The following is a 114,319-nucleotide window of genomic DNA, read 5'->3' on the forward strand; positions in this document are numbered from 1 at the left end:
TGGCAAAGTGGTCGGTACCGGCGGTGAACACGCCCGGCACCACAATCGCCGTTTCGATGTTGAAGCGCGCCAGCTCATAGGCCATGGTCACCGCCATCGAATCCATGGCCGCCTTGGCCGCCGCATACGGGCCGAGGAACGGCGGGAAGCCGCCGCGCGTAGTGGTGCTGCTGACCCACAGCACCAGCCCCTTTTGCTGCCGGCGCAGCACCGGCAGCACCGCCTTGTTGACCCGCTGCGCACCGAGGAAGTTGGTGTCGAACACCTTGCTGATTTCCTCCGGCGTAAAGGCTTCGGTCGGACCGATCACCAGGTGGCCGGCGTTATGCACTACCACATCCAGCCGGCCGCGCTCGGCGACGATGGTCTCCACCGCCGCGTCGGCCGAGGCCTGCGACAGCACATCCAGCTCCACCGCCCGCACATCGGCGCCGTTGGCGAACGCCCAGTCGCGCAGTTCGCGCACCTTGGCGGCGTTGCGGCCGTCGATGTCGCGCATCGAGGCGTACACCGTGTGGCCGGCCAGCGCCAGCGCCTTGACCGACAGGTGGCCGATACCGGTGCCCGCACCGGTGACGAGCACAATCGATTTGCTCATGATCATTCTCCTTACACCATGCCGCCGTTGGCGCGCAGCGTCTGGCCGTTGACCCAGCCGCCGTCCGGACCGGCCAGGAAGGACACGCTGTTGGCGATATCTTCCGGCATGCCGAGGCGTTCCAGCGGCGCCATCTTGGCCAGGCGCTCGACCAGCTCCGGCGTTTTACCGTCGAGGAACAGCGCGGTGGCGGTCGGTCCCGGCGCGACGGCGTTGACGGTGATGTTCTTGCCGCGCAGTTCCTTGGCCAGAATGGTGGTCATGCCTTCGATGCCGGCCTTGGTGGCCACATAAGCCGCGTAGCCGGGCAACAGCGTGCCGACCAGGCTGGACGAGAAGTTGATGATGCGGCCGCCGTGCTCCAGGCGGGTGGCGGCCTCGCGCATGGTGTTGAAGCTGCCTTTCAGGTTGACGGCCACCAGGCGGTCGAAGGTGTCGTCGTCGGTGGCGGCCAGGTGCGGCATCTGCGACGGCATGATGCCGGCGTTGTTGACCAGCACGTCCACCCGGCCCAGCTGGGCGATGGTCTGGTCGAACAGGCCGCGCACGGCGGCGGAGTCAGCCACGTCGGCTTGCAGCGCGATGGCGGTGCCGCCGTCGGCCGTGATGGCGGCCACCACTTTATCGGCCTCCACCACATTGCCGGCGTAATTGACGACCACGGCAAAGCCGTCCTTGGCCAGGCGTTGCGCCACGGCGGCGCCGATGCCACGGGATGAACCAGTGATGATAGCAACTTGTTTCATGGTCTTGCTCCTTCGTTGTTTGGTTGGGATGTGTCTAGTATCCGCCCCTGAACGAATGGAATAAATCCACTGAACTTGCTATGACTATGCAGTTTTTACCAATAATGCAGACGAAAAAAATGCCGGCGCTGAGGCCGGCATCTGATTAGTGTTGCAGCAGCGCGTTGACCGGCTGCAGGTCTTCTTCCCGCAGCGAACCGGCCGCCGACTTCAGGCGCAGGCCATTCATGATGGTGTCATAGCGCGCCTTCGACAAATCCTTCTGGGTCGAGTACAGCAGCTTCTGCGCATTCAGCACGTCGATGTTGATCCGCACGCCAACTTGATAACCCAGCTTGTTCGAATCCAGCGACGATTTGCTCGACACTTCCGCCGCTTCCAGCGCCTTGACCTGGGCCAGGCCGCTGGTCATGCCGAGGAAGGCCTGGCGCGCGGTCTGCGTGGCGTTGCGCTTGGTGGCTTCCAGGTCGTTGCGGGCCTTGTCTTCCAGCGCGATGTTTTCGCGCACCTTGCTGGTCACGGCAAAGCCGCTGAACAGTGGCACGCTCCAGGTGACGCCGATCGCATTGTTGTTGGCGGTGGTGCCGGGCGCGTTGACGCCGGTGTTGTACTGGTGGGTACGGTTGGCCACCAGGTTGACGGTCGGCATATGGCCGGCGCGGCTGCGCGAAATTTCACGCTTGGCGATTTCCAGATTCAGGCCGGCGGCAACCACCGAAAAGTTCTGGCTCTCAGCCGAGCTGATCCATGGATCGACGGCGGCCGGCGACGGCGGCTCGATGGTCACGCCGGTGCGCAGCGGCGCCAGTTCGCCGGAAGCTTTGCCGATCACGACTGCCAGCGCGGTGCGCTTGTTGTCCAGATCGTTGATGGCGGCGAATTCCTGTGCCACCACCAGATCGTAGGCGGCCTGGGCTTCATGAGTATCGGTGATGGTCTGGGTGCCGACCTCGAAATTGCGCTTGGCCGAGGCCAGCTGCTCGGTGGTAGCGACTTTCTGCGCCTGGGTCGAGGTCAGGTTGTCCTGCGCCGTCAGCACGTCGAAATACGCTTGCGCCACACGCAGGATCAGATCCTGCTGGGCCTGGGCGAAGGTGGCTTCCGAGGTGGCCTGCACCAGCTTGCTCTGCTGGTAGGTCTGCCAGGCATTCCAGTCGAACAGCGGCTGGGCCAGCGACACGGTGTAGGAGTTCGAATGGTATTTGGTGCGCGAATCCGTCAGGAACAGGCCGAAGGTGCCGTCCGGACCGGCGTTGTAACCGTCGTTGCGCAGATTGCTGCCGCTGGCCGAGATGTTCGGCAGCAGGCCGGAGCGCCCCTGGGTAATGCGTTCTTCACCGGCGGCCAGCGAAGAGCGGGCGCTGGCGTAGGTAGCATCATTGGCCAGTGCTTGCTGGTACACCTGCACCAGGTCGGCCGCCTGTGCGGTCAGCGTCAGGAAAGCGCTGGCGATCAGCACGGCGATAAGGGGTCTCTGCATTGCAATCTCCGTTGGAGTCATCAAAAAGTTGAACAAATCAAAAACACTGCTACCTCGGCGCCCTGCTGGCGGCGCTGCCCATCGACAGCGCCGGCCACGTTAGTACTTGGCCATCGTGCTATCGACTTGCAGCGCCCAGGCGTGGATGCCGCCGGTCAGGTTGACCATCTTGCCGAAGCCGTTACGCTCCAGGAAGGCGGCCACCTGCATACTGCGCGCACCGTGGTGACAGATGCAGACAATCGCCGCATCCTCATCCAGGTCGTCGATGCGCGCCGGTATGGTATTCATGGGAATCTGCACCGAGCCGTCGATGCGGCAGGTTTCAAATTCCCAGTTCTCGCGCACGTCCAGCAACATCGGGCTGGGCCGTGCTTCGTCTGCCAGCCAGTCGGCCAGCTCCAGCGCAGTAATCTGCTGCATGGTCGCCGCCTTAGAACTGGAACGTCGACGGCGCCACTGCCAGTTCCAACGCCTTGACGTTGGTCTCGAACAGGGTGCGGGTGTCGTAGCCAGCTTCGCCGGTACGGGTGATCAGCTGCGCCTTCATTGCCGGCGCCTGGCCGATGATGACGGCCAGACGGCCACCGATTTTCAATTGCTGCAACAACGCTTCCGGCAGCACCGGCAGCGAACCACCGACCACGATCACGTCAAACGGCGCGCCGCCGGTCCAGCCCTGGGCGCCATTGCCCAGTTCGACGGTAGCGTTGGTAACGCCGTTATCAGCCAGGTTCTTGTCGGCCAGGGCCTTCAGTTCCGGCGCGATTTCCACCGACGTCACATGACGCGCCTTGTGCGCCAGCAGCGCGGTCAGGTAACCGGCGCCGGCGCCGATTTCCAGTACCGACTCGTGCTTCTTCAGGCCCAGGTCTTGCAGCAGACGGGCTTCGATCTTCGGCGCCAGCATCGCTTCGCCGCCCGGCAGCGGGATTTCGATGTCGGCAAACGCCAACGCCTTGTGCGCGACCGGCACGAAATTCTCGCGTTTGACTACGTGCAGCAACTCCAGGACTTCCGGGTCCAGGACGTCCCAAGGACGGATTTGCTGTTCGATCATGTTGAAGCGGGCTTGTTCGATATTCATCTGTTGACTCATGTCGGGATTAAATAATCCGTCATTTTATCGTTGAACTGGCATGGAGGCACATATTAACGATTAGACGGCGGGATCGCGGGAAATTGCGACAGTCTGCACTTTCCGGGGGATGAACCTGCGAAAACGGCAACTTGGACGGAAAAATAGCGCGGCGCGGTCACGGTGCGGGCGCCTGCAGGCCGGCCACCGTGGTGGCGATGAAGGTGTCCATGAACGCTTGCGGCGTGATCGGCGGCATGTCGCAGGTGGGCATATACGAGTGGGTCCACATCATCAGCATCAGCACCGGGGCGATCAGCACCTGGGTCATTACCACCGGATCGACCGGGCGGAACTCGCCGCGCTCGATGCCGCGCATCAGCACCTGGGTGATCAGGCGGCTGCCGCGCGCCACCACTTCATCGTTGTAAAACTGCGCCAGTTCGGGGAAGTTATTGCCTTCGGCCAGCATCAGCTTGGTGATGCCGCCCAGCGGCGTGGCCCAGATTTCAGTCCACCAGCGCATCAGCAAGGTGCCCAGCAGCTCGCCGCTGGGGCCGTCGAAGGCGGCCGCATCCTGCTCGGCGGCGCCGATGGTGACCACGATGTTGTCGCGCACCACCGCCTTAAACAGTTCTTCCTTGTTGGCGAAATACAGGTACAGCGTGCCCTTGGACACGCCGGCATGGCGGGCGACGTCTTCCAGCCGGGTGGCGGCATAGCCGCGTTCGACAAACTGGTCCAGCGCAGCCGCCAGCAACTCCTGCGGCCGCGCATCCTTACGGCGCTCCCAGCGTGGCTTGGTGTCTTGAGGGGCTTGCATGGGTGGTGTGAGCGTAACTTACTTATAAGTCATTAATATAAGCGCAAGGGGATGTCTAGTCAAGCAAGCACGAGTGGCACGCGGGAATATCAGCTTGAACAGGGAATAAGAACTTGAACACGAAATAAAAACTTGAACGAACTGTTGATTTACTGAGATGGACCCGACACCACCGAATCGGATCAAACTAACGTTTCATCCAATTTACGTGTGGAGGTCTACCATGTATATCGATATTCTCGGGATCGATCTGGCCAAGCGAGTGTTCCAACTGCACGGCGCCGATCGTCGTGGCCACGCATTGCACGGCTCCAAGGTGCCGCGCGCGGAGTTGCTCGGCGCGGTGCGCAAATTGCAGCCTCGGATCATAGCCATGGAAGCTTGCAGCTCAGCCCATCATTGGGGACGGCAATTCCAGGCAATGGGCATCGAAGTGCGACTTATTAGTCCGCAGTATGTCGCGCCCTTCGTGAAGACCAACAAGAACGATGCAAACGATGCGGCCGCGATCGTCGAGGCAGCGAGTCGGCCGACGATGCACTTCGTTACCGTAAAGTCGGTCGAGCAGCAGGATATGAGAGCGGTTCACCGCGTTCGCGAACTGTTGGTGCATCAACGCACAGCATTGATTAACCAGGTCAGAGGACTGCTAGCCGAGCGCGGCGTGATCATGGCCCAAACGCCCACCGCCTTTAAGCGGGCCTTGCCTTCAATCCTGGCGAGGTGCGATGGTGAGCTGACCAGTATCTGCCAAACACTGGTCACGGAGCTGCTTGAGCAGCTGCGAATTCTCGAAGAGCGGATTGCGCGAACCAATCAGTGGATCACGTCCTTCCTAAAAAGCTCAGCACTGTGCAAGAAAATTGAGGCCATTGACGGTGTTGGTCCGATTACCGCCACCGCAATCGTGGCGGCGGTGGGAGATGCCAAAGAGTTTAAGAATGGACGTCATTTATCTGCCTGGCTTGGGCTGGTGCCAAGGCAGTATTCTTCTGGCGGCAAGTCACGCCTACAAGGGATCAGCAAACGTGGGGACATCTATTTGCGAACGCTGTTGATTCATGGCGCGCGGGTGGTTTTGCGCTACGCGATCGGCAAGGCCGATGCGCGCAGCCGATGGCTTCAAGATCTGATCGCGCGACGCGGATACAACCGGGCGGCGGTGGCGCTGGCCAACAAGAATGCGCGAGTAATACAGGCTTTGCTTAGCGGGACGGAGGACTATCGCTCTCCGGCGGTGCCAGCATGATCGGTCTGTAGCATTATTCAATCGTGGAGGAATTCAGAACCCAACATCAAGTTTGCGAAGCTTCTTAAAGTGATGACGAAACTGGTAAGACCAACATCCAGCAACCTGCTTTCGCTGCAGGCAGCCCTAAAACGCTAAGCCGATGATTTGCTAAGGAATGGGTGTGCGGATCTCATCAAGGCTGCGGGCATGCATCCGATACGAGCCCATAGCAAGCCGGATACATGCATGCAAACCATTTCGATTCACAAAAAGAGGCTTGCAAAAGGTGTCGGGTCCATACATGCAGCGAAATCTGACCCACTTTGCCGCATAATTTGCAAACGAATCTGACCCACGTTTAAGACACAATCCTGCTCACGACATTGAGTGGGGAATTGTAGTGATCGACGTGGCATTACTAAGCATTATTCGACGCTGGCACATTCGCGACCAGATCCCATTGAGAGAGATAGCCAGGCGGTTGGGCATCTCCAGAAACACCGTCCGACGCTACCTGCGCTCGGAAACCATAGAGCCAGCCTACGCTGAGCGGCGATCTAGCCGCGCCATCGACAAATACGCGTTTCAGCTTTCAGCGCTACTCAAGACCGAGGCGACCAAGTCGCGCAAGCAGCGGCGCACGCTTAAACAAATCCATGAGGACCTAAAGGAATTGGGGTTCGAGGGGTCTTACGACAGGGTCGCGGCGTTCGCGAGGATATGGCGGGAGGGTCAAACTGAGAGGGTCAATCCGGCAAGCAAACGAACACCTAGCAATCCGATCCCGAGAAAATCAAGGGTTTAGCCCCTAGCTCGCTGACCAACCTTATTTGCACCGTTCAAACGATTGCAAGTAAACAGCTTACAAGGTAACTTCAAGCCTAAATGAGAAACGCGTGTAAGCCGTGTTGTTGCTGAACCGTTGTAGTACGTAGTCTGTTCCATAGTATTCGCTGATGGTCCGGCTATCCTTCGCCAGTAGATTATCAGCATTAAAAATTAGGCGTTGGGTCGAATTGATCTTCCAGTTGGCGCCGGCATTCAACGTCAGTTTATGCGCTTCGTAAGTACGTTGAGTCAAGTTGTTGCGGATCCAGTCACTCGGAAGCCAGTTTGCGTCCAGATTGAGCTTTAACGGCAACCCTTGTGGGGAATATGTTGCGCCCAGCTTAGCGCGCCAAGGTAATTGGCCCTCAAGCCGATTGTCAGGGCCAGGTAAATCTCGCAATCGGGATTGAGCATAGCTGACACTGCCTTGTAAATCCGCATTAGGAGCCTGCTTCCATAGGTCGTGCATCGCAAGCCGCGTTTCTAAGGTGATGCCACGTAACGTTGCATCACCTAAGTTGGTAGGGCGCATTACATAGCGGGGAACGTTTGCCCACGCCACCCTTTCCGACGTCAGCTCGTTACCAATTTTTCCCGTAATATCGCGTGTGTAAAATTCGACTTTGGCCTCGCTGTTTGCGCTCAGACCGTGTGTATATGAAAGGTTGATACCGATTGCGCGCTCAGGCTGCAAATTTGGATTGCCGGTAACATCGGCCGTATCCAAAGTATTAGGTCCGCACAGCATGCCTTTGTAGCACGGAGCCAGAGGGTTGATTTGCGGATGAAGTAACATCTGACGTGCTTCAGGCGCTTGGAAGGTTCGCGCAATTGAGGCCCGTATTTGACGTTTGCTGTTGCCGTTTATTTTATAGGCGACATGAAATGACGGCGACCAGATATTGAACTGAGGCCGGCTCATCAAGGTGCCTTCCCTCAATTCGTGTTGACGCTGTTCGGTGGAGACGCCCATGCCTAAGGCCAGCATCTTGCTCACTCGCCAATCGTCCTGGATGAAATACTGACGCCGTATTACGTGCGTTTGATTATGTGCGCCAAGCACAGTCTGAGTGACGTCCGGATACCCATCGATAAAATCGTTAAAATCAGTATCAGCGTCGTTCACGGCAAATTTGAGACCTGCTGACAACTCGTGTCCTCCGTCAAATTCCGTACTGTAGTTGACGTCCAAAAAACGATTTCTCATGACAAGATTTCTGTCAAGTAGGCGCAAATGGTCGCCGTTGTATGACCAGTCCTCTGTGCGGCGATCATCATTGGTAGTATGCGAACGATTAGCATTGATCTTGGTCGAAAGGCGACTTTCGGAAGTGATCTTCCAATCCCAAGTTAAAGGGACGCCTACACTAGTCAGATCTTGAACACTCCGTCGGTGAATGGCAAGCATACTGTCATCCGTCCACAGACGCTGCTCCAGATTGCGTTCCACGATTTGGAACTTGCCTAGATCAGGTGCCAAGCTCAACTTTTGGGAAGGATTGATCAGCCAAGAAATTTCGGTGCCAGCGACGACGCTTTGTGAGCGATTCAGTGTCGTACGCATGCCTTCGAATTGAGGAGTAGACGAAGTTCTATTGGTGAACTGCTGGCGATATTGCTCTAAACCTGGCGTTTCTTTGCTACCAGCGATCAATGTGAAGTTATAAATAACCGGCGCACCGGAAGGTAACTGATTGCTCATCAGCGTGACGTTGGCGCCGGGGTGACCCGGCGTCGTTGTGCCACTCACCCTAAGTTGCGTCATCGTTTTGGTGTCTGCTTTACGGCGAACGACATTAATTGTCCCGGCGATTCCGAACGGTCCCGTCGCAGCGGTTGCCGACTTGATGATTTCGACCCTTTCAACTTGCACCAGATCCAATTCGTAAGGATCGACTCCGGTTGCAGGCTGTCCATCGACCAGCACTTGAGTATAGCCCGGCAGGCCTAAAAGTCCGATACGCCCGTCCTTCCCGATCGTGATTGCTGGTTCACGTCGCAAGACTTCTTCAACATTGCGTGCCCCACTTTCTTGAAGCGTTTTTTTACTAATGACGATCTTGCCAGCGACAAAATCGCGATTAGCTTCCACGTCGCTTTGTCCAGTGACCACAACTGTTTGCGGAACATCCTGTGCATACGCCTTGGCAGACAGCAAAAGCAATAAATACAAACGTTTTGACTTCATTAACTATGACACTTAGAAAAAAACCAATATTTAAGTAAGATATTTAAATATATCTAATATTTATTAAGAGCAATTATCTTCACTCGCGTTTTCAGGTTCTATTTCTGCAAAGAGGTAGTGGAATTAATTGTCCGGAAAATATTTGCAAATAGACGTACAAAATTTTTCGTGTTGGTCCAAAAACTTCTGAACTTCCGATTCCTCTCGGTCCTGAAGATCTTTGATTTTCTTTGGATCCGACTCCTGTTTTATTTTTGCTTTTAAATCATTTATTACTTCATCATGTTTTTCCTGACGTTCTGGAACGGCACTGGGATCAGCCATACACTTGGCCATGCACTGCGATCGACTCTTAAACTCTCCCTGTCCGGTGGCGCTGCATAGTGCTGGCATCAAAAAAAAACTGAAAAATAACATTCTCAACATTTTTAAAACTTTCATATAAATTTAGCCTAGCCAGGCCTTTTTTTTAAAGATCTAGCGAGTTCCCGGTAGGCTTCCAATTGAAAACCGATAACCAATTTATTGCTCGAAACCAAAATTGGAACTGCACTTTCATGAAGTTCCTGGAATGCAGCGGAAGCGGTCTTTGACTGGTCTATAATTTGGTCATTATAGGGTATTCCTTCTGCCTTCAGGAATGCACGTGCTGAAGCACAATGGGGACATGTTGTTGTTCCGTACAGAGTGAGCAGATTGGGTTGGCCCGCGACATGTTGGCTGTAGTCTCCTGTTTTAAATGGATTACTGAACATGTTCACTATCTTTGGCACATTGAATCCCAGTGCTACGGCAATAGCCATTGACCCCACAATAACTAGAATATTAGAAATGATTTTCTTCATTAATTTTCAAAATCGTAAATTTATATCTGCAACTGTGCCAGTCATAGACTGTTTGTAGTCTATGACTGGCTAATGAAACCTAATTACTCAACGCAGACAGGAACGCAAAAATTCAAGCGCGCACCGGCGTTCAGGCAATCAACCAGGCAACGCATCGTGGGCGACAGGTCATCCACCACGGCGTCGTTAGCCATTGCATAGGAAGCAGTAAAGCCGAGACTAAATACAAAAGCGATAGCGATACGACGAATCATTAATCAATCTCCAATAGGTTAAAGGAAAATTATTATTACATATTAGAAATGATTGATCAAAAGTAAAACTTTATGTTGTTTTTTATGGAATGCTCTTTTCAAATTTCTGACAATATGTTACGCCGATACACTTCGTTACAATTCGTGATATTTTGATTTGTGTGCTCTACTTAAGCATCGAAAATTGCAATCTCTATTACATCAGCCCCAAATAAAGCATAACTACCTATCCTGCTGGTTTGCTAGCCAGTATTGACCCTCTCCATTTGGTTCTCTCGCCGCACTCTCGCGAACGCGGCGACTCTACTCTGTCGTAAGACCCTTCGACCCCAATTCTTTTGGCCTTGACGCGACTGGAGCGCCGTTCGGCATAGGCTGGCTCAATGTTTTCCGACCGAAGATAGCGCCGTATGGTGTTCCTAGAGATGCCAAAACGCCTGGCTATCTCTCTTAGTGGGGCTTGGTCCCGAATGTGCCAGCGTCGAATAATGCCTAGTAATACCACGTCGATCACTCCAATTTCCCGCTCGATGATGGGCGGGATTGTGTCTTAAACGTGGGTCATTTTCGTGTGCAAACCGCCGTCTGTTGATGTGCGAGAGATTGTGACCCAACCTTAGTCATAGTTTTGCGTTGCCAGATGCCCCATACGACTTGAGGCGTAAAGCATCCCTTCAATGCTTGCAGTGCAAAAGGCGGGTCAATCATACCGGGTCGAATCTGCTCGCAAACGAACAACATTGCCTCCGACCGTAGCATCCCGGTCATCTGTCACTGCTAGACTACGTCTATGGAACAAATCTGCGTTAATTCATGGAACGAGTTCATGACTCTTTCTGCCCAACTCGACGGTTGGGCGTTTCGTGGTCAGCAAGACCATCGCTGGCCGCTACTGACTTCCTTATCGCGTTACCTGAACGCGCACTTGCCTGATCGCGGTACCTGGCGCCAGCGCGAGGAGCGCGCGATACGCATTTTCCGGCGTAAGGCGCATAACTTCCTCGACAAGCCCGAAGCCTTGCTAAATGATCTGCGCTGCTTGGCGCTGATGCAACACCATGGTGCGCCGACGCGTCTGCTGGACTTCACAAAATCCCCGTTTGTTGCTGCATTCTTTGCGCTGGAGCAGTCCAGCCGTGATGCAGCAGTCTACGCGCTCGATACGCCTCGCTTGTGGAGCGCGACGCCAATCGGGCAACCCGATATGACGCGTGACCACATCGATCCGCGCACGCCGGGCAACTTCGCGGGCCTGTTCCTACCCAACACCAACAATGTGGTGTGGGTCGGCGAACCCACAGATATGGATCGACGCTTGGTTGCGCAGTCGGGCACGCTGGTTGTTCCGGGCATGTTGGACAAGCCGCTCGACGAAATCCTGCAGCATTACGATGAAAGCAGGTCCTCGCTTAAAAAGATTGTGTTGCCACATGCGATGAGAGCGGAATCCATGAAAGCCCTATACCGCATGAACATCACCAACGCCACCTTGTTTCCTGACCTCGACGGTTTGGCACGTTCGATCGGCATGGAGTTGGAAATGGTATGGCCGGTGTGATAATGCGGCTGTCCCCACCGTGAATCAGTTGGGCCGCATCATATCCCCTGCGGCTGCCCGCTCTCAGAAGAAGTTACCTCCAAAGCATGCTCCTTTTGCATCCTATCGCTCTCTTCCGACGCTGAGGAGAACCTCAGTGAGACTTCATCGACGTTACGTCCCATCAACTTTTACTTTCCGGTTGTTCAAGTTAATATTCCTCAGTGTGATGGCAAAGCTTGAGGATTTTCAGACTTGTTCAAGTTAATAGGGCGAACTGTTGAAATTCAAATTTCGCTAACTCCATGATTTGACTGATAGGCCGTTCAAGGTAATATTCCCGGCTGCCAACGAGCAAGCTTCGGGGGCTTGTGCAGAAATACGGAAGGAGCCGAACAGCGCGGTGGCGTCGGCTTCTGGGGCTTTTTGTCAGCACAGAGATGCAAGCGTCGCAACGGGTGCATCTCCTGAGTTTGCTGACGCGATTAGTTGCGGCCAGCCATCACGCCGCCATCGACGTCCCAGTTGGCGCCGGTGACCCAGCCAGCTTTGTCCGACAGCAGGAAAACCACCACCTCAGCCACATCTTGCGGCGTGCCGACCCGGCCGATCGGGTGGAAGCTGTTAAAGCCTTGCAACGCGTCGTGCACTTCCGCCTTCGGGATAAAGCCCTCGTAAATCGGCGTTTGCACCACGGCCGGCGACACGGCGTTGACGCGGATATGCTTGGACGCCAGCTCCATGGCCGCGTGCTGTGTCAGCGAATGCAAGCCCGCCTTGGCCATCGAATAAGCGGAGGAAGGCGTCGCAGCGATCGCTTGCTTGGCCCACATCGAGCCGATATTGACGATCGCGCCCGGCTTGTTGCTGGCGACCAGATTAGCCGCCACTTTCTGCGTGATGAAGAACGCCGCCTTGTTCAGCTGCATGTACATGTCATAGTCGGCCTCGGCGTGTTCCAAGAACGGTTTCGGGAAGAACACACCCGCTGCGTTGACCAGCAGGTCGATATCCGCGTGCTGCTCATCGATGGCCTTGAGTAATTGCTGCAGACCTGCTTCGCTCGACAGGTCGGCAGTCAGTGCCCATACCTGCCCCAGCGCAGCCAGCTCCGCACGGGCGTCTTCCGTTTTTTGCGGCCGGTTGCCCACGATAACCGCACTGCCGCCTTCTTTCAGCACGCTACGTGCCGACTCGAAACCCATGCCGCTGGTACCACCGACCACCAACAACTTCTTGCCCTTGAATTGATTGCTCATTACTTTTTCCTTTTAATGAAAACTTCGTGGATTGGATGAACTGAAGTTTGGGCGTGCGGCGGCTAAATAACAAACCAGATAAAATGTTCCTCATTAAAAGAAAAACTTTATATTGATGAAGATCCCGGTCCATCTCAACGCTCTACGCGCCTTCGAAGCCAGCGCGCGTCACCAAAGTTTTTCCGCTGCGGCGGCCGAATTGAACGTGACGCCGGCGGCGGTCGGCCAACTGGTGCGGACGCTGGAGGATTGGCTGGGGACGCCGCTGTTTCACCGCACTGCCGGCGGACGCGCGCGACTGACCCCAACCGAGGCGGCAGAGCGCGCGCTGCCTGATATCCGTGCCGGATTAGACCGGCTTGGATTGGGACTTGAGCGGCTGCGGGAAGGCTCGCTGAACGGCGTGCTGACCGTCACCGTTAGTCCTGCCTTTGCCGCCAAGTGGCTGTTGCCGCGTATCGACCGTTTCCAGACGGCCTGCCCGGATACCGACGTGCGGCTGGACACTAATCTCAAAGCAGTAGATTTTCTATCGCAGCGCATCGACATCGGCGTGCGCTATGGCATGGGTAGCTGGCCGGGCCTCACGGCTGAAAAACTGATGGACGAAGAGGTGTATCCGGTCTGCTCACCAGAACTGCTGCGCAAGACCGGCAGCCTGAAAAATCCGGCTGACCTGGCGCACGAAACCCTGATCCATGACCTGTCCATGGATGGCCACGCGGAGTTCCCGACCTGGGCCGCATGGCTGCACAAGGCCGGGGTCGCGAATCCAAGCGGCTCGCGAGGAATGAAGATCAACAATTCTGCGGCGGTTCTGCAGGCCGCTGCCGAAGGGCACGGGATCGCACTCGCGCGCAGCATCATGGCGCGCGATGACCTGCTCTCCGGCCGGCTGGTGCGGCTGTTCGGCGAGATCAGTTTCGCCTCGCCTCTGGCCTATTACGTCGTGTATCGCGCCGACTGTTCCGGCTTGCCCAGAGTTCGCACTTTCCGCGACTGGCTAATGCAGGAAGCGCAAAGCGACCTCCGTGCATAAGGCCAATGTATACTGTGGTTCCATATATTTACAGTGATCAGGTCACCTCTGAGAGATCCGCTATGCTCGATAATCCTGCCGCCCTCGCCGCGAAGCCACCTCACCCTAGCGCGCTGCTCGAACAGCTGGTGGAGCAGCGTACCGCCGAATTAAGCCAGGCTTTGGCCGCCGTGGAGGCGCAGAAGCAGGAACTGGAAAGCGCGCTACGGCAAAAAGAGGAAGTCCAGAGCCAGCTCAAAGACGAACTGAAAGACGCCCAGCTGCTGCATAACATCAGCGCCATGCTGGTCGATGAGAACTCGGTCGGCGAGCTGTATCAAAAACTGGTCGATGCCGCCACCTTGGTGATGCGCTCCGATTTCGGCAGCATGCAGCGCTTCGACGAGGAAACAGGCAAGCTGCAATTGATCGCGCACCGCGGCCTCGATCAGCCAGCGGTGGAGTTCTGGCAATGGGTCCACGCTGGCCGCGCCACCACCTGCGGCAAGGCGCTTCAACTGGGCCAGCGCGTGGTGGTGCCGGATTTCGAAGTGTGCGAATTTATCGAAGGCAGTGCCGATCTGATCGCCTTCCAACAAGCAGGCGTCCGCTCCGCGCAATCGACGCCACTGCTGACCCGCAACGGCCGCCTGGTAGGAATGATTACCACCCACTGGACGCGCGTCTGCCAGCCGCGCGAACGCGACCTGCAACTGCTGGATATTATCGCCCGCCAGGCGGCCGACCTGATTGAACGCAACGCCTCCGCCGAAGCGCTGCGCTTGCAGTCGCAGCGCCTGATTGAGGCCGACCGCTACAAGGATGAATTTCTGGCCACGCTGGCGCACGAACTGCGCAATCCGCTGGCGCCGATCCAGAACGGCCTGGCTCTGCTCAAAATCGGCAAGTCCGAGCAGGTGCCGCGCGTGCTGCCGATGATGGAGCGCCAGCTGGGGCACATGGTGCGCCTGATCGATGATTTGCTGGATGTGTCGCGTGTCAGCCGTGGCATGATTACGCTGAAGCGCGATCGTGTCACCCTGAAAACCATCGTCGACAGCGCGGTCGAAACCAGCCGGCCGATGATCAACGCCGCCCAGCATAAATTCACCGTCACCATTCCCGGAGACAACGTCTGGCTGCATGTGGACCTGACGCGGGTGGCGCAGATCATCAGCAATCTGCTGAATAACGCCGCCAAGTACACGCCGTCCGGCGGCGAGATTGAACTGGTCGCCGAAGTGACCGGCTCGACCGTGTTGGTCAAAGTCAGCGATACCGGCATCGGCATCGCGCAGACCATGCTGCCCAAGATTTTTGAGTTATTCACCCAGGTGGACGGCACGGCCGAGAACGCCCAGGGCGGTTTAGGAGTAGGACTGGCACTGGCCAAGCGCCTGGCGGAAATGCACGATGGCAGCATTGAAGTCACCAGCCCGGGCGACAAAGGCGGATCGGTGTTTACCTTGTCCCTGCCGGTAGACCACGCCGTCGCACTGGACCGCAATCCAGACCAGCACCCTGCGTCCCACCCGGTGGGCAACGCGCTGCGCGTGCTGATTATTGATGACAATGTCGATGCCGCCGAAACGCTGGCACTCGTCCTTGGCGTCCTGGGTCACACCACCAGCGTGGTGGTGGATGCCCGCAAGGCGCTGGCGGCAGCGCTGGAATTCGAGCCGGATGTGGTGTTCCTGGACCTGGGCATGCCTCACCTGAACGGATTCGACCTGGCCCGGCAAATGCGCGGTGAAGCGGCGCTGAACCGCACCTATCTCGCCGCATTGAGCGGCTGGGGATCGGAAGACGACCGCGCGCGAAGCCTGGAGGCCGGCGTCGACCGCCATCTCACCAAGCCGGTCAAACTGAACGAAGTCGAGGAGATGCTGGCGCAGCTGGTGCAACGACGCTAAACGCAAGGCCAGAAAAAATTTATTCTCCGCGTGTCGATTTCTTGCGGCATGATTCGTCGTCAGATGGAGGGACCATTGTCCCGCAACTTTCTACGAGGAGACGTCATGAAACAAGAGATCATCTTCAACCTGCCGGTCAAGAACCTGGACAAGTCCAAGGCCTTCTTTACCGCGCTCGGCTTCAGCACCAATCCGAAATACAGCAACGAGCAAGCAGCTTTCATGGACGTCGTCGGCGGCGTGCACATCATGCTGATGACCGAGGGCTTTTTCCAGTCCCTGATCAACAAGCCGGTGGTCAACGCCGCCGAGGGCAACGAAGTCATCATCTGCCTGATGTGCGACAGCCGCGAGGAAGTCGACAGCCTGATCGCCAAAGCCACCGCCGGCGGCGCCCGCATTCCCCATCCGCCGGAAGACCACGGCTTCATGTATGACCAGGGCTTTGAAGACCTCGACGGCCACCTGTGGAACCTGGTCTGGACCGCGCCGCAGGACTGATTACGCGTGGGCCAGCAGCGGACGGCTAACCGGGCGGGATGCGCCGCCGCGTGGGGCGGCGCTGCGTTGAACACCACCACCGTCCAGCTTGAACGCGGCCACCGATTCGGACAGGCGCGCAGCCTGCTCCGACAGCGACGCCGACGCGGCCGCCGCTTCTTCCACCAGCGCGGCATTCTGCTGCGTGGTCGCATCCAGCGTGGCGACCGCCTGGTTGATCTGGCTGATGCCCAGTTCCTGCTCGTGGCCGGCGGCGCTGATTTCCACCATGATGCCGGTGACGCGCTCGATGCTGGCGACGATCTCGCCCATGGTGGAACCGGCTTCGCGCACTTGCGACACGCCGCCATCCACCTGCGTGACCGAGGCGCCGATCAGCGCCTTGATGTCCTTGGCCGCGTCGGCGCTGCGATGCGCCAGGCTGCGCACTTCGGACGCTACCACCGCAAAGCCGCGGCCCTGTTCGCCGGCACGGGCCGCTTCCACCGCCGCGTTCAATGCCAGGATATTGGTCTGGAAGGCGATGCCGTCGATCACGCCGATGATGTCGGCAATCCGGGTCGAGGCGGCGCGGATCGATTCCATGGTGTTGATGACATTGCCCACCACTTCACCGCCACGCGCTGCTATCCGCGACGCTTCCTGCGCCAGTTCGTTGGACTGGCGGGCGTTCTCGGAATTCTGGCGCACGGTGGAAGTCAGTTCTTCCAGCGAGGATGCGGTTTCTTCCAGGCTGGCGGCCTGTTCTTCGGTGCGGCCCGACAGATCGAGGTTGCCGGTGGCGATTTCAGCGGTGGCGGTGGCGATGCTGGCCGCGCCGTTGCGCACCGACAGCACGGTGGCTGCCAGCTTGCTCTGCATCCCTTCCAGCGCGCGCATCAGTTCGGTCATCTCGTCATTACCGCGCACGTCGATGCGGTTGGACAGGTCGCCGTCGGCCATGCGCGCAAAGTGCGTCACCGATTCGCGGATCGGCACCAGGATCGAGCGCAGCAGCGACACCGCCGCCGCCAGCATCAGCACCAGGCCGCCGACAATCGCGCCGCCGGTCAGCCAGCGCTGGGTGGAATACAGCGCCTGGCTGGCGTCATATTGCCTGGTGTTGGATTTGCTCTGGAATTCGCTCAGCGCCTGCGCGCTCTCGGACAGTTTGGCAAACAGCGGCTGCATCACCGTCATGGTGATTTTGTCGGCCAACACGGTATCCTTGGCGTTGAGCGCGCGCACCAGCGGCATGAAGCCCTGGTCGGCAAACGCCTTGCGGTCCTTGTCCATCTGGTCGGACAGGCGCTTCTCTTCATCGTTCTGTGGCAGCGCCAAGTAGCGTGCCCAAGCTTTGTCGGACGCCGTCATAAAGCTTTCAGCGCGGGCCAGCGTTTTGCCCGAGTCCGGCAGTTCCGGATGCATGGTCACGCGGTCCAGCGCCAGGCGTGAACGGGCCAGGGCCAGTTGCGATTCGCCGATGGCAATGGCCGACGGCATGGTGTTGTCGTTGGCGTCCTGCAGGCTGAGGTTGACTTTCTGCATGCCATACAGGCCGCTGAGACCGGTGATCACAATCAACAGCCCCAACAGGGCCATGGTTGCGATGAGTCGGAATTTGATGGTGACTTTCATGATAACGCTCCATACCTATGCCAACTGTAACCGCGTTGTGGGGAGTGAGCGAAGGCGCTGGACTCGGGCGGACAGGACGGCAGCGTAGTGGCTGCGTTAGAGGAGAGGAAACGAGGATCTGGTTTCGACAGCGGCGGATGAATTTCCGTATGGAATTAATTCTACGCCTGTTGCGTGACAATTGGAAAGAATTTCTTAACTTGCAATTTGCATGTGCCGGCGGGCGTCACCAGGACGCCACACCGGCTGCAATGCTAGGCGCCCGGCGCCTTGCGGTAACGCATCGGATTAAAGCCGGCATAGGCCGCTTCCGTGAGCGCGCTGGCCAGCAGGCCCAGCTTGCGATGGTCGTAGCTGCTGTTGTTGAACACCACCACGTTGACGTCGTCGGCCAGCACGCGCCGCGCCACCAGGCGGAAGCCGCCATTCGAGCCGTCTTCCCATGCGCACTCGCGCGGCTGGCCGGCGATGCCCGCCAGTTGCGTGCGGCCGCCCAGCGCGTAGTGCTGCTCCTGCCGGTTGACGCGCAACAGCGTGGCGCGCGAGGCCGGCGTCAGGATGCTGCCGCCCAGCACGCCGTTCATCAGGAACAGCATGTCGGTGGCGCTGCTGTAGAAGCCGCCGGCCATGGCCATGTAATCCGGCACCGGACTGACATTGCGGGTCCACGGCGGCGTTTGCGTGGCCGGCGTGTAGGCCAACGCCATGCCGGCCACCTTGTCCGAGTCGCCGCTGAAGATGCCGCTGTTGTGCAGCTGGAGCGGCGCCAGCAGCCACGCCGACACGCACTCGCGGTACGACTGGCCGCTGACGTGTTCAACGATCGCCTTGACGATCAGCCAGTTGGAATGCGAATAGTCCCACTCGCTGCCGGGCTTGAAGCGCAGCTCACCGCTGGCGTAGCGGCGCACCGCCTCCATCTGCTCCAGCGGCTGGTCGCGCATTTCCGGATGCGCCTTGCGCGCCTCCAGAATCTCGTTCGGCACACCGCTGGTATGGCTCATCAGATGGCGCAGCGTGAGACGGGCGCCGGTGTCGGCGCGGTAGTCCGGCAGGTAGCGCGTGATCGGCTCGTCCAGCGCCAGCTTGCCCATGTCGACCAGCTTCATCACCACCATGGCGGCCACCCATTTCGACACCGAGCCGGTTTCAAAGCGCGTATTCAGCGCCATCGGCGTGTTAGTCTGGGGATTGGCGCTGCCGACGGCGTTGGTGTACCACACCTCCGGCCCCAGGCTGACCGCCACCGTGCCGTTGAAGTCGTAGTAATCGGCCAGGACCGCGTCATAACGCGCTCCCTGGTCCGAGGCAAAAGCAGGCACCACACGGCCAAGGGCCACCGCCCCGGCCAAGGCAAGACATTGACGACGATCCACAGCAAGCTTCTCCTTAAAATCGATCGCAGCAGCGTACCACAGGTAGTAGCCAGTCCCGGCCAAAAGATAGGGCCGCCGTAGTAGGCTATCAACTTAGAATACACATTTTGCCAGCAGGGATATTCCGATGCGCAGGAACCGATGGAAACTTGCAGCTGGCCTGGTCGCGCTCTTGCTTTGGCATACGGCGCAGGCGCTGAATCCCACCATCCGCCTGGAAGACCTCAACCGTGCCAGCTGGAGCGAGAAAGACGGCGTGCCGTCCAATATCCAGTGCATGGCGCAGACCCGCGACGGCTGGCTGTGGCTGGGCACCTCGGACGGCCTGTACCGCTTTGACGGCGTCAGCTTCGAACGCTACCCGCTCAAGCGCAGCCGCATCTTCAGCCTGCACGCCAGCGACAACGGCGACCTGCTGATCAGCTATGAGCTGGAAGGCGTGCAGGTGCTGCATCCGGATGGCAAGCTGACCGACCTGGCGCCGGCCGGCGCGCCCAAGCCGGGATCGGTCGCCTCGATGGCCACTGACCGTGACGGCACGCTCTGGACGGTATCGGTGCGCGGCCTGCACCGATACGTCAACGGCCAATGGCAAACCATGGCCAGCGGCATCGACTGGACCAATCAGACGCTGAGCATCCTGGTCGACCAGTATGGCCGGGTCTGGGCCTCGAACCGCGACGCCGTGTACCTGTACGACCGCAGCCAGGACAAAGTGGTGCGGGTCGGCGGCAACGCGCTGCGCGGTAATCTGATCCAGTCGCCGGACGGCCGTATCTGGGCCAACAGCGGCGAGCGGGTGATGCCGGTGCCGGCGCCGCCGCTGGGCGTGCACTTGCCGCGTCAGCCGGACTTCAACAGCGCCGAGTCGCGCACCCACGGCCAGTTCGACCGCGACGGCAACCTGTGGGCCTTGCACTGCCCGCACGGCCTGTGCCGGGTGGCGCGCGCCGGCGAGCTGGCCGCCGCGCCGATCGACGTCGCGCGCCAGGCCAACGACCGCCTCGACCAGCCCTGGCAACTGAGCGCGCTGACCACCAACAACCTGCTGGAAGACCGCGAAGGCAATATCTGGGTCGCCACCCAGAATGGCCTGGACCGTTTTCGCGAGAACAAACTGGTGCCGGTGCGCATTGCCGGTCCCGCCGCCTCCCTGACCACCGCCAGCGATACCGAGGGCCGGCTGTGGGCGGCCGAATGGACCACCCACACGGTATGGCAGCTCACAGCCGGCGCGGCGCCGGTGCGCGACCCGCACCGCAGCGCGCAGGTGGTGGCCAATGACCGCGACGGCGCGCTGCTGCTGGCCGGGTCGCGCGAGATCGAACGCATCTATCATGGCAAGTCGAGCCGCATCCCGCTGCCCGCGCCCGATGGCAAGCCGGTCGACCTGACCGTGCTGGGCCTGCTCGACGACGGCAAGCGGCTGTGGATGGCGTCGATCCAGACCGGCCTGATGGCCCTGGTCGACGGCGCCTGGCTGCCGCGCTCGCGCTTCAACCTGCCGCCGCGCATTGCCATGTCGGCGGCCGGCGGCGTCGGCCAGCTGTGGCTGAGCCACAACGACGGCGGCCTGAGTTTCTACGACAACGACAAGTTGACCCGTTACGACATCAGCATGGTCGGCCAGGAGTCCGGCATCTTTCCCGGCCCGCAGCTGGTGGTGGCCGGCGACCACGGCCTCGCCGTCCAGCGCGGCAACCAGTTCGTGCTGCTGGCGCCGGCCGATGCGGCGGCGCTGCGCAACGTCACCGGCATGACGGTGACGCCGGACGGCGACCGCTGGCTGAACGGCGCCAAGGGCGTGGTGCGCATCCGCAGCACCGATTGGGAGGCCTCGCTGCGGCAGCCGCAGGTGCCGCTGGTCTACACCGTGATCGACGCGCTGGAAGGCTATCCCGGCCGCGCGGCGATGGAAAACCGCCTGCCGACCATCTACAACGCCGGTAACGGCCGGCTATGGTTTCGCGCCACCGGCGGCCTGGTCACGCTGGACACCACCCAGCTGCGCCCCAACCCGGTCAAGCCGGTGGTGCAACTGCTGCGCGTAGCCACCGACGAGCGCAGCTATCCGGCCACCGGCCGCGTGCAACTGCCGGCCGGCACGCGCAACTTCAACATCCAGTTCACCGCACCGGGACTGCGCAAGCCGGAGGGCATGCGCTTCCAGTATTTCCTCAAAGGCGTGGACCAGCACTGGCAGGACTCCGGCACCCGCCGCGCCGCCTACTACACCAACATCGGGCCCGGCCGCTACACCTTCAGCGTGCGCGCGGTCAATGAGGACGACATGGCCAGCGAGACGGTGGCCTCGGTACCGCTGGAAATCGCGCCGACCGTGGTACAGACCTGGTGGTTCCAGCTGCTGTGCGTGGTGTTCGCGGCGCTGCTGCTGGCCGGCTGGTACCAGTACCGGCTGAAGAAAGCCACCGCCGCCATCGCCAGCCGGCTACAGGTGCGGATGGACGAGCGCGCACGCATCGCCCGCACCTTGCACGACACCTTCCTGCAAAGCGTGCAGACCCTGGTGCTGCGCGTGTATGCGGTGCTGACCAGGATGCCTGAGGGCAGCGAACCGCGCGCCCGCCTGGAAGCCATCCTGGACGACGCCGACCGCGCCATCGAAGAAGGCCGCGACCAGGTGCAGTTGCTGCGCAGCGGCCTGGATATCGAGCAGCAGCTGAACCAGACCGGCGTGGCGCTGGCGGCGCTGCACAGCACTACCCAGTTCGAGCTGGCCACCGAGGGCGAGGCGCGGCCGCTGTCGCCGCCGGTGCAGGATGAACTGGCGGCGATCGCCCAGGAAGCGCTGCGCAACGCCTTCCAGCACGCGCGCGCCAGCAAGGTCACGGTGCGCATCGAATACCACGACGACGCGCTGGTGCTGCAGGTGGCCGACGACGGCCGTGGCCTGGACCAGGACGAAGTGCGCAACCGCATCAAGGAACGCCATTTCGGCATGGTCGGCATGCGCGAACGGGCCCGCTACGCCGGCGCCGCCATCGACATTACCAGCTCGCCCGGCCAGGGCACGGTGATGTCGCTAAAAGCGTCCGCCAGGCTGTGTTACGCGACGGATGAATAAACAGTCGGACGGTTGGTGAATTTCGTAATTGCATCACAACCGCGCTGATTGCAGAATGGGGGAAAACGATAAGGAGACATCCCCATGACAGATTCCATCCGCGCCGCCAGCCTGCTGGCGCTGGCCGCTACCTTTGCCTCGCCCGCCTGGGCCGACACCGTGACGGTCAAGTCGCCCAACGGCCGCAACGCGGTCAGCATCGACAGCGACAAGCTGACCTACAGCGTCAGCCGCGACGGCAAGCGCATCATCGAGCCCTCGCCGCTCGGCCTCAACCTCGACATCGGCGCCATCGGCCCCGGCGCCAAACTGAGCGGCCACGCGGAAACCACCGTCAACGACACCTACGAGATTGTGCTGGGCAAAGCGCGCAGCGCACCAGACCACTACCAGCAGTCCACGCTCAGCTTCGCCGGCAAGCCGCAATTTCAGCTGATCGTGCGCGCCTACGACAACGGCGTCGCCCTGCGCTACGTGGTGCCGGAGCAAGCCGGCGTGTCGAGCTTCAAGGTGATGAACGAAGCCACCCAGTTCAACTTCGCCAAGGACTACGACTGCTGGGGCGCCAACATGGGCCGCTTCGACACCAGCTTCGAGGCGGAATACGACCGCACCAAGGCCTCCGGCATCCGCAACTTCCACAACTACATGGCGCCGCTGGTGTGCAAGACCGGCGCCGGCAATACCACCTTCGCCATCGCCGAATCGGACGTCAAGGACTATCCCGGCTTCTACCTGTCCGGCCGTGGCGATGCCGGCCTGGGCGTGATGGTGACGCTGCCGCCCCGTTTCGACAACAACCGCGACTACCGTTTCCGCAAAACCGTCTCCGCCAGCGTGCAGCTGAAGGGCCAGGGCTTCCAGACGCCATGGCGCGTGGTGATGCTGGGCGATACGCCAGGCGACCTGACCGCATCGTCGCTGATTCCGACCTTGGCGGCGCCGTCGCAGATCAAGGACACCAGCTGGATCAAGCCGGCCAAGACCTCGTGGGACTGGTGGAACGACTGGGCCGTCAACGTGCCCAACGCCGGCGTCAACACCGACACCTACAAAGCCTTCGTCGACTTTTCCAAGGCGATGAAGCTGGACGATATCCTGATCGACGAAGGCTGGTCGGTGGGCAGCGATGTCGAGCCGAATCCGCAGGCCGACGTCACCCGCGCCAAGCCGGCGCTGGACATGCCGGCGCTGCTGCACTACGCGCAATCGCAAGGCGTGGGCGTGTGGCTGTGGGTGCAGTGGCAGCAGCTGGACAACCAGATGGACGCCGCCTTCCGGCAATACGCCGCCTGGGGCATCAAGGGCATCAAGGTCGACTTCATGAACCGCAACGACCAGGAGATGGTGGACTGGTATCACAAGGTGCTGAGCAAGGCCGCCGAGCACAAGCTGATGGTCGACCTGCACGGCGCCTATCCGCCGAATGGCCTCAACCGCACCTGGCCCAACTACGTCACGCAGGAAGGCGTACTGGGGGCGGAAAACAACAAGTGGAGCGCGCGCATCACCGCCACCCACAACGTCACGCTGCCGTTCACGCGCATGATCCTGGGGCCGATGGATTACACGCCGGGAGGCTTCCACAACGCCACGCCATCCACTTTCGCCTCACGCAACCACGAGCCGCTGGTGATGACCACGCGCGGCCAGGCCATCGCCATGTACGTGGTGTACGACAGCCCGTTCCAGATGGTGTCCGATAGCCCGGCCGCCTACCGCAATGCCGACGGCAGCTGGGCCGATGGCGCCGAGTTCATCCAGGGCGTGCCGACCACCTGGGACGAGACGCGCATCATCGCAGGCGACATCGGCGAGTACATCGTCTCGGCCCGCCGCAAGGGCGATGTCTGGTATATCGGCGCCATGACCAACGAATCCGGACGCACGCTGAAGGTGCCGCTGTCCTTCCTCGGCAAGGGCACACATAAAGCGCAACTGCTGCAGGACGGCGCCGACGCCAGCCACCTGGCAGCCAGCGACAGCACGGTGACGGCCACGCAAACCATCACGCTCAAGCTGGCGCCATCCGGCGGCGCGGTGGCGGTGATCAAACCCTAGGCGGCGCCAGGAACATCTGCTCGAAGGTGTGTGCATCCACCGCCCGGCTGTAGTAATAACCCTGGCCCTGCACACACCCCGCCTCGGTCAGGAAATCGGCTTCGCGTCCGGTTTCCACGCCTTCCGCCACCGCCGCAATCGCCAGGTTGTCGGCCAGCGCCAGCACCGCGCGCAGCAGGGTCTGGCGGCGCGGCGCGGCGTGGTCGATGCCGTGCACAAAGCTGCGGTCGACCTTGAGCAGGTCGATCGGCAAATCGGCCAGGTAGCTCAGGCTGGAATAGCCGGTGCCGAAATCGTCGATCGCCAGCGACACGCCGATACTCTTCAGGCGCTGCAACAGCGCGCTGGCGCCGTTCACATCACGCACCAGCGCCGACTCGGTCAACTCCAGTTGCAGACAGGCCGGATCGAGGCCGGCTTCGGCCAGATGATCGCCGATGTAGCCGGCAAAGTCGCCCTGCCGCATTTCCAGCGCCGACACATTGACCGCCATCGCACCTGGCATGCGCCCCTCGCGTTCCCAGCGCTTGGCCTGGCTGAGCGCCTGGCTCAGCACCCAGCGGCCCAGCGGCACGATCAGCCCCGACTCTTCGGCGCTGCGGATGAAACGCGCCGGATCGACCCAGCCCCACACCGGGTGCTGCCAGCGGAGCAGCGCTTCGCAGCCGCATAGGGCGCCGTCGCTGAGCTGGACCTTGGGTTGGTAAAACAGCTCGAACTGGGCGGTGCCGAGCGCCTGCCGTAGACCGTTTTCCATCTGCCGCCGCTCGATCGCGGTGCTCAGCAAATCCTGATTGAAGAAGCGCCAGACATTGCGGCCAGCCGCCTTGGCCGCGTGCAGCGCGGTGTCGGCATGCCGCAGCAGCACGTCGCCGCTGTCGCCGTCGCCGGGATACACGGCGATGCCGATGCTGCAGCCGATGTGGATCGGTTCACCGTCCAGCTGGTGCGGCAGCGCCACGGCGGCGCTGATGCGCTGCGCCGCCTGGGTGGCGTCGGCGCGGTCGCTGCCGGGCGCCATCAGCACCACGAATTCGTCGCCGCCCTGGCGGCTGATCAAGTCCACCACGCGGAAGCAGCCGCGCAGGCGCGCCGCCACCGATACCAGCAGCGCGTCGCCGGCGGCGTGGCCCAGCGTGTCGTTGACCAGCTTGAACTTGTCCAGGTCCAGATACATGACCGCCAGCGGAAGACGGTCCGCCTCGGCTTCCTTGAGGATGCGGTTCAGGTGGCGCTGGGCGGCAAAGCGGTTCGGCAGCCCGGTCAGGAAATCGTGCCAGGCCAGGTGATCGACCTGGGCCTGCAGCTCGCGCGCATTGGTCATGTCGTGGAACACCATCACCACGCCGCACACGCGACCGCAGCGGTCGTGGATCGGCGCGGTAGCGTCCTCGATCATCAACTCGCTGCCGTCCGGACGGATCAGGATGCTGCCGGGCGCGATCCGCACCACCGCACCGCTGGCCAATGTCTGTAACGCCGGGTGCTCCATCTCGATGTGCGACTTGGGATCTTGCAGCCGCATCAGTTCGTTGATCGGCCGGCCCAGCAGCTGCGCCATCTCCAGTCCCAGCAAGCGGCGCCCGGCCAGGTTGCAATAGCTGACCCGGCCCCATTCATCCGTGCTGATGACGGCATCGGCGATCGACTCCAGTACCAGCCCGTCCTGGCGGTGATCGGTCGCCGGCGACTGGCTGAAGCGCGTGGCCACCACCACCGACTGCAAGATCCGGCGCAACAGCTCGCGCGAGGTGGAGGCGGTGACGATGTAGGTCACCGCGCCCAGCCGTACCGCCTCCTGCGCCTGCGGCAGGCCGGTGTCGGGCGCCAGGATCACCACCGGCGTGCGGTCGCAGGCGACCGACAATGCATGCCAGACGTCGCTCACCGGGGTGTCTTCCAACAGGGGATTGACCAGGATGAGGTCGGGCGCCAGCGCGGCGGCGCGGCAGAGATCGGCCAGGTCGCCGGCAAACCGCAGCGTGATGACGGCGTCATCGGTTGGCGAACTGCCCCGCATGCGTTCCAGCTGCTGGCGCTCAGCTGGGTCAGATGTCACCGCCAGTATATGCATATCCATCGTGTACCTCGCGTGCTGCCCACTACCGAACGACAGTACCATAAGCGGCAGTCAAAGCCGCTATACGGTAATGAATCGAACCGGCAGTAAGCGCCTACTCACTGAGTCCCCAACCGTCGGCGCTAGCCTGCAAACGGTGCGTCAGGTTCAGCGCCTGCATGAACACCTCATCATGCGACACCACCAGCAGCGCGCCCTGGTATTGGCGCAGCATGGCTTCCAGCGCGGCCAGCGAATCGAGGTCCAGATGGTTGCTCGGCTCATCCAGCAGCAACAGCTGCGCCGGCGGATGTGCGTACAGCGCGCAGGCCAGCGCCACCTTCAACCGTTCACCGCCGCTGAGCAGGCCGACCGGCGCCGCCGCCAGTTGCGCATCCAGACCCATTTGCGCAAGATGGGTGCGCAGCGCCGACTCGCCGGCTTCGCGGTTGGCGTCCAGCAGATGTTCAATCGCCGAACGCTGCGGCGCCAGCTGCGTCAATTGCTGATCGAGATACGCGGCGCGCGCCCGCACCTCGCAGCGGCCGGCCAAAGGTTGCAGCTGGCCGGCCAACAGTTTGAGCAAGGTCGATTTGCCGCAGCCGTTCGGCCCCACCACGCCGATGCGCTGCTGGCCGCTGATGGTCAGGCTGATGTGGCGCGTGGCCGGCGGCGCATAGGGCAGCATCACGTCCTCCAGTTCCGCCAGCCGCAAACGCGCGGCCTGCGGTGCGGCCAGTGCATGCATGGCGATGGCGGCGCTGGGCGCGATCTGCTGCGCAGCTTCCTGCACCCGCTGCGACAAAGCCTCCTGCTGCGCCGCGTGCTGCTGCCGCAGCTTGCCGGCCGTGCCTTGCGCGCGGTTCTTCTGCCCGCCCAGCAGGATCTTGGCCTGATTGGCGTCGCGTCCATCGCTGGCGCCTTTCGCCAGGCGGCGCTCCTGCTTCTCCTGCTGATCGCGCATGGCCTGCGTGTCGCGCTTGCGTTCCAGTTTGCGCTGGTCCAGCTGGCGTTGCGCGCTCTCGCGTTCGGCCTCCTTGCATTCGGCGTAGAAGGCATAGCCGCCGCCGTAGCTGCGCATGCCCAGTGGCGACAGTTCGACAATGCGCGTCATCTGCTCCAGCAGTTCGCGGTCGTGGCTGACCACCAGCAGGCCGTTGGGCCAGCGCTGCAACTGCGCCATCAGCGCCAGTCGGTTGGCTCGGTCGAGGTGATTGCTTGGTTCATCGAGGATCAGGAAAGCGGCGTCGGACAGCCAGGCGGCGATCAGCGATACGCGCATCGCCTCGCCGCCACTCAGGGAGGCAGCCGGCGTCTCCGGCCGCAGGTGCGGCAAGCCGCTGCGATCGAGCTCGGACTGCAAGCGCTCGCGCAGATCCCAGCGTTCGCCGACGGCGTCGAAATCGGCCGGATCGGCGCTGCCGTTCTCGATGCGCTGCAATGCCGCCAGCGTGGCGTCGACGCCGGCCAGCTTCGCCACCGTGCCATGCTGCGCGATCTGCTGCGACAGATAATGCACCGCGCCGCTGCGCGCGATGCGGCCCGCCGACGGCGTCAACTCGCCGGCTAGCAGGCGCGCCAGCACGCTCTTGCCGACGCCATTGCGGCCCACCAGGCCAGTGCGGCGCTGGTCGAATACTTCGTTCAGGTTCTGGAACAGAATGCGGCCGTCGGCCAGCATGTAAGAAACGCTTTCCAGCGTCAGGGAGAGATGCGCCATGATGATTCCAAATGATGCGTGAAAACCGTCCCGTTGCGGGACACGTGGTTAATCAGGAAAGGGCATCATCGGATCACATGGCGCGAATATAGCAGGCCTGCGGCCGGGCGTCTACCCGGCACGCGGTGCTGCTTAGTCCCAGGCTGGCGCCAGACCGTCAGGGCTGGTCAGGCGCTCATTGCGCTCCAGCGCCGCGATCTGCGCCATGTCGTCGTCGCTCAGTTTCAGGTCCAGCGCTTTCAGGTTGCTGTCCAAATTGGCGCGCTTGGTCGACGACGGAATCACCGCATAACCCAGCTGCATCGCCCACGCCAGCACCACCTGCGCCGGCGTGGCGTGGTGACGCGCAGCGATCTGCTGGATCACCGCATCGCCCAGCACTTTGCCGTAGGCCAGCGTCATGTACGACGTGATGTGAATGCCATGCTCGCGCGCGAACTCCGCCACCTTGCGGTTTTGCAGATACGGATGCAGCTCGATCTGGTTGGTGGCAATCGCCGGCGCGCCGACTGCATCAATCGCCTGCTGCATCAGCTCCACCGTAAAGTTGGAGACGCCGATCTGGCGCGTCAACCCTTGCGCCTTGGCTTCCGCCAGCGCCGCCATGAATTCCGCCACCGGCACCTCGCCGCCTGGCGACGGCCAGTGGATCAAGGTCAGGTCAACGTAGTCGGTGCGCAGCTTGGCCAGGCTCTCTTTCAGGCTTGCAATCAGCTTTTCCTTCGACAGGTTGGCGATCCAGATCTTCGTGGTGATGAACAGCTCCGAACGCGGCACGCCGCTGGCCGCAATCGCCGCGCCCACTTCCGCCTCGTTACCGTAGATTTGCGCGGTATCGATCACGCGGTAGCCGGCTTCCAGGCCATTGCGCACCGAATCGATCACCACCTCGCCTTGCAGGCGGAAAGTACCAATACCTAATTGTGGAATGCTCATACTTGCTCCTTGAGTGCTTGCAGGCCATCGGTGTAAATACCGTGGAACAGCTGCGTGATTTCTTGTTCGCTGACGCCCACCGGCGTAAAGCTGCCGGACCATTCGACCACCGAGGCCGAATCGCCTTGCGGCGTGACCCGCAGCGTCGCCAGATAATCCCTGGCCGGGAACGGCGCCTTCAGGATCGAATAGCTGTAGTAACGCTCCTTGTCGTTGAACGTCTCAAGACGTTCGACAATCGCTTCACCTGCCGGATTGGCCAGGGTGCGCACGCGGCCACCCTCGCTCAATTCGCTGTGCGGAATGTACGGCAGCCAATCGGGCAGCGCATTGAAGCCGCCGATCAGTTGCCACACCCTGTCCGCAGTCACAGGAAGCGTGATGCTGGCGATGGTGCTGGCCATGATTACGCCTTCTCGCCAGGCAGCGGCGCGTCGGCGGCCACCAGGTTTTGTGCGCGCATCTCCTGCCAGAATGCCGCTGGAATCACTTCGTTCAGCGCCGCGTGATCTTCGGCGATGCGTTCCGGACGGCTGGCGCCAGGAATCACCGCCGCCACCGCAGGATGGGCCAGCGAGAACTGCAACGCCGCCGCCTTTACGCTGACGCCATGCTTCTGCGCGATGGCCTTGATGCGTTCCACCTTGGCGATGATGTCCGCCGGCGCCTTCTGGTATTCGAAGTGCGCGCCGCCGGCCAGGATACCCGAGCTGTATGGACCGCCGACCACGATGTCGACACCGCGCTTGAGCGCCGCCGGCAAGGCGCGTTGCAGCGCGCGTTCGTGATCCAGCAGCGTGTAGCGGCCGGCGAGCAGCGTAGCGTTGGGCTGCGGCTCGTTCAGGTCCAGCAGCAGTTCCAGCGCTTCCACGCGGTTGACGCCCAGGCCCCAGGCCTTGATCACGCCTTCGTTGCGCAGGCGGTCCAGCATGCGGAAGGCGCCGGTGCGGGCGATCTCGAATTGGCCGATCCATTCATCGCCATAGAAATCCTGGGCGACGTCGTGGACGTAGACGATGTCCAGATGATCGGTCTTCAAGCGTTTCAGGCTGTCTTCGATCGAACGCAGCGTAGCGTCGGCGCTATAGTCGTTGACGATTTTGTTCGGACGGCCAAATTCGAACACGCCGCCTTTTTCGCCCATGTCGCGCTGCGACGGATCTTCGATTTCATCAAGGATCAGGCGACCGACTTTGGTGGCCAATACATAGTCGTCGCGATTGCGCTTGGCCAGCGCTTCGCCCAGACGCAGCTCGGCCAGGCCGGCGCCGTACAGCGGCGCGGTGTCGAAGTGGCGGATGCCCTGTTCCCAGGCCGCATCCACCGTGGCCAGCGCTTCGGCCTCCGGAATGTTGCGGAACATATTACCCAGCGGCGCGGTGCCGAAGCCCAGTTTGCCATTCAGTTTTTGACGGATACTCATCTTGATTCCTTTAAGTGATGAAGAAAGTGAAGCAAGTTTAGATTGACTACATCAGACTGTCCAAGACATAATTTGCACCACTTGAGTCCCATAAGGTCTGATATGTTAGACATTCGCCAACTCCAATACTTCGTCACCGTGGCTGAGGAGGAGCATGTGGGGCGTGCTGCTGAAAAGCTGCACATCTCGCAATCGCCGCTGAGCCGGCAGATCGCCCAGCTGGAAGAAAAGCTGGGCCTGACGCTGTTCGAGCGCAGCCAGCAGCGCATCCGCCTGACCCGCGACGGCCGCACCTTCCTGGCCGAGACCCAGGCTTTCTTGACCCACGCCTCGCGGCTGGAAGGACTGGCCAAGCGCCTTGGGCGCGGCGACGAAGGTGGCCTGTGCATCGGCTACATCGAAAACGCCATGCACGCCGGCGTGCTGCCGGCCGGCCTGCGCGACCTGCGCGCCTCGCGGCCGCACGTGCACGTGGCGCTGTATAGCCTGCACTCGTCCGAGCAGCTGGAAGGCCTGCGCCAGCGCAGCCTGGACATCGCGCTGATCTGCGATCCGCCGGCCATCGACGATCCCGACCTGGAAAGCGTGAAGGTGCTGAGCGACCCGATGATGCTGGCCCTGCCCGAAGGCCATCCGCTGTGCGACATCGCCGCATTGCAGCCATCCGACCTGGCCGGCCAGGAATTCATCGTCGTGCGCCATCAGGAGACCGGCGACCATCACCACCAGTTCGTGGCGGCCTGCGTGCGCTCCGGCTTCACGCCCAACATCAAGATGGAAGCCAGTGAGCCGACCACCGCGCTCGGGCTGGTGGCGGCGGGACTGGGCATCGCGCTGGTGCAGCAAGGCTTGCGCCACCAGGCGCCACCCGGCGTGGTGATGCGCGAACTGCCGTGGTTCACCTACCACGCGGCGGTGTGGGCGGCGTGGCACCGCATCAACCTGCGGCCGCTGGTCGCCACCTTCCGCGAAACACTGCTGGCACTGGCGACGAAAGGCTAGCAATATCGGCTACACTGGCGGTCATATCTTTTTGCGCCACCCCGTATGCCTGAGAAGAACCTGCCCGAACTGATCACCCTGAAACGTCTGATCGACGAAGGCGGGAAGCATCTTGAAGTCGCCACCTCCTGCACCGTGGCGATGGATGGCCGCCAGTTCCCGGTCTACACCATCGCGATCGGCAACCCGAGTCCGGACGTGCCGGCGCTGGGCTTCTTCGGCGGCATCCACGGACTGGAACGGATCGGCACCCAGGTGGTGCTGTCGTTCCTCGAAAGCCTGCTGGCGCGGCTGCGCTGGGACAGCACGCTGCACCAGCAACTGGAGTCGATGCGGCTGGTGTTCATGCCGCTGGTGAATCCGGGCGGCATGTGGCAAGCCACGCGCTGCAATCCGCAAGGCGTGGACCTGATGCGCAACGCGCCCTTGAGCGCGGTCGAGAAAGTGCCGTTCATGCTGGGCGGCCAGCGCTACAGCCATCACCTGCCGTGGTACCGCGGCGCCGAGGGCGCGCCGATGGAGCCGGAAAGCCAGGCCGTGTGCGACCTGGTGGAACGCGAACTGCTGACGCGCCAATTCAGCATGGCGCTCGACTGCCACTCCGGCTTCGGCCTGCGCGACCGCGTGTGGTTCCCGCATGCGCACACCGCCACGCCGATTCCCCATCTGGCCGACATCGGCGCGCTGGAACAGCTGTTCAGCCAGAGCTACCCGAATCACAACTACGTGTTTGAACCGCAGAGCCGCCAGTACCGCACCCACGGCGACCTGTGGGACTACCTGTACCTGAACGGCACTAGCTATAGCGACCGCGTGTTCCTGCCGTTCACGCTGGAGATGGGCTCGTGGTTGTGGGTGAAAAAAAATCCGCGCCAGATCTTCGACCGCATCGCCATGTTCAACCCGACCGCGCGGCACCGCTTGCAGCGCGTGCTGCGGCGCCACCTGATCCTGTTCGACTTCCTGATGCGCGCCGCGAACAGCCACGGACGCTGGCTGCCCGAAGGCATGGCGCGCACCATCCAGCACCGCCGCGCGCTGACGCAGTGGTATCACACATGAGCCACTGGGTTCTGCTGCGCGGCCTGATGCGCGAACAGCGTCACTGGGGACGCTTCCCCGGCCAGCTGGCGAAGGTGCTGCCGGACGCCAGCATCACCACGCCCGACCTGCCGGGCAACGGCAAGCATCACGCGCAGCACAGCGCCACCACCGTGGCCGAGATGGTGGAATTCTGCCGCGCCGACTTGCGCGCGCGCGGCGTGCCGGCGCCCTACTCGCTGCTGGCGCTGTCGCTGGGCGGCATGGTGGCGGTGGAATGGGCCAGCCGCTATCCGCAGGAGATTGCGCGCTGCGTGCTGATCAACACCAGCATGCGGCCGTATAGCCGCTTCCACCAGCGGCTGCGCTGGCAGAACTATCCATCGATTTTAAAACTGATGCTGAAAGGCGGCGTGGAAAACCAGGAACGCCTGATCCTGCGCCTGACCAGCCGCGAAGGCGACAGCGAGCAGCGCGACGGCTTGCTGAAACGCTGGCTGGAATACCAGCGCGAATATCCGGTCACGCGCGCCAATGCGCTTCGCCAGCTATGGTCCGCCGCCCGCTTCCGCGCACCGGCTGCGCGGCCAACGGCGCCGCTGCTGGTGTTAAGCAGCGGTGGCGACCAGTTGGTCGATCCGCGCTGCTCGGCCAACCTGGCCAATGCCTGGCAAGCCGCGCACGCGATCCACCCCACTGCCGGCCACGACCTGCCGCTGGACGCCGGCGAGTGGGTGGCGCACGAAGTAGGGAAATGGCTGGCCGCCAGCGAAGCGCGGTAAAATACCGCCCCTATGAATCCGACCACCGCCAAGCTGGAGTGCCGGCCCAACTGCGGCGCCTGCTGCACCGCCCCCTCCATCACCAGTCCCCTGCCCGGCATGCCGAACGGCAAACCCGCCGGCGTGCGCTGCATCCAGCTGGCCGACGACAACCGCTGCCTGGTGTTCGGCCGCCCCGAACGCCCCGCCTTCTGCGCCGGCCTGCAACCCGCCGCCGACATGTGCGGCGCCAGCCGCGAACACGCCATCCAATGGCTGGCGGATTTAGAGCAAGCAACCGCTCCACAATATTAATCATCGCATCGCAAAGCAGTCGAACGGGGTCGCATCTAGCCGAATCATTTTCTTCAAAATCAAGAAAGTATTTCTTCAAAAGAAACATTTACCCGCGAATTCCAGAAAGCTACCATAGCCTCACTTTCTGATAAAGGACTGATATGCAATCACCAATCGCCAAGACCATCAGCACAAGCGCCATCAGCCTGGAGGCCGCGCAAGCACTGCTGGCAGAGGCGCGCCGCGCCTGCGCAACGCGTGGGTTCGCCGCAACCATCGCCGTTACCGATGCAGGCGGTCACCTGCGCGCTTTCGAGCGTGCCGATGCTGCCCCGTTTCTGACCGCCGATGTGGCCGTCGACAAAGCATGGACCGCCGCCTCGTTCGGCATGTCCACACACCAATGGAATCAGTACATGGCCGAACCTGCCGTTGCCCCGCTGGCGCATCAGGCACGGTTGATGGCGGTAGGCGGCGGCGTACCGATCTTCGATGAAGGACGTCTGGTGGGCGGCATCGGCATTTCGGGCGGCACATCCATTCAAGACCATGAAGCCGCCGAGGACGCGTTGCGTGCCGCCGGCTTCTTGCAATGACCCCTGCTGACGGGAATCAACCTGGCGGCTCCGCAACACGCATGGCGGCCCAGCTACTGAGGCTGGCGCCAAACGAGGGCTACAACTTGACAGCCCTGCCGGGCGTGCGCGTGTTGCGCTCCAACCGAGCCCTGGCGCGGATGCCCGTGCTGTACGACCCCGGCATCGTGATCGTCTGCCAGGGCCGCAAGCGCGGCTACTTCGGCAACCAGGTGTATCTTTATGATGAGCACCATTATTTGGCCGTGTCCGCGCCGGTTCCGTTCAGCATGGAAACGGACGCCACGCCAGGACATCCTTTGCTCGCGCTATATCTGCACCTGGATTTTTCCCTGGCAGCGGAACTGGCCGCACAGATCGACCATGCCGGCCTGGCAGCCCCCGTGCAGCCGCCGCAATGCATGCTGTCCACACCGATGGACAATGAGATGCGGATGTCGGTAGCGCGTTTCATCGAGGTCATGAGCCGGCCGTTGGAAGCCATCGTCCTGGGCCCCGGCCTGCTGCGCGAGTTGTACTTCAGGGTACTGACTGGACCGCAGGGCAGCTCAATGCGGGAATCACTGGCCATGCGTGGACAGTTCGGGCGCATCGGCAAGTCCTTGCGTCTCATCCATGCCGAATACGCCCAGGCACTGGACGTGGCGCGACTGGCGCACGAGGCCGGTATGAGCGTGCCGAGTTTTCACAGCCACTTCAAGGCCGTTACCAAGGTCTCGCCCATCCAGTATGTGAAATCGACGCGGCTTCATCAGGCGCGCCTGTTGATGGTGCGTCAGGATTTGACGGCCGAGGTCGCGAGCCTCGCGGTCGGCTACACCAATCCATCCCAGTTCAACCGGGAATTCAAGCGCCTGTTCGGCCTGACGCCTGCCGCCGAAGCGAGGCGCATGCGCGCAGGCTTCGCCATTCCGGCATTTGCGAATCCGACCTTTGTCTCCTCTCACTGAAGCGCCACGCCGGCTGGCTGCCTGGCAGCGGGATACCGGCACAGGATCCACGCAGCCAGGCCGGTGGTCAGGGTAAGGGCCAGACCGAACTCGGTGGTCAGGTAAAGCACCGGACCGGTCTTCGCTGTCAGCCCGTCGAAGATCGATTGGACAAACAGGTTGTGACTGGCGTGCAGCAGGGCGCAAGGCCAGACACTGCCGCTGCGCAGCCGCAACCATCCAGAGATAAATGCCGCCGCTGTGATCGACAAGGTGAAACAGGTGAGTGCATATACTGGATTCGTCCCGGCGTTGTAATGCCCCCAGACCAAGCCAGGATAGTGCCAGACCGCCCAGATCAGACCGCTGATCAGGCAAGCGCCGCGAAAGCCAAAGCGCGCCATCAGCCTTGGAAACAGGAAGTCGCGCCAGCCCAACTCCTCGCCCAGAGCCCACGTGAGGCTGGCGATTATTCCCACCGTCAACAACAAGGGAATGCCGACGACAAAAGTGCCGAAGACCTTGTAGTCGGCCAGGTTATATGCTCCCGCCACGGCAGACATGAAGGCGTCGAGCGCGAAAGCCTGGGGAATGAAGGCCCACACGCACAGATACGCCACCGCCGAATACAGGGGCGGCACGCAATAACCGAGAACCAGCCAGCGCGTTGACGGCCATTGCCAGCCCAGCGTACGAATATCGATGCGACAGATCCAGCAGGTAATCACTGCCGCGCCGGTAGGCCCCCACATGGCGAAGCGGTCCAGCATGGGATTTTGATGATCCACATGAATTCGCAGCGTGTCTGACATCGCAGAAAAAAAAACAGACTGCCGCCAGGAATATCCATATCTGACGGGCTGGATAATCTACAGCGGGCGGGATAACCACATCCTTTTTCATGGTGATGATGCTCCTTTGATCCGAAAAAGCGTCATTGGCGACGGAGGTGCATCATAGTCTTGCGCCGTGCGCAGATGAAGACAAGTTAGTCTGTTTTTCTTACACAAAACTATGAGCACGATGGCGCGGCGAGGAGATCATCAAGACGAGCGGTTGGCGTCCAGAACCGTCAGCGCAGCCATGTTGATGATGCGTCGTACGGTCGAGCTGGAGGTCAGAATATGCACCGGGGCATTCACACCGAGCAAAAACGGCCCGACTGCGACATTGCTGCCTGCGGCAGTCTTGAGCAGGTTGTAGGCGATGTTGCCGGCATCGACGTTCGGGCACACCAGTAGATTGGCGGAGCCGGTGAGGCGCGAGTCCGGCAGGATCTGCGACCGCAAGGTCGCATCAAGCGCGCAATCGCCATGCATTTCGCCATCGACTTCCAGCGCGGGGGCGCGCTCGGTGATGAGTTTCAGGGCCTGCCGCATCTTGCTGCCGGATGCCGAACTCGCCGAACCGAAATTGGACCGGGACAGCAACGCCGCCTTGGGCGCCAGATTCAGCAAGGCCAGTTCTTCTGCGGCAGCGATGGTGAACTCGGCGATCTGCTCCGCAGTCGGATCGTCATTCACATGCGTGTCGACCAAGGCGACCGTGCGCTGGTCAAGCAGCAGGATGTTCATGGCGGCATAGGTGTGCGCGCCGGGTTTCTTGCCGATGACCTGGTCGACATAGCGAAGGTGGTCGTGATAAGCGCCAACGGTGCCGCAGATCATGCCATCGGCGTCCCCCAGGCGCACCATCATGGCGCCGATCAGCGTCAGGCGGCGGCGCATTTCGACCCGCGCCATCTCCTTGGTGATGCCTTCACGGCACATCAAATCCCAATACGTGGTCCAGTACTGATGGAAGCGTTCGTCGTAATCCGGGCTGGTGACCTCGACGTCCTGCCCCAGGCGAAGACGCAAGCCGAATTTCTGGATGCGCGCCAACAGCACGGCGGGACGACCGACCAGGATAGGCCGCGCCAGCTTTTCATCAACGATGACCTGCACTGCGCGCAGCACGCGCTCGTCTTCGCCCTCGGTAAATACGATGCGGGCCTTGCCGCCGTCGCGCACACGTTGTTTGGCGGCAGCGAACAGCGGTTTCATGAACGCGCCCGAGTGGTAGACAAATTGCTGCAGCTGTTCCACGTAGGCGTCCAGATCGGCAATCGGCCGTGTGGCGACGCCGTCTTCCATGGCCGCCTTGGCGACCGCCGGTGCGATGCGCACGATCAGGCGCGGATCGAAAGGCTTGGGGATGAAATACTCGGGACCGAACGCCAGGTCATAGCTGCCATACGCGGCGGCGACGACGTCGTTCTGTTCTTCTTCCGCCAGGGTTGCAATGGCGTAGACCGCGGCGACTTCCATTGCACGGGTGATGCTCGTCGCGCCCACGTCCAGCGCGCCACGGAAGATATACGGAAAGCACAGCACGTTGTTGACCTGGTTCGGATAGTCCGAGCGGCCGGTCGCCATGACGATATCGTCACGCACCGCCAGCGCCACCTCGGGCAGGATCTCGGGCGTGGGGTTGGCCAGCGCCAGGATCAGCGGACGTTCGGCCATGCTGGCAACCATTTCTTTCTTCAAGACGTTACCGGCGGACAGGCCCAGGAACACGTCAGCGCCTTCGATCACCTGCGCCAGCGTGCGCAGATCGGTGTGGCGCGCATAGCGCTGCTTGTCAGGATCCATCAGGGTAGGACGGCCTTCGTAGACCACGCCATCGATGTCGGTGACCCAGATATTCTCCAGCGGCAAGCCCAGATCCATCATCAATTCCAGGCACCCCAAGGCGGCCGCGCCGGCCCCCGACACCACCACCTTGACCTCGGTGATCTTCTTCCCGGCGACTTTCAGACCGTTGATGAACGCCGCCGATACCGTGATCGCGGTGCCGTGCTGATCATCATGGAACACTGGAATCTTCATGCGCTCACGCAGCTGGCGCTCGACCGAGAAGCATTCCGGCGCCTTGATATCTTCCAGGTTGATGCCACCGAACGTCGCTTCCAGCCCAGCAATGATGGTGACCAGCTTGTCCGGATCGGTCTCGTTGATTTCGATATCGAAGACATCGATGCCGGCAAACTTCTTGAACAGGACCGCCTTACCTTCCATCACCGGCTTGGACGCCAATGCGCCGATATTGCCCAGTCCGAGCACCGCCGTGCCATTGGTAATGACGCCCACCAGATTGCCGCGCGCCGTGTAGCGAAACGCGTTGAGCGGATCGGCGACGATCTCTTCGCAGGCCGCCGCCACGCCTGGCGTGTAGGCCAAGGTCAGGTCGCGCTGGGTCACCAGGGGCTTGCTTGCTGTTACGGAAATTTTTCCAGGGGACGGGTACTGGTGGTATTCCAGGGCGGCTTGGCGGTCGGTCTGATTCATATGTTCTCCTCTTGTTGGTGGTTGATCGTCATGGCGATGACTTGCAGCCAGTTTAGGCAAGCGGTATATCCATATCATTTTGATTTGTTATGATCCCATCATATTTATCTGATGAAAGCTCGTTGCCCATGGACCTATTTGATCCAAGCGCCTTGCTGCGACGCCTGAGTACCCGCCTGAAGATGCGCCATCTGCTCTTGCTATTGCAAATACAGCAGCACAAGTCACTGACCCGTGTGGCCGAGCACATGGCCAGCACCCAGCCGGCCATTACCAACGCGCTCGCCGAATTGGAAGGGATGTTTGGCGGCCCGCTCTTTGATCGGTCGGTGCGTGGCATGGCGCCAACGGAATTGGGCAAGGTGGTGCTGGAACGGGCCGGCGCGATGGTCCATGATCTGCGCCACCTGGTGCGCGACATCGAGACGCAAACAGCCGGCTATGGCGGGCATCTGCATATCGGCATCACACCTTTCATTTCGGGGCAGATACTCAGCAGTGCGATTCAGCAGACCCGGCTGGATGGCGACCAGCAGCTGACCGTAACGATTCACGAGGGAACCAGCGACCAGTTGCTGGCACAATTGAGCGAGCACGCTCTCGATCTCGTCATCGGGCGCGCCTCTTCCGGCGTGAATCAGACGAACATCCGATTCGAGGTGTTATATCGTCAGCAGCCGCGACTCATCGCCAGTCGCCGCCTGGCGGCGCAACTGGGGCGTGTGCGCCTGGATTGGCGCAAGATGGTTGATCTGGACTGGATACTGGGCGCGCCCAACACGCCCATGCGAGAGCAGGTGGCGGCCATTTTTCTCGGCGCGGGCATAGCGCCTCCCGTACCTGTTGTGGAAAGCTATTCAGCGAAATTGATCGGTGAAATGATTGCAGCGAACGAAAGAGCCATCTCGATTGTTCCTGCCGATATTGCAGAAGAGCTGGTACGCGTCGTCGGCGTGGCGATCGTCCCGTATTCGATTGATTGGACACTTTCTCCGATTGCCTTATTCATGCGCTCGGATGGTCTGCCGCGCAAAGCTGAGCAACTGTTCGCCAACGCGCTACACGCTTCCTGCCAGAAAATTTGCGCAGGATTCTCGTCTTAGAAATCAACGTGGTCACGCCAGGCGACATAATCATCCGTCTGGCACCAAGACGAATATTTAACCGTCAACCGGTTGCGCCGGCGTATCCAGAATCAGCTGATAGAAAGCCAGGTCCAGCCAGTTGCCGAATTTGAAGCCGACTTGCGGCAGGGTGCCGACATGCTTGAAGCCGAGGCCTTCGTGCAGCTTGATGCTGCCGGCGTTGGCGGCGTCGATGCCGCCCATCATGGCGTGCAGGTTGTTGGCGCGGGCGGCGGCGATCAGTTCCTGCATCAGCTGCTTGCCCAGCCCCTTGCCGCGATGGTCTTTGTGGATGTACACCGAATGCTCCACCGTGTACTTGAACGCCGGGAAGGCGCGGAAGGTGCCGTAGCTGCCGAAACCGGCCAGCACGCCGTGTTCATCCTCGATGCCGATCACCGGGAACCCGCCATTGCGCTTGGTGTCAAACCAGGTGGTCATCACCGCCGGAGTGCGCGGCTTGTATTCGTACAGCGCGGTGGAGTTCAGGATGGCGTCGTTGAAGATGTCCAGGATGGCGCCTGCGTGCCGCTCGAAACTGCACTGCACGACGGTGTGCTTGCTCATGGAATAGCTCTCGGTGGTGGAAGGATGAATTTCCACTATACTGGAAACGCCATCCACCATACAAGAGAAACGTCACTGGCGCAGCGCCATTTGCGACAGCAGGCTGACCAGCTCGCGCTTGAAGCGCATCAGGAATTCGGGTTGTGTCATGGCTATCTCCTGCAAGAAAAACTTGTTCATGGAATTTTGTCTGCGTATGCGTTATATTCTGCGCTGGCATTAAATCGTTATCAAACGAGTTATTCTCGCCACTCACATAAGAAAAACTTATTCATGGCCAAACCACTGCGCTCCCTGTCCGGGTTGCTTGATTTTGATTGCGCCGCGCGCTGGGGCAGCTTCAAGCTGGCCGCGCAGGAGCTGCACAAGACGCCGGCCGCCATCAGCCTGCAAGTCAAGCAATTGGAGGAAACGCTGGGGTTTGAGCTGTTCGCGCGCTATCCGCGCCACATCGCGCTGACCGAAAAAGGCCAGGAGCTGGCCGCCACGGTGCGCCGCATGCTGGGCGAGTTGAATACCAAGGTGGCCGCGCTACAGGGCGGCGACGAGGAAAAAGTCCTGCGCATCTCGACCACCCATTCGCTGGCGATCAAATGGCTGGTGCCGCGCATCCCGCGCTTCACCATGCGCCATCCGGAGCTCGACATCCGCATCGATTCCAGCGACCTGCTGGCCGATATGAACGACGGCGGCACCGACATCGCGGTGCGCACCTACGACGCCATCCCCGGCGATCCCGACCTGCTGTTCCAGGACGAGCTGGTGGCGGTCTATAGCCCGTCGCTACTGGCGCCCGGCGAAACCGAGATCACGCTGGAGACGCTGAACCGCTACCCCCTGCTGCACGAACAGACCACCGACACCTGGATCAAGCTGCTGCGGCATAACAACGCGCTTAACGAAAATTACAACTTCTCGCGCAGCTACACCAATTTCGCGGTGATGGTACAGTCGGCGCTGGCCGGGCAAGGCGTGGCGCTGGTGTCGCACGCGATCGCCAACGAAGATCTATGTAATGGTTCACTGAAAATGGTACGCTGCTCGCATGCCGAGTACAAGCGCGGTTACCGCATCATCGTCGGCCGCGGCAAGGACGGCATGGGCAAGATCACGCACTTTTGCGACTGGCTGCGCGAAGAAGTAGCCGTGATGCAGAAAGGGTTCTATCAATGTTAAAGCGACTGATGTTGATCACGCTGCTGGCGGCAGCGCCGCTGCACGCCGCCGAAAAACCACCGCTGCGCTATCTGCAAAAAGTCGACGGCATGATGACGCCGGAGCAGCAGCAGACCACCCTGTTCCAGGACAAGCTGGGCGCCGCATTGGCGCATCAATTGGGACGCCAGGTGAAATACATCGCGCTGCCGCGCAGGCGTCTGATGGTGGCGCTGGAAAACGGCGAAGGCGATATTCTGTGCAGCTATCTGCCCGAATGGCTGCCCGGCGCGGTCGACTGGACCCGCGCCTTTATTCCCACCAGCGAGGTGGTGGTGTCGTCGCCGCACGTCAAACCGCCGGCGACGGTATCGGACCTGCGCGGCCTGCGTCTCGGCACGGTACTCGGCTACCAATATCCCGAGCTGGAAAAAATCATCGGTAACGACTATATCCGCGACGATGCGCCAACCAGCGTGATGTCGATCCGAAAATGGCGCGCCGGCCGCATCGACTACCTGGTCACGCAACGCAGCGCCGTCAATCGGCAGCTCGCCGAGGGCGGCCTGCCGCCCGGCTATCATGTACTGGTGATCTACGAAGTGAAAGCCAAATGCGCCGTCTCCCGCAAGAGCCAGATCACCGTCGACGAAGTCAATGCGGTGATCAATGCCATGGAGAAGAGCGGCGAAATGGCCGGCATCCTGAAGCTGCGCTAGCGCAGGGTCAGCGTGCTTTCGAGGCGGATGTCGTCCGAGGCGCTGCCCACCATCAGCTTGAAGTCGCCCGCTTCCGCGCCCCACGCCAGTTGGTTGTTGAAGAAGGACAGCGTATCGCGGTCGATGGTGAAGCTAATCCGGCGCGTCTCACCCGGCTTCAGGTGCACTTTCTGGAAGCCCTTCAACTCCTTCAGTGGACGCACCACCGACGACACCATATCGCGCAGGTAAAGCTGCACAATCTCCGTGCCTTCCACCTTGCCGCTGTTGGCCAGATCGAACGACAGCGTCACCTTATCCTTGCCGCCCATGGCCGGGCTGCTCAGCGTGATGCCGGAGTATTTGAAGTCGGTGTAACTCAGGCCATGGCCAAACGCATAGCGCGGCGTGTTGACGGAATCGATATAGGCCGATTTGTAGACCACATTCTTTTCATCGGTGACCGGACGCCCCGTGCTGTACTGCGCATACGACAGCGGAATCTGCCCCACGCTGCGCGGGAAGGTGATCGGCAGCTTGGCGGACGGGTTGTAGTCGCCGAACAGCACATTGGCCACCGCGTTGCCGCCTTCGCTGCCGGGGAACCAGGCGTAGACGATGGCGTCGGCCTTGTCGGCGATGGTGTTGAACACCAGCGGACGGCCCGCCAGCATCACCACCACCACCGGCTTTCCGGTGGCTTTCAGCGCGTTGAACAGCGCTTCCTGCTGGCCGGGCAGCGAGATGTCGGTACGCGACTTGGCTTCGCCGCTCATATCCCAGGTTTCGCCAACCGCCAGCACGATGACGTCCGATTGCGACGCAGTGGCGACAGCGGCGGCAAAGCCCTCGGCCGACGCGCAGCCAGGCGCGCAAGCTTGCGCGTAGCTGATCTCCGCCTTGCCGGCGTGGCCGCGCATGCCTTCCAGGATGCTGACTACCTTGGCGCGTTCGCCCTGCACCACCCAGCCGCCTTCCAGATCGCGCTGCGCATCGGCCAGCGGACCAATCACCGCAATGCGTTTGGCGTCGCGCGACAGCGGCAGCAGCTTGCCGTCGTTCTTCAGCAACACGATGGACTTCTGCGCCACATCCAGCGCGGCGGCGCGGTGCGAAGCGTCGCCCAGCACCGCCTTCTCGCGCGCGGCGTCGGAGTAGCGGTATGGATCGTCGAACAGACCCAGTTCAAATTTCTTGACCAGCACGCGGCGCACCGCATCGTCCAGCGTCGCCATCTTCACCTTGCCGGCTTTGACGGCGGCTTCCAGATGCTGGCTGTAGGCGTAGCCTTCCATGTCCATATCGCTGCCGGCGTTGATGGCCTTGACGGCGGCGTCGGACAAATCGGCCGCATAACCATGCGGCACCATCTCGCGCACCGAACCCCAGTCGCTGACCACGAAGCCTTTGTACTTCCACGCGCCCTTCAGGATATCGCGCTGAAGCATGCTGTTGCCGGTGGCCGGCACGCCGTTCAGCGTATTGAAGGAGTTCATGAAGGTGGCCGCGCCGGCATCGGCGGCAGCCTTGAATGGCGGCAGATAGACTTCGTACAGCTGCTGCGGACTCATATCGACCGCGTTGTAGTCGCGGCCCGCAATCGCCGCACCGTAGGCGGCGAAGTGCTTAGCGGTCGCCATCACGGAATCGGTGGCGCCGAGCTTCTTGCCCTGGAAGCCGTGCACGCGCGCGGTGGCGATCTGCGAACCGAGATAGGTGTCTTCGCCGGCGCCTTCCATCACGCGTCCCCAGCGCGGGTCGCGGGCCACGTCCACCATCGGCGCAAAGGTCCAGTGGATGCCGGCGGCAGCGGCTTCCCTGGCCGCGATGTGGGCGGACAGCTCGATCGCATCCAGATCCCACGACGCGGCTTCGCCCAGCGGAACGGGGAACACGGTCTTGTAGCCGTGGATAACGTCAAGGCTGAACAGCAGCGGGATCTTCAGGCGCGATTGCAGCGCCAGCGCCTGGATCTCGCGCGTGTCGGCCACGCCGATCACGTTCAGCATCGAGCCGACCTTGCCGGCGCGGATATCGGCCAGCTTGGCGGCATACTCGCTGCTGGTTGGGCCGGTGAACTGGCGGCCGGACAGTTGATGCAGCTGGCCGACCTTCTCGGCCACCGTCATCTGTTTCATCAGGTCCGCGACCTTGCGGTCGATTTGCGCGTCTTGCGCGTGGACGGAAAAAGCCAGGGCCGCGCTGATGGCGGCAGCAATGTATTGTATTTTCATTTGTATTGTTGCTGCTTCTGGTCGTAGTAGGACTTCAGCGTGTAGAAGGCTTGCTTCTTCTTGCCGGTCTCGGAGATCAAACCCTTGCGGTTCCAGTAGTCCTGATAGTAAGGATGTGGACGACGTGGCGAGCGGAAGTCCGCCAGCACCCACGGCGTCATGCCGCGCAGGCCGGGAATCGCATCCAGCAGTTTGAAGGTATTCTTGTACAACTGGTCCTGATACTCTTCGCTCCACTTGGTGTCGCTGTCGGCGTGGTAGCCGCCCAGCGCATCGGCGCCGAACTCGGTCACGATCACCGGCTTGTTGTAATTGACCTTGAAGGAGAACTTCAGCATCTCCTTGTTGTTGGACCAGTACCAGCCGGCGTATTGGTTAAAGCTGGCCAGGTCGATCTTCTCGGCCAGCGGATCTTCCACCGTCACCACGTCGCCGCTGCGATGCACTTCCAGCGCAGCGCCAACCAAACGGGTATGGTCCAGCGACCGCACGGTATCGGCCAGCTTGCCCATGAATTGCGTGCGCACCGGACTGACAGGCGTCTCGTTACCGATTGACCAGATGATGACGCTGGCGCGGTTCTTGTCGCGCACAACGAGATCAGTCAGCTGCTGCTGCGCGTTGGCGTAGACTTCCGGCTTCTCCCACGAGATGGTCCAGTACACCGGCACCTCGGCCCACACCAGGATGCCCATTTCGTCGGCCAGCTTGATCATCTCTTCGCTGTGCGGATAGTGCGCCAGGCGGACGTAGTTGCAGTTCATGTCCTTCGCCCATTGCAGCATCATGCGCATATCGCCTTCACCGCGCAGGCGGCCGGGGATCAGCGGATTTTCGTCATGCAGCGAAATCCCGCGCAGGAAGATGGATTTCCCGTTCAGCAGAATATCGTGGCCGCGCGTTTCGATGGTGCGCAGTCCGATGCGGTCGTTCAGCGTATCGGTGGCGCCGGCGATAGTCACGTTATACAGCTTGGGATCTTCCGGCGACCAGTAGCGCACCTTGCTCTTCGGCAGCGCGATGCTGACGGCGGCGCGGCCGTTGGCGTCGGTGCGCACCACGGTCTTGAGACCCAGTTCCGCGATGGAGATGGTGACGTCCTGTGCGCGCTGTACACCAGCCAGCTGCACATGGCCTTCGATGCGGCCCATATCTCCCTTGGCCAGCTGGATCTGATAGTCCTCGATATAGGTGTCCGGCGTTTCGGCAAGAATCACGTCACGTGTGATGCCGCCGTAGTTCCACCAGTCGGTATTCACGGTCGGGATATCGTCCTGATGGCGGGTGTTGTCGGCCTTGACGATGACGTTGTTCTCGCCCTTCAGCAAACGCCCCGTCACCTCGAACTGGAACGGCGTGAAGCCGCCCTTGTGGCTACCGATCTTTTTGCCATTCAGGTAGACGTGGGCTTCGTAATTGACGGCGCCAAAGTAGAGGAAGTAGCGCTTGCCGTCCTTCGGCGCGGCGACGAACTTCTGCCGCATCCACAGCGTGCCTTCATAGAATTCCAGCTTGGCGTTCTGCGAATTCCAGTCGCCCGGCACCGCCAGCGTCGGCGAGCTGTCGAAGTTGTATTCAACCGCATCATCCTTGTCCTTCGGCTTGCGGTCGTCGTAGAAGCCACCGGCGCCGCTCGGCGACTGGTCGAACGGCTGACGGCGATAGTTGTAGTATCCCGTCTCGTACGGATCGATGATGTAGCTCCAGCGGCCATCCAGCAGCACATGCTGGCGGCCGTAGATGTTTTGCAGCGTGGGCGGCTGCTTGGCCAGTTCGGCGCGCGCGCCGTTGCCCTTGTTGGCCTGCGCCTGTCCCGGCGCCTGATCGTCCTGCGCGCCCGCCGTCAGCGTGACGGCAAGGCAGCTTGATAACAGCAGCTTCCACACTTTATGCATTCATGTCTCCTGAAGTATTTTTTTAGTTGGTGAACTTGCCTTCGTAGCCGGGCGGCGTGGCGTCGATGTGCAGCGTGAGTCGCAGCGGCAGCTTGTCCAGCATCGGCGCCAGATGCGCGCGCGCCGCCGTCAGCAGCGCATCGCCTATCGTTTTCACCAGTTCCGGACTGCGGCCCGGCGTGATGCGCATATTCATGTAGACGAAAGCCCGGCCCTGCTCTCCATCCGCCACCGCGAACTGCGCGGCCGGATAGGCCAGCACGCGCGTGCCGTACAGCGGGAACACCAGCGTGCCGGTCGCATCCTGCAACGTGACCAGCGTGTGCGACAGCGTCTTGCACAATTCGCCGATGTCCGTATGCGCATCCAGGTTGGCGGTGTATTCGATTGTCAGATGCGGCATACGATTCCCCTTTTATTGATACTTGATGCTCCACTTGATCGTCAGCGGCTCTTTCAGCGTCAGCTTGCCGGTGCTGCACGTGACCAGCGTCTTCATCGCACCATAAGGCGCCATGAAGTCCTTGCTGCCATTGGTCGGTGCGGACTGGCATTGCTGCAAGCCGCTGACACTGTATTCCGTCACATCGCCCTGCGCGAAGGTGACGGTATTACCCTTAATGGTAGCCTGATCCGAGAAAGAGGCGAATTCCAGTGACACCTTCTCCACTTCCTGCGCGCCGACCGGTGTGTAGACATCGGTGCGGGTCATCAGGCCGTGTTCCAGCTTGTAGGTGGTTTGCAGCTTGATACGGCCATCCTTGACCGGCGAACGCTTGCCCAATTTGTCCAGTTCATCCTGACGATAGGTGATGGTATAGCGCTGGCCATCCTTGACGGTCTTGATGTCCTTGATCCAGGCGGCGCCGATCAGTTGCGAGCCGTCAGCCATGGTGAACTTCGGCAGCAGCTGCGGATGCGCGCTGCCGCTGTCGGACACGCCAGAGACGATGCCCTGCGCGAACGGCAGCGGGTAGTAAGGGCTGTTGTCATGCTGGCTGATGCCGCCGTTGATCATGTTCAGGCTGACCACGTGTTTGCCATCGCGGAAAATCGCCAGCGCGCGGTCGTAGTCGCCGTGCGCAAAGGTGGTCACGCTGAACTGCGGACGGCTCTTTTCCAGCCACGCCTGCAAATCGGCCTTCGGCTGCACGTCCTTGAAGCCAGCCTCGTTCCACATCTCGTTGGTGGACAGCAGCTGATGCAGCAGCGAGAAGTTCTCGCCGAGGATGCGGTGCTTGCCACGATAGGTATCGGTGCGGCGGCCCTTGCCCCACATATCCAGCGAATGCATGGACGGGTCATACCAGAAGTCCATATAGCGCGCCGCCACGCGCGACGAGAAGGCATAGGCATACTGCTTCTCTTCCGGCGTCAGCACGTTCAGGTATGCCGACACGGACAGGATCTCCACCAGCGCCGTTTCTCCATAAGGCCCAAGGCTGCGGCCAAAGCTGAAGCCATCGCCGGCGGTATTGGACACGTTCAGCGCGATGTCGGCCGCCTTGCGCAGCAGGCCTTTCAGCTCGTCGGTCGGTTGCAGGCCGGTTTCCAGGAAGCGTTCGCAGATCTCGGCGATCAGCAGGATGCTGTAACGGTCGAAGCGTCCTTCGCCATCCGTCTCGTCGGAGAAGCCGTACTGGCCGGAGTACTTCTTGTAATGCGTGAGCATTTTCTCCAGCAGCACCTTGCCGGCGCTATCGTCCTCCCAGCCCATCAACATGCGCAGGCGCGCGATGCTGAAGGCGACGCCGTAATAGTTGGTCGGCAGCGAAATCAGATCCCACTGCGGCGTGACGAAGGTGCGCCAGTCCAGCTGCTTGCGCAGCTTCTCCAGCGTGGCCGGGCTGACGGCGCGCTCCAGCAAACCGGCCTGCTTCAGCTTCACCAGCGTGCCGATGTAGTAGTAGATGCCCCACGTATGGTTATCCATACCGACCGTCATATCGGCGATCTCGCGGTAGTCCTTCAGCTTCTGTTCCAGCGACGGATCATCCTTGGGCGTATTGAGCAGCACATGGCCCAGACCCGCCGCCACTTTCCCCGGCAGGAATTTGTCGCCGCTCTTGAACGGCGAGGTGCCGTCCATGACGATGCCCTCCTTCTCGGTCGCCAGCTTTTTGAAGAAGAAGTCCAGCTGGGTGTACGCGTTGTCCTGCACGATGCGGTTCATCGGCGTGGTGGCCAGCGGCGGCACGTAGTTTGCGGGGGTAACTTGAGCGATAACAGCAGATGCGGGAGCGAAGGCCAGCAGCACCGCCAGCGCGGTGGAATTCAAGGATGTCATGTGGTGTCTCAATTATTATGGAAAACGTTTTACGGATGGTATGTGATTTTTCTGTGCAGGTAAAGCCACGTCACCAACTATTCCATTGACCCAGAGAGCAAAATGGTTATACTTGCGATTAAACGTTTAACCAAACACACCTAAAAATGACCAATACCACCACTCAGAAACCCTTTAAACGCATCCTCCTGACCGGCGCCGGCGGCGGCCTGGGAACCGTGCTGCGCGAACGCGCCAAAGCATGGGCGGATGTCGTCCGCCTGAACGACGTCAAGGATCTCGGCCCCGCGCGCGACGGCGAGGAAATCGTTATCGGCGACCTGGCCGACCGCGACAAGGTCATGGCCATGATGGAAGGCGTGGACGCCGTGCTGCACTTCGGCGGCATTTCGGTTGAAGACAAGTTTGAGCCGATCATGAACGCCAACATCCTCGGCCTGCACCACCTGTACGAGGCGATTCACAAGTGCGGCGTCAAGCGCGTGATCTACGCCAGCTCCAGCCACGTGGTGGGCTTCTACAAGACCACCGATCTGGTGGACGCCAGCATGCCGTTGCGTCCCGATGGTTTCTACGGCGTTTCCAAGGCTTTCGGCGAAGCGCTGTCGCGCTACTACTACGACCGCTTCGGCACCGAGACCGTGTGCCTGCGCATCGGCTCCTCGTTCCCGGAACCGAAGAATCCGCGCATGATGGTGACCTACCTGGCCTACGACGATCTGGTGGAGCTGATCCGCTGCTCGCTGTTCACGCCGCGCGTCGGTCACACCATCACCTTCGGCACCTCGGACAATCCGGTCAAGTGGTGGGACAACAAGCACGCCTCGCACCTGGGCTATGCGCCGCAGCACAGCGCCAAGGACTATGCCGGCAATTTCCCGGATAGCGCCGACTATCCAGAAGCGGGCGATGCGCCGACCATCTACCAGGGCGGCCCGTTCGTCGTAGCAGGACCGATGTACAAATAAAATAAAACACAGAGGAGACACATGACATCATCGCATCTTCGCATAGCTGTATTGGCCGCTGTTGCGGCCATGTGCTATACCGTTCCCGCCATCGCCGCCATGCCCGCCGATATGCCCGCAGCGCAGGCGGCAGCGCCATCGGCCGCCATCAATCCGAAAGCCGTGCTGTCCACCATGGAGCGCGTGGCCGACTGGCAGCTGGCCAATCCCAGCAAGCACCGTCCGGACGACTGGACGCAGGCGGTCGGCTACAACGGCATCATGGCGCTGGCGAATATCTCCGGCAGCAGCAAGTACCGCGATGCGATGATCGCCATGGGCGAGAAGAACAACTGGAATCTCGGTCCCAATCACTACCACGCGGATGACCACATCGTCGGCCAGACCTACGCCGAGCTGTATCTGCAAACGCATGATCCGAAAATGATCGCGCCGATGCGCGCCAGCTTTGACGACATCCTCGCCAACCGCCGCAACGGCACGCTGGAGTTCACCGTCAAGGGCAACCAGGACCGCTGGTCCTGGTGCGACGCGCTGTACATGGCGCCGCCGGCCTGGCTGCGTCTGTGGGCCATCACCGGCGACCAGCGCTATATCGACTTTGCCATCAGCGAATGGTGGGTGACCTCCGACTACCTGTACGACAAGGAAGAACACCTGTACTTCCGCGACTCCAACTACTTCGACAAGCGCGAAGCCAATGGCAAGAAGGTCTACTGGGGACGCGGCAACGGCTGGGTGATGGGTGGCCTGGTGCGCATGCTGCAATACCTGCCGGAGAATCATCCTGAGCGTCCGCGCTTCGTCCAGCAGTACAAGGACATGGCGGCCAAGCTGCTGACGTTGCAACAGCCGGATGGCCTGTGGCGCGCCAGCCTGCTCGATCCGGCGACCTACCCGATGAAGGAGTCGAGCGGTTCGGCGCTGTATGCGTATGCGTTTGCGTGGGGCGTCAACCAGGGATTGCTGGATGCGAAAGCGTACAAGCCTGCGGTGCAAAAGGCGTGGACCGCGCTGGTCGCCAACGTGCAGCAGGACGGCAAACTGACGCACGTGCAGCCGATCGGCCTGGCGCCGAAAGTCTTCGATGACAATCTGACCGAGGTCTATGGCGTCGGTGGTTTCCTGCTGGCCGGCAGCGAGGTGTATCGCATGGCGGTGCTGGACAAGACCAGGCCGCAGAAGGTCAGCGTGGCCAATCCGACCAGCAGCGTGCGCGGCGACGAACTGGCCGAAGCGACGCTCGGCAAAGGCATCAACAAGCCGGTGGTGATGGACGCCGCCACCTCGGCCATCGTCAATTCACAAGTAATTGGCAAGCAGATCGTGTTCCCGGTCAACCTGGCGGCGGGCGAGACGCGCCGCTACCTGGTGCTGCCGGCCGACCGTCTGGCCGCCGTGCCACCGGCCGACGTCAAGACCCATGCGCGCTTCGTGCCGGAACGGCTGGACGATTTCGCCTGGGAGAGCGACCGCACCGCGCACCGCGTGTACGGCCCGGCCATCATCAACGATCCGAAAGAACACCTGATCAGCAGTGGCGTGGACGTGTGGGTGAAGAAGGTGCGCACGCCGGTGGTCGACAAATGGTACAAGCGCGGCGAATATCATCACGACATCGGCGAAGGCCTGGACTTCTACGACGTCGGCCAGAGCCGTGGCTGCGGCGGCACCACCATCCTCGCCGACGGCAAGCTGCATAACTCGTCCAACTTCAAGACGTGGAAGGTGCTGGCCGATGGCCCGCTGCGTTCCATCTTCGAACTGGCCTACGGCGACTGGGATGCCGGCAACGGCCGCATGGTCTCCGAAGTGAAGCGCTACTCGATCGACGCCGGCTCCAACATGACGCGGGTGGAAACCCGCTTCAAGGCCAGCGGCAAAGGGCCGCTGACGGTCGGCGTGGGCATGGTCCAGCGCGATGGCGACGGCCACTACGTCAACGGCGCGTCAGACAATTGGGCCGCCTACTGGCAGCCGCCGCACGGCGACGACGGCAACATCGGCTGCGGCGTGGTGCTGCCGGCCGGCGCCAGCGGCTACGAATTGATCGACAAGCAGCAGTTCACGCTGGGCACGGCGCAACCGGGCCAGCCCTTCGTCTACTACTTCGGCGCCGGCTGGAGCAAGAGCGGCGACTTTGCCGACGCTGCCGCCTGGGACGCCTATGTCCGCAACTACGCACAAAAGCTGAAAGCACCGCTCAAAGTCAGTACGCAGTAAGCGCCCCGCCGGCCGTTCAAAAGACGCCGGCGGATTTTTTTCATCCAAAGTGGAAACGGTACCACAACCTAGTTTCAGTACCAAAATCAAAAAATACAGGAGATACCACAATGCAATCGAATCAACCCAAACTGCGGCTCATCACGGCCGCTGTGTCCCTCGCGCTGCTGGCCGGCGGGGCGGCGGCGCAACAAGCTGCCCAGTCGCCCGACAATGGCAAGCTGGAATCGGTGATCGTCACCGCCAACAAGCGCGCACAGAACCTGCAAGACGTCCCGGCCTCGATCACCGTGCTGAACGACGCCGTGCTGCAACGCGCCAACGTGCGCGACCTGGAAGACATCCCCTCGCTGTCGCCGGCGCTGACGCTGTCCTACGGCACCCAGCCGGGCAACTTCAGCATCAATATGCGCGGCATCGGCACCTTCTCGCTGGGCATCGGCGTGGAGGCGGACGTGGCCGTCATCGTCGACGACGTGCCGCTCGGCATGCAGGCCGGCGCCTTCAAGGATCTGGCCGACGTCGGCCGCATCGAGGTGCTGAAAGGCCCGCAGAGCACGCTGTTCGGCAAGAGCTCGATTGCCGGCGCCATCAACATCACCACCAAGCCGCTGGGCGGCCCGTGGAAAACCACCGCCACCACCTACGTCACCAATGACGATGAATGGCGCGTTGGCGTCAGCACCGGCGGCGCCGTGTCCGACACCTTGCGCCTGCGCGTAGCCGCCAGCAAGACCAACTTCGACGGCACGCTCAACAACCTGACCACCGGCAAAAAGCTCAACGGCAGCAAGGGCGACAACATCAGCGGCAAGCTGGAATGGCAACCGCTCGACCAGCTGACGCTGACGCTGACGCCGCACTACAACCGTACCGAAAAATTCTGCTGCTCGACCGCCTTCACCTCCATGTCGCCGGGCGCGCTGTACCGCAATGCGCCGCAGCTGCCGCCGTCGGTGGTGCTGTCCGGTATCACCATCAGCCCGGACAACCGCGACGTGCGCAACGATTACCCGACCGGCGGCAAGTTCCACGACGCCGGCGCCGGCGTCAAGCTGGACTGGGCCTTTGACGACAACGGCCCGCTGGCCGGCCACACGCTGAGCTCGATCTCGTCCTACGGCAAATACCATATGGACGACTACCAGGACAACGACAACACCGACGTCGACATCCTGCCGTTCCTGCTGCTGCCGAACGGCCAGCCGACCGGCATGCATGGCGGTCTGTACCAGTACGGCACGTTCGATGTCGCCTCGACCACGCAGGAATTCCGCCTGACCTCGCCGGACAAGGGCGCGCTACGCTACGTCGCCGGCCTGTGGTACGGCAAGAACGACCTGACGCGCGAACTGACCAAGGCGCCGCTGATCCAGGCCTACGGCACCGCCTACGGCGCCGATGCATGGAACGTCAGCAAGGCCGTCTACGGCCAGGGTTCGTGGGACTTCCGGCCGGACACCAGCCTGATCGTCGGCGCCCGCTACAACGACGAAGACACCGGCTACAACTTCCGCCGCTACACGGTGCCGCCGCAGGTGCACGCCACCACCGAGTTCTACACCAAGTCCGACAACGACAAGAGCAGCACCTACAAGCTGGGCCTGGAACACCGCCTGAACAAGGACACCATGCTGTACGCCATGGCCTCCACCGGCCACAAGGGCAAGGCCTACGACCTGACCTCCGGCTTTACCGCCGCCACCGCCGCGCTGCCTGCGGTAGCGCCGGAAACCGCCAAGAGCTACGAGCTGGGCTGGAAGCAAAGTCTGTGGGACAACCGCGCGATGTTCAGCGTGGCGCTGTTCCGCACTAACTTTAAGCACTTCCAGCAATCGTCCAGCTTCTTTGACGACGACGGCACCTTCCGCACCGGCCTGAACAGCATCGGCGGCCTGCGCACGCAAGGCCTGGAAGTGGAAGGCAACGTCCGCGTTACGCGCGAACTGCAACTGAACGGCAGCTTCGCCTACACCGAGGCCACGATCCAGTCGTTTGAAAACGGCCCGTGCTACAACGTCATCAACGCTGCCGGCACCGCCGGCGTGCCGGGACCGGGCTGCGCGCAGAATCCCAAGTTCAACAACACCTTCGTGCAGAACCTGGCCGGCAAGACCTTGCCGAACGCGCCCAAGGTCAAGGTCAACCTCGGCGGCCAGTACGACCTGATGCTGCCGTCGTACAGCTTCAACGGCTTTGTGTCCGGCTCCACGCGCTACCAGAGCCGCACGCAATTCTCGCTGAACCAGGACCCGGGCACCATCCAGGGCGCCTACAGCATCACCAACCTGAGTTTTGGCGTCAAGGACAAGCAGGACCGCTACAAGGTCACCTTCCTGGTCAACAACCTGTTCGACAAGCGCTACGCGACCGGCCTCAACAACGCCATCGCCAACGGCACCTGGAGCCCGAAAGCGCCGAATACGCCGGTGGCCGTCAACACCACCGAATGGATGCCGCCGCGCGACTTCCAACGCTACTTCGGCGCCCGCCTCGACGTGACCTTCTAAACATTCGGGGTCAGTTCTGCCAAATGTACACGAGCTCTTGTACATTTGGCAGAACTGACCCCGGGTTAGGCACATCTCCCTCGCGACGCCGTTGCATTTGTCGCAATTTCGCCCTCGCAGCTTGCTGCGGGGGCTTTTTTTTCATTCAGCCTTAACAGAGGGTGGATTACGCTTGAGTCACATTGGCAAAATTGCGTGTCCGGCATGGTAAGCTTCGACCCCGGCGCCCTGCTGGCCATTCCTTTTTCTCAATCCTCCACGTGTAAATACTTAATTCATGGACATCGTACTCGCGCTGAAAGCCCTCATCATGGGCCTGGTTGAAGGTTTTACGGAATTTTTGCCGATTTCCTCTACTGGTCACCTGATCCTGACTGAGCACCTGCTGGGTTTCCACGGCATGGAAGAGAAAATGAAAGTGTTCGAGATCGTCATCCAGGCCGGCGCCATGCTGGCCGTGATCTGGGAATTCCGCGCCCGCATCATCGCCGTGCTGACCGGTCTGGGCGATCCGAAACAACAACGCTTCGTCATCAATGTGCTGATCGCCTTCCTGCCGGCCGCCGTGCTGGGCGTGCTGTTCAACAAGGCCATCAAGGATGTCCTGTTCGCGCCGGTGCCGGTGGCGCTGGCCTTCATCATCGGCGGCTTCGTCATCCTGTGGGTGGAAAAACGCGCCAAGGACAAGCCGACCTCGGCCCGCATCACCTCGGTCGACGACCTCAAGCCGCTGGACGCGCTGAAAATCGGCATCGCCCAGGCGTTTGCGCTGATTCCCGGCACCAGCCGCTCCGGCGCCACCATCATGGGCAGCATGATCTTCGGCCTGTCGCGCCAGGTCGCCACCGAATTTTCGTTCTTCCTGGCAATTCCAACGCTGATGGGCGCCACCGTCTACTCGCTGTACAAGGAACGCGCGCTGCTGTCGGCCGCCGATCTGCCGCTGTTCACCATCGGCACCGTATCGGCGTTTATCTCGGCTTTCCTGTGCGTGCGCTGGCTGCTCCGCTATATCAGCTCGCATACCTTTACGGTATTTGCGTGGTATCGCATCGCTTTTGGCCTGCTGGTGCTCGTGACCGCGTATACTGGCGCCATCGTCTGGGCCGAATAACACTTTTCCGTAAAGCAGTCGCAGTAAAATGATTCATCAGGACAACAACGAACGCGCGCTCCATTTACTGCAAACTGTGTTTGGCTATCCGGCCTTCCGCGGACAGCAGGGGGAGATTGTCGGCCATGTGGCCGGCGGCGGTGACGCACTGGTCCTGATGCCCACCGGCGGCGGCAAGTCGCTGTGTTATCAGATTCCTGCGCTGCTGCGCGACGGCGTCGGCGTGGTGGTGTCGCCGCTGATCGCGCTGATGCAGGACCAGGTCGACGCGCTGGAGGAAGTCGGCGTGCGCGCGGCCTTCCTGAACTCCACGCAAACCTACGAAGAGGCCAGCCGCATCGAGCGCCTGGTGCGCACCGGCGAGATCGATCTGGTCTACGTGGCGCCCGAGCGGCTGATGACGGAACGCTGCCTGAACCTGTTCCAGAACTCGAACATTGCGCTGTTTGCGATCGACGAGGCGCACTGCGTCTCGCAATGGGGCCACGACTTCCGGCCCGAGTACATCAAGCTGTCGATCCTGCACGAGCAGTTCCCCAACGTGCCGCGCATCGCGCTGACCGCCACCGCCGATCCGCAAACCCGCGCCGAAATCGTCCACCGCCTGCAACTGGAAGACGCGGCGCAATTCGTCTCCTCCTTCGACCGTCCCAACATCCGCTACTCGATCGTGGAAAAGGGCAATGGCCGCAAGCAGCTGCTGGACTTCATCACCGCCGAACATGGCGGCGATTGCGGCATTGTCTACTGCCTGTCGCGCAAGAAGGTCGAAGAGACCGCCGAATTCCTCAACGAGAACGGTGTGCGCGCCTTGGCCTACCACGCCGGCATGGACCACGCCAAGCGCGCCGCCAACCAGTCCAAGTTCCTGCGCGAAGAGAACATCGTCATGTGCGCCACCATCGCCTTCGGCATGGGCATCGACAAACCGGACGTGCGCTTCGTCTGCCATCTGGATCTGCCGAAAAGTATCGAAGGCTACTACCAGGAGACCGGCCGCGCCGGCCGCGACGGCGGCCCGGCCGACGCCTGGATGGCCTACGGCCTGCAGGACGTGGTGCTGCAACGCCGGATGATCGACGAGTCGGAAGCCGACGAAACCTTCAAGCGCGTATTGGGCAACAAGCTCGATGCGATGCTGGGCCTGTGCGAGACCCTGAGCTGCCGGCGCGTGCGGCTGCTGGACTACTTCGGCGAACAGGCCGGCCCGTGCGGCAATTGCGATACCTGTCTGATTCCGCCGGTGTCCTTTGACGGCACGGTGCCGGTGCAGAAGGTGCTGTCGACCGTGTACCGCGTCGACCAGCGCTTCGCCGCCGGCCACGTGATCGATGTGCTGCGCGGCCAGGAGACGGAACGCATCAAGACCTGGCACCACGACTCGCTGTCCGTATTCGGCATCGGCGCCGACCGCAGCGAACAGGAATGGCGCGCCATCCTGCGCCAGGTAATCGCGCTCGGCCTGCTGACGGTCGACCATGAACAATACAGTTCACTGAAACTGACCGACGCCGCGCGTCCGGTGCTCAAGGGCGGCCAGAAAGTGCAGCTGCGCCAGTACCAGAAACCGGTCAAGGCCAAGCCTAGCCGCGCCGCCAAGGGCTATGTGGAGAGCGACCTGTCGGAACACGAACAGCGGCTGTTCGACCGCCTGCGCTCGTGGCGCATGGGCACCGCGCGCGAACACAACGTCGCCGCCTACATCATCTTCAACGACGCCACGCTGCGCGAAATCGCCAAAGCCCGCCCGACCGCGCTGGACGACCTGCGCGGCATCTCCGGCGTCGGCGAGAAAAAACTGGCCTCCTACGGCGACGAAATCGTCAACCTGATCAGCGAGATGGATTAAGCGTCAAGCTTGAATGATGTTGCGGTAACGGCTGGGCGGCGCGCCGATGGCGGCGCGGAAGCGGTGGCTGAAGTGGCTCAGGTCTGCGTAGCCGCAGGCGTCGGCGATCTGCTGCAATGGCTGGTCGCTGCTCTTCAGCAGCGCGCGCGCATGGTCAATGCGGCGCGCGGCGATCCATGCCGATGGCGGCATGCCGAACGATACTTTAAACATCCGCACCAGGTGGTATTCCGACAGCGAGGCCAATGCCGCCAGCATCCCCAGCGTGATGTTCTGCGACAGATGCGCTTCGATGAACTCCGCCAGCCGCCGGCGCACTACCGGCGCCAGGCCGCCACGCACGCGCTGCTGATGCTGCGGCACCGATTGCGCCAGCAGCAGATGGCTCAGTGTTTCATGCGCCACCTCGTTGGCGCGCAGCTGCGCGTCCGGACCTTCCCATGGCATGGCTGCCAACGTTGCGCACAGCTGGGCGATGCGTTGATGTTCGAAATACGTGCGGTCGCTCAGCGTCAGTTCGCGCGGTTCGCGGTCCAGCTCCACCACTGCGCGGCGCGTGAAGTGCTCGGGCAGGAAGTACAGGTGGACGAAGTGCATATGGCCGCGCACCGTCCAGCTGGACTCGTGCCAATCCGGCAAGGTGCATAGCCGCTGGGGCGCGCCGTAAATGCCCGGCAGCTCCGAACGCTCGGTGCGGTGGCCGCCTTCCAGGTACAGCGACAGCGTGTGGTGGCCCGGCTTGTCGTAACTGGTTTCGGCCACCAGCGTATCGCGCCGCCAGATGGCGACCGCCAGTTCATCACCCAGCCAGGCAAAGCGCTCCAACTTGGCATCGGTCTCCGACATGGTCTTGAAAACGGAACGCGACAGCGCGCCTTCCGGCATGGACTGCGATTCAAGAGCGTTGGCGATAGCGGGACGTGGCGACATGAAGAAAGTCTAGCACGCCACCAGCGGCGCTGCCGGCAGCCGGGCCCGCCACAGCGCGATATGCGCAATTTCAGACAAGTCGGCGGCGCGCGCTGAAGGCATGCTGGCGGCATGAATACATTACTCTACGCACTCACTGTCCTGATCTGGGGTACCACCTGGATCGCCATTTCCTTTCAACTCGGCGTGGTGCCGGCGCCAGTGTCGATCGCCTACCGCTTCTGGATCGCCGCCGCCGTGCTGATGGCGTTCCTGTTCATCAGCCGCAAGCCATGGTGGCCGCCACGCCAGGCGTGGCCATACCTGTTCGCGCAGGGGATCGCGCTGTTCTGCGTGAACTTCCTGTGCTTTTACTACGCCAGCCAATGGATCACCAGCGGGCTGGAAGCGGTAGTGTTCTCCACCGCGCCGCTGTGGAACGCCATCAACGGCCGCATCTTCCTCGGCAAACCGATCAAGCCGCAGGTGATGGTCGGCGCCCTGCTCGGCCTGTGCGGCATCGTGCTGCTGTTCGCGCCGCAGATGGCCGGCCACTGGCACGACAGCCATACGCTGTGGGGCCTGGCGCTGACCTTGGGCGGTACCTTATGCTTCTCGTGCGGGAACCTGCTGTCGAGCCGCATGCAGTCGATGGGACTGGGCCTGACGCCGTGGCTGACCAACACCTGGGCCATGCTGATCGGCTCCACCACGCTGGGCTTGGCGGCGCTGGCGCTGGGCATGCCGTTTGCGCTCGATCCATCACCGCGCTATCTCGGCGCGCTGCTGTATCTGGCGATTCCCGGATCGGTGATCGGCTTCACCGCCTATCTGATGCTGGTGGGCCGCATCGGTCCGGACCGCGCGGCCTATTCCACGGTATTATTCCCCATCGTAGCGCTGACCATTTCGACCATTTACGAAGGCTACCATTGGACGCCGCTGGCCCTGTGCGGGCTGGCGCTGGTACTGGCGGGGAATCTGCTGGCGTTTCTGCCGCCGTCCCTGCGCGCCAGACTGATGGGAGCAACATAGGAGACTGCATGATCCGCACCGGCCTTCCCGCTGCACTGGCATTGGCACTAAGCCTGACCACCACGGCATACGCCGCCGACAAACCGGCCGACACGGTCTACCGCAACGGCTACGTCTACACGGTGGATGCCAAGGACAGCGTGCAGCAGGCGCTGGCCGTGCGCGGCGGCCGCATTGTCTACGTCGGCGATAACGACGGCGCCAAAGCCCTCACCGGCAAGAAGACCGAAGTGATCGACCTCCAAGGCCGCATGCTGATGCCCGGCCTGATCGATGGCCATATGCATCCGCAATCGGGCGGCAGCCGCCTGCTCAATTGCAGCCTGAATTACGAGCCGCTAACGGTGGCGCAATTCCAGTCCCGCATCCAGGCCTGCCTGGACCGCGACAAGAAGTCAGGGCCGGAGCGCTGGATGATCGTGGTGAACTGGTTCCAGCAAGGGATGCTGCCGGACGGCGTGGACACCGCCGCCGCCACGCTCGATGCGCTGAAGACCGAACGCCCGATCATCGTGCGCTCGTCCTTCGGCCACTCGGCGCTGCTGAACACCAAAGGCATCCAGACCGCGAAGATCACACGCGACACGCCCGACCCGGCCGGCGGCAAGATTACGCGCGACGCCAAGGGCAACGCCACCGGCCTGCTGGAAGACGCCGCGCAAGACCTGGCCATGAACCTGCTGCCGCCGCTAACGGTGGCCGAAAACCTGGCCGCGTCCAAGGCCGCATTGGCGGCGATGCGCCAGCAAGGCATCACCACCTTCCTCGACGCCTACACCGATCCCGAAACCATGACCGCCTTCACCGACCTGCAAAAGCAGGGCAAGCTGACAGCGCGCGCGCACTTCGCCGTATTGATCGATCTGGATAAAGGCGCGACGCCGCAAAGCGCAGTGGCCGAGCTGCTCAAGCAGCAAAAGCAGTTCGACCAGGGACCGACCAAGGTCGCGCCATCAATGCAGGTACGCCACGCCAAGCTGTTCATGGATGGCGTGATCTCGGCGCCCGCCTTCACCGGCGCCATGATCGAGCCATACCTGACCAACAAAGGCACGCCGGAGAAACCGGACTGGCAGCCCGGCCCGCACAACGGCCCGCCGAGCTACTTCACGCCGGAAGCGCTGCGCACCACGCTGAAGGAACTGGCGCGCGCACACATCGATCCGCACATCCACGTCGACGGCGACCGCGCCGTGCGCGAATCGCTGGACGCCATCGAAGACCTGCGCGCCACGCCGGAAGGCAAGCGCGTACGGCCCGCACTGGCGCACGATGAAATCGTTGACCCGGCCGACTATCCGCGCTTTGCGCAACTGGACGTGACGCCGGTGCTGTCCTTCCAGTGGGGGAAACCGGCGCCGGACACGCTGGGCGCTTTGAAGGACTATATGGGGCCGCGCCGTTACGCCGTGGTCGAGCCGCAGGCGCTACTGCTGAACGCCGGCGCGCGCATCGCCTACGGCAGCGATTGGCCGGTCGATCCGCTGGACGAGTGGTTCGCGCTGAAGGTCGGCGTGACCCGCACTGCCGCGCCGGATGCCGGCAAGGAGTACGCCGGCCGGCTGACCGCGCAACCGGGCATGCCGCGCGCCGAAGTACTGCGGGCGATCACGCTGAACGCGGCCTATACGCTGCGCCAGGAAAAGGAGAGTGGATCGCTGGAGGTGGGCAAGCTGGCCGACATGATTGTCCTCGACCGTAACTTCTTCACGATACCGGCCGAGGACATCGCCAACATCAAGGTGCTGCTGACGGTGGTAGGCGGCAAAATCGTCTACCAGTCCAAATTCATGCGGTAAGATGGCGGCCTTTGTTTAAGTAAGCACGCCATGACATCCATAATCTCCCTGTTGATCATCCTCGTCACGGGCTTAGTGGTCTACGCCATCATCAAGAGCAACCCGGTCAAGCCGCAGCCATTGCCACTGCCGTCCGGCGTGCCGTATGAGCCCACGCTGCCGGACAGCGCGCCGGCGCTGCACTGGTCCGACGGCGGCCGCTTCATGGTGGAGCTGATGAACGAGTCGCGCTATCAGCCTACGCTGCAAGCGCTGGCTGGTGCGCATGGCGACAGCGCTGCTGCGGCGCCGTATGTGGCGACGCTGATGCCGGATGATCGCAACGCCTACGAGAACGAAGCGGTGGCAGTGTTTATCGAAGGCCGCATGGTGGGTTATCTGTCGCAGAAGGCGTCGATCAAGTTCCGAGAACTGCTGCGCAAGAAGGAAGCCGTCGGCCAGTTGAGCACCGTCGATGCGCAGGTACGCGGCGGCGCGCTGTGGCAGGGCAAGCGCTTGCAGTACATCGTGGTGCTGGACGTGGAGCCGCTGGAGAAATGAACAGACTTGCGGCCGCGTTGATGGTGCTCGCCGCGCCGGCGCTGGCCGCCGAGCCGCTGGCGATCCACTACAACGAGCGTCCGCCGCATCACTTTACGATGCAAGGCATGCCGCAGGGCGATGGCATCGACAAGCTGCGCGCCGCGCTAACGGCGGCAAACATTCCCTACCAGTTGCGCAGCACTCCGGCCAAACAGCAATTGATCCTGTTGAAAGCGAATGTGCAGCCAGCGTGCATGCTGGCCTGGGTCGGCCTGCCGGGCCGCGAACGCGCCGGCAAACTCTCGGAGATAGTCTATGACGACCGCCGCCTGTGGTGTACCCAGGCGACGCCGGATGACGTGATGCAGCGCCTGAACAAAGCGCTGCGCAAATAAATTACTTCTTGGTAAACACCAGATCCCACACACCATGGCCCAGCTTCAGGCCGCGGTTTTCAAACTTGGTCAGCGGACGATACGCCGGCTGCGGTGCGTAGCCTTCAGCGGTATTCTGCAAGCCCTCTTCAGCGCTCAGCACTTCCAGCATCTGCACCGCGTAGTCTTCCCAGTCGGTGGCCAGATGGAGATAGCCGCCCACTTCCAGCTTCTGCACCAGATGCTTGACGAACGGCGACTGGATCAGACGGCGCTTGTTGTGGCGCGCCTTGTGCCATGGGTCCGGGAAGTAGATATGCACGCCGTGCAGCGAACCATCCGGAATCATGAAGTTCAACACTTCCACCGCATCGTGCTGGATGGCTTTCAGGTTGGTCAGATTCTGCTCGCCGATCAGCTTCAGCAAACTGCCCACGCCCGGCGTGTGCACTTCCACGCCAATGAAGTCCTTCTCCGGCATCACACCGGCGATGTGCGCCGTGGTGCCGCCCATGCCAAAGCCGATCTCCAGCACCACCGGCGCCTTGCGGCCAAAGGCCTGCTCATAATCCAGCGGCGCTTTTTCGTAAGGGATCAGGAACTGCGGACCCAGTTCTTCCAGCGAGCGCGCCTGCGCGGTCGACAGGCGGCCGGCACGCGTGACGAAACTGCGGATGCGGTGTTCGGTCGGGTCGTACAGCATGGCGCGCGCTGGGGCGTCTTTAGGCGTATCGGAAGACATGGTCGGATTCAGCAAAAATTTATTGAGGCGGCATTATATCAGGCTTGCCTGCGCGCTTTTTCAAATCGATTGACACTCACAAGCAGTTGAGGTCTAATCATCATCTGAGGCGTGAAATCGTTTTCAAACGTAGCTATGTCCTCCCCTCCGCACCCGTTAATCCTATTAAAACGATAAAGACAAATGACCGATTTCACGCAATTCCCACCTTCGTTTACCTGGGGCGTTGCCACCAGTGCTTTCCAGATTGAAGGCGGCGCGACCGCCGACGGCAAAGGCCCGTCGATCTGGGATACCTTCAGCCACACGCCGGGCAAAGTCATCGACGGCACCAACGGCGACGTCGCCTGCGACCACTACAACCGCTACCCGGAAGACGTGGCCATCATGGCCAACCTGGGCGTGGACGCCTACCGCTTCTCGATGGCGTGGGCGCGTGTGCAGCCGCAAGGCAAAGGCGCGTGGAACGAAGCCGGCTGGGGTTTCTACGACCGCCTGCTGAAGGAACTGGAAAGCAAAAACATCGCCGCCCACATCACGCTGTACCACTGGGACCTGCCGCAAGGCCTGCAGGAAGAAGGCGGCTGGCTGAATCGCGACACCGCGTATCACTTCGCCGAATACGCGGCGGAAGTGGCGCGCCGCTTCGGCAACCGGGTGAAAACGATTGCAACGCACAATGAGCCATGGTGCACGGCCAATCTGGGCTACGGCAACGCGCAGTTCGCGCCGGGCGTGGCGGACCTGAAGCAATCGATCCAGGTGTCGCATCATCTGGTCTTGTCGCATGGCCTGGCAATGACCGCCATGCGCAAGGTCGGCAGCTCGGCCCAATTGGGCATTGTGCTGAACCAGTGGACCGCCGATCCAGCCACCGACAGCGACGCCGACAAGGCTGCCGCCGAATTCGAATATTCGCGCTCGGTCGAATGGTTCATGGACCCGATCTTCAAAGGTAAATATCCGGAACTAGCACTCAAGGTCCACGGCGACAACGCGCCGGAAGTGCAGGACGGCGACCTGGAAGCCGCGCACCAGAAGATCGACTTCCTCGGCGTGAACTACTACTTCCGCGCCTTCTGCTCGACCGAAACGCCGCCGCGCCAGCCGGAGTGCAAACTGGGCAAGACCGACATGGGCTGGGAAATCTACCCGGACGGCCTGACCGAACTGCTGCTCAAGCTGAACGCCGACTACGACCTGCCGCCGATCTACATCACCGAAAACGGCATGGCCAATCCAGACACCATCGTCAACGGCGAGATCCCGGACGAAGCCCGCATCGATTTCGTCCAGCGCCACCTGAAGGCCCTGAACGACGCCCGCCTGCAAGGCGTGAACATCCAGGGTTACTTCCTGTGGTCCCTGCTGGACAACTTTGAATGGAACTCGGGCTATGCCAAGCGTTTCGGCATCGTCCACGTCGACTACGAAACCCAGAAGCGCACGCCGAAACACAGCGCGCTGTGGTATCGCGATTACCTGATCCAACAGCGCGCAAAGAAACAGCACGCTGCCTGAGCAACGCAACAGTAGTACCGCCGCCGGCCTTCGGGCCGGCGGTTCCCGTTTAAGAACCGGCCACAGAGCCAGTGCTAAACTCCATGAGGACAACGAGGATGACACCATGAGCACCGCCCCTTCCGCCTTGCCGCAAGAACCGCAGGCCGCCGCCGCGCCGACACCACCCCCATCGCTGCTGCGCGCCATGTTCGCGCGCAATACACCGATGCTGTGGGTGCCGAGCGGTTATTTCGCCATGGCGCTGACGTATGTGATGCTGACCAGCGTTACCTCCATCATGTTCAAGAACCTGGGCATGGACAACGGCCAGGCCGCGCAATACGCCAGCTACCTGATCCTGGCCTACACCATCAAGCCGTTGTTTGCGCCGTTCGTGGAAATGTACCGCACCAAGAAGTTCTTCGTGCTGTGCGCGCAGCTGATCGTCGGCGTCGGCTTTGCCGGCGTGGCGCTGGCGATGTCGCTGCCGGACTACATGGTCATCATGGTGTTCTTGTTTGGCATACTGTCGCTGGTCGGCGCCACGCAGGATATCGCCTCGGACGGCGTCTACGTCACCGCGCTCGATACCAAGACCCAGTCGCTGTTCTGCGGCATCCAGAGCCTGAGCTGGAACATCGGTCCCATCGTCGCCTCGGGCGGCATGGTGTACCTGAGCGGCTGGCTGCACACCCATTACTTCCATCACCAGGCCGGCGTGTTCGGCCCGGAATGGATCGAATCGTGGCGTGTGATCTTCTTCATCGTCGCCGGCATCACCATCCTCACCGCGCTGTGGCATATGCGCGTGATGCCGGATGGCGCCAAGGCCGAAAACGCGCCACGCTCGGCCGCCGAAGCAGCCTTCATCCTCAAGGACTCCTTCGTCACCTTCTTCCAGAAACGCGACGTCTGGCTGATGGTGGGCTTTGCGTTTGTGTTCCGCCTCAGTATCGGCCTGCTGGAAAAAATCGGCCCCTTCTTCATGGTCGATCCGGTGGCGCAGGGTGGGCTTGGCCTGTCGAATGAGATGCTCGGTCTGATCTACGGCACCTATGGCCTGATCGCGGTGCTGGTTGGTTCGCTGCTGGGCGGGATCTTCGTCGCCCGTCGCGGCTTGCAGAACACCCTGTTCATCCTGTGCTGCGCGGTCAACATCCCCAACGTCACCTTCCTGTTGATGAGCATCTACCAGCCGGACAACCTGATGATCATCAGCGCCGGCGTGGCGGTCGAGAAGTTCTTCTACGGCTTCGGCTCGGTGGGCTTCATGATCTACCTGATGCAGCAACTGGCGCCGGGCAAATACACCACCACCCACTACGCCTTCGGCACGGGGCTGATGGGCCTCTGCATGATGGTGACCGGTGTGGTCAGCGGCCACCTGCAGCAGATGCTGGGCTATGTGCACTACTTCTGGCTGGTGATGGCGGCCACCATTCCGTCGTTCCTGGTTACGTGGTTCGCGCCGTTCCATAATAAGGACTAAGCGGGAACCAGGCCGCGCGCAGGCGCATGAAGGGCTGCTCGATCAATTGATACAGCAGCCATCCGCCGCCTACGCCGGCCAGCATCACCACCGCAATACCAGGCGCCGCATGACGGTCCAGCGGCAACGCCTCCCCCACCACTTTGAACAGCGGCTTGTGCGCCAGGTAGATCGCGTACGACCACAAGGCCAGGCTCTCCGCGCCGGGCACTCGTACCTTCGCCAGCAACGATGAAGGGCTGAGCGCCGCCAATAGCAGCAGGCTGAAACTCAACGCCAGCAGCGTGAATCCGAACGCCGTCATGAAGAACGATTCGTCGTCGAAGCGCGCCAGTAGCACGCCTGCCGTCACCAGTCCCGCTATCAGCAGCAGATTGCCGTGCCGCAGAATACGTTCGTACAGCGGGGCGTGGTGGTTCTTCAGCAGGGCAATAGCCACGCCGGGCAGCAGTTCGTCGAAGCGCGCGAAGGTGGAGTAGTACAGTTCCTGCGAAAACGGCTGCATGCCATGTGACCAGCCGTTGATGCGGAAGGCGATGGCGCCCGCCACGGCCAGCGCCAAGCCGGTCCAGATCCAGCGCGGACGGCGCAGCAGCAGGAGCGCCAGCGGCAGGATCAGGTAGAACTGCTCCTCAATGCACAGCGACCATGAATGGGTGAAGGTCTGGCCGTATTGCAGGCCGATGTTCTGCGTGAAGGTCAGGAAGCGCCATAGCGGCGCGGTGGCGCTGCCGCCCAGCGTTGACGGCAGCAGGAAGTACGCAGTCAGCACCACGTAGTAGTTCGGCACGGTGCGCAGCAGGCGGCGGCCGAAGAAGGTCGATAGCGGCATGCGCTGCGACAGCAGCTGATTGCCGATCAGGTAGCCGCTCAGTACAAAGAACAGGTCCACGCCGGCCCAGCCGATGCGCCCCGCCTCACCGAAATCGCGGCCGCCGGCCACCACGCCGTAGTGGTACATCAGCACCAGCACAATCGCTGCGGCGCGCAAGGTATCCAGCCCGTGTATCCTGCCCTTCATTGTGTTCCTCTGTGATTTGCGAAAAGGCGATTCTGCCGCCGCCGCGCGACCTTGCGCAAGGCGTGGGACGAAAGCCCGGTTCCATGTGACGCAGCCGCCCGGCAGCGCAAAACGCCCTGCTATACTCGCGCCGATGACCACCTCTCCGTCCACCGCCAATCTCACCGCCGCGCTGCAAGCCGTGATGCTGAACATGATGGCGTGGGCCGTGATCAGCGCGGCCGGCGCGTACGGCGCGGCCAACGCCACCAGTTTCCTGCGGCTCTGGCAGCAATGGTGCATCGACTACCTGCCGATGCTGCTGCTCAGCGCATCGCTGTGTCTCGCGCTGCTGCGCTGGCCCACGCTGTTTGAACCATGGCGCAACATCGTCGGCTTCTTCATCGTGGTGATGGTCGTGTTCCAGCCACTGCAATGGTTATATGTAGACTGGGTACGCCACGGCGGCGACGTCGCCGGCATCAATCTGGAAAACATCTACCAGGCGCGCCTGCGCATGCGCCGTTTCAGCTGGTTCGTCACCGGCGCCACGTTCGCCATCATCGTCGGCATCGGCAACTGGCGGCTGGCGCGCGCACGGGAACAAGCCTTGCAGCGCACCCACACGCACAACCTCGAACTGTCGCTGGCACTGGAGCAGCAGCGCATGCTGTCCCTGCGCGCGCAGCTGGAACCGCACTTCATCTTCAACGCCCTGAACGCCATCAGCGCCCTGGTACGGGATGGCGACAAGGCCGTATCCCTGCAAGGCATCAGCCGCCTGAGCGACCTGCTGCGCTACGCACTATCAGCCAGCTTGCGCGACACCGTGCGCCTCGGCGAAGAACTGCAATTCATCCACGACTACACCGACCTGCAACGCCTGCGCTACGGCGACCGCCTGCACATCGACATCCACTGCGACGACGCCGCGCTGCACGAAGCCCAATGCCCGCCGCTGCTGCTGCAACCATTGATCGAAAACGCCCTGCGCCACGACCTCGATGGCCACGACGGCCGCAGCGACATCCGCGTCCACATCAGGCGCCACAAATCCGAACTGCTGATGACCGTTTCCAACCCCCTCAGCGCGCAAACGCCGGCCAATCCCGGCACCGGCCTCGGATTAAAGAACACGCGCGAGCGGCTGATGATGTTCAATCCATCCGCCTCGCTGCACACCGAAACGCGCGGCGACCGCTTCTACGCCGAAATCCGCCTGCCGCTGGGAGACGGGGATTGATCCGCTATATCATCGTTGACGACGAAGCGCCCGGCCGCGCCAACCTGCGCCTGGCCATGGAGGCGCAAGCCGGCTGGCAGCTGCTGGCCGAATGCGACAGCGCCGCCGCCGCCCGCGAGGCCATGGCGCACACGCCGGCCGACGTGATTTTCCTCGACATCCAGATGCCACGCGAAAGCGGCCTGGAACTGGCGCGTGAACTCAGCCGCCTGCCGGCGCCGCCGCTGATCGTCTTCGTCACCGCCTACAACACCCACGCGGTGGACGCGTTTGAAGTCCACGCGCTGGACTACCTGCTCAAGCCCATCGACGACCGCCGGCTGGCGCAAGCCATCGAGCGCGCCAACGCCATGCTCGGCCTGCGCCAACACGACGCCTACCGCGCCGCGCTGCAAGGCTACACCGCCGCCACCCATACGCAGCAAATGGAAAACTTCAGCGTGCGCTCGGTGGGCAGCATCGAACAGATCCCCGTGCGCGACGTGCTGTGGCTACAGGCGGCGGGAAATTATGTGGAGTTGCACCTGGCGGCGCGCACGGTGCTGCACCGGGTGCCGTTAAGCCGCGTCGAGCAGTTGCTGCGGACGGAGGACTTCCTGCGTGTGCACCGCACCGCCATCGTGCGGCGCGATCAGGTACGACGTTTGTCGGTGGTAGGTGACGGCCGCTATCAACTGACGCTGGCCTGCGGCGCGCAACTGGCGGTCAGTGCGCGCCATCTGCCGGAACTGAAAACCTGTCTAGGCTTCACCGGTCAGTGATCGCAAATCTTCCTCGCGCACGCGACGCTCGGGCGCCAGCACGCGGGCGATGACTTGCGCATTGAGACCCATATTCTGCAACATCTCTACCGCGCCGGGTGTGCCGATATCGCGCTGCACCTGCAATGCTTGCCGCACGATGAAATCAAACGAATGCCAACCTGCCGTATCGGACGTCTGCGGCCGTTGGCGCCTGTCGTGTTCCGGTATCATGATGGCGTCCTCCCTTTGCATCCGCATAGATTAACGCAAGATGGGGCCGCGTGCGCGTCCGGTAGGCTTATTCCTTGGCGGGATCGTAGGACAGCTGTGGCCGGTAACCTTCCGGCGCAATCGAGGTATCAAACGGATAGTTAGCCAGGTTTTGCTGGTCCAGCATGCCCAGCTTGACCAGGATGGTGTGCGGCTGCTCCTTCGCCCGGCCTTCCAGCAGATTGACGGCGGCGTTGATCGCCACCCGCGCCTGGCTGACGCCCTTGGTATCGGCCGCCGCCGAGATTTCCTTGCTGCGAATCAACTGCGCGATTTCGCCGGTAAGGTCGAACGCCACCACGCGGATCTTGTCGTCCAGCTTGGCTGCCTTGATCGGCCCCAGCGCCGCCGGCGCACAACCGGTGCAGCCCAGAATATAGTCCAGCCGCGCGCCGTGCTTGCTGAGAATGCGCCCGGTCAGCTGTGCCTGCAAGGCGCGTTCACTGTCGCCGTAGCGGATGTCCAGGATGTTGACCTCGATCGGCGAGTCCTGCGCGGCAATCCGCGCGCCATCCACCTCGCCCTTGACCCAGCCGGCGCCCATCGGCCCCGGCAGCAGAGCGATGTTGATGGTCTTCAGGCCGCGCTGCTGGGCGTCACGGATGGCCCAGCGGGTCGCCTCCATGCCCATGCTGCGCAGCGAGGTGGTAACCTTCAGCGCCAGCTCGTCGCTGCGGCTGTCGTTGGCCAGCTCCAGCACCGGAATGCCGGCCGCGCGCGCCTTGGCAATGGAGAGGTTATTGGCCGTCATGCTGATCGGCGACACCACGATGGCGTCATATTTGGCGGCAATGGCCTCGTCCATCTTTTGCAACTGGCCGTGCAGGTCGTCGTAACCGCTGGCGGGCAGGATATCGACCGCCACGCCCAGGCGCTTGGCCTCGCTGATAACGCCGTAAGCTACACCAGCCCAATACGGGTCCTTCATATGCGGGAACAGGAAGGCAATGCGCCAGTGCTTGCCGGCATGGGTGGCCGGCGGATACATACCCGCCACCACGCGGCCGCTGGCCAGCGCATCGTCGGCGGTGCCGTTGGCCTGCACCGGACGGAAGATGGAATTGACAGGTATCGGTGCGAACGCCTGCGCGGACTTGGTTGACGCCTGCTGCGTCGGCCCGGACGCCATACACCAGCCGAATGTCGCCAGCAACGTCAGGGAGAGTAAGCGTTTTTTCATTATCGTTATCCGCGTTTATCCGCACAACTGGCGGCGGGAGGGGCGGTGTCGGCAGCGGGCACCAGCACGCCGTTGCGCGCACCCAGCCGCGCCAGTTCACCGGAGCGTACCATTTCCGTGAACAGCACGTTATAACGCGCGCGCACGGCAGAGAATGTGGAATCACGCGGGAAGGCCAGATAGCCATCCAATTGCGTAATGTCGGGACACAGCACCGTAAGCGCATCATCCAGATGCAGGCTATCGATCAGTGCGGTGCTATTGCGTTGATTGCTGGCCAGCAGTTCGACGCGGCCATGGGCCAACATCTGCAAGCCGTTTTCCAGCTGCGGAACCTCGCTGATGTCGAGCAGCTTGCGGGTCTGGTCGAACTGGGTGCCGTAGTGCCAGCCGCGCACGGCGGCCAGGCGGTGGTTTTTCAGCGCGGCCAGGTCGCCGTGCCACGGCGGCGTGCTGTCGCGGCGCGCATAAAACACCAGGCGATCGCGGTAAAACGGTTGATCGAGAAAGGCGAAGCGCAGCAGCCGCTCGGGCGATTTGTAGGGGCCGACCAGGATGTCGGCCTGGGCCCGTTCCACCATCGCCTGCGCGCGCGGCCACGGGTAGAGCTGGAAGCGAATGGTGTCGCCGGCGCGCGCGGCCAGCAGCCGCAGCACATCCACGCCCAGGCCGCGCCACTGGCCGTCCCTGCCCTGTTCAAAGATATTGCTGAAGGTCGTGCCGACCGCCAGACGCTCGACTGCATATGCCGGCAGCGGCGCCATCGCACCGATCGCCAAGGCCAGCAGAAGAGAGGTCGTCTTTCGCATCGTGTCTGAATACTAGCATGAGCTACGGCAAGTATTGCTTCAAGAATGTTACGGTCTTGTCTACCGTTGGCTGGAGCCAGGGGTCGAACAGCCAGAATGAATGGGGCGTGCCGGGCAAGATCAGCTCGTCGCTGGCGACGCCGAGCGCCGTCATTTGCTCTCGCATCGCTTCGCGGCCGGCGGAAAAACGCGGCTGCGCGCTGCCGATAAATAAAATCGGCGGCATACCGGCGTGGACGTACCGGGTCGGCGAGGCCTCGCGCCACAGCGCCGGCTTTTCTTCGTAACGGCCGCCGAACCAGGCGCCGGCCGAGGAAGGATTTTTCTTCGGATCGTTTTCGTACTTCAGCGCCAGTTCGGTGGTGAAGTCGGACAGGCCGTCGATATTGATGATGGCCTTGACGTCGCCGCCGGCGGTGACGCCGGCCAGGCTGGCGATCTGGCCGCCAGCGGAGCCGCCGGCCAATGCAATGCGCTGCGGATCGAGGCCGAATTCCACCGCGTGCGCGCGCACCCAGCGCACCGCATCCTGCACGTCCTGCACCGCAGCCGGATAGCGTGCTTCGCCGGACAGTCGATAGCTGAGCGTGACCGCCGCGTAGCCGTGCTGGGTCAGCCGCAGTGCCATCGGCACGAATTCGGAACGGTAGCCGGACTTCCAGCCGCCGCCGTGGACGAACAGCACCACCGGCAGCTTGTCGCCGGGCGGGCGGTACAGGTCCAGCTTGAGGCAGCGGGCGCCGTATTGGGCGTAGACCTGATCGGCGACCTTGCGCACGCCGGGCGGCAGCGCGTCGCTGGCGATGTGGATGTCGGGATAGTCGCGCACCAGCTTGTCGTAGGTGTGCGGCGCATCATAGGTATTGGACGGATCGGACGGCGGTTCCACGCACGGCGGCGCGGCCAGCAAAGCGGCGGCAAGAACGGCACTCAGGACAGGCATCAAGACCCCAGCGAAATACACAGGCCTCCAGTATAACCCGGGGTCAGTTCTGCCAAATGTACATGAGGTCGTGTGCATTTGGCAGAACTGACCCCGAATAAAAAAACCCCTCGGCCGGTGAAGGCGCGAGGGGGTTAAAACCACAGACAACACTGGACTACATGAAAAACTCTTTACTTAGAACGAGCGGCCCACGTTGATGCCGAAGGTGCGTGGCGGCAGGTACTGAGCTTGCCACGGACCATTGGCGTTCATGGCGCTGGTCTTGATCTTGCCGTCTTCGACGTTGCGGACGAAGGCGTCGAAGTACCACTTCGCCTGGGCGTCGTAACGCAGGCCGATGTCGGTACGGTTGTAGGCTTTCTGACGATCCGGATCACCCAGGTTGAACACGCTCAGCCAGCTGGCGGTTTCGTAGTGGGTGCTGATGCGCGGGATCAGCGTGCCATCGGCCAGCTCGAAGCTGTGCTGGTATTGCAGCTGCATGGCAAACTTCGGCGAGTGCGGCATGGTGTTGCCGGTTACGTCCAGGCAGGTAGCAATGTCAGGAATCGAGCACTTCGGCAGCTGGTAGTCGTTACTGCCGCCAATCAGCTTCTTCAGCGTCGCGTGGGTGTAGGCGGCGGTGAACTGCACGCGGTCCACCGGCGTGATCTTGGCGGCGATCTCGGTTTCCAGGCCCCAGACATTGGCGCCTTCGGCGTTGTTGGTGGCCAGGCCGCGGGTGCCGTCAGGATTGGTCACCGGCGCGCTGAACTGGAAGCCCTTGAAGCGCTCATAGTACGCCGAGTTGTTCATCCGCACTTTGCCGCCCAGGAAGGTCGACTTGGAGCCGACTTCGTAGTTGGTCAGCGTTTCCGAACCGTATGGACGGCCGCCATCCTGCAAACCGCCCGACTTGTAGCCGGTCGAGACCGACGCGAACACCATATTGTTCTTGTCGATGTCGTAGCTGATGCGGCCCAGGCCGGTCAGCTTGTGGTCCTTGTAGGTGCCGTCGTTATGCTGGTAGACGGAGAAGCCCGAGGTCGGCGACAGCGGATCGATTGCCGGGCTCAGCGGTACTTGCGGGCCGGTGGCGTCCAGCGTGCTGGCGGTGCCGCCGATGTTCTCGCGCTTGTCCGAGGTGTAGCGGAAGCCGCCGGTCAGGTGCCATGCGTCAGCCAGATTCCAGGTCGCCTGGCCGAACACGGCCTTCGAGTCCACGGTTTCTTTCGGCTGGATGAAGGCGCCCTGCCAGCTGACGGTGCCCTGCTCGGTGCCGTTCATGATCGGAATGTCGAAACGGATGCCGTTGTCTTCGTTGGCATAGTACAGGCCCAGCAGCCAGTCGACTTCACGTTTGCCGGTCGACATGAACTCCAGCTCATGGCTGTAGTTCTTGTACTTGGACCAGACGGTGTTGTTGGCCTGGTAGCCGGCGCTGGCGCTGCTGCTGGCGGTGGTGAAGCTGGTGGCCGGATTGGCGCCGCCGTCCTGGTCGAAGGTCGACGAGCCGTTGAAGCGCGAGTAGCCGGCGATGTAGGCCAGGGCCACATCCGGATTGATCTGGTAATCGACGCGGCTGCGCACCGAGTTGGAATCGCGGTTGACGTTAGGCGCGGTGTCGATCAGCGCCGACCAGAAGTCCTGGCCTGGACGCTGCTGCTGCAGCAGGTTCATGTTCGGGGTGCCACGGTCGATGTAGTGCTCGTACGAGATGTTCCACTTCAGGTCGGCCGATGGCTGCCACAGGAAGCTCAGGCGCGCCGCGCTCTGGTCCTGGGCGCCGTATTTCTGGCCGTTGCGCACGTACAGGTTCGGGTTGAGCGGCTGGAAGGCGATCGGGTTGCCCGGATGAGCAGCATTCCAGGCCGAGATCACCGGCGCGGCGGCAGCTTGCTGCGCGGCCAGCGACGGGATGGTCGGCGCCTGGTAGTCGACGTAGCCGTCGTGCTGCTCGTGCACCACCGACACGCGCATCGCCATGGTGCTGCTCAGCGGGATGTTGAACGCGCCGCGCGCGCCCAGGCGGGTGTAGTTGCCGTAGCCCAGCTCGAAGTTGCCGGCGTTGCTGCCGATTTCAGGCTTGACGGTCTGCATGTTGACCGCGCCGACGGTGGAGTTACGGCCCCACAGCGTGCCTTGCGGGCCGCGCAGTACTTCGATGGCGTCCAGGTCGAACAGCAGCGCGGTGGCGCCTTCCGGACGTGGCGAGTAGATGCCGTCAACGAAGGAAGCGACTTCCGGGTCAGCGTATTCGGTTTTGGCGGAGTCGTTGCCGATGCCGCGCATGGTCATGGTGATCACGCCGTGGTCGCCCTGGCCGGTGGCCGAGAAGCCTGGCACCAGGTTGACCACGTCCTGGATGGTCTGGACGTGGTTGTCGTCCAGTGCGGCCGCGTTCAGCGCGGTCACTGCCACCGGGGTTTTTTGCAGCGAGGTCGTGCGTTTGGTAGCGGTAACGTAAACTTCCGTAATTTTGCTGTTGTCGGCTGGTGCGGCCTGATCAGCGGTAGGTGCGGCCTGGCCGGCCTGCGCATCGGCGGCGGCTGGAGCTGCATCAGCGGCATAAACGTGGGCGTTGGCCATCAGGGCGAAGATGGCGAGCGAGATAGGGGTGAGCAGACGCTTCCCGGATTGCGGTACGTGCAGGTTCATAAGTCTCCTTTTGCATAGCGAACGCCGGGGTGGCGGTGCTACATTTATCGTGGAAAACGATTTCATGATGCTTGAAAACGTTTTCTGTTTCACTGAAATCGTTTTCTTTATTTGTGAAATCGATTTCATGGTACATAATCAAGTTCAAGGATGTCAATTTAAAAATTGTAGCAGCGTTGTATCCCCTTGCTTTTGATAGGGGTACTTTGCTGCATTACGGAGACAAAAGTGCTATGAAAACGTTACCAAAAGATGGCGTCAAACAAGTGCTGATCGTCGGCGGCGGCACCGCCGGCTGGCTGACTGCCTGCTTTTTAGCCAAACAACTGGGCACCGGCGCGGATGCCGGCAGCGTGCGCATCACGCTGGTGGAGTCTAAGGAGATCGGCATCATCGGCGTTGGCGAAGGCACCTTCCCGTCGATACGCGGCACGCTGGCCACCATCGGCATCGACGAAGCGCGCTTCATCCGTGAGTGCAACGGCACGTTTAAACAGGGCATCCGCTTCAACCACTGGGTGCGCGAACCGGGTGCGGCCGGGGCCGACCACTATTTCCACCCTTTCAGCCTGCCGAGCCAGCGGCCCGGCGGTCCGGAACTGCTGCCGTACTGGCTGCAAGGCGCGGCCGGTCCCGGCGTGGCGTTTGCCGCCGCCACCACCATGCAAAAGCGCGTGGCCGACGCGTCGCGCGCACCGAAGCGCCCGAGCGACGCCGACTTCATGGGACCGCTGAACTACGCCTACCACTTCGATGCCGGCAAGTTCGCCGCCCTGCTCTGCACCCATGCGCAATCGCTGGGCGTGCAGCATGTGCAGGCCACGGTGGAACGGGTGGCGCTGGACGACGATGGCGCCATCGGCGCGGTCCACACCAGGGAAGCCGGCGTGCTGACGGCCGACCTGTACATCGACTGCACCGGCTTCCGCGCGGCGCTGATCGGCGAAGCGCTGGGCACCAGCTTCCGCAACATCAACGACGTGCTGTTTGTCGACCGCGCGCTGGCGATGCAGGTGCCGTACGAGCGTCCGGATGCGCCGATTCCGTCCTACACCATCGCCACCGCTCACGAAGCGGGATGGACCTGGGACATCGGCCTGCACCAGCGGCGCGGCATCGGCTATGTGTATTCCAGCCGCCATACCGACGACACCCGCGCCGAGGAAGTCCTGCGCGACTATATCGGCAAGGCCGCCGACGGCCTGAATCCGCGCCAGCTCAAACTGAATGTCGGCTACCGCGAACAGCACTGGGTGAAGAACTGCGTGGCGGTCGGTTTGTCGGGCGGCTTCCTGGAGCCGCTGGAATCGTCCGGCATCGGCCTGATTGAAACGGCGGCGTATCTGGTCAGCTACCTGTTCCCGCATGACGGCGATTTTGAACCGGTGGCCAAGGTGTACAACGAGATGATGAAGGCGCGCTACGAGCGCATCGTCGATTTCGTCAAGCTGCACTACTGCCTGACACAGCGCAAGGACCACGCCTTCTGGACTGACAACGCCGATGCGGCCAGCATTCCAGATTCATTGCAGGACAAGCTGACCATGTGGCGCAAGCGCGCACCGCACCGCATGGACTTCGTGGTGGACTACGAGATGTATCCGCCATCGAGCTGGCAGTATGTGCTGTACGGGATGGAGTATCCAACCGACTTGTACGCCAACGCCAGAACGCTGCCGCGCATGGAGGAAGCCCGCAAGGAATTCGCCACCATCGAGCAGGTGTCGCACCGCGCGCTGGCCGACCTGCCGGACCACCGCGCCATGGTCGAACACCTGCTGCAACGCGGCGAACGCAAGATCGCTTAGGCTTTTTTAGTCGCCGCGCCCAGTCGGGCGCTGGCGGCGATCAGCAGCATAAAGCAACCCAGCCCGCCAAAGGCCAGGTTTAAACTCGACACGTGCGCGACGAAGCCGATCATCGCCGGCCCGGCCAGAATGCCGGCGTAACCCAGCGTGGTGACGGCGGCAATCGCTAGGCTGGCCGGCATTGAGGTCTGGTTACCGGCCGCCGTGAACAGAATCGGCACCACGTTCGACGCCCCCAGTCCAATCAGCACAAAGCCCACCAGCGCCAGCGGCGCGGACGACGCCAGCACCGACAGGAAGAACCCAGCCGCGCCGCACAAGCCGCCCAGCAGCAGCACGCGCTTGCCGCCCAAGGCGCGCACCACGCGGTCGCCGGTCAGGCGGCCGACCGTCATGGCGATCGCAAACGCCGCGTAACCGAGGCCGCCGCGGCTGGCGTCCAGGCCCTGCTCCACCGTCAGCAGCAGCGCGCTCCAGTCGAGAATCGCGCCCTCCGCCAGGAACGACAGAAAGCACAGCGCACCGATGAAAATCACCGCGCCATGCGGCACCACGAACAGCGGCCCGTCGCGCTCCGCCGCATCCGGCTCGCGCAGCAGATGCGGCGCACACAGGATCAGCGACAAGGCCACCAGCGCCGCAACCACGGCAGCCGAGGCGGTCGGCGTCATGCCGGCCCACAGCATCAGCGCCATCAAACCAGCGCCGATAAAACCGCCGACACTGAACAGCCCATGGAAACCGGACATCAGCGAACCGCCGCTTTCGCGCTCGACGATCACCGCCTGCACATTCATCGCCACATCCAGTGTGCCGATCGACGCCCCGACCGCAAACAGCGTGGCGCCCAATAGCAGCGGCGTCGGCGCGTAAGCCAGGCCGGGCACGAACAAACAGGTAAAGGCACCGGAGATCAGCACCACCAGCCTGCAGCCGTAGCGCGAAGTCAGAATGCCGGTCACCGGCATCGCCACCAGCGAACCGGCGCCGAGGCACAACAGCAGCAGGCCCAGTTCCGCCTCGCCCAGCGTCAGCCGCGTTTTAGCGAACGGCACCAGCGGCGCCCAGGCCGACATGGCCAGGCCGGCGGCCAGAAATGCGAGACGGGTAGATAAACGCTGCTGCGGTCCGATGTGGTTCATGCGCGATGGCCTCCAAGGATGTGGCCGCCAGTATAGTCAATCTGCACCAAGGTGGCGCATATGTTGGAGCACGAACATACCAACGGCCCGCCGCAGCGCATGATCACTTCACCAACAATAAGGAGTAATCATGCAAACACAACCTCTCAATGCAGGGCCAGGCTTGGCGGTGGGCGCCGTGCCGGCCGTCGACGGCAACGCTTCCGGCGTCTCCTGGGGCGCCATCCTGGCCGGCGCGGCCGCCGCCGCCGCGCTGTCCTTCATCCTGCTGATTCTCGGCATGGGCCTCGGCCTGTCGTCGGTCTCGCCGTACCAGTACAACGACAAACCACTGGGCACCGCCAGCGTGGTGTGGATCGCCTTCATGCAGCTGGCTGCCTCCGGCATCGGCGGCTACATGGCCGGCCGTCTGCGCGTGAAATGGGCCAGCATCCATGGCGATGAAGTCTACTTCCGCGACACCGCCCACGGCCTGCTGGCATGGGCAGTCGCTACCCTGGTGACCGTGGCCGTGCTGGCCGGCGGCGCGCGCGCTGCCCTGAGCGGCGCCATCGACACCGGCGCTGGCGTCGCTATTGCTGCCGCTCCGGTCGCTGCCGCAGCTGGCGCAACTGCCGGCGCCAATGCTGGTGCGGGCCGTGGCAACACCTACTTCGCCGACATGATCCTGCGTTCGCCGAACGGCGATGTGGCCACCGACGCGCAGCGTTCGGAAATCAACCGCATCCTGTTGACCGACCTGGCAGCGGGCAAGATCAGCGGTGAAGACCGCGTCTACCTCGCCCAGCTGGTTGCCAAACGCACCGGCATGACGCAAGCGGAAGCCGAGCAGCGCATCGACCTGATCTACGCTCAGGCCACCCAAGCTGCTGCCGACGCCAAGGCCAAAGCCATGGCTGCCGCCGAAGAAGCCCGCAAAGCTGCCGCACACTCGGCGCTGTGGATGTTCGTGGCCCTGCTGCTGGGCGCCTTCATCGCCGCCATCTCCGCCATTGCCGGCGGCCGTAACCGCGACCATTCGCGCGTGCTGATCGCACAGCGCACCATCTAAAACAAGGAGAACACCATGCGTTCGATCTTACTGCTGCTGCTCGGTATCCCCCTGCCGATCGTCATCCTGATTGCACTGTTCGTGCGTTAAAGACGACCCACCTCGATCACCGCGTTGGCAAATGCTTCGGGCGCTTCCTGTGGCAGGTTGTGCCCGATGCCACCGGTGATCAGTTCATGTTTGTACTTGCCGGTGAAGCGCTTCGCGTAGGTCGCCGGCTCCGGATGCGGCGCGCCATTGGCGTCGCCCTCCAGCGTGATGGTCGGCACCGAGATGCTCGGCGACGCCGCCAGTTTCGCTTCCAGCCCCGCGTACTTCACTTCACCCGGCTCCAGGCCGAGGCGCCAGCGGTAGTTATACACCGTCACCGCTGCGTGGTCGGGATTGTCCAGCGCCACGGCGCTGCGCTCGTAGGTCGCGTCATCAAACTTCCATTCCGGCGAGGCCAGCTTCCAGATCAACTTGGCGAAGTCATGGTGGTTCTTTTCGTAGCCCGCGCGGCCACGTTCAGTCGCAAAGTAGAACTGATACCACCATTGCAGTTCCGCCGCCGGCGGCAATGGCTGCTTGCCTGCCTCCTGGCTGCCGATCAGGTAACCGCTCACCGACACCAGTCCCTTGACCCGCTCCGGCCACAGCGCCGCGACGATGTCCGCCGTGCGCGCCCCCCAGTCATAGCCGGCCAGCGTGGCCTTGTCGATCTTCAGCGCATCCATCAGCGCGATAACGTCGGTCGCCAGCGCGGCCGGTTCGCCGTTGCGGACCGCCTTGGCGTCGAGGAAGCGCGTGGTGCCATAGCCGCGCAGGTGCGGCACGATCACGCGGTAGCCTTGCGCGGTCAGCTTCGGCACCACATCGACGTAGCTGTTGATGTCGTATGGCCAGCCATGCAGCAGGATCACTACCGGACCGTTGGCCGGACCGGCATCGACATAGCCGACATTCAGTTCGCCGGCGTTAATCTGCTTGATGTTGGTGAAGCCAGCCGGGCTGGCGGCGTGGGCGCCGACGGCGCCGAACAGGGTGGCGATAGCCAGCGCGGTGGCGGCGACTACTTTAGTGGTGTTCATTATGCGTCCTCCAGGATAACGGTAGAAAGGCTGGCGCCATCATTGACGCCGGCTTCGAAAGAATAGGGATCGACGCCATCCAGGCAGCCGAGATTCACGCGCCACATCAGCGGGTCTTTGCGGGTCTGATGGAACGGATAGATACCGCAGTGTTTGCAGAAATAGTGCTTCGCGACGTTGGTGTTGAACTGATAGAGGGTGAGCGCATCCTCGCCCTGCACGATCGTCAGCTCGGCCGCAGGAAACAGCGGCGACATCAGCGCGCCCTTGCGGCGGCACAGGCTACAGTTGCAGCGCGCGGCCGGCGTCAGCGCGGCGCGGACTTCAAATCGCACGGCGCCGCAGTGGCAGGAACCGTGATGCAGATCGTTCGACATGATGCGCTCTCCCCTTCCGTTTAAACCAGGTTGATCTCGACGTCGATATTGCCGCGTGAGAGCTTGGAGTACGGGCAGGCCTGATGGGCGCCGTCGACCACGGCGCGGGCGGTGGCTTGGTCCACGCCGGGCAGGCTGACGTTCAGGCGGGCGGCCAGGAAGAAGCCGCTGTCGTCCTTGTTCAGGTCCACTTCCGTATCGACCGCCAGGTCGGCCGGCAGTTTCACGCCCAGCTTGCCGGCCACCAGGCCCATGGCGCCAATGAAGCAGGCCGACCAGCCGGCGGCAAACAACTGTTCCGGATTGGTGCCCTGGCCGCTGCTGCCGGGCGACGACAGCTGGATATCCAGACGGCCATCATTGCTGCGGGCGGCGCCTTCGCGGCCGCCGGTGGTGTGGGTTTTGCCGGTGTACAGAACTTGCTTGGTCATGATGAAACTCCTTGGTTGGTTTGATTTATATCGCATCCGATAGAAGCGCATACGTTGCATATTACGCGAAAATTTTGGCGTGTCAAGCAATTCCGATTAAATCGGATGCGATGTATAATCCAGACATTGAACAAGGAGGTGCACCATGAGCAAACCGACCACCCCGCAGCTGGCCGACTTTCTATGCTTTGCGGTTTATTCCGCCAACCTGGCCTACGGCAAAGCGTACAAACCGATCCTGGACAAGCTGGGGCTGACGTACACGCAGTACATCGCCATCATCGCGTTGTGGGAAGAAGACAACCAGACCGTGAGCGGCCTGGGCGAAAAGCTGTATCTGGAATCCAATACACTGACGCCGATCCTGAAAAAGCTGGAAGCGATGGGCTACGTGCACCGCGCGCGCGACCCCGCCGACGAGCGCGTGGTCCGCGTCGGCCTGACCGCCGAAGGCCGCGCCCTGCGCGAAAGCGCCCTGAACATGAACCTGCGCGACGCCACCGGCCTGACCGCCGAAGAATTCCCGGTCCTGCAAAAAGCCGTCGCCAAACTGCGCAACAACCTGGTAAAGGCCGCGCCGGGCAAGGGGTGATTTAAGAGAGGCTTGGGGAGCGGGATATTAAGGCTTGGAGCGGGTGAAGGGAATCGAACCCTCGTATGAAGCTTGGGAAGCTGCCGTTCTACCATTGAACTACACCCGCGTGCCACGCATTCTACGCGCCTTTTCGCACCATTGACAACTTACCCACGCCGCTAGTGGTCCATTGGGAGCACGGGGGGTTGCACATTTACTTCACACGGCGCGCGCCTCTCATGCACAATGTCCGGGCTCTTTTAACGATAAAGGATGACCCATGAAAGCAGTTGCAGGTTTGAGCGCAACCCTGGCCTTGGCGCTGGCCGCCCCACTGGTTCTGGCGCAGGAAGCCGCGCCGGCCGATCCCGTCTCGGTGCTGGTCAAGCAGCTGGAGCTGGGCAAGTACAAGGCCACCATCAAGAGCCTGACCCAGTTCGGCGATCGCCGCCAGGGCACGCAGCGCAACCGTGATGCGCTGGACTGGATCGAGGCGCAACTCAAATCCTACGGCTGCACCAATACGGAACGCCTGCAATACCAGTTCACCCAGCCGGCGCCTGGCGCGCCGTCGGCCCGTCGCGCGGCCGGCATTCCGAGCGGCGGCGCGGGCGGTCCGGCCGGACAAGGTGGCAGCACGCTGTTCGGCAACCGCATTCCAACCGGCGTTAATGCCGATCCGCTGCGCCAGCCGAATGAGCGCCTGCGTGCGCTGAACGCAGAGCAGACGCCAGTCGGCACCTCGCTGCGCGAGAATGTCTACTGCACCAAGGTCGGCAAGACCCATCCGGAAGAGATGTATATCGTCAGCGCCCACATGGACGGCATCGGCTTCGGCGAAGCGGCCAACGACGATGGCTCCGGCACTGCGCTGGTGATGGAACTGGCACGCATCTTCAGCATGCCGGGCGTGGAGACCGATCGCTCGATCCGCTTCATCCTGTGGAACAACGAGGAAACCGGCTTGAATGGCGCCGCCGCCTACGTCGAACAGCGCAAGGATTTGCAGGGGATCGAGTCACCGAAAGGCTCGGGTAAATATCCGGAGCCGAAGTGGCTGGGCATGATCCAGCACGACATGATGATGTACGACCATGGCATGCCGATTCCAAAGCAGGACGCCAGCGGCAAGACCATCTACGTGTCGCCGCCGGAGCAGCGGCTGGAGGCGGATGTCAACATCGAGTACCAGTCGGTGTCGAAGCAGGCCGACGGTTCGGCCAGGCTGGCGTGGGCCTTCCGCGCCGCCAACGACAAGTACGCGACCAACTATCCGGCCGCCGTCGGCTTCCACATGACGAATACCGATTCGACGCCGTTCATGGATCTGGTGCCGTCGATTTCGCTGCGCGAGAATGAGCGCGGCCAGCAGATCGGCGCCGGCTGGAACCCGAACTGGCACCAGCCGACCGATAACTACGATACCTACTCCGACAAGGACTTCCTGCTTGGCCTGAATGCGGCGCAGACCACACTGTCCGGCGTGGCGCAACTGGCCGGCACCCGCATCAGGAAGTAAGCGCTTCCAGCACGATGTCGTGCAGGTGCTGCGCCGGCGGATTCATATCCGCTTCGGCGCGGTACAGGCGCAGGCCGATGTCGGGCAGTGGCGGCAGCGATGGCGCGTCCAGCAGGCGCAATGATGGCGGCAGGCCGACGGCGGTGCGCACTGTCACGCCCAAGCCTGCCGCCACCGCCGCCCACACGCCCGACAAGCCGGGACTGGTGAAGACGATGCGCCACGGGATGCCTGCCTGGTCCAGCGCGCGCGTGGCGGCGGCGCGCATCACACACGGCGCGTCCATCACTACCAGCGGCAGCGGTTCTTCGGCACTGCCGGCGGCCAGTGAGGGCGCCAAACGCGTCTCGTCCGCCGCGCCGATCCAGCGCATCGCCAGGCGGCCGACATCCACCGCATGCGGCGTGGCGGCGCCGCCTTCCCAGGCCAGCGCCATGTCCAGCCGGCCGCTGTTCAACAATTCCATCAATTCGGTATTACGGGCTGCGCGCGCTTCGATGCGCACGCGCGGATGCACGCGGGCGTAGCGGCCCAGCACTTCGGTCAACACGTGTTCGCCGAAGTCCTGCTGGATGCCGAGCCGCACGCTGCCCGCCAGTTCGGCGCCGCGCACGGCATTGGCGGCTTCGTCGTTCAGTTCCAGCAGGCGGCGCGCATAGCCCAGCAGCGATTCGCCGGCCGGCGTCGGGACCATGCCGCGTCCTTCCTTGCGCAGCACCGGCATGCCCAGCTGGTCTTCCAGTTTTTTCAATTGGGCGCTGACGGCGGAGGTGGAGCGGCCCAGCTTGTCGGCCGCCCTGGCGAAACTACCCATGTCCACGCCGGTAACGAAGGTGCGCAAGACGTCGAGGTCAAAGGTCAGGCGGCGCATGGATCATCCTGTTTTTCTGAAGTGTTAATCAAAATATTCCTGATTTTCAGGATCAAGATAGGACGGTATCGTGGCGGTGTCAATCAAAAGGAGGCTGCCATGCCGATTAGCCGTATTTCACTGTTGAAGGGGAAGTCGCCCGAGTATCTGCGCGCGCTGGGCGATAGTCTGCAACGCGCAATGGAAGAGGAATTCAATGTACCGAAGAATGACCGCTTCCAGATGATTCATCAGCATGAGCCGTATGAGCTGATGTTTGACCGCGATTATGAGGGCGGTCCGCGCTCGGATGATTTTGTGTTGATTGCGATCACGCTGGGCAAGCCGCGCAGCACGGAGCTGAAGCAGGCGTTTTACCGGCGGCTGGTGGAGGAGCTGGGGGCGTCGCCGGGCGTGCGGCCGGAGGATGTAATGATTGTGCTGTCATCGTCGCAAGGCGAGGATTGGTCGTTTGGTGGTGGCAGGCCGGCGGCGTCGCTGATGGGAGTACAGCCATGATCGCGATGCAGTATGGCTTTGTGCTACCGGGGGATTACGATATGGCGGTGGTGCGGGAGCGCATCGCTATCAAGGGGCCGTTGCTGGATACGTTGCCTGGTCTGGTCTTCAAGGCGTATCTGCATGCGTCGGCGCCGGAGAAGACATATGCGCCGTTTTATCTATGGCACGATGAGGAAGCGATGCATGGCTTCCTCAACGGCCCGGCCTTTGCCGGTGTGGCGCGGGCGTTCGGCTGGCCGTCGGTGAAGACGTGGACGCCGTGGCATGCGACGGTGGGAGACGCTATCCGTGAGGCGCGCTTTGCGACGCGCACCAGCGCGGTGATTGCGCCGTATGCTGCGCTGGCCGAACTGCGCTTGCAGGAAGAGGCGTACGCGCAGCAGGCGTTGGCGCACGGCGCGCTGGCGGTGGTGATCGGCTTCGAGCCGGTGACCTGGACGATTGCGCGGCTGGTGCTGTGGCGCGATACGGCGGCCGGCGAGGCGATGCCAGTGGCCCTGCACGACGGCGCGGAGATCAAACGCTACGACGTCGGCCATCTGTCGGCGCCCGGCGCGTGATTGCTGGCTTAACGCAGCAGCTGCAGCACTTGTTTCGGCAGCGCGTTGGCTTGCGCGACGATCGCGGCGCCGGCCTGGCTGAGCACATCGCTGCGCGTCATCTGGGTCGCTTCAATCGCATAGTCGGTATCCATGATGCGCGAGCGCGCCGTCGACAAATTGTTGGCCGTATTGGTGGCATTGTCGGCGGCCGCCGTCAACCGGTTATTGACCGCGCCCAGCGTCGCACGGACATCATCTACCTGCGCCAGTTTGGCGTCGAGATAATCCATCGCGTCGCTGGCGCCGCTGTGGGTCGACAAATCCATCGGCGGCTCGCCCGGCGTCGAAATATTCTGCATCACCAGCTCCGGCGGCCCGATCACCACCGACGCCTGCGTGCCGGCGACCAGCCCCGCCTTGGCCGGATTGGCGCCGCCGATGCGCATCGTGTGATTGCCCGGCCGCGCCGCTTCGCTAATAGTCAACGCGCCCTTGTTCGCGCCCGGCGTCAAGCCCAGCGACGCCAGCGCACCGGCCGATGATTCGCTCAGCACGATATCGCGGCCGTCGGCAGCGGTCAGTGTCAGCGTGCCGCCATTGGCGCTGGCGCTCACGCCGACGCCCGTCGCACTGATGGCGGCAGCAGCATCGGCCGCGCGCGCCGCAGCCGTGGCGCCGGAAATCGCGCCGACCGCCACTCCGTTCACCGTCAACGCCCCACTACCGAGCGTGCCGCTGCCGCCCACCGCGCCGCTCACCGTGGTGACGGCGGAAGCGGAAATGCCGTCGATACTGGCGGCATTCACCGCCGCCGCCAGCGCATACGCGCTATCCGCCCCCTGCCCCGGCAGCGCGCCCGCCACCGACGCGCCCACCACGCCGTTATTGATAATCAGGTCGCCGTATTGCAGCGCGCCGAGAACGGCGGTGCCGGCGGCGCTGGACTGCTGCGGCGCGATGTTCACCAGGCCACGCGAGGTGCCGGGCATGAGCACCGCCTGCGGAATGCGCAACTCCACCGTCTGGCCAGATTGCGACCCCACCTGCAACTGCTCGGAAAACGAACCGTCCAGCAGCCGCCGGTCATTGAAGCGGGTGTCGTCGACGATATCGACATTGGCCGCCACCAGCGCATCGACCTCCTGCTGGATCGACTGCCGATCGAGTTTGTTGTTGGTATCATTGGCCGCCTGCACCGCCAGCTCGCGCATGCGCTGATAGTTCTCGGTCAACTGGCTGGTCGCACCGTCGGCGACCTGCACGAGCGAAATGCCATCATTGATATTTTGCGTCGCCCGATGCAGGCCGTTGATCTGCGCCGTCATGCGATCGCCGATCGCCTGTCCGGCCGCGTCATCGCTGGCCGAATTGACGCGCAGTCCACTCGACAGACGCTGCACATGCACGGCCAGATCCGCGCTCGAACGCGCGTAACTGCGTTGGGCATTGAGCGACTCGAGGTTGGTGTTGATCTGCATGGGCGCGTGCGGTTCCAAGCGCCGAATTACGCTTGTCGTCTAATTAACGGCAAAGGAGGGAAAGACTTGAACCGGGCGCTCAGCCCGGCGAGGCGTCCATGCGCTCACGCAGCAGCGCGAGTTGGGCCGGCTCCATGCGGTTGGCGGCGTTGGGCAGATAGCGCGCGGCGGCGTTGAAGCCGGCGCGGGCCGCCATGGTGAGCCACATCCAGGCCTGGCTGGCGTCCGTGTGCACACCCTGCCCGGCCAGATACATCAGGCCCAGATTGAACTGCGCCCGCACGTGGCCCTGGCTGGCCGCCTGCAGATACCAGTGATGCGCCTGCGCGTAATCGCGCGGCACGCCCAGGCCATTGTCATAGCGCAGGCCCAGCGCAAACTGCGCCTGCGTGTGATTCTGCTCGGCCGCCTTGCGATACCATTGCGTGGCCTGCACGCTATCCGGCTGCGGGCCATCGTCGTTATCAAACAGCAGGCCAAGGCTGTACTGGGCCGCCGCATAATCCTGCTCGGCCGCGCGCCGGTACCAGCCCATCGCCTTGCGATAATCCTGCGGCACGCCGCGTCCCGTTTCATAGCGCAGGCCCAGGTCGAACTGTGCCCGCAGATGCCCCTGGTCGGCCGCCTTGCGGTACCAGAAGATCGCCTCTTGGTGATCCATCATCACGCCATGGCCGGCGTCGTACAGCATGCCCAGGTGGTACTGGGCACCGGGGAAGCCCTGCTCCGCCGCCTTGCGATACCAGAGCTGCGCCTGTTCGTAATCCTGTTCCACGCCCTGGCCATGGTCATAGCGCAGGCCGAGGTTATTCTGCGCCGCCGCATGTCCCTGCTCGGCCGCCTTGCGATACCAGTCCAGCGCCTTCTGCTCGTCGCGCGGCACGCCCTGGCCGTTATCGTAGATCAGGCCCAGGTTGAACTGCGAACTCGCATGGTCCTGCTCCGCCGCGCGGCGATACCACAGGATGGCCTTCTGCGAATCCTGCGTGATGCCGTCGCCTTTATCGAAGCGCAGCGCCAGGTTGAACTGCGCCGGCGCATAGCCCTGGTCGGCCGCCTTGCGATACCACGACAGCGCCTGCCCTACATCCTGCTGCACGCCCTGCCCATTGTCGTAGCGCAAACCGAGATTGAACTGCGCGCGCGCGTAGCCCTGCTCCGCCGCCTTGCGATACCAGAAGATGGCCTGCTTGAAGTCTTGCGGCACGCCCTTGCCGGTGTCGTACATCATGCCGAGATTATTCTGCGCGCCGGCGTCGCCCTGCTCGGCCGCCTTGCTGAACCACAGCATGGCCTGCTGCGTATCGTTCGGCACACCCTGGCCCTTGGCGTACAGCCAGCCCAGGTTGTACTGCGCGGCCGCATAGCCCTGTTCCGCCGCCTTGCGATACCACGCCGCCGCTTCCTCGAAATTCTGCTCGACGCCCTGGCCCTTCTGGTACATCACGCCCAGGTTGTACTGCGCGTGCTCCAGCCCCGATTGCGCGGCCTGGCGATACCACACCACCGCCAGCTCGAAGCTCTGCGCCACACCCTGGCCGTTGAAGTACATAAAGCCCAGGCTATGCTGGGCATTGGCGACACCGCGCTCGGCCAGTCCCTTCACGCGCAGGAATTCTGCGGTGTACGTGCTGCCGTTACTGGCGTCGGCTTCGTTGGGACCGTACTTCGTCATCAGGCCTGAATCGCGATCATTGAGGGTTCATACTCCGTCATCGTCACCGGCGACGTATAACGACGGTTCTGCTCATGCAGCACATCGATAAAGCTCTCCAGCGAAATCGGGCGATGGTACAGATAGCCCTGCATCGTGCTGCAGCCGTTGGCTTCCAGGTAGCGCGATTGCACATCGGTCTCCACGCCTTCCGCCACCAGGTGCAGGCCCAGTCCGCGCGCAATCGAGATGATCGCCAAAATCACTGGATAGTGGCCGTTCTCGTCGTGGATCTCCTTGACGAAGGACTGGTCGATCTTGATGGTGTGGATCGGGAAGCGGTGCAGATACGCCAGCGACGAATAGCCGGTGCCGAAATCGTCGATCGCCACCGACACGCCCAACTGGCACAATTTGTTCAGCTGCTCGATCGCATATTGCGGATTGCGGATGCAGATATTCTCGGTGATCTCGACCTCGATCTGCGCCGGCGAAATGTCGTAGCGCGTCAGCGCGCCGCGCATCTTCTCGAAGAAGTCGCCGCGATCCAGATACTGCGGCGACAAATTCAGCGACAGGCGAATCGACTCACCGCCGGCCGCATTCCATTGCAGCAGGTCGCGGCACAAGGCGCCCAGCATCCAGTCGGAGATCGGCAGCATCAGGCCATTCTCTTCGGCGAACGGCAGGAATTCGCCGGCCGACAGCAAACCGCGCTGCGGATGGTTCCAGCGCATCAGCCCTTCCGCGCCGATGATGCGGCCGGTGGCCACATCCAGCTGCGGCTGGTAATACATTTCCAGCTCGTTGTGCTCCAGCGCCTTGCGCAGCGCCTGTTCCAGCGCGATCTTCTGGTGCGACACATCCAGCATCGAGTTGTGATAGAAGCTGTGGCCATTCTTGCCCAGCGCTTTCACCTGATACATGGCGATGTCCGCATGGCGCAGCAGCTCGTCGATGGTCTCGCCGTCGGTCGGATACACCGCAATGCCAATCGAGGCCGAGATGTGCACCTCATGCCCATCCAGATCGAACGGCCGTTGCAGGCTCTCCAGGAACTTGTCGGCGATGGCCTTGGCGTCCTGGCGGTCGCGCAGCTCCGGCAGCACGATGGTGAATTCGTCGCCGCCCTGGCGCGCCAGCGTATCGCCGCGACGCAGGCAGTCCTTGAGGCGCGTCGCCACCTGTTGCAGCAGCTCGTCGCCCTTGACGTGGCCCAGCGTATCGTTGACCAGCTTGAAGCGGTCCAGATCGACGAACATCACCGCCAGCTCGGTCAGTTTGCGCTTGGCCTGGATCACGGCCAGGCCAAGACGGTCCTTGAACAGCATGCGGTTCGGCAGGTCGGTCAGGATGTCGTGATAGGCCTGGTACGAAATCACTTCCTCGGCGCGCTTGCGGTCCGTGATGTCGCGCGCCACGCCGTAGGTGCCGAAGAATTCGCGCGTCTTCACTTCGTGGTCGGGAATGTGCATGCCGATCGCGTTGAGCGAAATCGTCATCAGCGTGTTGTTGAAGGTGCGCTCGACACCACCACCGGCGCCGGTGCCGGGATGGCACTTCAGGCGCAGCTCGACGTTGCGCGACGCCCGTTCATCGACGCGGCGTTCGTTGAAGGCATAGCGCGCGCGCTCCTGGTCTTCATCGTGCACCAGCACCGAGTAGTGGCGGCCGATCAGCTCTTCGCGCGTAAAGCCCAGCAGCTGCTGCACGCGGTCATTCACGAACGTGAACTTGCCTTCGTGGTTCAGCGTGTAGATGATGTCCGGCGACGAGTCCACCAGGTAGCGGTACATCTTCTCCGAGTTTTCCAGCTGGCCGGCGATGCGCTCGTTCTCGACCGCCAATTGACGCTTCTGCAGCGCGTTCTTGACGGTCTTGAGCAGCTCCTCACGGCTGTACGGCTTGCGCAGGTAGTCGTAGGCGCCGCGTTTCAGCGCGCCGATGGCTGCCTCGATGCCGACATCGCCGCTCATCATAATGACATCGCAATCGATGTCGCGGGCGTTGATGTAATCCATGATCTCATGCCCGCTCATATCGGGCAGACGGAGATCGAGCAGGATCAGATCGAATTTCAGCTTGGTCAGCTGGGCCAGCGCCTCGCTGCCGCAGGTGGCGGTCACCAGGTGGTAATCGCGGTCGCGCAGCAGCTCATACAACGATGACAGCAGGCGCGGTTCATCATCGACAAGCAGGAGACGGGGACGGTTATCAGAAGTCAAAGCTTCGACGGGGGCTAGGTCGAAAGAGTTCAGGTTCATCATGGCCTTAAGCGGAATCCATCACCCGCGTTGTCACGCTGGTGAGTTGGCTGGTACTGCCTTTGGCTGGCAGCAGGATTTCAAAGGTAGTACCCGTTTTGCCGGAACGGCAGGTAATCAGGCCTTGCATTTTCTTGACCAGGCTATGGACGATGGACAGTCCAAGGCCATGGTGAGCGCCCTCCTTGCTACTTTGCACAGGAGAGAACAGGTTGGCCAGCACGTCTGCCGACAAACCCGGACCGGTGTCGCTCACCACCAGTTCCAGATACAGCTTGCGTTCACGGTTCACGTGACCGCGATTTGAAATCTCGATCTTGCCGCCATCGGCCAGGGCTTCGATGGCGTTCTTGATCAGGTTGACCAGCACTTGCTTGAGCATGTCGGCGTCGCCGTCGATCTCGGCCGGCTCTTCCTGCATGCGCACCACGATCTGCACCGAGGCCGGCACGAAGTCGGTGGCGCGGAACAGGCGCAGCACATCGTCCACCACCTTGGCGACGTCGGTGACGCGCGAGGTCTCGGTCGGCTGCAAATCGGCCAGGCCGTTAATCAGCTGGCCGACGCGGTCGATCTCCTCGTTCAGGATCGACATCTCGCCGACCACCGGCTCGCGGCGCGCCAGCTTGCTGTCCAGGACCGACAGGTAGTTCTTGATGATCGACAGCGGGTTGTTCACCTCATGCACCACGCGGCGCGAGGCTTCGCGGTATTCTTCCGCCACATGGGCGATCTGGCGCTTGGCGTGACCGCGTTCGCTCATCGCCGTCTCCAGCGAGGCTGCGGCCTGGGTGCCGAACGATTGCAGGAAGCGCTCGCGTTTTTGCAGCGCTTGCAGCTGCCACGCCGGCGCGCCGCCGATCAGCACACCGAGGCAGCGCTGGTTGGCCACCAGCGGCAAGCACACCATGCTGTCGCTGCCGAGAATGCGGAACAGCTGTTCTTCCGAGACGTTGAGCGCCTGGCCTTCGCGGCTGATGTAGGCCAGCTTGCGCTCCAGCGCCGCCTGCGCCACCACGCCGCCCTTATTCAGCGGGATCACGAATTCGGCCAGCCGTTGCTGGCCCTCGCCGGTCGACACGCCGTGCAGCGCATGGCCGGTGGGGTTCTCCAGCAGCAGCACGGCGTTTTCCAGATCGAACAGGATGCGCGCCGAGCGCGTGATGGCTTCCAGCAGGCCCGCTTCGCCATGCTGGCGCGCGAAGGTCTGGCCCATCTCGGACACCAGCATGATGTTGCGGACTTCTTCCGACAGCCGCTGCTGCACCGGATCGACCATCGGCGGCGCATACGCCGCCGGGGCGACGATATCGTCAGCGCCAGCCAGGTCGATGCCGAGGTAGTTGGCCGACTTCTCCACCTGGCGCGCGGCGTTGCTGATGATCTGCTCCAGCTTCTCGCCATCCAGGTTGCACAGGCGCGCCGCCTCTTCGATGGCCACCTCCTGGTCTTCGTGGCAGCACAGCAGGTGCGCCAGCCGCACGATGCGGATCAGCGGATGGGCCGCTTCCAGACGGGTAATCGGTTCGTGGTGATACAGCACGCTGTCGGCCAGGAAGGAATCCAGGTTCCAGCGTTCGATCAGCCAGGCGCCTGCTTCCGAGTGGGTGATCTGCAGCGTGCGTTGTTCGACCGCGCACAGGTCTTCGTCATCGCGCGCGGTGAAGTTAAAGGCGTATTCTTTCGGCGCCGTGGCCAGCAGGGCAAGGCGGCCGACGTTGTGCAGCAGGCCGGCCAGGTAGGCCTCTTCCACGTGCGGATATTCCATCTGGCGGGCGACGTCGCGCGCGATGACGGCAGTGGTCAGCGAGCCTTTCCAGAAGCCGCGCAAGTCGGTGCTGGCGGAATGCGGGAAGCTGTTAAAGGTCTGGAAGACCGATTCGCTGATCACCAGCGTCTTGATCATGTCGGTGCCGAGCGATACCAGCGATTGCTCCAGGCCCACCGTGCGCTGGTTGCGATGGTAGGCCGAGCTGTTGGCGACGGTAAGGATCTTGCTGGTCATCGCCGCATCCTTGGCGATGAGGGCGGCCAGCTCCGGCATGCCGGCGTCGTCGGCTTGCAAGTGTTCAATCAACTTGATGAGTATCTGCGGCATGGCCGGCAGACGGGCAATCAGCAGTCGATTGCGAATATCATGGTCAGATTGTTGATGCATCGTATCAAACATTGCCGCCAGTAGACATCGATCAAAGAGCGGAACTCAACGGCCAAATTCCACCAACGTTAGGTTTCATGCGGGTTCCAAGCGCGTTTCAGACCTAAAATAATCGCGCTAAAAAATTATCTTAGCATAAAGTCTGATAATAACTTAACACGTGGAAAAATTTCTTTCTCAACTAAGTCACTTTCCTGCCGTTAATGTTTATCAGCTCGGATAGCGCGCTAGCATGCGCCGGTAATGACGCGACGTCAACCACAAAGCGAGAGCAGAGGCACTAAAGGCCATCTGTCCTGCGGCTAACCACAACGTCGAGTGTGATAAGAAGGGGGCAATCACCCCTGCCACGATGGCGCCCAGCAGGGTGACAGCGAACGACTGCACCGAGGCCACCGTGCCACGGATGTGCGGGAACAGGTCCAGCGCCAGCAGCGTCGCCCCCGGCGCCACCATCGACATCCCGAACGTATAAAACAACATCGGCAGCACGGTCCACGGCAGCGCCGGCGGCAGGAAGCTGTGATACAACAGATTGACGGTGGACGCCGACAGCAGGAAGCAGAAACCGATGCCGATCTGGCGCGCGAACGGCATCTTGCCGGCGATACGGTTGGCGGCCAGCGCGCCAAGGAAGATGCCGCTCACCGAAGGAATGAACAGCCAGGCGAATTGCGACGGCCCGAGGTGCAGCTCCTCGGGCAGAAACACCGGCGCGGCGGCGATGTAGATAAACAGGCCGGCGAAATTCAGCGCCACCACACCGGTCTTCAGGTGGAACAGCGGTGAGCGCAGGATTTCGCCGTAATTGCGGACCAGGAAGCGCGGGTTGAACGGATGGCGTTTTTCCGGCGGCAGCGTCTCCGGCAGGCGGCGATAGCAAAAGATAAACAGCAGCGTGCTGTAGGCCAGCAGCGACAGGAAGATGGCGCGCCAGTCGAACAGCGTGACGATCCAGCCTCCCAGGATAGGTGCGATGGCCGGGGCGATCGAGAAGATCATGGTCACCAGCGACAGCAGGCGGGCGGCGGCGGCATCCGCATACAGGTCGCGGATGATGGCGCGGCCGACCACCACGCCGGCGCCGGCCGAGATGCCTTGCATGATGCGGAAAACCCACAGGTAGTGGACGGTGTGGGCGGATGCGCAGCCCAGCGTGCCGATGGCGAACATGGCCAGCGAGACCAGGATGACGTTGCGGCGTCCGAAGGCGTCCGACAGCGCGCCATGCCACAGCACCATGCCGGCGAAGGCCAGCATATAGAAGGTCAGGCTTTGCTGCACTTCCAGCGGCGTGGCGTGCAGCGTGGACTGGATGTTGGGGAAGGCCGGCAGGTAGGCGTCGATGGAGAACGGGCCGATCATCGACAGGCCGGCCAGCATCACGGCCAGCGCGGCGGCGGTGAGGGGTTTGCGGTGTGATGGTTCGGGGGGCGGGACGTCGTGGTCGAGGTCCTGGTCTGGCAGGTCGGCTGGCGGAGTTGGCAGCATAAATCGTTTTCCTTTTGGCGCGCATGCGTGCACCCCAAAACGGTCCGCCGCCGCCGGGGTCTGACCCCGTACGGGGTCAGACCCCTCTGTGGCCCTGCGGGGTTAGGCTTCTTTTGGTTTGGCGGCGTCGCGGCGGTTAAAGCCGGCCACCATATCGAAGCGGAACAAACGGCATTCCAGCGCGCCGTTGAAGAACGGCGTCTTGCGCGATTCTTTCAAGCGCAGCAGCTTCGGCACGCCCAGATCCGCCGTGAACAGATACACCGTCCAACCAGCAAAGCGCTGCTTCAGCGTGCTGCTGAAATCCGCGTAGAAGCTGTTAGCCAGTTCATCCTGCGGCAAGGTGCTGTCACCGCGCACGCCGATACGTTCGCCGTACGGAGGATTGGTCAGCAAAATACCCGGCACCGAAGTCGGCGCCTGCACCTGCTGCGCTTCGATCTGCTTCATCGGCACATCAAACAGAATGCCGGCGCTGCGCAGATTGTGACGCGCCATCTCCACCATATCGCCCGAGATATCGGAACCGAAGATGGTCGGCTCGGACGGCAGAGGATTCGGCTTGATGGCCGCCTTCATGTCCTGCCATACCTTGGCGTCGAAGTCGTGGAACTTCTCGAACGCGAAACGGCGACGCGCGCCTGGTGGCACGCCCTGCACCATCTGCGCCGCTTCGCACAGGATGGTGCCGGAACCGCACATTGGGTCGAACAGCGGCATGCCCGGCTTCCAGCCCGCCACGCGCAGCAGGCCGGCGGCCAGGTTTTCGCGCAGCGGCGCGTCGCCGGTCTCGGTACGCCAGCCGCGTTTGAACAGCGCCTCGCCCGACGTATCCAGGTAAATGATGAACTGGCGCGCATCGAGGAAGCCGAAGATCCGCATATCCGGTTCCTTGGTATCCACCGAAGGACGCTTGTTGTACTGGTCGCGAAAACGGTCGCAGACCGCATCCTTGATCTTCAGCGTGGTGAATTCCAGGCTTTTCAGCGGCGACTTGACGGCGGTGACGTCCACGCGGATGGTGTGGTCGTAGCTGAACCACTCTTCCCACGGCTGCGCCAACACCAGATCGTAGATATCGTTCTCGTTCTTGTAGCCGACCACACCCATGCGCATCAGCACGCGCGACGCAATGCGCGAGTGCAGATTCATGAGGTAAGCGTCGGTCAACTCGCCCGAAGCGTGCACGCCGCCCGGGACTTCGTTGTGCACCTTGAGGGTGGTGCTTTGTTGTGCGATTTCGCGCAGTTCTTCGGCTAACGCCGCTTCCATGCCGCGCGGGCATGGGCAAAAGAAGGATGCCATAGGTGTACCTTTTGTCCGTTAAAAAAAATGCGCGCCGCCCACGCGGGCGCGGCGCCGATTACTTCGTTATTGCGCGCTCCAGGAAGTCCAGACGATCCTGGCCCCAGAAGCTTTCGCCTTCCAACACATACCACGGCGATCCGAACACGCTGGCGGCGTTCGCATCGTCCGTATTCCGTTCATACTCGGCCTGCGCACTGGCCGTTTCCGCCGACTTGACCAGCGCCTTGCCATCCAGGTCGCAACCGCCGGCAATCTGCACCAGCGTGGCCTCGTCGCCGATATTCCTGTCTTCCGCCCACAGCGCCCGCATGATGGCGCCGGCCAGCGTCAGGCCGACTTCCGTGCCATGCGCCAGCCGCGCGGCGACGATCATCTTGTTGGCCAGCTCCGGCGACACCGGGAAAAACTGCGGCTGCGTCTTCAGCGGCATACCGAGATACTCCGCCCAGCGCGCCAGCTCCACCAGGCGGTAAGCCTGGCGCTGCGGCGCGCGTTTCGCCAGCGGCAGGCCGCCCGAGACGCCAAACACCTTGCTCAAATCGCAGGGCCGCAAATCCACCTGCACGCCATGTTTCTGCGCCAGCGCGACGAAGCGCTCGTGGCCCAGATACGCCCACGGCGAATGCGCTGCAAAGAAGTACTGACACACTTTGCTCATGATGCTTCCCTTAGAAAGGCTTGACCACCACCAGCAGCACGATGCCCAGCATCAGGAACACCGGCAGCTCATTAAACACCCGGAACCACTTGTGACTGCGTTTATTCTCGCCGCGCTCGAAGCGCTTCAGGATGCCGCCGCACATATGGTGATAGCCGATCAGCACCACCACCAGGGTCAGCTTGGCGTGCAGCCAGCCCGGCATGTGCGCGCCGTACGCCAGATAGATCAGGTACGCCCCGAACAGCACTGCAAACACCGACAGCCACAGCGAAAAACGATACAGCTTGCGCGCCATCAGCAGCAGGCGCTCGGTGGTATTGCGGTCGGTCTCCATCGCCAGGTTGACGAAGATGCGCGGCAGGTAGAACACGCCGGCCATCCAGGCGATGACGAAGAAGATATGCAGTGCTTTGATCCAGAGGTACAGCATGAGCGATCCTTATTGTCTAACTTCTCCGTGGCCGAATACCACGTATTTCAGCGAGGTCAGACCTTCCAGGCCGACCGGGCCGCGTGCGTGCAGCTTGTCGTTGGAGATGCCGATCTCCGCCCCCAGGCCGTACTCAAAACCGTCCGCAAAGCGGGTCGAGGCGTTGATCATCACCGACGCCGAATCCACTTCGCGCAGGAAACGCATCGCCGCCGAATGGTCTTCGGTGATGATCGCTTCCGTGTGCTTGGACGAGTAGGCGCTGATGTGGTCCATCGCCTCGTCCATATCCTCTACCACTTTGACCGCCAGAATCGGCGCCAGGTATTCGGTCGACCAATCCTCTTCCGTCGCGTCCACCAGGTGCGGGTAGCCGGCCAGGATGGCTTTCGCTTCCGGATCGGCGCGCAGCTCGACCTCTTTGGTTGCGTACAGCGCGGCCAGTTGCGGCAGCACCGCCGGCGCGATCGAACGCGCCACCAGCAGCGTTTCCATCGTGTTGCAGGTGCCGTAGCGGTGGCACTTGGCGTTGAAGCCGATGTCCACCGCCTTCTTCATATCGGCCTTGCCGTCGATGTAGACGTGGCAGATGCCATCCAGGTGCTTAATCATCGGCACCGTGGCTTCGGCCATCAGGCGCGCGATCAGGCTCTTGCCGCCGCGCGGCACGATCACGTCCACATACTGCGGCATGGTGATCAAGGCGCCGACGGCGGCACGATCGGTGGTGTCCACCACTTGTACGCCGTCAGCCGGCAGGCCTGCGCCTTCCAGGCCTTCCTTGACCAGCTTGGCCAGCGCGCGGTTGCAGTGGATCGCTTCCGAACCGCCGCGCAGAATGGTGGCGTTGCCGCTCTTGATGCACAGGCCGGCCGCATCCACCGTCACGTTCGGGCGCGATTCGTAGATGATGCCGATCACGCCCAGCGGCACCCGCATCTGGCCGACCTGGATGCCGGTCGGACGGAATTTCAGGCCGGAGATTTCACCGATCGGGTCCGGCAGCGCAACGATCTGGCGCAGCCCCTCGATCATGGTGGCGATGGCCTTGTCCGACAGCGCCAGGCGGTCCAGCATCGCTGGTTCCAGGCCGTTGGCGGCGGCGGCGTCCATATCCAGCTGATTGGCGGCGCGCAGTGCGTCGGCGTCGCGTTCAATTGCATCGGCGATCAGCGTCAGCGCGCGGTTGCGCGCAGCGCTGTCGGCACGGGCCATGGCGCGCGATGCCTTGCGCGCCCGCTGGCCCAGTTGTTCCATGTACTGCTTGATGTCCATCGTTGTCTCGTCGGTGGTTAACCGCGCGCGACTTTCAACGCCAGTTGCAGCATCGCGTCCCACGCGTCGCCGGCATACGCTTTCGCGCGCAGGCCCTTGATCATCTTGTCCACTTGCGCTGCATCCTTCATTGCCGCTTCCAGCGTCGGCAGCGACAGGCGGCGCAGCGCCGGGTCCATCATGCGTTCCTTCGGTCCCCAGATGCGATGCTCCTTCAGCAGCGCACCCAAAGGCCGGCCCTGCGCCATGCCCGCCTTCAGCTTGAGCAGCGTGCGGATTTCCTCCGACACCGCCCACAGCACCAGCGGCAGCGCTTCGCCCTCGCCTTTCAGGCCGTCCAGCATGCGGATCAATCGCGCCGGATCGCCCACCAGCATCGCCTCACTAAGCTTGAACACATCGTAGCGCGCCACATTCAGCACCGCTTCGTGTATCTGCTCGTAGGTCAGCTTGCCCGGCTCGTGCAGCAAGGCCAGTTTTTGAATCTCCTGATGGGCCGCAAGCAGATTGCCTTCCACGCGATCGGCGATGAAATCGATGCTCTGCCGGTCCGCGCTTTGCCCTTGTTGAGCAAGGCGCTGGCCTATCCAATTGGGCAACTGCGCCCGTTCCACCTGCGGGATGTCGATATACACCGCCGCCTGTTGCAGACTGGCGACCCAGGCCGCCTTCTGCGTCTGCCAGTCCAGCTTTGGCAGCGTGATCAAAGTCAGGTTGTCCGGACTCAGATCCTTAACATAATTTTGCAGCGCCGCGCCGCCATCCTTGCCCGGCTTGCCGGTCGGGATGCGCAGCTCGATCAGCTTCTTGTCACCGAACAGCGACAAGGCCTGATTGGCCGCCAGCAGCTCGCCCCACTTGAAGCTGCGCTCCACGGTCAGCACGTCGCGCTCGGAATAGCCTTGCGCGCGCGCGGTCTTGCGGATCTTGTCCGCAGCCTCCAGCGCCAGCAGATGCTCGTCGCTGGTGATGACATACAGCTGCGACAGCGATTTGCTCAAATGGCCGTCCAGCGCCTCCAACCGTAATTGCATGCGGCGCCTTTATTGAATCGGCACGGCCGGCGGAATCGTCGACGGCTGGCCCGATGGCTGGATGCCGGCCGGCAGCGGCGTCGGCGCCTGCGGCGGCAGCGACATGCCCGAGGTCTTGACGGCGGCGATGCGGCGCATCATCTGCTGTACCAGGTCGGTCTGCATGTCCTTGTACAGCAAGGCTTCTTCCTGCTCCTTGGCCAGCAGCTGGGTTTCGTTAAAGTCGATCGGCCGGGTCAGCGTGATGTTGGTTGGCGCCAGCAGCTCCTTGCCCTGCTTGTCGAGGACGCGGAACAGGATGCTGTAGGTCAGCAGGTACTGTCGCACCCGGCCGTTGCTGTTCAGGGACAGAATGGTCTTGGTCTTGGTTTTCTCAGGATTGCTCAAGACCTCGACCACGCCATCGGCATCCTTGGCGCTGGCGACCACCGTGGTGCCGCCGTTGGCGCGGATATTGCGCTTCAGATCAATCGCCAATGGCGACGACTCCGGCAGTCCCACATAAATCGTCGGGAACGGCAGCGTGTAATGGCCGCTGTCGCCGCGCAGGTGGAAACCGCAGGCCGTCACCGTCAACGATGCGGCCAGCACGGCGGCATACAGCGCGCCGCGACGGAAAAACTTCAGAGTAGTCGCCATAGTTCTCTTTACACTACGATGTTAACCAGCTTGCCCGGCACCACGATGATCTTCTTCGGCGTGCCCTCGATGAACTTCTGTACCGCTTCGTTGGCCAGTGCGGCGGCTTCAATGGATGCCTTGTCGGCGCCCTTGGCCACCACCACGCTGCCACGCAGCTTGCCGTTCACCTGGATCATCATCTCGATTTCCGATTGTTCCAGCGCGGCCGGATCAACCTGCGGCCAGGCCGCGTCGAGGATATCACCAGCGTAGCCCAGTTCTTTCCACAGCACGTGGGTGATGTGCGGCGCCACTGGGTTCAGCAGGCGCAGGAAGATCGCATAGCCTTCCGACAGCACGGCCGCTTCCACGTCCTTGGCCGATTCCAGCGTGTTCAGCATCTTCATGCAGGCCGACACCACGGTGTTGTACTGGATGCGTTTGACGTCGTAGTCAGCCTGCTGCAGCACCTTGTGCACTTCGCGGCGCAGGGTCTTGCCGGCGTCCGACGTCGCGGCGGCAACCAGTGGCGCGCCAGCGGCAGCGATGGCTTCACGCTGTGCGTAGCCGAAGTTCCATACGCGCTTCAGGAAGCGGTTGGCGCCTTCCACGCCGCTGCCCGACCATTCCAGCGTTTGTTCTGGCGGCGAAGCGAACATGGTGAACAGACGCGCGGTGTCGGCGCCGTATTGTTCGATCTGCGCTTGCGGGTCGATGCCGTTGTTCTTCGACTTCGACATTTTCTCGGTGCCGCCGATTTGCACTGGCTGGCCGTCATCCTTCAGCAGCGCGCCTTGCGGGCGGCCCTTGTCGTCCACGGTCAGATCAACGTCGGCTGGATTGAACCAGGTCTTCTTGCCGGCGGCGTCTTCGCGGTAGTAGGTCTCGTTCAGCACCATGCCCTGGGTCAGCAGGTTGGTGAACGGCTCGTCGAATTTCACCAGGCCGAAGTCGCGCATGACTTTGGTCCAGAAGCGCGCGTACAGCAGGTGCAGCACCGCGTGTTCGATGCCGCCGATGTACTGGTCCATCGGCATCCAGTAATCGTTGCGGGCATCGACCATGGCGTCGTTCGAGCCTGGCGAGGTATAGCGCATGTAGTACCACGACGAATCGACGAAGGTATCCATGGTGTCGGTTTCGCGGCGCGCAGGCTTGCCGCACTGCGGGCAGTCGCACTGGAGGAAGGCTTCGTACTTGTTCAGCGGGTTGCCGCTGCCATCTGGGACGCAGTCTTCCGGCAGCACTACCGGCAGGTCTTTTTCCGGCACCGGCACCGAGCCACAATCGGCGCAGTTGATCATCGGGATCGGCGTGCCCCAGTAGCGCTGGCGCGAGATGCCCCAGTCGCGCAGGCGGAAGGTGATCTTCTTCTCGCCCAGGCCAAGAGCGGCCATGTCCGCGGCCACTGCGTCCACGGCTTCGGCGTAGCGCAGGCCGTCGTACTTGCCGGAGTTGGTGACGATCGAAATTTCTTTGTCGCCGTACCATTCCTGCCAGGCTTCGGTCGAGAATTCCTGGCCTTCAGCCTTGATGACTTGCTTGATCGGCAGGTTGTATTTTTTGGCGAACGCGAAATCGCGCTCGTCGTGCGCCGGCACGCCCATCACTGCGCCGTCGCCGTAGGTCATCAGCACGTAGTTGCCGACCCAGACTTCGACTTTGTCGCCGGTGATCGGATGGGTGACGAACAGGCCGGTCGGCATGCCCTTCTTCTCCATCGTCGCCATGTCGGCTTCAATCACCGAGCCCAGTTTGCACTCGGCATTGAAGGCAGCCAGTTCCGGATTGGTCTGCGCGGCCAGCACGGCCAGCGGATGCTCGGCAGCGACGGCGCAGAAGGTCACGCCCATCACGGTGTCCGGACGGGTGGTGAACACGTACATCTTGCCGTCGCCGATCAGGGCGCCGTCGGCGTCCTTGATCTCGTGCGGGAAGGCGAAGCGCACGCCGGTCGATTTGCCGATCCAGTTCGACTGCATGATGCGCACGCGCTCAGGCCAGCCTGGCAGCTTGTCGTCGACATAGCCCAGCAGCTCATCGGCGTAATCGGTGATGCGCGCGTAGTACATCGGGATCTCGCGCTTCTCGATCACCGCGCCCGAGCGCCAGCCCTTGCCGTCGATAACCTGCTCGTTGGCCAGCACGGTCTGGTCGATCGGATCCCAGTTCACGGTACCGGTCTTTTTGTAGATGATGCCTTTTTCCAGCATCTTCAGGAACATCCACTGGTTCCACTTGTAGTATTCCGGCTTGCACGCGGTCATTTCGCGCGACCAGTCGATGGCCAGGCCCATCAGCTCCATTTGCGAGCGCATGTGGGCGATGTTCGAATAGGTCCATTGCGCCGGTGGCACGTTGTTGGCCATCGCCGCATTCTCGGCCGGCATGCCGAAGGCGTCCCAGCCCATCGGCATCAGCACGTTGTAGCCGTTCATGCGCAGATAGCGGTACATCACGTCATTGATCGTATAGTTGCGGACGTGGCCCATGTGCAGCTTGCCCGATGGGTAAGGCAGCATCGAGCAGGCGTAGTATTTACCTTTCGGGAAGCGCGGGTCGTGTTCGACGGCCTTATAGGCATCGATCGCCTTCCAGTGGGATTGGGCGGCTTTTTCTACGTCAGCGGGACTATATTTATCTTGCATGATGGTGTACGGCCAATTAGTGAATATGAACCGGACATTATACCTTGAGGCCGAGTGTTTCACGCACCGATGCAGGGGTGAAGGCCGGCTGATTCTATAAAATATGCCTGCGCGTGCTTTACCCCTCAAGCGGCGAGTCGCCGTCGGGGTCTGACCCCGTACGGGGTCAGACCCCTTTGTGGCCCTGCGGGGTTGGAGAAAGGATAATAATCTGCCATGTTTTATCGCGAATATGTACCCCATCCAGCGCTGGCGGCGCATGTGGAATGCGTGTGGGCGGCGCGGGCGCCGGCTTCGGCGCATACGCACCGGGTGTTGCCGGACAATTGTGTGGATATTCTGTGGCAGGACGGCGGCCAGCAGGGATTTGCAGTGGGGATGATGTCGTCGTCGATCTTCGTCGCCAGCGCGCGGCCGGTGCTGACGTTGGCGGTGCGCTTCAAGCCGGGCATGGCGGGCGTGTTCCTGGCCGCGCCATTGCAGGCGCTGACAGATCAGCGCGCCGATATCGATTTGCTGTGGGGCCGCAGCGATGCCGACCGGCTGGCCGATGCGCTGTGGACCGACGAGGAGCCGGAGCGCGCGCGGCTGGCGCTCATCGAGCAGGAGTTGTTGCGGCGGCTGCGAGCTGGCCAAGCCGATACGATGCGGCCGGCCGGTACGCTGGCGCTGGTGCAGCGGGCGGTAGCGGCGCTCGACGGTAGCCGCGGCGCCTTGCGCGTCGAACAACTGGCGGCCGGGCTGGGCGTGTCGCGCCAGCATCTGGCGGCGCAGTTCCGCCAGCATGTCGGCCTGTCGCCCAAGCTGTTTGCGCGGATCTGCCGCTTCCGCCACGCCACCGCCGCCCTCAAGACCACCTCATCGCCCGACTGGGCGCAACTGGCGCTGGAATGCGGCTACTTCGACCAATCCCACCTGATCCACGATTTTCAGGAACTGGCGGCCACCACGCCCGAACGATTCCATTTTTCCAATCGCCCTTCCGCCTGATGTGCCAAGATGATGTTTTTATCAACGGGAGACACTCATGATTAACGGATTACGCACCGTCGCCTACCCGGTGGCGGACCTGGCCGCCGCCAAGGACTGGTACACCAAGGTCTTCGGCGCCGCGCCCTATTTCGACCAGCCGTTCTACGTCGGCTTCAACATCGGCGGCTTTGAGCTGGGCCTGATCCCGGACGGCACACCCGGCACCACCGGCAGCACCATCTACTGGGGTGTCGACGATATCGAAGCGGAAGTCACCCGCATCAGCGCGCTCGGCGCCACCATCCACGGCGCCATCCAGGACGTCGGCGAGAGCATCCGGACGGTGGAACTGGCCGACCCGTTCGGCAACATCCTGGGGCTGATCTACAACCCCCGCTTCGATTTGACAGCGGTGCGCTAGCGATTGTGGGAAAATACTGCCTCTGCAAATAAAGAGGTCGCCCCATGTCCCGCCGCAACGCCAATCTCATCAAAACGCCTGAGCAAATGGTCCAGGCCCGCGTCGCCGCCCAACTGGCGGCCGACGTGCTGACCATGATCGCCCCCCACGTCAAGCCAGGCGTGACCACGGCCTACCTCGACCAGCTGTGCAACGACTACATCGTCAACGTGCAGCAGGCGATTCCGGCCAACGTCGGCTACGGCGGCTTCCCGGCCACCGTGTGCAGCTCGGTCAACCACGTGGTGTGCCACGGCATTCCGTCGGCCGAACAGGTGCTGAAGGATGGCGACATCATCAACATCGACGTCGCCGTCATCAAGGATGGCTGGCACGGCGACACCAGCCGCATGTACTACGTCGGCGAACCGTCGAAGCCAACCCGCAAGCTGGTGGAGACCACCTACGCCGCCATGTGGGCCGGCATCCGCGCCGTCAAGCCGAAAGCGACGCTGGGCGATGTCGGCTTTGCGATCCAGACCGTAGCCGAAAAGGCCGGCTACAGCGTGGTGCTGGATTACTGCGGCCACGGCATCGGCATGGTCTACCACGAAGATCCGCAGGTGACGCACTACGGCCGTCCCGGCCAGGGCATGGTGCTCAAGCCAGGCATGCTGTTCACCATCGAGCCGATGATCAATGCCGGCAAGGCGGCGACGAAGGAATTGAGCGACGGCTGGACCGTCGAGACGCGCGATAAATCGCTGTCGGCGCAATGGGAACACATGGTGCACGTGACCGAAACCGGCTTCGAGGTGCTGACGCTAGCGCCCGGCGAAACCGGCGCCAAGTCGCAGATCCCGAACGCCGTGCCGGCTGGCGTAGAAATCAGCGCAGAGTAAGTTTCAGGGCCGGCTTTTCGCCGTAGTCTTCATAGCGCTCGTTGAGGCCGGCCACGCAGTACGTCAATTCTTCCAGAATATCGGGCACGGCGGCCTGCATGGCCGGCGCGTCCTTGATGACGATTTCCAGCACTTCATTCGGCTTCAGGCGGAACTTGCTCATGCCGTCTTCATCGCGCAGGTAGCTCAGGCAATCGACCCACGCATCCATGGTGTTGCCATAGGTGTCGGGGAAGCCCATCGCAGCCTTGCAGGCGGCGTGGAAGCTGGGGAAATCGGTGATGGCTGCGCCATTCAGTTCTGCGGTTGCCATTATTTTTTCTCTTTCTTGGGATCGGTGACGAAGCCCAATTTTGTTAGTCCATTGCTCTGCGCGGCGGCCATCACTTGCGCCACGATTTCGTAGCGGGTGTCCTTGTCGGCGCGCAGTTGCAGTTCCGGTTGCGGGTCCAGCTTGGCCGCATTGACGAAGCGCGCGTCCAGTGCGGCCTGGTCGACCGGATCGTTATTCCAGAATATCTTGCCCTTGCCGTCGATCGACAGCGTGACCGTGGCCGCCGGCGCCGACGGCGTGGCAGGCGCTTGCGCCTTCGGCAGTTCCAGCTGCACCGAGCCGGTGAACATCGGCGCGGCCAGGATGAAAATCACCAGCAGCACCAGCATCACGTCCACCATCGGCGTGACGTTGATGTCAGCCATCGGGCCCGGATTGCGATGATGGTTGAAGGAGCCGAAGGCCATGAGCTTGTGTGCTTACTTGGTCAGGTAGGCGTGCAGGTCGTGCGCAAACGCGTCCAGCTCGGCCAGCGTCAGTCGGTTGACGCGGTTGAAGCCGTTGTAAGCCAGCACGGCGGGAATCGCCACAGTCAGGCCGATCGCGGTCATCACCAGCGCCTCGCCCACCGGGCCGGCCACTTTATCGATCTGCACCGAACCGTGCGACGACACATTGGCCAGCGCATGGTAAATCCCCCACACCGTGCCCAGCAGGCCGACAAACGGCGCGGTGGCGCCGATCGACGCCAGCAGGGTCAAGCCGCCTTCCAGCCGGTTGGTCGAGCGCTGGATGGCGCCGCGCAGCACCCGCGTGACTTGCGCCGCGCGGTCCATCTCGCCGCCCAGCGACGGACGGTCGGACGCGCGCAGCTGCGTTGCGCCCTGCTCTGCCAGCGGCAGGAAAATCTTTTCGGGATCGGCCAGCGTCAATGCGGACACGCCGTCCTGCATGGTCGGCGCATCCCAGAAGCTGTGCACCGCCGGCGCGCTGCGGCGGATGCGGTAGGCCGCATAGGCCTTGGCCAGGATGAAGAACCAGCTGATCAGCGACATCGCCAGCAGCACAAACGCTACCGCGTGGCTGATGGCGTCGCCTTGCTCCCAGAAACGGGACAGGGTGAATTCGCTGGCGGCCGGGTTCATTTGTCTTTCAGGCCCAGCACGTCGTACATGTCGAACAGGCCGGTCGGCTTGTCGGCCAGGTAGCGGCAGGCGCGCAGCGCGCCGTGCGCGTAGGTCACGCGGCTGCTGGATTTGTGGCTGATTTCGATGCGTTCGCCAATGCCGGCAAACAGGACGGTGTGGTCGCCGACGATGTCGCCGCCGCGGATGGTGGCGAAGCCGATCGACGATGGGTCGCGCTCGCCGGTCACGCCTTCGCGCGCGTAGACGGCGCAGTCTTTCAGGTCGCGGCCCAGCGCATCGGCGATCACTTCGCCCATTTTCAGCGCGGTGCCGGACGGGGCGTCAACCTTGAAGCGGTGGTGGGCTTCGACGATTTCGATGTCGTAGCCGGTCGACAGCGCCTTGGCGGCCTGCTCCAGCAGCTTCATGGTGACGTTGACGCCGACCGAGAAGTTAGGCGCGAACACGATGGCGGTTTTCTTGGCTGCGGCGGCAATCGCCGCTTTGCCGGCGTCGTCGAAACCGGTGGTGCCGATCACCAGCTTGATGCCGTGTTCGGCGCAGTATTTCACATGCTCCAGCGTCGCTTCCGGACGGGTGAAGTCGATCAGGAATTGCGCGCCGGCCAGGCCTTTGTCGAAGGCCGATTCCACCGCCACGCCGGACGGCGTGCCGAGGAAGGCGGCGGCATCGGCCTGCTCGTTGCCGGCCCGGCCCAGCGCGCCGGACAGGCGGGCGTCGTCGGCGTTCTGCACGGCTTCAATCAGGATGCGGCCCATACGGCCGCCGGCGCCGGCGATGGCGATGTTCATCTGGGTCATGCTGAAATCCTTGTTATTTCTTGTCGTTGCCAATCGTCACGCCCACTGGCGCCGCAGCGGCCGGATTGTCGGTGCCGGACGGCAGCGGTGCCGCCGGCGCCGGCTTGGCCAGCACGGCTTCGTCCGCCGCTTCCTTCTTGGCGCTGCGGACTGGTCCGGCGATGCGGGCGATGTATTCTTTTTCGGTCGGCAGGTTGCCGCCTTCCCAGCGCTCGACCTTGTTGTCTTTGTCGAAGAACACGATCACGCGGCTGGTGGTGATTTCGCCGTTGCCGCGCGACAGACGGAAGGCGTAGTCCCAGCGGTTGCCGTGGAACGGATCGGTCAGCAGCGCGGTGCCGAAGATGAAACGGACCTGGTCCTGCGTCATGCCGACTTTCAACTGCGACAACATTTCTTCCGACACAAAGTTACCCTGTTGAATATCCGGGCGGTACGGAGAGAAGAACCACATGAAGCGCTGCAGCTTGGTGGTGGTGGTGGTTTGCGCGCCTTTGCTGGCGTCCAGCGTCGGGGCAGCGTCTTGAACCTCGGTGGATTTCTCGCCCAGGGTGGTTTTGGTCGCGCAGCCGCCCAGCGCCAGCGCCACGCATGCAGCGGTGGCGATAGGAGTGAAACGGTGCAACAAAGACTGCGAAAAAGCCTGGGTGACGCGCATAAATGTCCTCAATCTGGTCGAGCGTAAGTGCCGAAAAACGCTATATCATAAAGCACTCGCTGCGGGATGGGGCATTATCCGCCAAAACAAGTGCAAATCTTTGTAAATGCAAAATTCCGGACGGCCCCGGAGTGCGTTAAACTAGCGGCTAGCTATCGCCAACCACATTAAGAGTCTCGACCATGGGTAACAATCCGACCGATCTGAAGGCCAGCGGCCTCAAAGCCACGCTGCCACGCATCAAAATCCTGGATATTTTCCAGAATAGCGAAGTGCGCCACCTGACCGCCGAGGATGTGTACAAAATCCTGCTGGCTGACAATATGGATGTGGGCCTGGCCACCGTCTACCGTGTGCTGACCCAGTTTGAGCAGGCTGGCTTGCTCAACCGCAACCACTTTGAAAGCGGCAAGGCGATTTTCGAGCTGAACGCCGGCTCGCACCACGATCACCTGGTGTGCCTGGACTGCGGCCATGTGGAAGAGTTTTACGACGAGGCGATTGAAGACCGCCAGCACGCCATCGCCGTCGAGCGCGGCTTCAAGATTGCCGAGCATGCGCTGGCGATCTACGGCAACTGCACCAAGACCGCCTGCCCGCACCGCCCAGCCTAACTGTGGCTCAAGGCATTCGACAGTAATTTCGCGGTGATATCGACAATCGGTATCACCCGCTCGTAGGCCATGCGGGTTGGGCCGATCACGCCCAGCGTGCCGACGATCTTGCCGTTGGCGGTGTAGGGCGCGGTGACCACGCTCATGTCGTCCATCGGCACCAGGCTCGATTCGCCGCCGATATAAATCTGCACGCCGCTGGCCTTGGCCGACACGTCCAGCAACTGCATCAAGCCGGTCTTCTGCTCGAACATATCGAACATCTGCCGCAGCGACGTCATATTCGACGACAAATCGCTGACCGACAGCAGGTTGCGCTCGCCCGAGATGACCATGTCGTCCGAATCATCCTTCATCGCCTCGCTGCCGGCTTCCACCGCCACCTGCATCAGGCGGCCCATGTCGTCGCGCAGCTGCCGCACCTCGTTCTGCAGACGCGCATGCACCTCGTCAAACGCCAGCCCGCCGTAATTCTGGTTGATGTAATTGGCCGACTGCACCAGCTGCGCCGGGCTGTAGTCGACATCGGTCAGCAGCAGGCGGTTCTGCACGTCGCCATTCGGCGCCACGATCACCAGCAAAATGCGCTTCTCGCCCAGGCGCAGGAATTCGATCTGCTGGAACACCGACTCGCGGCGCGGACTCAGCACCACGCCGGCAAACTGCGACAGCGACGACAGCATCTGCGCCGCATTGGTGATCATCTTCTGCGGCTGCGGCGACTGCAGACGCAGCGGCGCCCCCATGCTTTGCTCGTCGAGCTGCTGCACGGTCAACAAGGTGTCGACAAAGATGCGGTAGCCGCGCGGCGTCGGCACCCGGCCGGCCGAGGTGTGCGGGCTGGCCACATAGCCCAGTTCCTCCAGGTCCGCCATGATGTTGCGGATGGTGGCCGGCGACAGGTCCAGTCCGGAGATCTTGGACAGCGCGCGTGAGCCCACTGGCTGGCCGTCCGCGATATAGCGTTCTACCAGGGCCTTGAGCAGGGTTTGGGCGCGTGTGTCGAGTTGCATGCTGGGTTTCAGTGATTACAGGTAAGAGTTGTGCCTATTATGCACGGCTATGCTGCATCTGCCCATGAATCCAGGCCAGCAGCTCGTCAAACGTGGCGCAAATGGCGTCCGGCGTAACACCCGCCTCCAGATGGGCCTGGCTGCCGTGACGGTTCATCCACACTGCGCGCAGGCCGGCCGCTTGCGCGCCCTGCACGTCCAGCCGCAGGTCGTCGCCGACGTAGACCGCATCCTGCGGCGCCACCCCCATCGCCGCGCAGGCCGTGTGGAAGATGCCGGGATCGGGCTTGGCGCGGCCGAACTGCGAGGACGACAGCGTGTACTCGAAATGGTGGTCCATGCCGATCACTTCAAGGTCGGCGTTGCCGTTGGTGATCACGCCCAGCCGCAGCATGCCCTGCAACAGCGGCAGCGCCGGCAGCACGTCGGCGTACGGCACCACGATGTTGCGCTGGGTGGCGAAATGCTGCATCGAGCCTTCGATATGGGCCTGGTCCTCGCCGGTTTCGGCAAACACCTCGGCCAGCGCCTCGCGTCGCAGCTGGTACAGGTCGGCCACCAGCTCCGGCCGGCGTTCCAGCAGCGCCATGCGGCGCACCCGCAGCTCGGCCACACTGAAGGCCTGGGCCACGCGCGGCGCATGCTCGGCCAGCCAGGCGTGCCAGCTGACTTCGGCCGCCAGAATGACCGGGCCGATCGGCCACAGGGTATCGTCCAGATCGAACAGCAGGGCTAACGGGCGGCGTGGCGTCATGATGGCTAGGGAAAATGGCAAACACGCATATTGTAAGGCCAGCCGCCGGGGACACACGCTGTTACATCCATTTGCATGGGCTGTATTACCAAATGCACTAAAATACGCCGCACAAGTGTAATATGCTGCCTCCCGTGCGTGCTGCCGGTCCCTATTCGTTTTGGAGAGAGAGTTTTATGAAAAGTTCGTTTCTGCGTGCGGGTTTCGCCCTGCTGTGTGCCGTTATCCTGAGCTCGTGCGGCGGCAATAATGGCAGCCTGGCACTGTCCGGTACCATCACCTATGTCCCGACCACCGCCACCATCACCGGCCTGTCGCTGGTCAATAATGGCAATGGCGAAAAAGTCACCATCGACGCCGGCGCCACCAGCTTCATTTTCACCAAACTGCTGGCCGTTGACGAAAAATTTGACGTTGAAGTGGTCGCCCCCGGCCCGACCAACGCGAGCTGTGTTGCCGCTTCCAACAGCGGCAACGCCAGCGTCTATACCGTCTATTACGTCACCATCACCTGTACCGCCAATCAGAGGGTGCTGGGCGGCACCGTCAAGGGCCTGACCACCACCGGACTCGTACTGGCCAACGGTTCCGACACCACCGCCGTGCTACCGGCCGGCGGCGCCGACGTCAAGTTCACCTTCCCGACCAAGGTCGGCAACAGCTCCCAATATGGCGTGACCGTGCTGACCCAGCCAACCGGCCAGACCTGCACCGTCGATTCGACGCTGAATCCTGGCATCATGCCGGACGCCGACCAGCTGGGCCTGGGTGTTACCTGCAAATAAGCTGCCGCCGTTCTAATCTTTGGAGAAATACATGAAATTTTCGTTAGTACGCGCCGTTGCGGCGCTGGCCGTGGTGGCCACCATCGCCGCTTGCGGCGGCAAGCAGCAGTTTACAGTGCAAGGCTCGGTCAGCAACCTGAACAACAGCGGCCTGATCCTGGGCAACGGCGGCGAGCAGTTGAGCGTGCCGTCGGGCGCCACCAGCTTCGCCTTCACCAAGCAGATCAGCTATGGCACCGATTACAACATCACCGTCATCAAGAATGCTGACCACATGACGTGCTCGGTTGGCGGCGCCACTGGTTCGGCCGGCTACAACATCGCCATCCAGGCGGTGGTGACCTGTACCCAGAACAGCTACTCGCTGGGCGGCCAGTACAGCGGCATCACCCCGGCAGCCGATGGCACCGCGCGCACCGTGACCCTGCTGAACGGCTCGACCGGCGGCACCGCGATCCTGAGCAGCGGCATCGCCGCCACCTCGACCACCACCAGCACGCTGACCCCGAGCGGCGACTTCAGCTTTGGCACCTTTGTGGCCGACGGCCAGGCTTACGGCGTGACCATCGTGCCACCAACCAACGGTCTGACCTGCACGCTGACCAACGGCACCGGTGTCATGCACGATGCCGCAGTCACCAACATGGTGGTGACCTGCCAGTAACATAAAGAAAACTGCGGGAAAACTGCGCCGCTGAACGGCGGCGCAGGGCAAGGCGGGGAGATATGCGATATCAGAATAATTGATATTCGGAAAATAAAGTGGCGTGATATGGCGCAACGCACCATACTGCACTTGTCTCCTCCACTTCTTGCAAAGGAATTGGATTTAAGCCCGCTAGCTTTAGCGGGCTTTTTTTTTACTTCAGCAGATTCGCCAGGGCGACGTACTGGGCCAGGCCCACGGTTTCCGGGCGGTCGGTCGGCTTGATGCCGGCTTCGATGATCTGCTCTTCGGTGAACATGCCGGCCAGGCAGTTGCGGATCACCTTGCGGCGCTGCGAGAAGGCTTTCAGCACCACGGCCTCCAGCGTCGGGCCGTCGCAAGCCAGCGGATTCGCGACCGGGATCATGCGCACGATGGCCGACTCCACGCGCGGCGGCGGATCGAACGCCTCCGGCGGCACCACGAACAGCAGCGACATGTCATAGCGCCATTGCAGCATCACCGACAGCCGGCCGTAGACCTTGCTGCCGGGCGGCGCCACCATGCGCTCCACCACCTCTTTTTGCAGCATGAAGTGCTGGTCCTGCACCAGCGGCGCAAAGGTCGCCAGGTGGAACAGCAGCGGGCTGGAGATGTTGTACGGCAGATTGCCGACGATGCGCAGCTTCTTGCCCTCGGCCGCACCTTGCACCGGGATGGCGCTGAAGTCGAACTTCAGGGCGTCGCCCGAATGCACCGTCAGCTTGTTGCGCGGGTAGGCTTTTTCCAGGCGCGTCACCAGGTCGCGGTCCAGCTCGACCACATGCATGTGCTTGAGCGTGCGCAGCAGCTGGTCGGTCATGGCGGCCAGGCCAGGGCCGATTTCCACCATGGTGTCGTCGACGTGTGGATCGATGGCCTCGGTAATACTGCCCAGCACGTGTTTGTCATGCAGGAAGTTCTGGCCGAAGCGTTTGCGGGCTACGTGTTTCATATTTTATTGTCCAAAGAATGATTTGCCATGGCGAGCGCCGTGTTGATCGCCTGTTCCATGCTGCCGCAGTCGGCCTTGCCGAAGCCCTGCGCGGCCAGGTCCAGCGCCGTGCCGTGGTCGACCGAGGTGCGGATCAGCGGCAGCCCCAGCGTGATGTTGACGCCGTGGCCGAAGGTGGCGTACTTCAGCACCGGCAAGCCCTGGTCGTGGTACATGGCCATCACGCAGTCGGCGTCTTTCAGGTATTTCGGCTGGAACAGCGTGTCGGCCGGATACGGACCGCGCGCATCGATGCCGCGCGCCTGCGCCGCCGCGATGGCCGGGGTGATGATGTCGATTTCCTCGCGTCCCAGGTAGCCGCCCTCGCCCGCATGCGGGTTCAGGCCGCAGACCAGGATGCGCGGCTGGGCGATGCCGAACTTGGCGCGCAGGTCGGCGTCGATGATGTCCAGGATGCGCGTCAGGCCGTCCTGGCTGAGCGCCGCCGCCACGTCCTTCAGCGGCAGGTGGGTGGTGGCCAGCGCCACCCGCAGTTGCGCGCCGTGCTGCTCGCCTTCAATGGCTTGCGGCCCGGCCAGCATCATGACCACCTGCGGGGTGCCGGTCTGGTCGGCGAAGTATTCGGTATGGCCGGAGAATTTGACGCCGGCGTCGTTGATGGTGCTCTTTTGCAGCGGCGCGGTGACCACCGCCTCGAACCAGCCGGCCTGCACGCCTTCGATGGCGGCGTCCAGCGTGGCCAGCACAGCGCGGCCGTTGTTCTTGTCCAGCTTGCCGGGCACGACATGCGCGTCAAGCGGCACGTCGATCACGGTGAGGCGGTCGGCGCCGAAGTGCGGCAGGCCGCCGTTGCGCACCGCCATCAGCGACAGCGACGACACGCGGATGGCCGGATCGAGATCGGCGGCCGTCATGGCCAGGAAGGCGGCGTCGCCCAGCAGCACGCAATTGACGTCGTGCCGCCGCGCCCACGCCGCGCGCAGCGAGATTTCCGGCCCGATGCCGGCCGGCTCGCCGACCGTCACGGCAATGGCGGGGCGCACTCCCGGGCGCCGTCTGGATGAAGTGGCGCTCATGCGTGCTCCCCTTTCTGCTTTACTTGTTGGCGTTGGCGTTGGCGGCTTTGTCGTCGTCGTTGCGGTATTCGACGTAGGCACGGTCGCGCACTTCACGCTGCCAGCTGTCGGTGGCGTCTTCCAGCTTGCGCTCGCGCAGCGCCTGGCGCGCATTGTTACGCTCGCGCTCCTTGGACTGGTCGTCGGTCTTGCGCTCCAGCACCTCGATCAGGTGGATACCGAAGCTGGTTTCCACCGGCTGGCTCACTTCGCCGATCTTCAGCGCGTTCATCGCAGTTTCGAATTCCGGCATGACGTCGCCCGGTTGCAGCCAGCCCAGGTCGCCGCCCTTGGCCGCCGAACCGTCTTGCGACACCAGGCGCGCCAGGTCCTCAAACTTGGCGGCGCCATTGTCCAGGCGTTCCTTCAGTTCCAGCGCCTTGCGCTTGGCGTCGGCCGCGCTCATGGTCGGCGTCACCTTGATCAGGATGTGGCGGGCGTGGGTCTGCTGCACTGCGGCCACCGCTTGCGCGTCGGCCAGGCTGCGGCGGTCGACCGCCTTCAGGATGTGGAACGCGCCCACGCTCTTGATGATCGGCGTCACCTGGCCCGGTTGCAGCTTGACCAGCGCTTCGGCGAAGACCGGCGGCAGGCGCTCAGGCTGGCGCCAGCCCACCGCGCCGCCTTGCAGCGCATCGCTGGCGTCCGAGTAGGTCGCGGCCATCTTGGCGAAGTCGGCGCCGGTGCGCAGCTGGCGCATCACTTCTTCGGCGCGCGCACGGCGCTGGGCGATCACTTCGGCCGACGCGTTGTCCGGAATGCGCACCATGATCTGCGAGATGTTGATCTCGAACTGCTCGGCGGCGGCGGCTTTCTCGGCGGCGATGAAGCTGTCCACCTCGGCGTCGGAAATCTGGATCTTGCCGTCGACTTCGTGTTCACGCAGGCGCTGCATGATGATTTCTTCGCGAATCTCTTCGCGGAACGAGGCGAACGGCGTGCCGTCCTTTTCCATCTGGTCGCGCAGCTGCTGTACCGACAGTTTTTGCGCTTCGGCGATGCGCTGGATGGCGCGGTCGAGTTGCAGGTCGTCGACGCGTACGCCCATTTCCTTGGCCAGTTGCAGTTGCGAACGCTCGACGATCATGCGCTCCAGCATCTGGCGGCGCAGGTCGGCCGGGTCCGGCATCTGCGCGTTCTGCGCCTTCATGCGGGCGGTCACGGTCTTGATGCGGTTGGCCAGCTCGCGCTGGGTAATGACGTCGTCATTGACCACCACCACGATCGAATCGATGGCCACATTGCCCGATTCACCCGGCGGCAGGAAGCCGGCGCCGTCTTTCTTGTCGGCGGCAGGCTTGGCCGGCGCGGCGTTGGCGGCCGAGGCTGCCGTTGCGGCCGCAGCCGGCGCTGGCGCCGGCTCGGTTTTCTTCTTCGACGAGAACAGGCTGCAACCACTCAAGGCGGCCGTGCACAACAGGACTGCGAGGACTTTCATCTGGTACTTACTGGCATTACGCATGGTAGAACGCTCAAGAGTCAGGTGTAAAAAAGACAAGGGGCGCCGACGCGTTTTTTGCGCGGCGGCGCCAAGTGTACATCGAGTTAGCGGCCATAGCCCTCATTCAGGCGCTGATAGCCCGGAATGCTGGCCTTCATGGCCTCCAGCGGGCTGCCGACGCCCAGGTGCGACAGGCCGTTCAGCTCCAGCTGGAAGAAGATCTGGGTCGAGGCCTTGGTCGAGGTGGTCACGAAGCGCTGCGCGCCGGTGCGGAAGACCCAGCAGTCGGCGTTATATTCGAGGCCGACCAGGCTTTCCAGGATTTTCTTGTCCTGCACCGAGTAGCTGATGCGGCCCACGCCATACCAGCGCTGGAAGATCGGCCACTGGCTCGACAACTCGATATTCTTGAAGCTGTCGCGCAGATAGCGGTAGCCCAGGTTCAGCACCTTCTTCGAGCCCGGTATCCATTGCGCGGTATAGCTTTCCGACACCACCCGGCGTTCGCCCTGGTTGTACTGCACCGCGCTGTCGAA

102 protein-coding genes, 1 tRNA gene and 2 pseudogenes (2 of these 105 cut by a window edge) are annotated in these 114,319 nt (G+C 62.3%); 42 read left to right on the forward strand and 63 right to left on the reverse strand.

The annotated features are described in order from the left end of the window. The 6 genes from GTP69_RS08600 to GTP69_RS08625 all read right to left on the reverse strand — a co-directional run. Positions 1-598: the 5' portion of an SDR family oxidoreductase gene (locus GTP69_RS08600; RefSeq protein ID WP_161054490.1), read on the reverse strand. It extends 308 nt beyond the left edge of the window; only the first 598 of its 906 coding nucleotides appear in the window; the start codon lies at positions 596-598; the stop codon falls past the left edge of the window. 11 nt (positions 599-609) lie between these two features. After that, complete coding sequence (locus GTP69_RS08605; RefSeq protein WP_161054491.1) at positions 610-1,344, reverse strand: SDR family oxidoreductase; 735 nt, start codon at positions 1,342-1,344, stop codon at positions 610-612. 145 nt (positions 1,345-1,489) lie between these two features. Beyond that, complete coding sequence (locus GTP69_RS08610; RefSeq protein ID WP_161054492.1) at positions 1,490-2,824, reverse strand: TolC family outer membrane protein; 1,335 nt, start codon at positions 2,822-2,824, stop codon at positions 1,490-1,492. A gap of 99 nt (positions 2,825-2,923) precedes the next feature. Then, positions 2,924-3,247, reverse strand: coding sequence for a rhodanese-like domain-containing protein (locus tag GTP69_RS08615; RefSeq protein WP_110845424.1), 324 nt, complete (start codon positions 3,245-3,247; stop codon positions 2,924-2,926). A gap of 10 nt (positions 3,248-3,257) precedes the next feature. Continuing rightward, on the reverse strand, positions 3,258-3,911 hold the full coding sequence (locus GTP69_RS08620) for a protein-L-isoaspartate O-methyltransferase family protein (RefSeq protein WP_161054493.1): 654 nt from the start codon (positions 3,909-3,911) through the stop codon (positions 3,258-3,260). 169 nt (positions 3,912-4,080) lie between these two features. After that, positions 4,081-4,725, reverse strand: a complete 645-nt coding sequence (locus GTP69_RS08625) for a TetR/AcrR family transcriptional regulator (protein ID WP_161054494.1) — start codon at positions 4,723-4,725, stop codon at positions 4,081-4,083. A 223-nt stretch (positions 4,726-4,948) separates the two neighbouring features. On the opposite strand from GTP69_RS08625, the gene GTP69_RS08630 reads away from it, so the two are divergent. Both GTP69_RS08630 and GTP69_RS08635 read left to right on the forward strand, forming a co-directional pair. Beyond that, positions 4,949-5,974, forward strand: coding sequence for an IS110 family RNA-guided transposase (locus tag GTP69_RS08630; RefSeq protein ID WP_161054495.1), 1,026 nt, complete (start codon positions 4,949-4,951; stop codon positions 5,972-5,974). 382 nt (positions 5,975-6,356) lie between these two features. Next, positions 6,357-6,698: pseudogene (locus tag GTP69_RS08635) on the forward strand (helix-turn-helix domain-containing protein); the annotation flags it as partial. Between the two features lie 120 nt (positions 6,699-6,818). Here GTP69_RS08635 and GTP69_RS08640 read toward each other — a convergent pair. The 5 genes and pseudogenes from GTP69_RS08640 to GTP69_RS31295 form a co-directional block, all read right to left on the reverse strand. Continuing rightward, positions 6,819-8,972, reverse strand: a complete 2,154-nt coding sequence (locus tag GTP69_RS08640; RefSeq protein WP_161054496.1) for a TonB-dependent receptor plug domain-containing protein — start codon at positions 8,970-8,972, stop codon at positions 6,819-6,821. A 123-nt stretch (positions 8,973-9,095) separates the two neighbouring features. Next, a complete protein-coding gene (locus GTP69_RS08645) occupies positions 9,096-9,413 on the reverse strand; it encodes a hypothetical protein (RefSeq protein ID WP_161054497.1) in 318 nt (105 codons plus the stop codon). Between the two features lie 11 nt (positions 9,414-9,424). Beyond that, on the reverse strand, positions 9,425-9,817 hold the full coding sequence (locus GTP69_RS08650) for a glutaredoxin family protein (protein WP_161054498.1): 393 nt from the start codon (positions 9,815-9,817) through the stop codon (positions 9,425-9,427). Positions 9,818-9,900: 83 nt separating this feature from the next. Further along, positions 9,901-10,071 (reverse strand): hypothetical protein, encoded by a 171-nt coding sequence (locus GTP69_RS08655; RefSeq protein WP_161054499.1) that lies wholly within the window; start codon positions 10,069-10,071, stop codon positions 9,901-9,903. A gap of 355 nt (positions 10,072-10,426) precedes the next feature. After that, positions 10,427-10,585: pseudogene (locus GTP69_RS31295) on the reverse strand (helix-turn-helix domain-containing protein); the annotation flags it as partial. 312 nt (positions 10,586-10,897) lie between these two features. On the opposite strand from GTP69_RS31295, the gene GTP69_RS08665 reads away from it, so the two are divergent. Then, a complete protein-coding gene (locus tag GTP69_RS08665) occupies positions 10,898-11,629 on the forward strand; it encodes an FRG domain-containing protein (RefSeq protein WP_229260858.1) in 732 nt (243 codons plus the stop codon). A gap of 464 nt (positions 11,630-12,093) precedes the next feature. Here GTP69_RS08665 and GTP69_RS08670 read toward each other — a convergent pair whose 3' ends face one another. Then, a complete protein-coding gene (locus GTP69_RS08670; protein ID WP_161054501.1) occupies positions 12,094-12,867 on the reverse strand; it encodes an SDR family NAD(P)-dependent oxidoreductase in 774 nt (257 codons plus the stop codon). Between the two features lie 115 nt (positions 12,868-12,982). Between GTP69_RS08670 and gcvA the strand changes: the two genes are divergently transcribed. The 3 genes from gcvA to GTP69_RS08685 all read left to right on the forward strand — a co-directional run bounded on the left by gcvA (position 12,983) and on the right by GTP69_RS08685 (position 16,299). Then, positions 12,983-13,906 carry a transcriptional regulator GcvA gene (gcvA, locus tag GTP69_RS08675; RefSeq protein ID WP_161054502.1) on the forward strand — a complete coding sequence of 308 codons (924 nt, stop codon included), beginning with the start codon at positions 12,983-12,985 and terminating at the stop codon, positions 13,904-13,906. Positions 13,907-13,968: 62 nt separating this feature from the next. Then, positions 13,969-15,798, forward strand: coding sequence for an ATP-binding protein (locus tag GTP69_RS08680; protein ID WP_161054503.1), 1,830 nt, complete (start codon positions 13,969-13,971; stop codon positions 15,796-15,798). 105 nt (positions 15,799-15,903) lie between these two features. Further along, positions 15,904-16,299: a VOC family protein gene (locus GTP69_RS08685; RefSeq protein WP_161054504.1), complete on the forward strand. Its 396-nt coding sequence runs from the start codon at positions 15,904-15,906 to the stop codon at positions 16,297-16,299. Here GTP69_RS08685 and GTP69_RS31705 read toward each other — a convergent pair whose 3' ends face one another. Further along, complete coding sequence (locus GTP69_RS31705) at positions 16,300-17,916, reverse strand: methyl-accepting chemotaxis protein (RefSeq protein ID WP_161054505.1); 1,617 nt, start codon at positions 17,914-17,916, stop codon at positions 16,300-16,302. 254 nt (positions 17,917-18,170) lie between these two features. Next, complete coding sequence (locus GTP69_RS08695; RefSeq protein WP_202424346.1) at positions 18,171-19,292, reverse strand: serine hydrolase domain-containing protein; 1,122 nt, start codon at positions 19,290-19,292, stop codon at positions 18,171-18,173. A 127-nt stretch (positions 19,293-19,419) separates the two neighbouring features. On the opposite strand from GTP69_RS08695, the gene GTP69_RS08700 reads away from it, so the two are divergent. Together GTP69_RS08700 and GTP69_RS08705 are read left to right on the forward strand one after the other, a co-directional pair. Continuing rightward, positions 19,420-22,377, forward strand: coding sequence for a sensor histidine kinase (locus GTP69_RS08700; RefSeq protein ID WP_161054506.1), 2,958 nt, complete (start codon positions 19,420-19,422; stop codon positions 22,375-22,377). 84 nt (positions 22,378-22,461) lie between these two features. Further along, positions 22,462-24,438 (forward strand): glycoside hydrolase family 97 protein, encoded by a 1,977-nt coding sequence (locus tag GTP69_RS08705; protein ID WP_161054507.1) that lies wholly within the window; start codon positions 22,462-22,464, stop codon positions 24,436-24,438. Here GTP69_RS08705 and GTP69_RS08710 read toward each other — a convergent pair. The 5 genes from GTP69_RS08710 to GTP69_RS08730 all read right to left on the reverse strand — a co-directional run bounded on the left by GTP69_RS08710 (position 24,428) and on the right by GTP69_RS08730 (position 30,576). Then, positions 24,428-26,518, reverse strand: coding sequence for a putative bifunctional diguanylate cyclase/phosphodiesterase (locus GTP69_RS08710; RefSeq protein ID WP_161054508.1), 2,091 nt, complete (start codon positions 26,516-26,518; stop codon positions 24,428-24,430). The two genes, GTP69_RS08705 and GTP69_RS08710, sit on opposite strands and share 11 nt — an antisense overlap. Before the next feature lie 94 nt (positions 26,519-26,612). Continuing rightward, on the reverse strand, positions 26,613-28,217 hold the full coding sequence (locus GTP69_RS08715) for an ABC-F family ATP-binding cassette domain-containing protein (protein WP_161054509.1): 1,605 nt from the start codon (positions 28,215-28,217) through the stop codon (positions 26,613-26,615). A gap of 132 nt (positions 28,218-28,349) precedes the next feature. Then, entirely contained in the window at positions 28,350-29,153 is an 804-nt protein-coding gene (dkgB, locus tag GTP69_RS08720; protein WP_161054510.1) for a 2,5-didehydrogluconate reductase DkgB, read from the reverse strand. Then, entirely contained in the window at positions 29,150-29,557 is a 408-nt protein-coding gene (locus tag GTP69_RS08725; RefSeq protein ID WP_161054511.1) for an SRPBCC family protein, read from the reverse strand. The genes dkgB and GTP69_RS08725 overlap by 4 nt, the downstream gene beginning before the upstream one ends. A 2-nt stretch (positions 29,558-29,559) precedes the next feature. Then, on the reverse strand, positions 29,560-30,576 hold the full coding sequence (locus GTP69_RS08730) for an aldo/keto reductase (RefSeq protein ID WP_161054512.1): 1,017 nt from the start codon (positions 30,574-30,576) through the stop codon (positions 29,560-29,562). A 102-nt stretch (positions 30,577-30,678) separates the two neighbouring features. Here GTP69_RS08730 and GTP69_RS08735 point away from each other — a divergent pair, with 102 nt between their 5' ends. The 6 genes from GTP69_RS08735 to GTP69_RS08760 all read left to right on the forward strand — a co-directional run bounded on the left by GTP69_RS08735 (position 30,679) and on the right by GTP69_RS08760 (position 35,223). Further along, positions 30,679-31,578 (forward strand): LysR family transcriptional regulator, encoded by a 900-nt coding sequence (locus tag GTP69_RS08735; RefSeq protein ID WP_161054513.1) that lies wholly within the window; start codon positions 30,679-30,681, stop codon positions 31,576-31,578. Between the two features lie 45 nt (positions 31,579-31,623). Then, positions 31,624-32,640 (forward strand): M14 family zinc carboxypeptidase, encoded by a 1,017-nt coding sequence (locus GTP69_RS08740; RefSeq protein ID WP_161054514.1) that lies wholly within the window; start codon positions 31,624-31,626, stop codon positions 32,638-32,640. Next, positions 32,637-33,401 carry an alpha/beta fold hydrolase gene (locus GTP69_RS08745; protein WP_161054515.1) on the forward strand — a complete coding sequence of 255 codons (765 nt, stop codon included), beginning with the start codon at positions 32,637-32,639 and terminating at the stop codon, positions 33,399-33,401. Before GTP69_RS08740 ends, GTP69_RS08745 begins: the two co-directional genes overlap by 4 nt. A 12-nt stretch (positions 33,402-33,413) precedes the next feature. After that, positions 33,414-33,695: a YkgJ family cysteine cluster protein gene (locus GTP69_RS08750; protein ID WP_161054516.1), complete on the forward strand. Its 282-nt coding sequence runs from the start codon at positions 33,414-33,416 to the stop codon at positions 33,693-33,695. Positions 33,696-33,838: 143 nt separating this feature from the next. Further along, complete coding sequence (locus GTP69_RS08755; RefSeq protein ID WP_161054517.1) at positions 33,839-34,273, forward strand: GlcG/HbpS family heme-binding protein; 435 nt, start codon at positions 33,839-33,841, stop codon at positions 34,271-34,273. Between the two features lie 41 nt (positions 34,274-34,314). Continuing rightward, positions 34,315-35,223 carry an AraC family transcriptional regulator gene (locus tag GTP69_RS08760; protein WP_229260859.1) on the forward strand — a complete coding sequence of 303 codons (909 nt, stop codon included), beginning with the start codon at positions 34,315-34,317 and terminating at the stop codon, positions 35,221-35,223. Here the strand turns inward: GTP69_RS08760 and GTP69_RS08765 are convergent. Beyond that, a complete protein-coding gene (locus GTP69_RS08765; protein ID WP_161054519.1) occupies positions 35,217-35,972 on the reverse strand; it encodes a CPBP family intramembrane glutamic endopeptidase in 756 nt (251 codons plus the stop codon). The two genes, GTP69_RS08760 and GTP69_RS08765, sit on opposite strands and share 7 nt — an antisense overlap. A gap of 273 nt (positions 35,973-36,245) precedes the next feature. Beyond that, a complete protein-coding gene (locus tag GTP69_RS08770; RefSeq protein WP_161054520.1) occupies positions 36,246-38,534 on the reverse strand; it encodes an NADP-dependent malic enzyme in 2,289 nt (762 codons plus the stop codon). Between the two features lie 128 nt (positions 38,535-38,662). Between GTP69_RS08770 and GTP69_RS08775 the strand changes: the two genes are divergently transcribed. Beyond that, on the forward strand, positions 38,663-39,637 hold the full coding sequence (locus tag GTP69_RS08775; protein WP_161054521.1) for a LysR substrate-binding domain-containing protein: 975 nt from the start codon (positions 38,663-38,665) through the stop codon (positions 39,635-39,637). Between the two features lie 57 nt (positions 39,638-39,694). Here GTP69_RS08775 and GTP69_RS08780 read toward each other — a convergent pair whose 3' ends face one another. After that, on the reverse strand, positions 39,695-40,225 hold the full coding sequence (locus GTP69_RS08780; RefSeq protein WP_161054522.1) for a GNAT family N-acetyltransferase: 531 nt from the start codon (positions 40,223-40,225) through the stop codon (positions 39,695-39,697). Between the two features lie 273 nt (positions 40,226-40,498). Here GTP69_RS08780 and GTP69_RS08785 point away from each other — a divergent pair, with 273 nt between their 5' ends. Both GTP69_RS08785 and GTP69_RS08790 read left to right on the forward strand, forming a co-directional pair. Next, entirely contained in the window at positions 40,499-41,401 is a 903-nt protein-coding gene (locus tag GTP69_RS08785) for a LysR substrate-binding domain-containing protein (RefSeq protein WP_161054523.1), read from the forward strand. Continuing rightward, entirely contained in the window at positions 41,395-42,099 is a 705-nt protein-coding gene (locus GTP69_RS08790) for a substrate-binding periplasmic protein (protein ID WP_161054524.1), read from the forward strand. Before GTP69_RS08785 ends, GTP69_RS08790 begins: the two co-directional genes overlap by 7 nt. On the opposite strand, the gene GTP69_RS08795 is transcribed toward GTP69_RS08790, so the two are convergent. The 4 genes from GTP69_RS08795 to GTP69_RS08810 are packed head-to-tail and all read right to left on the reverse strand — an operon-like array spanning position 42,096 to position 48,494. Beyond that, complete coding sequence (locus GTP69_RS08795) at positions 42,096-44,312, reverse strand: glycoside hydrolase family 3 N-terminal domain-containing protein (protein ID WP_161054525.1); 2,217 nt, start codon at positions 44,310-44,312, stop codon at positions 42,096-42,098. The genes GTP69_RS08790 and GTP69_RS08795 overlap by 4 nt on opposite strands. Next, positions 44,309-46,207, reverse strand: a complete 1,899-nt coding sequence (locus GTP69_RS08800; RefSeq protein WP_161054526.1) for a glycoside hydrolase family 2 protein — start codon at positions 46,205-46,207, stop codon at positions 44,309-44,311. The genes GTP69_RS08795 and GTP69_RS08800 overlap by 4 nt, the downstream gene beginning before the upstream one ends. A 22-nt stretch (positions 46,208-46,229) precedes the next feature. After that, the gene (locus tag GTP69_RS08805; RefSeq protein WP_161054527.1) at positions 46,230-46,610 is read right to left on the reverse strand and encodes a 5-carboxymethyl-2-hydroxymuconate Delta-isomerase; all 381 of its coding nucleotides are present in this window, start codon (positions 46,608-46,610) and stop codon (positions 46,230-46,232) included. Between the two features lie 12 nt (positions 46,611-46,622). After that, the gene (locus GTP69_RS08810; protein WP_202424347.1) at positions 46,623-48,494 is read right to left on the reverse strand and encodes a hypothetical protein; all 1,872 of its coding nucleotides are present in this window, start codon (positions 48,492-48,494) and stop codon (positions 46,623-46,625) included. A gap of 146 nt (positions 48,495-48,640) precedes the next feature. Between GTP69_RS08810 and GTP69_RS08815 the strand changes: the two genes are divergently transcribed. From GTP69_RS08815 to recQ, 5 genes are all read left to right on the forward strand, one after another. Next, positions 48,641-49,462 carry an NAD-dependent epimerase/dehydratase family protein gene (locus GTP69_RS08815; RefSeq protein ID WP_161054528.1) on the forward strand — a complete coding sequence of 274 codons (822 nt, stop codon included), beginning with the start codon at positions 48,641-48,643 and terminating at the stop codon, positions 49,460-49,462. 21 nt (positions 49,463-49,483) lie between these two features. Continuing rightward, complete coding sequence (locus GTP69_RS08820; protein ID WP_161054529.1) at positions 49,484-51,685, forward strand: glycoside hydrolase family 88 protein; 2,202 nt, start codon at positions 49,484-49,486, stop codon at positions 51,683-51,685. Positions 51,686-51,795: 110 nt separating this feature from the next. Next, entirely contained in the window at positions 51,796-54,195 is a 2,400-nt protein-coding gene (locus tag GTP69_RS08825) for a TonB-dependent receptor (protein ID WP_161054530.1), read from the forward strand. A gap of 277 nt (positions 54,196-54,472) precedes the next feature. Continuing rightward, positions 54,473-55,309 (forward strand): undecaprenyl-diphosphate phosphatase, encoded by an 837-nt coding sequence (locus GTP69_RS08830; RefSeq protein ID WP_161054531.1) that lies wholly within the window; start codon positions 54,473-54,475, stop codon positions 55,307-55,309. Positions 55,310-55,337: 28 nt separating this feature from the next. Then, positions 55,338-57,158, forward strand: a complete 1,821-nt coding sequence (gene recQ, locus GTP69_RS08835) for a DNA helicase RecQ (RefSeq protein WP_161054532.1) — start codon at positions 55,338-55,340, stop codon at positions 57,156-57,158. 3 nt (positions 57,159-57,161) lie between these two features. Here the strand turns inward: recQ and GTP69_RS08840 are convergent, their stop codons facing one another. Continuing rightward, a complete protein-coding gene (locus GTP69_RS08840; protein WP_161054533.1) occupies positions 57,162-58,088 on the reverse strand; it encodes a helix-turn-helix domain-containing protein in 927 nt (308 codons plus the stop codon). 111 nt (positions 58,089-58,199) lie between these two features. Between GTP69_RS08840 and GTP69_RS08845 the strand changes: the two genes are divergently transcribed. Genes GTP69_RS08845 through GTP69_RS08860 form a run of 4 tightly spaced genes read left to right on the forward strand, consistent with a single transcriptional unit; the run spans position 58,200 to position 61,818 of the window. After that, entirely contained in the window at positions 58,200-59,102 is a 903-nt protein-coding gene (locus GTP69_RS08845; protein ID WP_161054534.1) for a DMT family transporter, read from the forward strand. Positions 59,103-59,110: 8 nt separating this feature from the next. Beyond that, on the forward strand, positions 59,111-60,901 hold the full coding sequence (locus GTP69_RS08850) for an amidohydrolase (protein ID WP_161054535.1): 1,791 nt from the start codon (positions 59,111-59,113) through the stop codon (positions 60,899-60,901). Positions 60,902-60,931: 30 nt separating this feature from the next. Continuing rightward, positions 60,932-61,441, forward strand: a complete 510-nt coding sequence (locus tag GTP69_RS08855; protein ID WP_161054536.1) for a hypothetical protein — start codon at positions 60,932-60,934, stop codon at positions 61,439-61,441. After that, complete coding sequence (locus GTP69_RS08860) at positions 61,438-61,818, forward strand: hypothetical protein (protein ID WP_161054537.1); 381 nt, start codon at positions 61,438-61,440, stop codon at positions 61,816-61,818. Before GTP69_RS08855 ends, GTP69_RS08860 begins: the two co-directional genes overlap by 4 nt. Position 61,819: 1 nt before the next feature. On the opposite strand, the gene trmB is transcribed toward GTP69_RS08860, so the two are convergent. After that, the gene (gene trmB / locus GTP69_RS08865; protein ID WP_161044626.1) at positions 61,820-62,500 is read right to left on the reverse strand and encodes a tRNA (guanosine(46)-N7)-methyltransferase TrmB; all 681 of its coding nucleotides are present in this window, start codon (positions 62,498-62,500) and stop codon (positions 61,820-61,822) included. A gap of 222 nt (positions 62,501-62,722) precedes the next feature. Between trmB and GTP69_RS08870 the strand changes: the two genes are divergently transcribed. Beyond that, complete coding sequence (locus GTP69_RS08870; protein WP_161054538.1) at positions 62,723-64,060, forward strand: GH1 family beta-glucosidase; 1,338 nt, start codon at positions 62,723-62,725, stop codon at positions 64,058-64,060. A gap of 106 nt (positions 64,061-64,166) precedes the next feature. Continuing rightward, the gene (locus tag GTP69_RS08875) at positions 64,167-65,531 is read left to right on the forward strand and encodes an MFS transporter (protein ID WP_202424348.1); all 1,365 of its coding nucleotides are present in this window, start codon (positions 64,167-64,169) and stop codon (positions 65,529-65,531) included. Here the strand turns inward: GTP69_RS08875 and GTP69_RS08880 are convergent. Further along, positions 65,497-66,552 (reverse strand): acyltransferase family protein, encoded by a 1,056-nt coding sequence (locus GTP69_RS08880; RefSeq protein WP_161054539.1) that lies wholly within the window; start codon positions 66,550-66,552, stop codon positions 65,497-65,499. The genes GTP69_RS08875 and GTP69_RS08880 overlap by 35 nt on opposite strands. Before the next feature lie 133 nt (positions 66,553-66,685). Between GTP69_RS08880 and GTP69_RS08885 the strand changes: the two genes are divergently transcribed. After that, a complete protein-coding gene (locus GTP69_RS08885) occupies positions 66,686-67,774 on the forward strand; it encodes a sensor histidine kinase (RefSeq protein ID WP_229260860.1) in 1,089 nt (362 codons plus the stop codon). Then, positions 67,771-68,535, forward strand: a complete 765-nt coding sequence (locus tag GTP69_RS08890) for a LytR/AlgR family response regulator transcription factor (protein ID WP_229260861.1) — start codon at positions 67,771-67,773, stop codon at positions 68,533-68,535. The genes GTP69_RS08885 and GTP69_RS08890 overlap by 4 nt, the downstream gene beginning before the upstream one ends. Here the strand turns inward: GTP69_RS08890 and GTP69_RS08895 are convergent. The 5 genes from GTP69_RS08895 to GTP69_RS08915 form a co-directional block, all read right to left on the reverse strand. Then, on the reverse strand, positions 68,515-68,748 hold the full coding sequence (locus GTP69_RS08895) for a hypothetical protein (protein ID WP_161054540.1): 234 nt from the start codon (positions 68,746-68,748) through the stop codon (positions 68,515-68,517). The genes GTP69_RS08890 and GTP69_RS08895 overlap by 21 nt on opposite strands. Before the next feature lie 67 nt (positions 68,749-68,815). Further along, complete coding sequence (gene torT, locus GTP69_RS08900) at positions 68,816-69,967, reverse strand: TMAO reductase system periplasmic protein TorT (protein ID WP_161054541.1); 1,152 nt, start codon at positions 69,965-69,967, stop codon at positions 68,816-68,818. A gap of 5 nt (positions 69,968-69,972) precedes the next feature. Then, positions 69,973-70,776: a substrate-binding periplasmic protein gene (locus GTP69_RS08905; protein ID WP_161054542.1), complete on the reverse strand. Its 804-nt coding sequence runs from the start codon at positions 70,774-70,776 to the stop codon at positions 69,973-69,975. 22 nt (positions 70,777-70,798) lie between these two features. After that, a complete protein-coding gene (locus GTP69_RS08910; protein WP_161054543.1) occupies positions 70,799-71,719 on the reverse strand; it encodes an alpha/beta hydrolase in 921 nt (306 codons plus the stop codon). Positions 71,720-71,896: 177 nt separating this feature from the next. Continuing rightward, positions 71,897-74,359 (reverse strand): TonB-dependent receptor, encoded by a 2,463-nt coding sequence (locus GTP69_RS08915; RefSeq protein ID WP_161054544.1) that lies wholly within the window; start codon positions 74,357-74,359, stop codon positions 71,897-71,899. A 233-nt stretch (positions 74,360-74,592) separates the two neighbouring features. On the opposite strand from GTP69_RS08915, the gene GTP69_RS08920 reads away from it, so the two are divergent. Beyond that, positions 74,593-76,167 carry a tryptophan halogenase family protein gene (locus tag GTP69_RS08920; RefSeq protein WP_161054545.1) on the forward strand — a complete coding sequence of 525 codons (1,575 nt, stop codon included), beginning with the start codon at positions 74,593-74,595 and terminating at the stop codon, positions 76,165-76,167. Here the strand turns inward: GTP69_RS08920 and GTP69_RS08925 are convergent. Further along, complete coding sequence (locus GTP69_RS08925; RefSeq protein ID WP_161054546.1) at positions 76,164-77,309, reverse strand: MFS transporter; 1,146 nt, start codon at positions 77,307-77,309, stop codon at positions 76,164-76,166. The two genes, GTP69_RS08920 and GTP69_RS08925, sit on opposite strands and share 4 nt — an antisense overlap. A gap of 130 nt (positions 77,310-77,439) precedes the next feature. On the opposite strand from GTP69_RS08925, the gene GTP69_RS08930 reads away from it, so the two are divergent. Next, positions 77,440-78,360, forward strand: a complete 921-nt coding sequence (locus GTP69_RS08930) for a hypothetical protein (RefSeq protein ID WP_161054547.1) — start codon at positions 77,440-77,442, stop codon at positions 78,358-78,360. Positions 78,361-78,446: 86 nt separating this feature from the next. On the opposite strand, the gene GTP69_RS08935 is transcribed toward GTP69_RS08930, so the two are convergent. The 3 genes from GTP69_RS08935 to GTP69_RS08945 are packed head-to-tail and all read right to left on the reverse strand — an operon-like array spanning position 78,447 to position 80,238. Beyond that, entirely contained in the window at positions 78,447-79,430 is a 984-nt protein-coding gene (locus tag GTP69_RS08935; protein WP_161054548.1) for an alpha/beta fold hydrolase, read from the reverse strand. After that, on the reverse strand, positions 79,430-79,807 hold the full coding sequence (locus GTP69_RS08940; protein ID WP_161054549.1) for a GFA family protein: 378 nt from the start codon (positions 79,805-79,807) through the stop codon (positions 79,430-79,432). The genes GTP69_RS08935 and GTP69_RS08940 overlap by 1 nt, the downstream gene beginning before the upstream one ends. 20 nt (positions 79,808-79,827) lie before the next feature. Further along, positions 79,828-80,238, reverse strand: a complete 411-nt coding sequence (locus GTP69_RS08945; RefSeq protein ID WP_161054550.1) for an organic hydroperoxide resistance protein — start codon at positions 80,236-80,238, stop codon at positions 79,828-79,830. Positions 80,239-80,383: 145 nt separating this feature from the next. Here GTP69_RS08945 and GTP69_RS08950 point away from each other — a divergent pair, with 145 nt between their 5' ends. After that, positions 80,384-80,830: a MarR family winged helix-turn-helix transcriptional regulator gene (locus tag GTP69_RS08950; RefSeq protein WP_161054551.1), complete on the forward strand. Its 447-nt coding sequence runs from the start codon at positions 80,384-80,386 to the stop codon at positions 80,828-80,830. Positions 80,831-80,865: 35 nt separating this feature from the next. Here GTP69_RS08950 and GTP69_RS08955 read toward each other — a convergent pair. Further along, positions 80,866-80,939: transfer RNA gene (locus GTP69_RS08955), tRNA-Gly, on the reverse strand. A gap of 153 nt (positions 80,940-81,092) precedes the next feature. On the opposite strand from GTP69_RS08955, the gene GTP69_RS08960 reads away from it, so the two are divergent. Next, positions 81,093-82,331: a M28 family peptidase gene (locus GTP69_RS08960; protein ID WP_161054552.1), complete on the forward strand. Its 1,239-nt coding sequence runs from the start codon at positions 81,093-81,095 to the stop codon at positions 82,329-82,331. Here GTP69_RS08960 and GTP69_RS08965 read toward each other — a convergent pair. Continuing rightward, a complete protein-coding gene (locus GTP69_RS08965) occupies positions 82,321-83,202 on the reverse strand; it encodes a LysR substrate-binding domain-containing protein (RefSeq protein ID WP_161054553.1) in 882 nt (293 codons plus the stop codon). The two genes, GTP69_RS08960 and GTP69_RS08965, sit on opposite strands and share 11 nt — an antisense overlap. A gap of 99 nt (positions 83,203-83,301) precedes the next feature. Here GTP69_RS08965 and GTP69_RS08970 point away from each other — a divergent pair, with 99 nt between their 5' ends. Continuing rightward, on the forward strand, positions 83,302-83,700 hold the full coding sequence (locus GTP69_RS08970) for a tautomerase family protein (RefSeq protein ID WP_161054554.1): 399 nt from the start codon (positions 83,302-83,304) through the stop codon (positions 83,698-83,700). Continuing rightward, positions 83,697-84,263, forward strand: a complete 567-nt coding sequence (locus tag GTP69_RS08975) for a DUF4865 family protein (RefSeq protein ID WP_161054555.1) — start codon at positions 83,697-83,699, stop codon at positions 84,261-84,263. Before GTP69_RS08970 ends, GTP69_RS08975 begins: the two co-directional genes overlap by 4 nt. Before the next feature lie 8 nt (positions 84,264-84,271). Here the strand turns inward: GTP69_RS08975 and GTP69_RS08980 are convergent, their stop codons facing one another. The 12 genes from GTP69_RS08980 to leuS form a co-directional block, all read right to left on the reverse strand. Next, the gene (locus tag GTP69_RS08980) at positions 84,272-85,723 is read right to left on the reverse strand and encodes a flagellin N-terminal helical domain-containing protein (RefSeq protein ID WP_161054556.1); all 1,452 of its coding nucleotides are present in this window, start codon (positions 85,721-85,723) and stop codon (positions 84,272-84,274) included. 79 nt (positions 85,724-85,802) lie between these two features. Beyond that, on the reverse strand, positions 85,803-87,398 hold the full coding sequence (locus GTP69_RS08985; RefSeq protein WP_161054557.1) for an SEL1-like repeat protein: 1,596 nt from the start codon (positions 87,396-87,398) through the stop codon (positions 85,803-85,805). Then, a complete protein-coding gene (locus GTP69_RS08990) occupies positions 87,398-89,641 on the reverse strand; it encodes an EAL domain-containing protein (RefSeq protein WP_161054663.1) in 2,244 nt (747 codons plus the stop codon). Before GTP69_RS08990 ends, GTP69_RS08985 begins: the two co-directional genes overlap by 1 nt. A 7-nt stretch (positions 89,642-89,648) precedes the next feature. After that, on the reverse strand, positions 89,649-91,799 hold the full coding sequence (locus GTP69_RS08995; RefSeq protein WP_229260862.1) for an HDOD domain-containing protein: 2,151 nt from the start codon (positions 91,797-91,799) through the stop codon (positions 89,649-89,651). A 210-nt stretch (positions 91,800-92,009) separates the two neighbouring features. Then, positions 92,010-93,290, reverse strand: a complete 1,281-nt coding sequence (locus GTP69_RS09000; protein ID WP_161054558.1) for a multidrug effflux MFS transporter — start codon at positions 93,288-93,290, stop codon at positions 92,010-92,012. Positions 93,291-93,392: 102 nt separating this feature from the next. Further along, positions 93,393-94,595: a THUMP domain-containing class I SAM-dependent RNA methyltransferase gene (locus GTP69_RS09005; protein ID WP_371867865.1), complete on the reverse strand. Its 1,203-nt coding sequence runs from the start codon at positions 94,593-94,595 to the stop codon at positions 93,393-93,395. A gap of 58 nt (positions 94,596-94,653) precedes the next feature. Continuing rightward, on the reverse strand, positions 94,654-95,256 hold the full coding sequence (locus GTP69_RS09010; RefSeq protein ID WP_161054559.1) for a 2-hydroxychromene-2-carboxylate isomerase: 603 nt from the start codon (positions 95,254-95,256) through the stop codon (positions 94,654-94,656). A gap of 10 nt (positions 95,257-95,266) precedes the next feature. Then, entirely contained in the window at positions 95,267-95,689 is a 423-nt protein-coding gene (locus GTP69_RS09015) for a CopD family protein (protein WP_161054560.1), read from the reverse strand. A 9-nt stretch (positions 95,690-95,698) separates the two neighbouring features. Beyond that, entirely contained in the window at positions 95,699-96,964 is a 1,266-nt protein-coding gene (locus tag GTP69_RS09020) for a glutamate-5-semialdehyde dehydrogenase (protein ID WP_161054561.1), read from the reverse strand. 17 nt (positions 96,965-96,981) lie between these two features. Next, positions 96,982-97,998 carry a DNA polymerase III subunit delta gene (gene holA, locus GTP69_RS09025; protein WP_161054562.1) on the reverse strand — a complete coding sequence of 339 codons (1,017 nt, stop codon included), beginning with the start codon at positions 97,996-97,998 and terminating at the stop codon, positions 96,982-96,984. 9 nt (positions 97,999-98,007) lie between these two features. Beyond that, positions 98,008-98,637: an LPS-assembly lipoprotein LptE gene (locus GTP69_RS09030; protein ID WP_161054563.1), complete on the reverse strand. Its 630-nt coding sequence runs from the start codon at positions 98,635-98,637 to the stop codon at positions 98,008-98,010. 8 nt (positions 98,638-98,645) lie between these two features. Next, the gene (gene leuS, locus GTP69_RS09035) at positions 98,646-101,267 is read right to left on the reverse strand and encodes a leucine--tRNA ligase (protein WP_161054564.1); all 2,622 of its coding nucleotides are present in this window, start codon (positions 101,265-101,267) and stop codon (positions 98,646-98,648) included. A gap of 216 nt (positions 101,268-101,483) precedes the next feature. On the opposite strand from leuS, the gene GTP69_RS09040 reads away from it, so the two are divergent. From GTP69_RS09040 to map, 3 genes are read left to right on the forward strand one after another with little or no spacing between them, the layout of a single operon-like run. Continuing rightward, positions 101,484-102,257 (forward strand): helix-turn-helix transcriptional regulator, encoded by a 774-nt coding sequence (locus GTP69_RS09040; RefSeq protein WP_161054565.1) that lies wholly within the window; start codon positions 101,484-101,486, stop codon positions 102,255-102,257. 37 nt (positions 102,258-102,294) lie between these two features. Then, on the forward strand, positions 102,295-102,660 hold the full coding sequence (locus tag GTP69_RS09045; RefSeq protein ID WP_161054566.1) for a VOC family protein: 366 nt from the start codon (positions 102,295-102,297) through the stop codon (positions 102,658-102,660). Positions 102,661-102,704: 44 nt separating this feature from the next. Further along, positions 102,705-103,541: a type I methionyl aminopeptidase gene (gene map, locus GTP69_RS09050; protein ID WP_161054567.1), complete on the forward strand. Its 837-nt coding sequence runs from the start codon at positions 102,705-102,707 to the stop codon at positions 103,539-103,541. Here map and GTP69_RS09055 read toward each other — a convergent pair. The 5 genes from GTP69_RS09055 to GTP69_RS09075 are packed head-to-tail and all read right to left on the reverse strand — an operon-like array spanning position 103,528 to position 106,421. Continuing rightward, positions 103,528-103,854 carry a barstar family protein gene (locus GTP69_RS09055; protein ID WP_110845495.1) on the reverse strand — a complete coding sequence of 109 codons (327 nt, stop codon included), beginning with the start codon at positions 103,852-103,854 and terminating at the stop codon, positions 103,528-103,530. The genes map and GTP69_RS09055 overlap by 14 nt on opposite strands. Beyond that, positions 103,854-104,282, reverse strand: a complete 429-nt coding sequence (locus tag GTP69_RS09060) for an ExbD/TolR family protein (RefSeq protein ID WP_161054568.1) — start codon at positions 104,280-104,282, stop codon at positions 103,854-103,856. The genes GTP69_RS09055 and GTP69_RS09060 overlap by 1 nt, the downstream gene beginning before the upstream one ends. A 12-nt stretch (positions 104,283-104,294) precedes the next feature. Next, positions 104,295-104,960, reverse strand: coding sequence for a MotA/TolQ/ExbB proton channel family protein (locus tag GTP69_RS09065; protein WP_161054569.1), 666 nt, complete (start codon positions 104,958-104,960; stop codon positions 104,295-104,297). Then, positions 104,957-105,763 (reverse strand): 4-hydroxy-tetrahydrodipicolinate reductase, encoded by an 807-nt coding sequence (gene dapB / locus GTP69_RS09070; RefSeq protein ID WP_161054570.1) that lies wholly within the window; start codon positions 105,761-105,763, stop codon positions 104,957-104,959. The genes GTP69_RS09065 and dapB overlap by 4 nt, the downstream gene beginning before the upstream one ends. A gap of 13 nt (positions 105,764-105,776) precedes the next feature. Next, positions 105,777-106,421 carry an outer membrane protein assembly factor BamE gene (locus tag GTP69_RS09075; RefSeq protein ID WP_161054571.1) on the reverse strand — a complete coding sequence of 215 codons (645 nt, stop codon included), beginning with the start codon at positions 106,419-106,421 and terminating at the stop codon, positions 105,777-105,779. 182 nt (positions 106,422-106,603) lie between these two features. Here GTP69_RS09075 and fur point away from each other — a divergent pair, with 182 nt between their 5' ends. Continuing rightward, positions 106,604-107,035, forward strand: coding sequence for a ferric iron uptake transcriptional regulator (gene fur, locus GTP69_RS09080; RefSeq protein ID WP_161054572.1), 432 nt, complete (start codon positions 106,604-106,606; stop codon positions 107,033-107,035). Here the strand turns inward: fur and hrcA are convergent. After that, the gene (gene hrcA / locus GTP69_RS09085) at positions 107,032-108,048 is read right to left on the reverse strand and encodes a heat-inducible transcriptional repressor HrcA (RefSeq protein WP_161054573.1); all 1,017 of its coding nucleotides are present in this window, start codon (positions 108,046-108,048) and stop codon (positions 107,032-107,034) included. The two genes, fur and hrcA, sit on opposite strands and share 4 nt — an antisense overlap. Positions 108,049-108,085: 37 nt before the next feature. Continuing rightward, complete coding sequence (locus GTP69_RS09090; RefSeq protein ID WP_161054574.1) at positions 108,086-108,802, reverse strand: HAD family hydrolase; 717 nt, start codon at positions 108,800-108,802, stop codon at positions 108,086-108,088. Positions 108,803-108,978: 176 nt separating this feature from the next. Between GTP69_RS09090 and GTP69_RS09095 the strand changes: the two genes are divergently transcribed. Together GTP69_RS09095 and GTP69_RS09100 are read left to right on the forward strand one after the other, a co-directional pair. After that, positions 108,979-109,587 (forward strand): hypothetical protein, encoded by a 609-nt coding sequence (locus GTP69_RS09095; protein ID WP_161054575.1) that lies wholly within the window; start codon positions 108,979-108,981, stop codon positions 109,585-109,587. A 31-nt stretch (positions 109,588-109,618) separates the two neighbouring features. Further along, positions 109,619-110,251, forward strand: coding sequence for a hypothetical protein (locus GTP69_RS09100; protein WP_161054576.1), 633 nt, complete (start codon positions 109,619-109,621; stop codon positions 110,249-110,251). Positions 110,252-110,447: 196 nt separating this feature from the next. On the opposite strand, the gene rsmA is transcribed toward GTP69_RS09100, so the two are convergent. The 4 genes from rsmA to GTP69_RS09120 form a co-directional block, all read right to left on the reverse strand. After that, entirely contained in the window at positions 110,448-111,227 is a 780-nt protein-coding gene (gene rsmA, locus GTP69_RS09105) for a 16S rRNA (adenine(1518)-N(6)/adenine(1519)-N(6))-dimethyltransferase RsmA (RefSeq protein WP_161054577.1), read from the reverse strand. Continuing rightward, positions 111,224-112,303, reverse strand: a complete 1,080-nt coding sequence (gene pdxA, locus GTP69_RS09110) for a 4-hydroxythreonine-4-phosphate dehydrogenase PdxA (RefSeq protein ID WP_161054578.1) — start codon at positions 112,301-112,303, stop codon at positions 111,224-111,226. The genes rsmA and pdxA overlap by 4 nt, the downstream gene beginning before the upstream one ends. A gap of 19 nt (positions 112,304-112,322) precedes the next feature. Beyond that, on the reverse strand, positions 112,323-113,804 hold the full coding sequence (locus GTP69_RS09115; RefSeq protein ID WP_229260863.1) for a peptidylprolyl isomerase: 1,482 nt from the start codon (positions 113,802-113,804) through the stop codon (positions 112,323-112,325). An 83-nt stretch (positions 113,805-113,887) separates the two neighbouring features. After that, positions 113,888-114,319 carry the end of an LPS-assembly protein LptD gene (locus tag GTP69_RS09120; protein ID WP_229260864.1) on the reverse strand. The gene runs 1,815 nt beyond the window's last position, so the window shows 432 of its 2,247 coding nt (coding positions 1,816-2,247); its start codon lies beyond the right edge, outside the window; its stop codon occupies positions 113,888-113,890.

The organism is Duganella levis (assembly GCF_009857605.1).
In the GTDB taxonomy this organism is placed as follows: Bacteria; Pseudomonadota; Gammaproteobacteria; order Burkholderiales; family Burkholderiaceae_D; genus Rugamonas; species Rugamonas levis.

Coding starts and splice junctions, on each gene's coding strand:
- GTP69_RS08605 (WP_161054491.1), bottom strand. CDS start 1,344: ATGAAACAAGTTGCTATCATCACTGGTTCATCCCGTGGCATCGGCGCC.
- GTP69_RS08610 (WP_161054492.1), bottom strand. CDS start 2,824: ATGCAGAGACCCCTTATCGCCGTGCTGATCGCCAGCGCTTTCCTGACG.
- GTP69_RS08615 (WP_110845424.1), bottom strand. CDS start 3,247: ATGCAGCAGATTACTGCGCTGGAGCTGGCCGACTGGCTGGCAGACGAA.
- GTP69_RS08620 (WP_161054493.1), bottom strand. CDS start 3,911: ATGAATATCGAACAAGCCCGCTTCAACATGATCGAACAGCAAATCCGT.
- GTP69_RS08625 (WP_161054494.1), bottom strand. CDS start 4,725: ATGCAAGCCCCTCAAGACACCAAGCCACGCTGGGAGCGCCGTAAGGAT.
- GTP69_RS08630 (WP_161054495.1), top strand. CDS start 4,949: ATGTATATCGATATTCTCGGGATCGATCTGGCCAAGCGAGTGTTCCAA.
- GTP69_RS08640 (WP_161054496.1), bottom strand. CDS start 8,972: ATGAAGTCAAAACGTTTGTATTTATTGCTTTTGCTGTCTGCCAAGGCG.
- GTP69_RS08645 (WP_161054497.1), bottom strand. CDS start 9,413: ATGAAAGTTTTAAAAATGTTGAGAATGTTATTTTTCAGTTTTTTTTTG.
- GTP69_RS08650 (WP_161054498.1), bottom strand. CDS start 9,817: ATGAAGAAAATCATTTCTAATATTCTAGTTATTGTGGGGTCAATGGCT.
- GTP69_RS08655 (WP_161054499.1), bottom strand. CDS start 10,071: ATGATTCGTCGTATCGCTATCGCTTTTGTATTTAGTCTCGGCTTTACT.
- GTP69_RS08665 (WP_229260858.1), top strand. CDS start 10,898: ATGACTCTTTCTGCCCAACTCGACGGTTGGGCGTTTCGTGGTCAGCAA.
- GTP69_RS08670 (WP_161054501.1), bottom strand. CDS start 12,867: ATGAGCAATCAATTCAAGGGCAAGAAGTTGTTGGTGGTCGGTGGTACC.
- gcvA (WP_161054502.1), top strand. CDS start 12,983: ATGAAGATCCCGGTCCATCTCAACGCTCTACGCGCCTTCGAAGCCAGC.
- GTP69_RS08680 (WP_161054503.1), top strand. CDS start 13,969: ATGCTCGATAATCCTGCCGCCCTCGCCGCGAAGCCACCTCACCCTAGC.
- GTP69_RS08685 (WP_161054504.1), top strand. CDS start 15,904: ATGAAACAAGAGATCATCTTCAACCTGCCGGTCAAGAACCTGGACAAG.
- GTP69_RS31705 (WP_161054505.1), bottom strand. CDS start 17,916: ATGAAAGTCACCATCAAATTCCGACTCATCGCAACCATGGCCCTGTTG.
- GTP69_RS08700 (WP_161054506.1), top strand. CDS start 19,420: ATGCGCAGGAACCGATGGAAACTTGCAGCTGGCCTGGTCGCGCTCTTG.
- GTP69_RS08705 (WP_161054507.1), top strand. CDS start 22,462: ATGACAGATTCCATCCGCGCCGCCAGCCTGCTGGCGCTGGCCGCTACC.
- GTP69_RS08710 (WP_161054508.1), bottom strand. CDS start 26,518: ATGGATATGCATATACTGGCGGTGACATCTGACCCAGCTGAGCGCCAG.
- GTP69_RS08715 (WP_161054509.1), bottom strand. CDS start 28,217: ATGGCGCATCTCTCCCTGACGCTGGAAAGCGTTTCTTACATGCTGGCC.
- dkgB (WP_161054510.1), bottom strand. CDS start 29,153: ATGAGCATTCCACAATTAGGTATTGGTACTTTCCGCCTGCAAGGCGAG.
- GTP69_RS08725 (WP_161054511.1), bottom strand. CDS start 29,557: ATGGCCAGCACCATCGCCAGCATCACGCTTCCTGTGACTGCGGACAGG.
- GTP69_RS08730 (WP_161054512.1), bottom strand. CDS start 30,576: ATGAGTATCCGTCAAAAACTGAATGGCAAACTGGGCTTCGGCACCGCG.
- GTP69_RS08735 (WP_161054513.1), top strand. CDS start 30,679: ATGTTAGACATTCGCCAACTCCAATACTTCGTCACCGTGGCTGAGGAG.
- GTP69_RS08740 (WP_161054514.1), top strand. CDS start 31,624: ATGCCTGAGAAGAACCTGCCCGAACTGATCACCCTGAAACGTCTGATC.
- GTP69_RS08745 (WP_161054515.1), top strand. CDS start 32,637: ATGAGCCACTGGGTTCTGCTGCGCGGCCTGATGCGCGAACAGCGTCAC.
- GTP69_RS08750 (WP_161054516.1), top strand. CDS start 33,414: ATGAATCCGACCACCGCCAAGCTGGAGTGCCGGCCCAACTGCGGCGCC.
- GTP69_RS08755 (WP_161054517.1), top strand. CDS start 33,839: ATGCAATCACCAATCGCCAAGACCATCAGCACAAGCGCCATCAGCCTG.
- GTP69_RS08760 (WP_229260859.1), top strand. CDS start 34,315: ATGGCGGCCCAGCTACTGAGGCTGGCGCCAAACGAGGGCTACAACTTG.
- GTP69_RS08765 (WP_161054519.1), bottom strand. CDS start 35,972: ATGCTGGACCGCTTCGCCATGTGGGGGCCTACCGGCGCGGCAGTGATT.
- GTP69_RS08770 (WP_161054520.1), bottom strand. CDS start 38,534: ATGAATCAGACCGACCGCCAAGCCGCCCTGGAATACCACCAGTACCCG.
- GTP69_RS08775 (WP_161054521.1), top strand. CDS start 38,663: ATGGACCTATTTGATCCAAGCGCCTTGCTGCGACGCCTGAGTACCCGC.
- GTP69_RS08780 (WP_161054522.1), bottom strand. CDS start 40,225: ATGAGCAAGCACACCGTCGTGCAGTGCAGTTTCGAGCGGCACGCAGGC.
- GTP69_RS08785 (WP_161054523.1), top strand. CDS start 40,499: ATGGCCAAACCACTGCGCTCCCTGTCCGGGTTGCTTGATTTTGATTGC.
- GTP69_RS08790 (WP_161054524.1), top strand. CDS start 41,395: ATGTTAAAGCGACTGATGTTGATCACGCTGCTGGCGGCAGCGCCGCTG.
- GTP69_RS08795 (WP_161054525.1), bottom strand. CDS start 44,312: ATGAAAATACAATACATTGCTGCCGCCATCAGCGCGGCCCTGGCTTTT.
- GTP69_RS08800 (WP_161054526.1), bottom strand. CDS start 46,207: ATGCATAAAGTGTGGAAGCTGCTGTTATCAAGCTGCCTTGCCGTCACG.
- GTP69_RS08805 (WP_161054527.1), bottom strand. CDS start 46,610: ATGCCGCATCTGACAATCGAATACACCGCCAACCTGGATGCGCATACG.
- GTP69_RS08810 (WP_202424347.1), bottom strand. CDS start 48,494: ATGACATCCTTGAATTCCACCGCGCTGGCGGTGCTGCTGGCCTTCGCT.
- GTP69_RS08815 (WP_161054528.1), top strand. CDS start 48,641: ATGACCAATACCACCACTCAGAAACCCTTTAAACGCATCCTCCTGACC.
- GTP69_RS08820 (WP_161054529.1), top strand. CDS start 49,484: ATGACATCATCGCATCTTCGCATAGCTGTATTGGCCGCTGTTGCGGCC.
- GTP69_RS08825 (WP_161054530.1), top strand. CDS start 51,796: ATGCAATCGAATCAACCCAAACTGCGGCTCATCACGGCCGCTGTGTCC.
- GTP69_RS08830 (WP_161054531.1), top strand. CDS start 54,473: ATGGACATCGTACTCGCGCTGAAAGCCCTCATCATGGGCCTGGTTGAA.
- recQ (WP_161054532.1), top strand. CDS start 55,338: ATGATTCATCAGGACAACAACGAACGCGCGCTCCATTTACTGCAAACT.
- GTP69_RS08840 (WP_161054533.1), bottom strand. CDS start 58,088: ATGTCGCCACGTCCCGCTATCGCCAACGCTCTTGAATCGCAGTCCATG.
- GTP69_RS08845 (WP_161054534.1), top strand. CDS start 58,200: ATGAATACATTACTCTACGCACTCACTGTCCTGATCTGGGGTACCACC.
- GTP69_RS08850 (WP_161054535.1), top strand. CDS start 59,111: ATGATCCGCACCGGCCTTCCCGCTGCACTGGCATTGGCACTAAGCCTG.
- GTP69_RS08855 (WP_161054536.1), top strand. CDS start 60,932: ATGACATCCATAATCTCCCTGTTGATCATCCTCGTCACGGGCTTAGTG.
- GTP69_RS08860 (WP_161054537.1), top strand. CDS start 61,438: ATGAACAGACTTGCGGCCGCGTTGATGGTGCTCGCCGCGCCGGCGCTG.
- trmB (WP_161044626.1), bottom strand. CDS start 62,500: ATGCTGTACGACCCGACCGAACACCGCATCCGCAGTTTCGTCACGCGT.
- GTP69_RS08870 (WP_161054538.1), top strand. CDS start 62,723: ATGACCGATTTCACGCAATTCCCACCTTCGTTTACCTGGGGCGTTGCC.
- GTP69_RS08875 (WP_202424348.1), top strand. CDS start 64,167: ATGAGCACCGCCCCTTCCGCCTTGCCGCAAGAACCGCAGGCCGCCGCC.
- GTP69_RS08880 (WP_161054539.1), bottom strand. CDS start 66,552: ATGAAGGGCAGGATACACGGGCTGGATACCTTGCGCGCCGCAGCGATT.
- GTP69_RS08885 (WP_229260860.1), top strand. CDS start 66,686: ATGACCACCTCTCCGTCCACCGCCAATCTCACCGCCGCGCTGCAAGCC.
- GTP69_RS08895 (WP_161054540.1), bottom strand. CDS start 68,748: ATGATACCGGAACACGACAGGCGCCAACGGCCGCAGACGTCCGATACG.
- torT (WP_161054541.1), bottom strand. CDS start 69,967: ATGAAAAAACGCTTACTCTCCCTGACGTTGCTGGCGACATTCGGCTGG.
- GTP69_RS08905 (WP_161054542.1), bottom strand. CDS start 70,776: ATGCGAAAGACGACCTCTCTTCTGCTGGCCTTGGCGATCGGTGCGATG.
- GTP69_RS08910 (WP_161054543.1), bottom strand. CDS start 71,719: ATGCCTGTCCTGAGTGCCGTTCTTGCCGCCGCTTTGCTGGCCGCGCCG.
- GTP69_RS08915 (WP_161054544.1), bottom strand. CDS start 74,359: ATGAACCTGCACGTACCGCAATCCGGGAAGCGTCTGCTCACCCCTATC.
- GTP69_RS08920 (WP_161054545.1), top strand. CDS start 74,593: ATGAAAACGTTACCAAAAGATGGCGTCAAACAAGTGCTGATCGTCGGC.
- GTP69_RS08925 (WP_161054546.1), bottom strand. CDS start 77,309: ATGAACCACATCGGACCGCAGCAGCGTTTATCTACCCGTCTCGCATTT.
- GTP69_RS08930 (WP_161054547.1), top strand. CDS start 77,440: ATGCAAACACAACCTCTCAATGCAGGGCCAGGCTTGGCGGTGGGCGCC.
- GTP69_RS08935 (WP_161054548.1), bottom strand. CDS start 79,430: ATGAACACCACTAAAGTAGTCGCCGCCACCGCGCTGGCTATCGCCACC.
- GTP69_RS08940 (WP_161054549.1), bottom strand. CDS start 79,807: ATGTCGAACGATCTGCATCACGGTTCCTGCCACTGCGGCGCCGTGCGA.
- GTP69_RS08945 (WP_161054550.1), bottom strand. CDS start 80,238: ATGACCAAGCAAGTTCTGTACACCGGCAAAACCCACACCACCGGCGGC.
- GTP69_RS08950 (WP_161054551.1), top strand. CDS start 80,384: ATGAGCAAACCGACCACCCCGCAGCTGGCCGACTTTCTATGCTTTGCG.
- GTP69_RS08960 (WP_161054552.1), top strand. CDS start 81,093: ATGAAAGCAGTTGCAGGTTTGAGCGCAACCCTGGCCTTGGCGCTGGCC.
- GTP69_RS08965 (WP_161054553.1), bottom strand. CDS start 83,202: ATGCGCCGCCTGACCTTTGACCTCGACGTCTTGCGCACCTTCGTTACC.
- GTP69_RS08970 (WP_161054554.1), top strand. CDS start 83,302: ATGCCGATTAGCCGTATTTCACTGTTGAAGGGGAAGTCGCCCGAGTAT.
- GTP69_RS08975 (WP_161054555.1), top strand. CDS start 83,697: ATGATCGCGATGCAGTATGGCTTTGTGCTACCGGGGGATTACGATATG.
- GTP69_RS08980 (WP_161054556.1), bottom strand. CDS start 85,723: ATGCAGATCAACACCAACCTCGAGTCGCTCAATGCCCAACGCAGTTAC.
- GTP69_RS08985 (WP_161054557.1), bottom strand. CDS start 87,398: ATGACGAAGTACGGTCCCAACGAAGCCGACGCCAGTAACGGCAGCACG.
- GTP69_RS08990 (WP_161054663.1), bottom strand. CDS start 89,641: ATGAACCTGAACTCTTTCGACCTAGCCCCCGTCGAAGCTTTGACTTCT.
- GTP69_RS08995 (WP_229260862.1), bottom strand. CDS start 91,799: ATGCATCAACAATCTGACCATGATATTCGCAATCGACTGCTGATTGCC.
- GTP69_RS09000 (WP_161054558.1), bottom strand. CDS start 93,290: ATGCTGCCAACTCCGCCAGCCGACCTGCCAGACCAGGACCTCGACCAC.
- GTP69_RS09005 (WP_371867865.1), bottom strand. CDS start 94,595: ATGGCATCCTTCTTTTGCCCATGCCCGCGCGGCATGGAAGCGGCGTTA.
- GTP69_RS09010 (WP_161054559.1), bottom strand. CDS start 95,256: ATGAGCAAAGTGTGTCAGTACTTCTTTGCAGCGCATTCGCCGTGGGCG.
- GTP69_RS09015 (WP_161054560.1), bottom strand. CDS start 95,689: ATGCTGTACCTCTGGATCAAAGCACTGCATATCTTCTTCGTCATCGCC.
- GTP69_RS09020 (WP_161054561.1), bottom strand. CDS start 96,964: ATGGACATCAAGCAGTACATGGAACAACTGGGCCAGCGGGCGCGCAAG.
- holA (WP_161054562.1), bottom strand. CDS start 97,998: ATGCAATTACGGTTGGAGGCGCTGGACGGCCATTTGAGCAAATCGCTG.
- GTP69_RS09030 (WP_161054563.1), bottom strand. CDS start 98,637: ATGGCGACTACTCTGAAGTTTTTCCGTCGCGGCGCGCTGTATGCCGCC.
- leuS (WP_161054564.1), bottom strand. CDS start 101,267: ATGCAAGATAAATATAGTCCCGCTGACGTAGAAAAAGCCGCCCAATCC.
- GTP69_RS09040 (WP_161054565.1), top strand. CDS start 101,484: ATGTTTTATCGCGAATATGTACCCCATCCAGCGCTGGCGGCGCATGTG.
- GTP69_RS09045 (WP_161054566.1), top strand. CDS start 102,295: ATGATTAACGGATTACGCACCGTCGCCTACCCGGTGGCGGACCTGGCC.
- map (WP_161054567.1), top strand. CDS start 102,705: ATGTCCCGCCGCAACGCCAATCTCATCAAAACGCCTGAGCAAATGGTC.
- GTP69_RS09055 (WP_110845495.1), bottom strand. CDS start 103,854: ATGGCAACCGCAGAACTGAATGGCGCAGCCATCACCGATTTCCCCAGC.
- GTP69_RS09060 (WP_161054568.1), bottom strand. CDS start 104,282: ATGGCCTTCGGCTCCTTCAACCATCATCGCAATCCGGGCCCGATGGCT.
- GTP69_RS09065 (WP_161054569.1), bottom strand. CDS start 104,960: ATGAACCCGGCCGCCAGCGAATTCACCCTGTCCCGTTTCTGGGAGCAA.
- dapB (WP_161054570.1), bottom strand. CDS start 105,763: ATGACCCAGATGAACATCGCCATCGCCGGCGCCGGCGGCCGTATGGGC.
- GTP69_RS09075 (WP_161054571.1), bottom strand. CDS start 106,421: ATGCGCGTCACCCAGGCTTTTTCGCAGTCTTTGTTGCACCGTTTCACT.
- fur (WP_161054572.1), top strand. CDS start 106,604: ATGGGTAACAATCCGACCGATCTGAAGGCCAGCGGCCTCAAAGCCACG.
- hrcA (WP_161054573.1), bottom strand. CDS start 108,048: ATGCAACTCGACACACGCGCCCAAACCCTGCTCAAGGCCCTGGTAGAA.
- GTP69_RS09090 (WP_161054574.1), bottom strand. CDS start 108,802: ATGACGCCACGCCGCCCGTTAGCCCTGCTGTTCGATCTGGACGATACC.
- GTP69_RS09095 (WP_161054575.1), top strand. CDS start 108,979: ATGAAAAGTTCGTTTCTGCGTGCGGGTTTCGCCCTGCTGTGTGCCGTT.
- GTP69_RS09100 (WP_161054576.1), top strand. CDS start 109,619: ATGAAATTTTCGTTAGTACGCGCCGTTGCGGCGCTGGCCGTGGTGGCC.
- rsmA (WP_161054577.1), bottom strand. CDS start 111,227: ATGAAACACGTAGCCCGCAAACGCTTCGGCCAGAACTTCCTGCATGAC.
- pdxA (WP_161054578.1), bottom strand. CDS start 112,303: ATGAGCGCCACTTCATCCAGACGGCGCCCGGGAGTGCGCCCCGCCATT.
- GTP69_RS09115 (WP_229260863.1), bottom strand. CDS start 113,804: ATGCGTAATGCCAGTAAGTACCAGATGAAAGTCCTCGCAGTCCTGTTG.